Source organism: Candidatus Chryseobacterium colombiense, assembly GCA_029203185.1.
Classification (GTDB): Bacteria; Bacteroidota; Bacteroidia; order Flavobacteriales; family Weeksellaceae; genus Chryseobacterium; species Chryseobacterium colombiense.
Genome location: CP119310.1, coordinates 3,475,073 through 3,590,415 on the forward strand (window position 1 = coordinate 3,475,073; position 115,343 = coordinate 3,590,415).

The window sequence follows — 115,343 nt, forward strand, 5'->3', positions numbered from 1 at the left end:
ACTGTCTTTGTCCCATCTGAAGCCGGTAATATTGAAGAAACCGTTCCTGGAAATACACATCTTGCCACGGCTCCTTTTGATACAGATATTTTAATTCCATTATTTTCCTCCATAATGTTTTTAAATACAGGGTGCGGCTGTCTTCCGAACCTGTGCGTAATTGTTCCCGCAATTGGCATTGAGAGTTTTCCTTTATTCGCTGCAAAGCTATTTCCCGAAGCTACTGGAGAAACTCCGAAGCTGGTCATTGCCTTGGATTCTGCCGCCTTTTTATCTGCTTCTTTTTTTCGGGATAATTCTTCTTCAGCTTCTTTTGCTGCATTTAGCTTATTAGCTGCCTCTTTTGCTTTTGCTGCTGCTTCATCAGACGCTTTTTTAGCTGCAACTTTTCTTGCCTCATCTCTGCTGCTTGCTTCTGCTTTTGCTGCTTCTTCTGTACGTTTTCTTTCTTCTTCGGCACGTTTAGCAGCTAATTCAGCTGTCTTTTTCGCTTCCGCTTCCGCTAGTTTTCTTTCTCTCTCCAGAGCTTCCGCTTTTGCTTTTGCCTCTGCTTCAATTCTTGCTTTTTCTCTTTCAGCTGCTATTTTTGCCAAACGGATTTTTTCTGCCTCTGCTTTTTTTCTAGCTTCTTCCTCTGCCTTTGCAATTCTTATTTCCTCTGCAATAATTGCTCTTATTTGACCTTCTAAAGCTTTAGATTGAGTTTGTTTCTGTTTTAATTCTGCCGTAATTCTGGCTTCATTTTTTTTGAATTCCGCGACTAATTGTTCCTTCTGTACACGTTCTACATTAATGGTAGCCAGATCTTTTTTCTGATTGAGCAACAAGTTTTCCTTTTCGTCTGCAGATTTCTTTTTCTGTGCAATAGACTTTTGTATTTGTGTGGCAGCAGTAGTTATTTCAGCTGCTTTTTTGTCCTGATAGTCTGAATATTGCTTTAAATATTGTACTCTCCTTAGAGCTTCCCCCAGGTTTTTTGATGAGAGTATAAAAGTTACTTTGTTCTGTACTCCTTTGTTTTTATAGGCGTTTACTAAAACTTCCGCATAATTCTTTCTTAAGATGGCAAGTTCTCTATTTTGACGATTGATTTCTAATTGACGTAAATAGATCTCATCTTCAATAAATCTCTTTTCTTTTTGAGTATTGTTGTAAACTTTTTCTCTTAATACTAATTTTTTATTGACATTCGTAAGATAAGCAATAGATAGCTTTGATTCGCTTCTCGTTTTTGCTAAATCGGTGTTTATCTGTGCAATTTGTTTTTTAAGTTCGGCGTTCTGTTTTTGTAGCTGTTCTTTCTTTTGCCCATCTTGTCCGTAGTGCAAACCAAATAACAGAATACCTATTAAAAAGCTAAATTTTTTAATCATTTAATCTCAATTTTCTTATAATTAGATGGTACCGTATAGCGCGTATCCATCCTCGAAAAATCAAATTTCGTATTTTCCAGCAGAATTTGACTGTTTTTTGATCCTTTTATAATTATTTTAACATTTTTTGGAAGACGGATTTCATCCTGATAAGTTTCCCAGCCATCGTACAGAATTTCTAAGGAATCATCGGAATCCGCATCCTGAAGTTTAGCTTGTATAAGATCATATTCTGGAGAATATTGAAGAACTATTTTATACTCTCTGGTTGTTTCACCTGTTGCTATTTTTATATTGTCTATTGAGGAAAGTTGATATCCCTGCATATTTTGGGTAATGCGCGAATTTCTGCCTTTAATGGTGAAAAAAGTTCTTCCTATTAAAAGGTTTTCTAAATTTTTATAGTCTATGAAATTAACATTCAATAAATTATTAAGATAATCAAAATCGGAATCGATATAATTTTTATTGTATTTATCCATTGCTTTTATTCCTTCCGGAGTAATAAGCGCACGAGCGGCATTAATGAATAAAAAATTGATAGAAGCAAATATTTTTTTATCAGTTTCTATATAAATGGTTGCATCTAAGGGACTTACTTTGATGTTGTCAGCAGTGATTTTGCTGCTTATTTTAAGATAGTCAAATTTTGGATGGATATAAACTTTTTCATAAAAAGTTAAAGGGTCATGTATATTTGTACCTGTATCGATTGGCTGATTGTCCTTAGGTTTTTCTACTTGAATACTGTCTTTCTCTCCCGTATTTTGTTCAACGGTTTTTCTGGTTTTACAAGAAAATAAAACCAGGATAAAAAGTATTGAGGCGATCCATTTGTTCATATTCAAATTTAAATAAATGCTTTGCAATATTAACGCCAAACCACACAAAACATTTTTGTGTGGTCCGGTTATTCTGTTAAATCAGAGTGATTATTTAGACAAAAAATCCAATACGGAATAATCTCCTAAAGAAATTTCTCTTGCTACACCGAAATACTGAGCAGAATTTCCGATCATGGAATTGGATAAATTACCGTGATTGATTCTGGTGTTTTCCTGGATCAATGAGTTTTCAATGTTGGAATTAACCACTATCGTATTATTACCTAAAGAAACTCCGGGACCAACTTTTGAATTTGAAATCTTTACGTTTTCTCCTATAAAGCAAGGCTGAATAATCAAAGAGTTCTCTATTTGGGCAGAAGCCGGAAAGTGAGACATTTCTTCTTTTTCATATTCCAGAATTTTGCTGTTGGTTTCTACCGTTGCATTTTTATTTCCACAATCCATCCAGTCGTTCACTTTTCCAAGCGTGAACTTTGCCCCTTTAGATCTTAGATTTTCTAATGCTGTTGTTAATTGATATTCTCCACCATTTTTAATATCATTTTCCATGATATAATTGATTTCGTCCATCAGTTTTTCAGCACTGTTGAAGTAATAAATTCCAATGATTGCCAAGTCTGAAACGAAAGTTGTCGGTTTTTCTACGAAATCTGTGATGAAGCCGTAGTTATCCAATTTTACCACTCCAAAAGCGGAAGGATCTTCTACACTTTTTACCCAGATTACACCATCTGAGTTTTTATCTAATTGAAAATCTGCCCTGAATAAGGTATCTGCGTAAGCGATGACAACATTGCCTGTCATTGATGCTTCAGCGCATTTCAGAGAATGGGCGGTTCCTAAAGGATCTAATTGATGATAAATACTTCCTTTTGCCCCTAATTTTTCAGCGATTTGTAATAATGATTTTTCAATCTCCGGCCCAAAGTCTCCTATAATAAAAGCTACTTCTTCAATTTTTTCTCCTGCAACTTTAGCAATATCTTCTACCAATCTTTGTACAATCGGTTTCCCTGCAATAGGGATAAGAGGTTTTGGAACGGTCAATGTATGTGGACGTAATCTGGAGCCACGTCCCGCCATCGGAACAATAATTTTCATAAATTATATAAGTATGTTTTTTTGTTGAGTTAATTTTAATTTTTGCTAAAGATAGTAATAAAACAATTCGTATAGAATTATTCCCTTTTAGTTTTAGATTTTGTTATAAATAATAAAACGGATTTGCTGATTCACAAATAAAAGGCCAAAGTTTATCTTTTGATTCTTGAGAGCAGCATGTCTTTTTCTGAGTAGATTAAAATACCGGAATAAACAAGGAATAATAAATTTCCAATCCATAAATTGTAATCGAAAAATGCTACGATTATGTAGCTGAAAACTGCTAAAAGTACAATGAAAAAAGAAATCTTCTTCATTCTGTAAGGAATTGGATAATATTTCTGTCCAAGCCAGTATGAAAGAATCATCATGGAGAAATAAGCTGCTAAGGTCACCCAGGCAGACACCATGAAACCATATGTTTTTAGAAGAGTTAAATTTAAAATGATGGTGATAATTGCACCGGTCCAGGAAATATAGGTTCCGACTCTTGTTCTGTCGGTCACTTTATACCAGGTTGAAAGATTGTAATAAATTCCAAAAAATAAGTTGGCGATGACAATAATCGGAATGATATTAATTGCAATCCAATATGAGCTGTTTGGAACTAATAAAAGCTTTATCCAGGAAACGTTTGCAATAATTCCCAAAGCGACTATTGAAGCAAAGAATGAAAAATATTCCGTGACTTTCGCATAGGTTTTTTTGGCGTTTTCATTATTCATCTGTTTAAAGAAAAACGGTTCAATCCCCATTCTGTAAGCGGTTACGAAAAGGGTCATCAATACTGCCATTTTGTAACATCCGCCATAAGCTCCTGCATCAGAATCATCAATTAAGAATCTTTGAATGAACTTATCAAAATTTTCATTAACCATAAAGGCCAAACCAGCAATCATAATTGGCCATGAGTATTTGATCATCTGAAGGAAAAGATTTTTGGAAAACTGAAATTTTACTTTTAAAATAACCGGAATAACCAACAAAACACCAACAAAACTTGCCGCCAAATTACTGTAGAAAGGGTAAGAAACTTTTTCTTTTAAGCCTAGTTTCAAAGAAAATTCCTGCGGAATATAAATAAATAAAGCAATGGCAAAAGCACTTTGGAAAACTGCCTGTATGACTCTAACTGCCGTATATTTTATAGGTCTGTTGTGGAATCTGAACCAGGCCAAAGGAATCACGAGAATATTATCGAAGAAGGCAATCCATGCAAACCATCGGATAAATTCCGGAGTATTTGAATAGTCAAAAAGATCGGCAATAGGCTGATTGAATAATAAAACCAGGATTAAAAATACAGTTGATAAGCCCGTCAAAAACCAGAAAGAAGTGTTGAATACCTTTTGTTCATTGTCCTTATCTGAGGAAAATCTGAAATAGGCTGTTTCAAAACCGAAAGAAAGAACAATATTAACGAATGATATCAGTGCATACAGATTGGTAAAGATGGCAAAAGCACTATTATCGATATTTTTAATAAATAAATAATTAAGCAAAACGACAATTATCCTCGGCATTATTGCCCCAATTCCATATATAATAGTCTCGTTGAGAAGTTTTTTCAAGATGTGAAATTTTATGCAAATGTAAATATTTAGAAATTGATTTTTTTATCAGCGACCTTAAAATTCATTCATAAATCTTAATTTTGCTTGAAATGAAAATCCGCTGGAATCTCGGAATTAGAATCTGGCATCAAAATCTAAAAAAGTAAAATGAAGACCTTAATCAAAAATGTAAAAATCGTCAACGAAGGCAAAATTCTTGAAGGTGATATTTTAATTGAAAATGATTTAATTTCCAAAATAGATGCCCAAATTTCTGAAGATGCAGATCAGATTATAGATGCTTCAGGAAAATATCTTTTGCCGGGAGTTATTGATGATCAGGTCCATTTTCGTGAGCCGGGTTTGACGCATAAAGGCGATATTGAAAGTGAATCCAGAGCTGCTATTGCGGGAGGAACGACGAGCTTTATTGAGCAGCCGAATACTGTTCCGAATGCGGTAACTCAAGAATTATTGGCTGATAAATATGAAATTGCTGCCCAAAAGTCATTTGCGAATTATGGTTTTATGATGGGTGGTACTAATGATAACCTGGAAGAAGTCTTAAAAACAAATCCGAGAAATGTTCCGGGAATCAAATTATTTCTGGGTTCTTCTACAGGAAATATGTTGGTTGACAATCCTGAAACGTTGGAAAATATTTTCAGCAATACCAAAATGCTGATTGCTGTGCATTGTGAGGATGAAGCCACGATCAGAGCGAATACCCAAAAATACCTGGATGAATATGGGGAAGATATCCCTGTGAAATTTCATCACCTGATTAGAAGTGAGGAAGCTTGCTACAAATCTTCTTCAAAAGCCATTGAATTGGCAAAGAAAACTGGAGCCAGACTTCATGTTTTTCATTTGTCAACGGCCATTGAAACGGAACTTTTCAGAAATGATATCCCTTTAAAAGATAAAAAAATAACAGCAGAAGTCTGTGTTCATCATTTAACGTTTACAAATGAAGACTATGAAACGAGAGGAGGACTAATTAAATGGAATCCAGCTGTAAAAACTCAGAAAGATAAAGACGGACTTTGGGAAGCATTGTTGGATGACAGAATTGATGTGATCGCAACAGATCACGCACCTCACACCTGGGAAGAGAAACAGAATGTATATACAAAATGTCCTTCAGGAGCACCATTGGTACAACATTCTTTAGTAGTAATGCTGGAAAATTACAGAAACGGAAAAATTTCTTTGGAAAGAATCGTTGAAAAAATGGCTCATAATCCTGCAATTTTATTCAGAATTGAAAAGAGAGGATTCATCAGAGAAGGCTATAAAGCCGATTTGGTTTTAGTAGATTTAAATGAAGACTGGACGGTGGAAAAAGAAAATGTTCTCTATAAATGTGGCTGGAGTCCATTAGAAGGCATGAATTTCCATTCTAAGGTGACTCACACTTTTGTTAACGGAAATCTGGTTTTCGAAAACGGAAAAATTAACGGAGAAAAATTCGGGGAGCGCTTGCTTTTCGAGGTTCAGGATTAAATATAAAAGCCTTTTCAAATTTTGAAAAGGCTTTTTTCTAACATTTTTTCAAAAAAATTAATCGATTGTAATATTGTCAATTGCTTTTTCTAAAGAAGTTTCCATAATTCCCGGAATTGCTAAACCTTCAGCACGGAAAACACTAACATCGGTAACTCCATAGAATCCAAAGACGTTTTTGATATAAGGTACATTGGAATCGTATATCTGAAAAGGACCTTCCGAATAAATATTTCCGGATGTAAAAGCAATGTATAATTTCTTGTCATTCAACAATCCTTGTGGCCCGTTTTCATCATATTTAAAAGTATATCCTGCTCTTGAAGTGAAGTCAAAATAGGCTCTGAGTGATGCAGGAACAGAGAAATTATACATCGGAGAATCTACGATAATAATATCCGCTTCCTGTAATTCTGAAATCAATCCTGTTGAATATTCATTGATTTCTGCCTGTTCAGGAGAATGACTTTCTACAGGGGAGAAAAAAGTATTGATGTGTTTTTCTTCTAAAATCGGCACTGATTCTTTCGTCAGATCGCGCTCTTTCACAACAGCATCCGGATACTTTTCCTGAATTCTTTTTACAACCGCATTTCCTAATTTTCTGCTTGCAGATATTTCAGCTCTTGGACTTGAAATAATGTGAAGTATGTTTTTCATTATTTTTTAATTAAAATTTCTTAAGCAAAATTATGTACATTTGCTTATCAAAAGTTAGTAGTAAACAAAAGGTTAGTAGTAACCTTTGGGTTAGTTTAAAAATTTAAACTTATGGAAAATACAGCTATTCTAGAAGAACCGATAACGGTTCAAAAATGTTCTGAAAACCTTTCCTCAGTGGAAGATGCAATCTATGTGATCGGTGGAAAATGGAAACTGAAAATCATTATTGTTTTGCAGGAAATCGGTAATATCCGTTTCAATGAATTACAAAGAACAATTCCCGGAATTTCTGCCAGAGTTTTGTCTAATGAGTTGAAAGATCTGGAGTTGAACGGTTTTGTTAAAAGAGTCGTGCATGCAGAACAAACACCGGTAGTTGTAGAATATATTTCTACAGATTACAGCAGAACACTGAAATCGGTTATCATGGCGCTTTCTGAATGGGGAAGAAAGCATAAAGCGAATATTAGGGAAGATATTTTCGAAAAATAAAAAGTTTTTAATTAAAAGACTGCCTGAATTCTAAAGGCGACATATTCGTTTTCTTTTTAAAAAGTGTACTGAACGATTGGGAATGTTCAAATCCCAGTTCGTAAGCAATTTCGCTTACTGATAATTCTGTTGTCGAAAGTTTTTCTTTTGCTTTACTGATCAGCTTTTCATGAATATGCTGCTGTGTATTTTGTCCGGAGTGAATCCGCAAAAGATCACTTAAATAATTAGGTGAAAGATTCATGGCTTCTGCAATGTGATGTACTGTTAGAAGACCTTTTTCAGGAGATTCTTTATCAAAATAATTATTCAGATACGTTTCAAATTTGGTCAGGAGCTGATGATTTCCGCTTTTACGGGTGATGAATTGTCTTTCATAAAATCTCTTTGAGTAGTTTAACAGCAGTTCGATTTGTGACAAAATAATTTCCTGGGTATGATGATCGATATGTTGACATTCTTTGTCGATTTTATACAGGATCTCAAGTAAATCATTTTCTTCATCTTCAGATAGATGTAATGCTTCATTTACGGCGTAGGAGAAAAATCCGTAAGAAGAAATGGTCTTTGCCAGAGAGTGTTTCAACAGAAAATCTTCATGAAAAATCAACAGGTATCCAGTGTTTCCGCACTCTATCGTTTGTAAGTCCAGATATTGAACCTGGTTTGGAGCCGTAAAGCTCAGTACACCTTTGTCGTAATCGTAGTGTTGTTGCCCGTATTTTATTTTTCCGGTTGCATTTCGTTTTAGCGCTACACAGTAATACCGGCTTGTAAAGCCTTTCCACACATCGTCTTCAATAAAAACACTTTCAGAAAGATTGATGACGCTTATCATTGGATGCTTTGGCTCGGGAAGAGAAAGCAATCTGTGAAATGCTGAAATTGATTGTATGGTGTTCATAATTGAATTTCTAAATAGTAAAGGTAATAATTTGGGTGCCTTAATCCATTTTGTATTTATAAATAGTCTGTCATTCTGAACGAAATGAAATGGAGTGAATAATCTTTAATAATAAAAATAGAGATTCTTCCTTCGTCAGAATGACAAACCACAAATATTTATTTTAGAAGAAAATTAATAATCCAAAAGTCCCATGCTGAATTCATCATAAGGAGCACCAGTATCTGTTCCCAAAGGGACGATGCTTTCTAATTTCTGAAGTTCTGCTTCTGTTAATTCGATCTTTGAAGCTTCAATATTCTGTTCAAGATATTTTCTGCGTTTCGTTCCCGGAATAGGAAGAATTCCTTTGCTGATGATCCATGCCAGAGCCAATTGTGATGAGGTGATGTTTTTTTCTTTAGCAAGGTTTTCAATGGCTTCTACCAGCTCAATATTTTTATGAAAATACTGTTCCTGGAAACGAGGAATTTTTCTTCTGAAATCATTGGCAGGCAAATCATCAATCGTACGAATCTGACCGGATAAAAATCCTCTTCCCAAAGGAGAATAGGCAACAAAACCAATTCCTAATTCATTCAGTGTTTTAATCACTCCTTTTTCTTCGGCTGTTCTCTCAAATAAAGAATATTCACTTTGAACCGCAGAGATGGGATGAACGGCGTGCGCTCTCTTTACAGTTTCAGAAGATACTTCTGATAAACCAATATAACCCACTTTACCTTCCTTTACCAGATCGCTCATTGCTTCGACGGTTTCCTCAACAGGAGTGTTTTTATCGAGACGATGCATATAATACAGGTCAATATAATCCGTCTTTAGATTTTTCAAAGAACGTTCAACCGATTTTTTTACATAATCCTTATTTCCTTTAATTTTCCAGGTGATCTGGTCGTTGTCATCAATTTCCCAACCGAATTTTGTGGCAATGATATATTGGTCGCGATTTCCTTCAATCGCTTTTGCAATTAATTGCTCATTTTTAAAAGGGCCGTATAAATCTGCTGTATCCAGAAAATTTCCTCCCGATTCCAGAGAGCGGTGAATGGTTGCAATGGCTTCCTTTTCATCACTTTTACCATACATATCGGCATCGCCAAAACCAGTCATTCCCATACATCCCAAACCAATATTCGGAACTATTAATCCCTGACTTCCTAATTTTACCTGACTTAATTTCATATCGTTATATTTTATTGATACAAAATTCAGCAGAAATTCAGAACCGGATGTATGCAAAACGATGATTGTCGTATGCAAATTACAGATTGTGAATTTTCTCTTGAGTGTTGTAAAAATTTATAACATTATCATCTGCGTAATCAGCCAAATCTGCGAGAGATACAGTTATAAATAAAGCTTCTTCCTTCATCAGAATGACCAACTGTAACACAATCATCTGTGAAGATCTGTGAAATCTGTGGAAGATTAAAATAGATTCTTCATTACGGTTTCGCTGCATTCAGAATGACAACAGGTGATTTATTTTCTTGGTTTCGAACTCATAAAAAAGCTTAGTTTTCCACCATTCATGATTTCAGAATGTTTTAAGGTGAAATTCTTGATCTCTTTTCCGTTCAAAAGAATTTTCTGAACATATACATTTTTTGGACTTTGATCGATGGCTTCAATTTCAAATGTTTTTCCGTTTTCCAGATTTAAAACCGCATTGTCAATCGCAGGACTTCCAATAGCATAATCTTCGGATCCTGGAGCAACAGGATAAAAGCCCAACGAGCTCAAAATATACCAGGCGCTCATTTGTCCTGTATCGTCATTTCCTCCCAACCCATCATGAGTTGCTTTATACTGCATTTCCAGAATATGACGAATCTGAGCCTGAGTTTTCCAAGGCTGTCCTGCCCAGTTGTAGAGATAAGCAACATGATGTGCTGGTTCATTTCCGTGAACATATCCACCGATAATTCCTTCTCGGGTAATGTCTTCAGTATCTGCAAAAAACTCGTCAGGTAAATGCATGGTGAACAGTTCATTCAGTTTTGAAGCGAATTTTTTCTTTCCGCCCATCAAAGCAATAAGCTCATCAGGATTTTGAGGAACAAAAAAGCTGTAGTTCCACGAATTTCCTTCAATGAAACCTTGTCCGTGAGTGCTTAATGCATTAAAGTCTTTTTTAAAGCTTCCATCTGCTAAACGCGGACGCATAAATCCGATTGATTTATCAAAATTGTTTTTCCAGTTTTCAGAACGCTTGATGAACTGATTGTAAATTTCCGTTTCACCCAAATGTTTTGCCAATTGAGCAATCGTCCAATCATCATAAGCATATTCCAGAGTGTTGGAAACTGAAGTTCCGTTTTTCTCGGCGGGAATATATCCCAGATCGATATATTGTCCGATTCCTTCATAGTCTCTTTTGTTGGCAGTTGCGACACAGGCTTTCAAAGCTTCTTTGACATCACCGTTATAATTTCCTTTAATAATAGCATCTGCAACTACACTTACACTATGATAACCACTCATACACCAGTTGTCATTCGCGTAATGCGACCAGATCGGAAGCATTTTCATAGAAAACTGATCATAATGAGCCATCATCGATTTCACCATATCACCGTTTCTTTTCGGCTGAATGATATTGAAGAAAGGATGAAGTGCGCGATACGTATCCCAAAGAGAGAAGGTTGTATAATTTGTGAAATTTTCTGCTTTATGCATATTTTGATCTAAACCTTTATATTCTCCGTTGACATCATTATAAGTCGTCGGATTGATAAAAGTATGGTACATCGCGGTGTAAAAGTTTGTTTTCTCGATTTCAGAACCTTTAATGACAATTTTATTTAATTCCTTATTCCAGTTTTCCTGGGTTTGGGCTTTTATTTGGTTAAAAGATAGGTTTCCAACTTCTTTTTCCAGATTTTCCATTGCATTGGCCTGACTTACGGGAGAAATTGCCAGCTTTACTTCGATTGCTTCATTTTCATTCGTATCAAAATCAAAATACATTTTCAGATTTTTTCCTGCGATTTCCGGAAAGTTTTTGGTCTGATCGAATTTTCTCCAGAAACCATTGTACACTTGCTTTCCGTCATAATTTTTCTGACCGTATGACTTGAATGGCTTTGAGAATTTAAGGGCAAAATAAACCGTTCTTGTTCTTGCCCAACCATTGGTTTGCCGATATCCGGTAATGGTATTCCCGTTCTCCACACGAACATAAGTCCAGATGTTTTTGCCATCATAATTGTAAATTCCGGCCATTAAATCAAGAATAATGTGTGCCTGGTCAGATTTTGGGAAAGTATAGCGATGAACTCCGACTCTTGTTGTTGAGGTAAGTTCTGCTAAAATATTGTGATCATCAAGCTTTACTTTGTAATATCCTGCTTCTGCGGTTTCATTTTGATGTGAAAACCTGCTTCTATATCCATTCTCAGGATTTGTCGCTGTTCCCGGGCTTAATTGTAATTTTCCAACGGTCGGCATGATCAAAAAATCTCCCAGATCAGAATGTCCTGTTCCGCTAAAGTGTGTGGAACTAAAACCTACAATCGTTTTGTCTTCGTAACGGTAACCTGCACAATATTTATAGACTTCACCATTATACTTTCCGTTCAGTTCGTAAGAGATCGTATCTGTTTCCGGGCTTAATTGTACTGCTCCAAAAGGTGCCGTTGCTCCGGGATAAGTATGGCCCATTTTTTCTGTCCCTATCAATGGATTGACATATTGATAGAGTTTTTCAAATTTTTGAGCTTGAGTGGGTGAATTAAAAAATAAAAGAAATAAAAATAAACAGATTCCCGGTCTTTTCATACATAGAGATTTTTAAACAGTAAATGTATATAAAAACTTGTTGATTATTTTTCTGAAAAACGGAAACCAATCCCGTGAATGTTTTCAATCATAATATTGGCTTCATCAGCAAAAATCTTCCTCAATCTTGAAATAAAAACATCGAGGCTTCTCCCCATAAAATAATCGTCATCGCCCCAGATTGCCTTCAGAATATCCTGTCTCTTGAGAACTGTGTTTTTATGACGGATAAAATATAACAGGAGTTCAGCTTCTCTTTGGGTAAGGGTTATCGTATTTTCCTGATTTTGCAAAGTATAGTTTTTAGGATCAAAGTTAAATTTTCCGACCCTATATTTTTGTGAAGAAGGTTCTGTCTTTTTTGAACGTTTGAGGAATACTTCAATTTTCAGGATCAGTTCTTCAATACTGAACGGTTTTACCAAATAATCATCCGCACCTATTTTTAACCCTTTTATTCGGTCTTCCTTTAAAGCTTTGGCAGAAATAAAAATGATAGGAATCTCAGAGTTTTCTTCCCGAATATATTGTGCCAGTTCAAAGCCGTTCATTTCCGGCATCATGATATCTAAAAGACAAATGTCAAAACTTTCGTTATTAAATGCTTCTAATGCAGATTTTCCGTCAGGATACCAGCAGATATCATAATAACTTTCCAGGCTGTCCTGCACCAGAAAAGCTATCGTTGTGTCATCTTCAGCATATAAAATTTTAGATTTCTCCATGAATTGCACTTTATTATTTAAAAGGTAAAAACAGGGTCACGGTAATTCCTTGATCGTTATTATTCTCCACCGAAATTTTCCAGTTGTGCTGCTGCACAATCTTTTTTACATAAAATAACCCCAGTCCAAAACCATTTACCTCATCACTTTTACTGGTATTTACTCTATAAAACTTATCAAAAATGTGAGGAATATTTTTAGCGGGAATTCCTATTCCGTTGTCTTTAAACTTTAAATATAAGCCTTTTGAATCTTTAAAAGAAGAAATGGCAATCATTGGTGTTGTTTCGCAATATTTAATAGAATTGTCTAAAATATTGTAAATGATATTGCTAAAGTGAAATTCATCAGCAATCACTGAAGTGTCACTGTCAATATTAATTTCAATGGAGAGGTTTTCATTTTTTTGTTTTACAGTATCTGCAATTTCCTGGATAAAAGGCAGTAGAATTATTCTTTGAGGCTTTAATGACAGTCCTGAAGCATCATTTTTGGCAATATTCAGGATTTTTTCAATATGACTGTTGAGCTTATGACTTTGATCAGTGATGATGGAAGTATAAGTTTGCAGTTTTGGATTTTCTTTTATCTGATCCTGTTTTTTCAGGGCTTCTGAAGCTAAAAGGATAGACGAAAGAGGGGTTTTAAACTCATGCGTCATATTATTGATGAAATCTCTCTGTAATTCTGAAAACTTTTTCTGCTGAATAATGGTGTAAATTGAATATACATACACCAAAAGAATAATAATCAAAGCGAATGTAAGCAGATACCAAAAACGCAGCGAACTGATCAGGTAGGTTTTTCTATCCGGAAAACGGATAGAAAAATAATAGACCAGGTTTTTATGTTTCGGGAATTGGATGACCTTATAATTAGGAGGTTCCTGATTTTTAGAAATAAATTTCCCGTACATCATTTTATCACTATGACAATTGTAAAGAGCGTATACATAATTAGTATTGATCTGAAAACGGGTAAATTCTGTTTTTAAATAATGTTCTAAAACGGCAGGGTGAAATTCATTATTGATATTAACTACGTAATAATCATTAGAAATATTCTGAACGGGATTTTCTGCAAAAGAAGTTTTACCACCGGATAGTTTTTCTACCACTTCCAGTAATGCAATATTTACTTTTTGATTAAATTTCTGATCTTCTAGATTGTAGGCCTGTCGGGTCCATAAAAGCTGGGCTATCAAAATTCCGATAATAGCTACAAACCCAAGCGTTATAATAATATTAAGTCTTTTTATTTCCATTTACAGAAACAATATTATCCAAAAATATCTATTAATTTTTTATCGTTAACAACTTATTAACAAATGTTTGATAACGATTAACATGTTGTATTTAAATTCATCTTACATTTGCTTTATCGAAAAAATAATTGGCTATTTATAATTATTAAAATTTATACTCATGAAAAATTTAAAAATTACAGCACTATTGGCAGTTTTGGCATGCTCTCCTTTTTATGCAAACGTACTTCCTGCTGACCATTCTCCAGTAGTAAAAGTACTTGCAGATGCTATTAAATGGAAATCAGAATCTATTGATGTAGGTAATATTCCTCAGGGAAAACCAAAAGTAATCAGATTTGAATTTACAAATACATCTAATAAGCCAATCGTTATTGAAAATGTAGCACCATCTTGCGGATGTACAACTGCTGATTATACAAAAACTCCAATCCTTCCAGGGAAAAAAGGTTTTGTTGAGGCAAGCTACAATGCAGCTAACGCAGGAGCATTTATGAAAACGGTAAATGTTACCACAAGTGACAGCAAAACTCCAAAAACACTTTCTTTCAAAGGAACTGTAGTGGCTTCTTAATTAATTTAATCTTGTTCAATATAAAACAGCCTGATGAATTTTCGTCGGGCTGTTTTGTTTTTAATAGATTGTTGTTTAAAAAACAATTATTTGTTGCATTATTTCTTGATACATTTTAAAGGTTGGCGTTTCAATATTTATTATTTTTAAGAAAAAATAAAACGTATGAATCTTTATACACAACCAATGCTGCGTGAAGACGCACTGAAAGATAAAGTAGCCATCGTCACAGGAGGAGGAAGCGGTCTTGGAAAAGCGATGACCAGATATTTTCTTCAGCTGGGCGCAAAAGTAGTGATTACCTCAAGAAATTTGGAAAAACTACAAGGAACAGCAAAAGAACTGGAAGATGAAACCGGAGGAAAAGTTCTTTGCGTTGCATGTGATGTGAGAAACTGGGATGAGGTAGAAGCAATGAAGGAAGCGGCTCTGAAAGAATTTGGAAGAATTGATATCCTCTTGAATAATGCCGCAGGAAATTTTATCTCCCCAACCGAAAGGCTAACACATTCCGCATTTGATTCTATTTTAGATATTGTTTTAAAAGGAACAAAAAACTGTACACTTTCCATCGGGAAACATTGGATTGATTCAAAAACTCCGGGTACGGTTTTGAATATTGTGACAACGTATTCATGGACTGGTTCGGCATATGTTGTTCCTTCAGCCTGTGCAAAAGCGGGAGTTTTGGCAATGACGAGATCTCTTGCGGTAGAATGGGCTAAATATGGAATCCGTTTCAATGCAATTGCTCCAGGACCTTTCCCTACGAAAGGTGCATGGGACAGACTTCTTCCGGGAGATCTGCAGGAAAAATTCGATATGAAGAAAAAAGTTCCGTTAAGAAGAGTGGGAGAACATCAGGAGCTGGCTAATCTGGCCGCTTATCTGGTTTCAGATTATTCTGCTTATATGAACGGGGAAGTGGTAACTATTGATGGAGGAGAATGGTTGCAGGGAGCAGGAGAATTCAATATGCTTGAAGATATTCCTCAGGAAATGTGGGATGCTTTAGAAGCAATGATTAAAGCTAAAAAATCAAATTGATTTAAAAATATTATTAATTTCCCGGATCTGTAACGATTTCGGGATTTTTTTTACTTATTATGAAAAGAATCTCAATGAATTTTAAACTTCCAACCCTTATTTCGGCAGTTGCGGTTGCTCTTTTTGCACAGCCAGCGTATGCTCAGGAATCACCAAAATATGATTATGTAGAAGTATTTAAGCCATTTTTCTATTCGCAGACCGGAACTGAAACCAGATCTGCAAGTGGACAGCCGGGACACGCGTATTGGCAAAATTCTGCAGACTATCATCTGAATATAAGCCTTAATGAGGCTAAAAATGAAGTCTTTGGAACTGCAGAAATTACTTATACAAATAACAGTCCGGATAGGCTGGGTTTCCTATGGCTGCAGCTGGATCAGAATTTATTTGAAAAAAATTCAAGAGGAAATGCCGTAGTACCTATGTCGGGAAGCAGAAATGGTGCTCACGGTGAAGAATTTGAGGGAGGATATAAAATAAAATCTGTAAAATATAATGGAAAAGACGTAAAGTATACCATTACGGATACCAGAATGCAGATTGATCTTCCTGAAGAACTGAAATCTAATGGTGGAGTTGCAAAAATTAAAATTGAATATTCTTTCCTTTCGCCAAAATACGGATCAGACAGAATGGGAATACAGGATACCAAGAATGGGAAAATCTTCACGATGGCTCAATGGTATCCGAGAATGTGTGTGTATGATGATGTTTTAGGATGGAATACATTGCCTTATCTGGGAGCTTCCGAATTTTATCTGGAATATGGAAATATTACTGCAAATATTACTGTTCCGGCCAATCAATATGTTGTGGCTTCAGGAGAACTGCTTAATGCAAAAGAAGTTTACACTAAAGAAGAGAATAAACGATGGGAAGAAGCCAGAAACAGTGACAAAACAATAATGATCCGCCCGGAATCTGAATTGGGTAAAAATCAGGCGACCGGAACAAAAACATGGAAATTTAAGATTAATCAGGCAAGAGATTTTGCTTGGGCGTCTTCTTCAGCCTTTATTATAGACGCAGCAAAAATTAATCTTCCAAGCGGTAAAAAATCTTTAGCGGTCTCTGCCTATCCTGCAGAAAGTGCGGGAGAAAAAGCTTGGGGAAGATCAACAGAATATACAAAGTCGGCCATTGAGCATTATTCAGCAAAATGGTATGAATATACCTATCCTGCAGCCACAAACGTTGCCGGTAATGAAGGAGGAATGGAGTATCCCGGAATTGTTTTCTGTCATATGGACTCCAAAGGAGGAGGTCTTTGGGGAGTTACGGATCATGAGTTCGGGCACAACTGGTTTCCGATGATCGTAGGTTCCAATGAAAGATTATTTGCTTGGATGGACGAAGGTTTCAATACTTTTATCAATGAACTTTCAACAGAAGCTTTCAACAAAGGAGAATACTATTCAAAGAAAAATATTGCTCAAACAGGAGGCTTTCTGATGAATGATAATTTCGAACCTGTTATGGTGGGACCGGATAATATGAAAGAAAGAAGCATCGGGGTTTTGGCTTACTATAAACCAGGTATTGGATTGGAAGTTTTAAGAAATTCGATCCTGGGACCTGAAAAATTCGATAAAGCATTCAGAACTTATATCAAGCGTTGGGCTTTCAAGCATCCTACTCCTTGGGATTTTTTCCACACGATGGAAAATGTTTCCGGAGAAGAGCTTAACTGGTTCTGGAGAGGATGGTTTATCAATAAATGGAAAATCGATCAGTCAGTTAAAAATGTGAAATACGTAAACGGAGACTTTAAAAATGGTGCACAGATTACGGTAGAAAATTTAGGACAATTACCAATGCCGACAACCGTTCAGGTAAAATTTAAAGACGGTACAGAACAAATCGTAAAATTACCGGTAGAAGTCTGGAAACGAAATACGGAATGGACCTTTAAAATCGATTCTACAAAAGAAATTGCTCAGGTAAAACTGGATCCTAATTCTCAGATTCCAGATGTGAATCCTAAAAATAACAGCTGGAATTCTGACGATCAGTCTTCCAAATAAAAGGTTATTTAAAAAACGTTCAAAGAAATTTAATTTACTAAAAAGAAATAATTCAGATATTTAGGCTCCGGAATATTTTCCGGAGTTTTTTGTTTAAATAATAAAATCAGTATTCATTGCTTCTTTATGAGACATATGTTTTATTTTTGTTTAACTTTTTAATTAAGAATAATGAAATTTAAATTTTCAGGACTATTGGTATTACTTTTCATCCTCAATTTTTCTCAGGATCTGAAAGTAATGAGTTTCAACATCAGACTTCAGGTAGAATCGGATAAAGATAATGCCTGGACACAAAGAAAGCAGGATGCCATCGACTTATTGAGCTATTATCATCCGGATTATTTCGGAGTTCAGGAAGCGCTTCCGGAACAAATGAAAGACATTAAGAACGGATTGAAAAACTATGAGTATGTAGGAGTGGGAAGGGATGACGGAAAAGAAAAAGGAGAGTTTTCAGCTATTTTCTATGATGCCAATAGACTTCAGGTTTTAAATTCAGGAACATTCTGGTTGTCTGAAACCCCTGAGAAACCTTCAAAAGGTTGGGATGCCGCTTACAACAGAGTGTGTACATATGCTGTTTTCAAAGATAAGAAGTCTAAAAAAGAATTCATGGCGCTTAATCTTCACTTCGATCACGTAGGAAATGTGGCAAGAGTGAAATCTGCGGATTTAATTTTAAAGAAAATTAAAGAGATTAATCCTAAAAATTTACCGGTGACATTAAGTGGAGATTTCAACTTAACGGATGATACCGAACCGATTAAAATCCTTTCGCAGAATTTAAAAGACAGTTTTTACAATTCTGAAACCAAACATTATGGACCTGTGGGAACCTTCACAGATTTTAATGTAAATGAAGTTCCAAAAGAAAGAATAGATTATATTTTTGTAAAAGGATTTAAAATAAAATCTCACAGACATATCAATGACAGAAGAGAAAATTTACTGTATCCGTCGGATCACTTTCCGGTGTTGGTAGATCTTTCTTTTTAAATAAAGATTAGTTGGTCGGAAAATCTATTTCAAATCCAATTCCTCTCAGGGATTGGATTTTGATTTCAGGATCGTTGATAAAATATTTTCTTAATCTGCTGATAAAAACATCAAGGCTTCTTCCTGTAAAATAATCATTGGTTTCCCACAGATTATTCAAAATATCCTCTCTCTTTATCGTTTTCTGATTGTGTTTCAACAAATAAAGCAAAAGCTGCTGTTCACGGATCGTTAAACGGATATTTCCGTCTGGATGGGAAAGCAGAAGTTTTTCCGTATCTAAAAAATAGTTTCCAATATTTATATGCGTTTCTGTGGTTGTTGATAAAGTTCTTTTAAGAATATTCTTAATTCTCAAAATAAGCTCTTCAGGATCGCAAGGTTTGGAAATATAATCGTCGGCTCCGATTTTTAAACCAGTTAACCGGTCAATTTTTTGATTTTTTGCAGTTAAAAACAGGATAGGGAAATCAGGTTTCTCCTTTAAAATCATTTTAGCTAATGAAAAGCCGTCAATATGAGGCATCATGATATCCAAAATCCCAATATGAAAAGAAAAATCAGACTTTAAAATCTCTGTAATATCTTGAGGGTTCTGAAACCAGGCGACTTCAAAATCTTCCAGTTCCAGATACTGCTTTAGGATCATTCCGAAATCGGAATCGTCTTCTGCTAAAAGGATCTTAATTTTCATAGGGTAGATTTATTTTAAAGAGGGTTCCTTCTTTGGGTTGAGAAATAACTTCAATTTTTCCTTTATACTGATCAATGATTTTTTTTACAAAATACAGCCCCAATCCCAATCCTTTCGTATTATGAATGTTGTTGGCCTGGATTCTGTAGAACTTTTCGAAGATATTTTTCTGTTCTTTCTTTTCTATTCCTTCTCCGTTATCGGCAATCTCTATCGTAAGATTTTCATGAAGATCCGTAATATTGACCTTTACTAAAGACGCACCGTATTTTACGCTGTTTTCACAAAGATTTTTAATGATGGTTTCCAAAAGGCTCTTATCAAACGGAAGTTCTTTGGCAACGTTGATTTCAGAAGCAAAGGTAATCTCAGGATAAGTAAAGGCTAAATCCTGAATAAAAAAAGCCCAGTCTTCAGGTTGAATGAAAAGGATTTCTCCGTTTTCATCTTTGTGGAGCTGTTTCATAAGACTTTCGAGACGGCTGATCTGTCGGTCGATAAGGGGAAGAGTCTCAGGATTCCAGTCTTTTTTCAAAGCTTTTGCTGCAATTTTCAACGTGGCGATAGGTGTTTTAAATTCATGCGAAATATTGTCGACCACAGCATGAAGAACTGCAACCTGTTTTTGTTGTTTGATTAAATTCTTGACTGTAAAAATAAAGAGGACTAAAACACTTGCAAGCAGTAAAAAACAGCATACAAACAGAAGGATAAGCTCTTTAAATACGACGGTTTTAATATTTAAAATTTCAAATTCAGTGATGCTTTCCACAAGAAAAGAATCTCTTTTTTTGAATTTACCATCTGTAGTAGAGGTAGACGAACTCTCCCATTTTCCCGAGCTTGTAATTCCTGTTTTTTTTAATTTATTCTTTGTTTCATACAAAACAACAGGCTTGTCAAGGAGAGGAGTCTTTTCAGGCAGAGAAAGAATGGAAGTATATTGAATTTTGGCAGCAATTTTATAGCCTTCTTTTTTAAAATGATTATCTATATATCTACTGATTGATGCTTCTGTATTTTGTCTGTTTTGTTCAAAATATCTCAGAAATTCTTCCTTACTGATTTTTTTGTCGCGGTATTTAATAAAAATCCTTTGCAGATCATCTTCAATAGAATCATTTTTTGCTTTACTGATTTCTTCCAGTTTATCGGTATAATTCGTTAAACCTTGATGAATAGTTCTGTAGATATCCCTCTCTTTTACCAGATAGGTTTTGTACATGAAATAGACCTGAATCCCCAATAGAAGGAGAAAAAGGAGGGCAAAGAGCGAAATAAGATATTTACTTTTAGAGATCATCCAAACAAAGATAAAAATTTAGTCTTTCCCTAATGGACATTAACACGCCATTAACCTTCTGTTAACCGAAATTGTTGAAGACAATATGGAATTTTGCTGCATAATAATTCCGAAAAAAAAATTAGAATATGTATAAATTAATTGTATTGCTGTGTTTCCCGGTTGTACTGTTTTCACAGAAACAAAGAATTGAAGGAACCGTTTCAAATGGTGAACAGAAAAAGCTTTCCTCCGTAACGGTTGAAGTATATGATTCTCAAAATATATTGGTAAAAAAGCTGAATACCGATAATAATGGCATTTTTATATTGGAAGATATTGCTGTAAATCCAATAAAAATAACAGTTAAAAATCCTGAATACGAATATTTCGAAAAGAGTTTTGATACAGAAAAACAACAAATTATTGATATTGTTTTAAAAAGCAATCATAAAGATATTGAAGAAGTTACGGTAACGAAAAAGAAACCTGTCGTAAAGAGAAAGGTCGACAGATTGGAATTCAATGTGGAAAATAGTAATATTTCCTCTCTCAGTGCCTGGGAAATCCTGAAAAAAACGCCGAATGTAGTCGTAAATAATGATGTTTTGACTGTTAAAGGAAGCACCGGAATTTTAGTTACAATCAATGATAAAAAAATAATGCTGACCGGTGACGAATTGAAAAATCTGCTTGAAAATACTCAGGGAGATGAAGTGAAATCTGTTGAAGTCATCACCAATCCGCCTGCAAAATATGAAGCACAGGGAAGTGCAGTTCTGAATATTGTAATGAAGAAAAATAAAATAGAAGGCTATCGTGGCGTAATTTCTTCAAAATATGTTCAGACTCAATATGCAAAAGGAAATGTCGGGATTTCCCAGTTTTATAAGAAAGATAAACTTTCTGTGATGGGAAGTTATTACAGAGGAGCAGGAACGTATATCAGGGAAGGGACAGATTACGTGAATTATCAGGAAGACCAGACGAGATGGATCAGTACTATGAACAGAAAGGATAAAAATAACAATCAGAATACGGTCAATTTTAATATTGAATATGAAGCAGACAGTTTGACGAATGTGAGTCTCAATTATTCAGGATATTTCAGCCCGAAATCTTTCGGAACGTATTATGTTCCTACTCTGATTTATAATAATCAGGATATAGCGGAATCCAATTATCTCACCATTAATGATCATCATTCCCGAAGCATTAACAATTCATTAAGCTTTCAGGTCGACAGAAAATTAAACAAAAACAGCAGTCTTAGCTGGATTAATTATTTTACCGGAAATAATTCCCGGAAATATCAGAATGTACTTACTTATCTTGATTTTGTTAATCAGACACCGGAAGAAAGAAATTTTTTGACGAATAATAAAAGTAATATTCAGCTTTATTCCACGCAGTTTGATTATCAGTGGAAAAAGGATAAATTGGAGTTGGAATCTGGAGTAAAGTACAGTTTTGTAAAAACAAACAGCCAATTGGATTTTTCAGATAATGAAAATGGGCAGTTTGAATACAGGCCGGAAAAAAGCAATATTTTTGATTATAAAGAACAAAATTTCGCGCTTTATTCCTCTCTTGCTTATAATCTTGATAAATGGAGCTTCAAAGGCGGGCTTCGTGCGGAAATGACAGACCTGGAAGGTATTGTATCTGAACCTCATGAAATCAATAAAAATAATTACTGGAGTCTGTTTCCGACAGCTTATGTACAGTATACGACTGAAAATAAACAGGAATTCGGCTTTTCATATGGAAAAAGAATCAGCAGACCTTCCTATTCTTGGCTGAATCCTGCTAAATCTTATTATAACCTGTTTTCTTATTTTCAGGGAGATCCTAAACTGAAAGCGACTATTGTGCATAATCTGAACCTTACCTATTCATGGAAAGAATGGAATGTAGATCTCTATTACAGAAAAGAACTCTATCCATCGATGGAAATTTCTTTTCAGGAGCCAAGTTCCAATAATCTGATTTATTACTATACCAATATTGAAAAAGGTCAGGCTTATGGATTAAGTGTATATAAAAACTTCCAGATCAAACCTTGGTGGAGTCTGGTTCTTTCAGAGAATCTGGAGCATAATGAGAATTACTTCAAAGGAGTAGATGAGATTCTTTATAAGAACAAAGTATGGAACTGGGTTTCCAATATTTCCACCTCTTTTACGCTGGATAAAAACAGTGACTGGAAAATGGAAGTTGGGCATAATTACTATTCTCCGGGAATACAGGGAACATTCAGGATTTCTGGATCCTGGTCTGCCTATTTTGTGATGAACAGAAAATTCTTCAATAAAAAATTGGAGGCAAGCTTCATATTTAATGATATTTTCAGGACGATGAAACAGAAAGTAAGTACAAAATATGCCAATCAGGATAATTATTTTTTAGATTATCAGGATACGCAGGGCTTTACACTTTCTTTGAAATTCAATTTCGGAAATCAGTCTGTGAAAAATGTGAAGACCATTAAGAAAACTGATGAACAGGATCGGTTATAAAATTATTTTTCGTTAAATATTCTCCATGCCTGAATGAATATGTTTTCTCTGCCACATTTTCCTTAATTTTGGCATAAATAATAAATTGGAGATATGAAACAGTTTCTTTCGGGGCTATTAATGATCGTTACCTTGCAGCAGCTGTCTGCTCAGGAACTTTATATGCCGAGAAACATCAAAAAGGCGTATGAGAACGGAACCAGAAATATGTCGGGAGCACCAGGAAAAAACTATTGGCAGAATAAAGGGATTTATAATGTTGAGGTAAAAGTAGATGGCGCAACGAAAATTGTTTCCGGAAAAGAAACCATTGTTTACAGCAATAACAGTCCGAATGATCTTAATGAATTGGCAATAAGATTTGTAAATAACTTACACAAACCCCAGTCGCCGAGATCAGGATTCGTTTCCAAAGACTTTCTATCATCAGGTTTGAAAATCAAATCATTTATTATAAATGGCCAAAACTATGATATTAACAGCGATGATTGGGGAACAGTAGAAAAAGTGAAACTGAATTCTGTTTTAAAGTCGAAGTCAAAAGCAGAGATAAAAATAGAGTGGGAGTACCCTCTCTCTGTTCAGAGTGGAAGAGAAGGACAGATTGATCCTGAAACATTTTATGTAGCCTATTCTTTCCCTAGAGTTTCCGTATATGACGATTACAATGGATGGGATATGCTTCCGCATTCGGACAGACAGGAATTTTATAACGACTTTAATGACTATTCTTTTGCGATTACGGCTCCCAAGAATTATGTAGTATGGGCAACAGGAGATTTCCTGAATCCTGAAGCTGTTCTTCAGCCGGAATACCTTAAAAAATATAAAGCTTCTTTAAAAAGCGATAAGGTAGTAAATATTGCGGGTGAACAGGAAATGAAGGCTGGAAAAGTAACCAAACAGAATAAGTGGAATGTATGGAAATTTAAAGCCAATCATATCACAGACTTTTGTTTTGCCTTGAGTAAACACTATAACTGGGATGCAGCAAGTGTGCAGCTGAAAACAAAACGAGTGAGCGTTCAGGCAGGATATAAAAGCGGAGCTAAAGATTTTGAGCATTATGTAGACTGGATGAGATATAATCTGGATTGGTTCTCAAAAAACTGGCCGGGTGTGGAATATCCTTATAATGCAATGACCGCTATTCAGGGATATGCAGACATGGAATATCCTATGATGATTAATGATACAAGTATTCCCGATGATCTTCAGGATGCGAGATTAACAGCAGATCATGAAATTGCACATACCTATTTCCCTTTTTACATGGGAATCAATGAAACGCGTTATGCCTATATGGATGAAGGTTGGGCAACCACTTTGGAATATCTGATCGGGATTGACGAAAACGGCGAAGCTGCAGCACAGGAATTTTACAAAAATTTCCGTGTAAAAAGATGGATCAATGACCCTTCCTCGGAAGAAGATCAGCCTATTATTACGATGAGTACACAGGTAAGCGGAGCTGGTTACGGAAACAATTCTTATGTAAAAGCTTCCTTGTCTTATCTGGCTTTGAAAGATTATTTGGGAGATGATTTATTTAAAAAAGCACTTCATCATTATATGGACAACTGGAATGGAAAACATCCGATTCCATGGGATTATTTTAACTCGATGAATACAGGTTCCGGTAAAAATCTGAACTGGTTTTTTAATAACTGGTTCTATACCAACAATTATATAGATTTAAAAGTGGGAACTACAGCACAGCAAAATAATCTGCTTTCTGTGAGTGTAGATAATGTGGGCGGTTTTGCCATACCTTTTGATGCTAAAATTAATTATGAAGATGGAGCGTCAGAAAGCCTTCACTTTTCTCCTTCTGTTTGGGAAAAAGATCAGAAAAAGACGGTTCTTACGATTCCTATAAAGAAAAAAGTAAAATCGATACACTTAGACGGAGGTCTTTTTATGGATTATACACCAGAAAACAATTCAAAGAATTTATAAAAAAATCCTGAGGATTTTTAGTTTAAAGTCTTCATAAAAAAGTAAATAAAAAGCCTTTCTCTTATTTTGGAGAAAGGCTTTCTTGAGTTAAATATATAATTGAATGTGTTTGTGTATACATTAAGATTCTGCAAAACCATTTTTGATAGCATAGATAGCGAGTCCTACTCTGGTTTTCAGATCCAGCTTTTCGCAGAGCTGGTCGCGGTAACTTTCTACTGTTCTCGGACTGCAGCACATTTTTTCGGCGATTTCTTTGTAACTGAGTTCAGTTACGGTATATTTTAAAAATTCTTTTTCTCTATCGGAGATCTTTATATTCGCATCAGAATCATGATGACTATTGAGATTAGAAAGAATGATTTTTGAAGCCCATTCCGGATAAAAATAGCCGTCCTTATTAAGTCTTGTCAAAGCTTCTTCAAGATCTTTTGGATGAGTGTTTTTTAGTAAATAGCCTTTTGCACCATTTTTCACCATTTTTATCACACTCTTATCATCGCCCTGCATACTGAGAGCCATTACTTTGATGCCGGGATGATTTTCCTGAAGCCACAATACCGTTTCAAAACCATCCATAATCGGCATACTGATATCTAAAAGAATGATGTCGGGAATAGGATTTTTTTCTTCAAACTTTTGAATAAGATCTTTTCCGTTTTCTGCTACATAAATAACTTTAAAATCGTTGAAATTATCAATAATTCCTTCCAAAGCTTTTGCAATAAGCACGTGGTCATCTACAATTACTATTGTCTTTTTCATGAGTGTCTTTTTAAAGTTATTTTAACCTGTGTTCCCTTGTTTTTTTCACTTTCTATAATGAAATCAGCATTAATGATTTTAGCCCTATTTTTCATATTGGTGAGACCAATACCTTTGCTAAGAGTTTTTGAATGATCAAAGCCTATTCCGTCATCCTTAATTTCCAGCTCCCAAAGGAAATCTTCAGAGGTATTTAACTGAATATAAATATTCTTACATTGAGCATGTTTGATACTGTTCTGAATAAATTCCTGAGTAATTCTGAGCAGTACATTTTTATGGACGAAGCTTAGATCCAGCTGGTCAAAATTATGCTCAAAAGTGATGTGACATTTTTTAAATGAGTTGGTATTATCTACTTCTTCCTGTATCAAAGTTACAATTTCCTTCTGATTGATGTTGTCATCCGTCAGTGTTTTTGACAGACTCCGAAGATCCTGAAGAGACTGGTTGATGATTTGTGAAACCTGCTCAATCCTTTCATTAGCTTCCGGAACTTTATTCTCATACAACATTTGCTGTGTGTAAAGGCTTACCAAGGTAAGCTTTTGTCCAATATTGTCATGCAGCTCTCTTCCGATTTGCTGCATGGTTGCCTGTTGAATTTCCAGCTGGGTAGCAAGAAGTTCTTTCTGATGAATTTCGTTATTGATTTCAATCTCATTTAAATACTCTTTTTTCCGCTGCTTATATTTTCTGATATATATCATAACTGCTACTATAAAGAATACAAAAAAGAGATTAAATAAAATAATCGTTAAGAATAATTCTGTTTTCCCCATATGAATGAACTTGCAAATAAAATATATGTAATAATACCCGACACCAGAAAGTAATTAAAATAAATATTCCAAATTTCCTCATATTTTACCAAAAATGACATAAAGGCCATAAAAGGGAGTGTTCCTATATAACACAAAGTAATTCCAAGGTTAATATAAAACATTTTATTTTTATTAAAATTAAGAATATCCTGTGAGGTAATTTGCTTATGAAACTCCATAATCACTAAAAGCATTAACATAAAACAGCCAAGTGTATAGTTGAATGCAAATACTATTTTACCTCTAGAAAAGTATAATTCATTTGGAATGAATGAGAGTAAATATAAAATAGTTAATATCCAAAATAGTTTAGGCTTTCCTAAAGACTTTGCTGCGTATAACCAGTAAAAGAATATAAACTGTACCGGCATCATTAAATAATTAAAATACTGTGCTTTGGTAAAATGAGTAAAATCACCCCATTTGCCATACGCTTCCCCCAGAAAAATAAATACCAAGTAAAACACAAAAAAAATCCAATATTGTTCTTTTAAACGGTTGTAATGAAAAAGAGCGATGAGTGCTGCGAGTCCTTCAGACCAAACCATGCTATTTTGAGCAAATTCCTGAAATTCCGTCATATTGGAGTTTAATAGTTAAAAAAGAGATAAAGTTTTCACTTGCTTTCTTAGGAGTAATTTTTTTTTCCCCATATAAATGAACTAGCGAATAACAAATACATAATAATTCCTGAAATCAAAAAGTAAGCAAAATAAACGTGATAGATATCTCTATAATCTTTTATGTAGGCAAAAAATGTCCAAAATGGCATTGTTCCAATATAAAACAGAGTGACCCCTAGATTAATATAAAACATCGGGTTTTTATTGAAATTCAGAATATTTGATGAATTAATCTGTTTATAATATTCCATTACCACTAATCCCATAAGAATCAGACAACCAAAGGTGTAGCTGAATGACATAATTATTTTCTTGGTAGATACTACTTCACCAAATACCAAAGAAAGTAAATATAATGCCGAAATTATATAGAATAATTTAGGTTTTGCAAAAGATTTTGCTGCATAGATCCAAAAAAAGAAGATAAATTCAACAGGAATTACAAAATAATTGTAAAAATTCTGTTTGCTATAGTCAATGAAATATTCGCCCCATTTACCCATAACTTCACAAAGAAACATTAATATCAAATAATATGAGAAATATTTCCAATATTGATTTTTAATTTTAGGATAATATAATATTGAAACTAAGGCCGCAAGACCTTCTACCCATATTAGAGAGTTTTGCAAAATCATTTCCAGTTCAGTCATTGAGTCTTATATTGTTTTTTAGTGTATTTTTAAAAAGTTTCTACTTTACTATTATTTGGCGGATTTAATACTCCGTGATTCTGGCAAATAATATCGCCCTCTAATCTCGAATTTCTTACAGACGCCATAACCAGTAATTCGCCTTCTCCTGTTGTGCTTAGTGGGTTGAAATCATACGGTAGTTTATTTCCTTCTCCGTCATCAGCTATCATTGTCGGAACCATAACCAAAGTATGCCTTTCAGCATATTCTGGCCCAATTGAAGATTCTTTCATGATATCCCAATCTTCTTTTTTCGGATAAGCTGCGTAATAAAATCTGATGCCCAAATCCTGATCTGTTATATTGGGAGCATTTTTTCGGGTTTCATTTTCAATATCAGAGATAAATTTCTTTAAGGTATCTAAATCAAAATGAATGGAATGTGCATCATCAATTCCCAATCTGTCTCTTACAAATGCCAAATGATTGTTTCTGTAATTGTTGATCAAAGTCTGAATAAATTCGCAACTCATTGTGTTTGGTACAGAGTTCAACTCAGGTGTCTCAATGTTTAGGTTAGGTTTTGTTTTCATAAAGCGAAGTTTATAAGTGGAATGTTAGTTGGTACTGCAAATTTCAAAAAAAATTACGTTAATACGACACGTTTTTTTCCTGATTATTTATGGGATTTTTACGGATTGTAAATTATAAAGAAAATTTATAAGGTTAAATTAAAAAAATAAGTGCCGCAGACTTAAAATCTACGGCACTTACTACAAAAATAATATATGAAAAAAACTACTTACTGCTCAGTAGGTCTGAAAACCAAACCTGTTTCCTCGAAATAATCCAAAGTAATTCTGTCTCCGTCATTCACGGTTCCTGCAAGAATTTCTCTTGATAATTTGTTTAATACTTCCTGTTGGATCACTCTCTTCAACGGTCTTGCTCCAAAAGCAGGATCGTATCCTTTATTCATCAGATAATCCACGGCGTCTTGTGTTGCCGTCATAATGATATTTCGTTTTGCCAGCATATCATTGAATCCTCTCAACTGATAGGTTACAATTTTTCCGATTTCTTTTTTTCTCAAAGGCTGGAACAATACCACCTCATCAATTCTGTTTAAGAATTCGGGACGCAATGTCTGTTTCAATAAATCAAAGACTTCATCTTTTGTCTTATCGACGATTTCATCCTGATTTTCCTCAGTAATATTTTCAAAATTCTCCTGAATGATATGTGAACCTAAATTCGAAGTCATAATGATAATCGAATTTTTGAAATTAACCACTCTGCCTTTGTTATCCGTCAATCTTCCATCATCCAAAACCTGTAACAACGTGTTGAAAACATCAGGATGCGCTTTTTCAATTTCATCTAAAAGCACCACAGAATAAGGTCTTCTTCTCACGGCTTCTGTTAATTGTCCACCTTCATCATAACCCACATATCCTGGAGGCGCACCTACCAATCTCGAAACCGAATGACGTTCCTGATATTCACTCATATCAATTCTCGTCATATTGTTCTCATCGTCGAATAAGAACTCTGCCAAAGCTTTTGCTAGCTCTGTTTTTCCGACTCCGGTGGTTCCTAAGAATAAGAACGAACCGATTGGCTTTTTGTCATCGCTTAATCCCGCTCTGTTTCTTCTGATGGCATCTGCAACCGCCTGAATGGCTTCATCCTGTCCTACAACTCTGTGGTGAAGTTCCGCTTCAAGATGTAACAGTTTTTCTCTTTCGGATTGAAGGAGTTTGGTAACAGGAATTCCTGTCCATTTGGCAATCACTTCAGAAATATTTTCAGAAGTTACTTCTTCCTTAATCAGTTCATTCTGATGATTTTGCATCTCTATTTCTAATTTGGAAAGCTCTTCCTCTTTTTCACGAAGTTTTCCGTATTGGATTTCCGCTACTTTTGCATAATCTCCGGCTCTTGAAGCTCTTTCTGCCTCCAGTTTCAAAGATTCTATATCTTTTTTAATCTGAGTTAAATCCTCAGATTTCTGTTTCTCTTTTAGCCATTTTGCATTGATCTCATTTCTCTGCTCGGAAATTTTTGCGATATCTTCTTTCAAATGGTCAATTTTGGTCTGATTTCCTTCTCTTGAAATCGCTGCCAATTCAATTTCCAACTGCATTAATCTTCTGTCTAAAACATCCAGTTCTTCAGGTTTTGAATTGATCTCCATTCTTAATTTCGCAGAAGCTTCATCAATCAAATCGATCGCTTTATCCGGTAAAAATCGGTCTGAAATATATCGTTGAGACATTTCCACTGCGGCAATAATCGCTTCATCTTTGATTCTTACTTTGTGGTGCGCTTCATATTTATCTTTAATTCCACGAAGAATAGAAATGGCTGATTCCGTATCCGGTTCTTCCACCATTACTTTCTGGAAACGTCTTTCCAACGCTTTATCTTTTTCAAAATATTTTTGATATTCATTCAAAGTCGTTGCACCGATGGCTCTTAATTCTCCTCTTGCCAAAGCTGGTTTCAAGATATTTGCAGCATCCATTGCACCTTCACCGCCTCCGGCTCCCACCAAAGTGTGAATTTCGTCAATGAAAAGAATGATTTGTCCGTCAGATTTAATAACTTCATTCACTACCGATTTCAAACGCTCTTCAAACTCACCTTTATATTTTGCACCGGCAATCAAAGCACCCATATCCAATGAATACAATGTTTTATCCATCAGGTTTTCAGGAACGTCTCCGCTGATAATTCTGTGGGCAATTCCTTCAGCGATTGCGGTTTTACCAACACCGGGTTCACCAATCAGAATCGGATTGTTTTTCGTTCTTCTGGAAAGAATCTGTAACACTCTCCTGATCTCTTCATCACGTCCGATTACCGGATCTAATTTTCCTTCTGCTGCTAATTCGTTGAAGTTTTTAGCATATTTATTTAAAGACTGATAAGTTTCCTCTGAACTTGCAGAAGTTGCCTTGCTTCCTTTTCTTAATTCTTTAATTCCGCCCTCCAAAAGGTTTTTGGTAACGCCCATATCTTTCAGCATTTTCGAAACTTCTGAATTTGTTTCCAAAAGAGAAAGCCATAAATGCTCGATCGTTACATATTCATCGCCCATTTTTTTTGCAATGTTGGGCGCATCAAGCAAAACTTTGTTTGCCGATTGTGAAAGATAAATATTTCCTCCCTGTACTTTTGGAAGCTTTTCCAAATTTTCACGGTTGCGCTCTCTTACCAAAGCAGCATCTGCTTCAGATTTTTTCAGTAAGAAAGGCGATATATTTTCATCTACCTGGAAAATTCCTTCCAGTAAATGTTGAGGTTCAATCTGCTGATTGCCAAATTCCATAGCTACTTGTTGTGCGGCCTGGATGGCTTCTTGTGATTTTACTGTATATTGGTTTAAGTTCATATTTATATATTTTTGATTCTTTAATTTTTAGTTTTTATTTTTCAGATTTTAGACATCAGATTTCAGACCATAAGAGTCAAATCAATGTTAAATTTTTTATCAGATTTTCTAATTTCTGATGTCCTCAATCTTACTTAATCATTTAATTCGGTTACTGTATCTCAAAAACTGTTCAATTATTGAATTTTTAAAAATAATGGACAAATTTTCCGAATTTTATATTTTTATTTTGTATGAAAAAGACAAATTTTCCGATTCTATTGATTTGAATAAAAAGTTATGGAAAAACCGTCAGATTTAAACAAAATCATTTGTTTTTTTAATCTTACTCGTCATTCCGAATAGGACGAAGTGAATGATGAGTCTCCTGTTAATCTTACAGATTCTTCCTTAGTCAGAATGACAAACATAACTTTCGTCGCTGATTGAAACCTTATTGTGAACAAAAATATTATCCAATTTAAAATAAGACTTTGTGATTATGTGTTATAATCAACCTAAAAATCATCCTCTCAAAATCAAATATTAAAATCAAAATAATTACTTTTGCGTTTTACAGATGGAGTTAAAAGAAAAACAAAGGAAAATATTAGATGTTGCTGTAGAACTTTTCAAAGAGAAGGGCTATATGGGAAGTTCTGTAAGAGATTTAGCGACAAAGCTCAACATTAAAGCAGCTTCTTTATATGCACACATCCGTTCAAAAGAAGAAATTCTGGAATGGATCTGTTTTGGGATTGCTCAGGAATTTTTCGACGAACTTCAGCATGTGAAGAGCACTGATGTTTCTCCAAAAGATAAACTTAATTTATTCATAGATAAACACTTATCGGTTGTTCTGAAAAACCGTGATGTTACTCATATTTATTCTAATGAATGGAAGCATCTGGAAGAACGTCTTCCCGAATTTGTAGAATTAAGAAAAAATTATCAGCAGGAAGTTGAAAACTTGATTTCTGAAATTTATCAGGCTGAAAATTGGGAACTTAAATCTCCGGCCTTTACGACACGTTTTATTCTTCATACTTTAAATAATTCTTATTTCTGGTTCAAAAGAAATATCGAATCCGGCACTGAAATTACCGATGAAATTCGGGATAAAATTCTTTTTGGGTTGTTAGGAAACCAGAAAAAGTAAGTATTTCCCTGTCATTCTGACGAAGGAAGAATCTCAGCTTATTATTGGAGATTTCAAGTTCCAATTCGTTTCGCTGCGAATGAAAAAATTAGTATAGAATCTGCCTTAAGCTCAACCTCAACCTTAGTCTCAATTATTTAGAATCATTCAAAATATGATAAAAGTCATAAAATTCTTTGCCAACTTCCAAAATCTTTTTAATTTTACCTAACAAATGTTAGTTAGTTTAAGGTATGGATTTTTCAGTTGAATATTTAAAGCTCGACCAATTAAGAGAGCTTCAATCTGAGCGATTGACGAAATTGGTAGGCTATCTTGGGGAGAAGTCGGAATTTTATAAAAGAAAATTTAATGAAGCAGGAATGTCTCCACAAGATGTCAGGTCGATTGAAGATATTACGAAACTTCCGATTACTTACAAACAGGATTTGAGGGATAATTATCCGTTCGGATTATTTACCGTTCCGAAAAATGAACTGCAGAGAATTCACTGTTCGAGCGGGACAACGGGAAAGCCGACGGTGGTGGGATATACAAAAGAAGACATTGATTTATTCAGCGAAGTTGTGGCGAGATCTTTGAGCGCGGCGGGAGCAAAACCGGGAATGCAGTTGCACAATGCTTACGGTTACGGAATTTTCACGGGCGGATTGGGATTGCATTACGGAGCTGAAAAATTAGGAATGAGCGTTCTTCCGATTTCCGGGGGAATGACAGCGAGACAGGTAGATTTAATTATGGACTTTAAACCTGAAGTGATTTGCTGTTCGCCTTCTTATGCTTTAACAATCGCTGATGAATTTGCCAATCGTGGGATTTCTGCGGATGAAATCAGTTTGAAATATGCTGTTTTAGGCTCAGAACCATGGACAGAAATTATAAGACATCATATTGAGGAGAGATTAGGTGTTCATGCGACCAATATTTATGGGTTAAGTGAAATTATCGGTCCCGGAGTTTCAATGGAAGATTTTGAGGAAAAAGGTGGTTCTTATATTTGGGAAGATCATTTTTATCCTGAAATTTTGGATCCGATTACAAAAGAACCGGTTCCTTTTGGAGAAGAAGGTGTTTTGGTAATCACTACTTTAACGAAAAAAGCAATGCCGCTTTTACGGTATTGGACAAATGATATCACGAGTCTTTATTACGACGAAAACGGAAAAAGATCAATGGTGAAAATGAAACCTATTCTTGGAAGAGCCGATGATATGCTGATTGTAAGAGGAGTAAATGTATATCCAAGTCAGATTGAAGAAGCATTCTCTCATGTGGAAGGTGTTGTTCCGAATTACTATTTAACACCGATTGAAAAAGAACAAATGTGCGTTGCTTTGGATATTGATGTTGAAATTGATGATGATTTGGTCGCTTCTAAAAATTTAAATCAAAATACCGATGATTATGCTATTTTTGTCGGAAACTTTGGAAAAAGCATAGAAAACGAGATAAAAAAACGGGTAGGAATTACCACAAAAGTGAAAATCCATGCCCAGGATAGTCTTCCGAAATGCGAAGGTGGAAAAATTAACAGAATACTTAAAAAATAAATGAATTCATTTTATAAACTTAAAACGGTAAAAGTTCAGAAAGATACCAGCGATGCAGTAAATGTAGCCGTTGAAATTCCTGAGGAGCTGAAAGATAAATTCAGGTTCAAGCAGGGGCAGTATCTTAATTTCCGAATGATGATCGACGGAAATGAGGAACGACGTTCTTATTCTATCTGCAATGCTCCGAGCGAAAGAAGCAACACGCTGGAAGTATTGGTAAAATTGTTGGAAGGCGGAAAAGTTTCCGGTTATTTCAATGAGCATCTTCATATGGATGAAGTTCTTGAAGTAATGCCTCCGATGGGTGGTTTCAACACTTCTTATCATCCGACGAACGTAAAAACTTATGTAGGTTTGGCAGCAGGAAGCGGAATTTCTCCGGTATTGTCAAACATCAAGGAAAGTCTTTACCAGGAGCCGAATTCAAATGCGTACTTGTTCTACAGCAACAGAAGCATGAATCACGTGATGAAAAAGACTGAAATCGATAAGCTGGTTGAACAGTTTAACGGAAGGTTGAAAGTGGTTTATCTAGTAAGTCGTGAGCAGCATGAAGACCCGATTTTCGAAGGAAGAATTTCTCCTGAAAAACTGGAGCTTTTATTTGAAAGGTATGCCGATATCGATGTAAAAGAATCTACTTATTTTATTTGCGGGCCTTCAGAAATGATCAAAGGGATTGCAGATTATTTAAAGAAAGATAAAAAAGTACCGGCTATTCAGGTCTTATTTGAATATTTCACCGCTCCGGATGAAGAAAATACGGAGGAAATGAGTGATGAATTCAAAGCCATCGCCAATATTGAAAGTATGGTAACCGTAATCATCGATGATGATGAATATTCGTTTCACTTGAATTCAAAAAAAGAGAGTATCTTAGATAAAGCATTGAAAGACAATCTTCCTGTGCCTTTTGCATGTAAAGGAGGAGTGTGCTGTACGTGTAAGGCCGAAGTTTTAGAGGGAGAAGTTTTCATGGAGAAAAACTACGCGCTTACCGAAGAAGAAGTAGCCAGAGGTTACGTTCTTACCTGCCAATGTCACCCGACAACGAATGTGGTGATGCTTAATTATGATGTTTAAAATTAATGTAACAATCTAACAATTTACCAGTGTAACAATCACTGTCATGCTGAGCTTGTCGAAGCATCTCAAATTGGAACATTGCTAAACTGATACATTGCTAAATTAAAAGATTATGGATTTAGAAAAATTTGTACAATACGTACACGACGAAAATAAAGTAGAACCAAAAGATGTAATGCCGGATGATTACAGAAAACTATTGGTTCGTCAGATTTCACAGCACGCCCATTCTGAGATTGTCGGAATGTTGCCGGAAGCCAACTGGATTTCCAGAGCACCTTCATTAAGAAGAAAAATGGCTCTTTTGGCTAAAGTTCAGGATGAGGCAGGTCACGGTTTATATCTTTATTCTGCAACTGAAACTCTAGGAGACGGAAGTATCAGAGCAGATAGAGACGCGACGTATGAAGATATGTTGGAAGGAAAAGCGAAATATTCAAGTATTTTCAATTATCCGACGCTGAGCTGGGCAGATATTGGTGCCATTGGATGGTTAGTTGATGGTGCTGCAATCATGAACCAGGTGATGTTGATGGGGAATTCTTATGGTCCTTACTCAAGAGCGATGGTAAAAATCTGTAAAGAAGAATCTTTTCATCAAAGACAAGGATACGAGATTTTGATGGCACTTTGCCGTGGTACAAAACAGCAGAAAGAAATGGCTCAGGCTTCGTTAAACCGTTTCTGGTGGCCGGCTTTAATGATGTTTGGTCCAAATGACGACAGTTCGCCAAACTCTAAAATCTCTATGAATTATAGGGTAAAAAGAGAAAGTAACGACAGTCTTCGTCAGAGATTCATCGATGTTACGGTTGCTCAGGCTGAATTCTTAGGATTAACGATTCCGGATAAAGACCTTAAATGGAATGAAGAAAGACAGCATTATGATTTCGGAGAACTTCCTTGGGATGAATTCATGGAAATTTTAAAAGGAAACGGTCCTGCCAATAAAAAGCGTATCGAAACCAAAAGAAAAGCTCAGAGAGAGAACTCTTGGGTAAAAGAAGCCGCGGCAGCTTTCGCGGAAAAACAACAAAAAGAAGTAATATAATAATGTAACAATATACCAATGTAAAAATGTAACAATCACTGTCATGCTGAGCTTGTCGAAGCATCTCATTGTTAAACCGGTACATTGATACATTGTTAAATTAATTTTAATTATGGCAAATTTAGATATGTGGGAAGTGTTTATTCAGACTAAACCGGGATTATCTCACAAACACGTTGGAATTGTACAGGCACCAACAGCAGAAATGGCTTTGCAAAACGCAAGAGACGTTTATACAAGAAGAAAAGAAGGAACTTCTGTTTGGGTAGTTCCAAGTAAATATATTGTGACTTCGGAAGGTGTGGATAAAGAAGCATTTTTCGATCCGGCTGATGACAAGCTATACCGTCACCCGACGTTCTACGATATTCCAAACGATGTAAAAAATATGTAAAACAGCGATTGGCTGTTAGCTGCTTGCAATTTGCCAAAAGCTAGACGCCAAAAGCCCAAAGCTAAAATAATGAACCCATTATATAATTATTTATTAAAACTAGCAGACGACAGTTTCATTATGGGACAGCGTTTGTCTGCGTGGTGCGGTGAAGGTCCTTATTTAGAGGAAGATATTGCATTAACGAACATTGCGTTGGATGAACTTGGTCAGGCTAATAACTTTTATGTTTACGCTTCAAGAGTGATCGATAACGGGAAAAGTGAAGATGATTTAGCATTTTTAAGATACGAGCATGAATATGTGAACGCACACTGGACTGAACTTCCCAACGAAGATTATGCTCAGACGATTTTAAAGGTGTATGTTTTCGCGGTGTATCAGAAATTAATGTACGAAGCATTATCAAACTCTGCGAATGAAGAACTTTCTGCCATTGCTCAGAAATCTTTGAAAGAAGTAAGATATCATTATACGCATGCTGCTTCCTGGATGAAAATTTTCGCTCAGGGAACAGAAGAAAGTAAAGCGCGTTTAGTAAAGGCCATCGAAAATATTTGGGAATATACCAAAGGTTTATTCGCAAAAACAGAAGGGGAAGATGATTTGGTAGCTTTAAATATTGCTCCGAATACAGATGCTCTTTATGAAGAATTTGTTATGATTACACAGAAAGATTTTGCAGATTTTCAATTAGAATATCCTACAAATCCTTTCATGCAGCCAAAATCTAGAACGGGTTACCATACGGAATATTTTGGATATATTCTTTGTGAGTTGCAGTATATGCAGAGAGCGTATCCTGGTTGTACTTGGTAAGAAATGAAAATACTTCTGTGGATAATTGCTTTTTTTCTCCTGGCATATATAATGCTTTGTGTGATTGTATTTTTTTATCAGGAAAAGATAATTTTTCATCCTGAAAAGTTAAAGGAAAATTATTCATTTAATTTTAAAAATGATTTTGAAGAAATCACAATTCATACAAAAGATCATAAGAAATTAAATTCAGTCTTATTTAAAACTCAAAATCCGAAAGGTATTATTTTTTACCTTCACGGAAACGGAGGTTCAATAGGTGGATGGGGTGAAGTGGCTGATGTTTACAACAATATGAATTATGATGTTTTCATGTTGGATTACAGAGGTTATGGAAAAAGTGAGGATAAAATCAATAGTAAGGATCAATTATTTTCAGATGTTGAACTTGCCTATGATGAACTTACCAAAAGATACCCCGAAAACAAAATTATTATTTTAGGATATTCAGTTGGAACCGGACCGGCTTCAAAGTTGGCATCGCAGAAAAATGCAAAACTGCTGATTTTACAAGCGCCTTACTTCAGTATGGAAGATGAGATGGATCAAAAATTTTCATTTCTTCCGAAGTTTCTTTTAAAATATAATTTTGAAACCAATCAATATTTAAAAACCGTTAAGTCTCCGGTTATTATTTTTCACGGAGATAAAGATGAGATTATTAACTATAAAGCATCTTTAAAACTGAAAAATAATTTCAAAAAAGGAGATCGTTTGATTATTTTAAAAGATCAGAATCATAACGGAATAACAGATAATTTGGATTATCAGAACTCAATAAAAACAATACTTGATTTTGATAATAATTAAAATATGAATCAGCTTTTAGATTTATTAAAAACAATTCCCGACCCAGAAATTCCAGTGATTGACATTGTGGAATTGGGGATCGTAAGAGAAGCAAATGTCACAGGAGAAAAGACTTGTGAGGTGATCATTACACCTACCTATTCTGCCTGTCCTGCGATGTTTACCATCGAGGAAGATATCATCAAAATGATGAAAGAACACGGTTGGGAAGCGAAAGTAGTCACCAAAATGTTTCCAATTTGGACAACGGATTGGTTGACAGATGAAGCGAGAGAAAAACTTCGTGCCTACGGAATTACCCCTCCGGAAAAAGGAGCAGATGAACACCACATCGGGAAACCAAAGAAATGTCCTCGTTGCGGTTCAGAACACACCAAGCAGATCAGTAGATTCGGATCTACTTTATGTAAGGCATCGTACCAATGCTTAGATTGCTTAGAGCCTTTTGACTATTTTAAATGTCATTAAAAATGATTAATTTTATAAAAGAATCATTTATAATATTAACCTCTTAATAGCCAATATAATATGTATACACAAATTGACATTGAATCGCATTTTGACGGAAAGCTAAAAATCGCTTACCTCAATCAGCCGGAAACGATGAATGCACTTACAAAACCATCTTTATCAGATCTTAAAGATTTTGTTAAAGAATGTAGTGAAGATCCTACCGTAAGATGTGTTGCCATTTCGGGAAGAGGAAGAGCTTTTTGTTCCGGTCAGAATCTGGATGATGCTTTTGTACAGGGTAATGAACATCATGACAATGACATTATCAGAAAAATTGTAACAGACTATTACAATCCTTTGGTTACAGAAATTACACGTTGCAGAAAACCTGTAGTTGCTCTAGTTAATGGTCCTGCAGTAGGAGCCGGAGCTATGTTAGCTTTAATTTCTGACTTCGTTTTAGCCGCTGAAAAATCATATTTTTCTCAGGCATTTTCCAACATCGGATTAATTCCTGATACAGGAGGAACATACTTCCTACCGAAATTATTGGGAAGACAATTGGCCAATTATTTAACATTTACAGGGAAAAAATTGTCCGCACAAGAAGCCAAATCTTACGGTTTGGTTGCTGAGGTTTTCAATGAAGAAGAATTTGTTCCAAAATCAATGGAAATCCTTGAAAAAATAGCTAATATGCCGACTGCTGCTATTAAATTGACTAAAAAAGCATTCGCTGCTTCTTACAACAATACATTGAAAGAACAATTGGAGCTGGAAGGAGACTTACAGCAGGAAGCTGCAGAAACAGAAGACTTTAAAGAAGGAGTAAGTGCCTTTTTAGAAAAAAGAAAACCTAATTATAAAGGAAGATAATTAATTTGAAAATGAATTAATTTGAGAATTTGGAAATGAGAAATGACAAGGAAAATGTTATTGTAAATAAGACTTTTGATTTTGCATTGAATATTATTGAATTTTCTGAAGAATTATATAAAGCTAATAGATTTCCTTTAGCAAATCAGATTTTTAAATCAGGTACCTCGATTGGAGCAAATGTGAGAGAAGCCCAAAATGCAGAAAGTAAAGCAGACTTTATTCATAAACTGAAAATTGCAGCCAAAGAAGCTGATGAAACAGAATATTGGCTTTTGTTGTGCTTACAATCTCCTCATCTAAAATCTCCAAACGAAAAATTAACTTCAAAATTAAAAGAAATCATATTAATTCTGTCTAAAATTATTTCAAGTTCGAAACTTAAATAATTTTCAATTAGCTCATTTTCAAATTTTCAAATTTAAAATATGAATGTAGGAATTATCGGTGCCGGAACAATGGGAATCGGCATTGCACAAGTAGCCGCAACGAACGGATGTAAAGTTTGGGTATACGATGCCAACGCAAAACAAGTAGAAACGGCAACCGTAGGTTTGGAAAAAACATTAACCAAATTGGTGGATAAACAAAAAATTTCGGGAGAGAAAATGACTGAAATTTTAGCGAACATTTCCATTGCTACAGAATTGAAGGACTTCAAAGATTGTGAATTGATCATCGAAGCCATCATCGAAAACAAAGAAATTAAAACCAAAGTCTTTACAGAATTAGAGAAACATGTTTCTGAAAGCTGTGTCATTGGTTCCAATACATCCTCTATTTCTATCACCTCTCTTGGTGCGGAATTACAGAAACCGGAGCGTTTCATCGGAATTCACTTTTTTAATCCGGCTCCTTTGATGCCTTTAGTGGAGGTTATTCCTTCCTTATTAACAGAAAAATCTTTAGCGGAAAAAATCTACAATCTGATGAAAGATTGGGGTAAAACTCCGGTGATTGCAAAAGATATTCCCGGATTTATCGTAAACAGAATTGCCCGTCCTTATTATGGGGAAGGATTGAGAATTGTAGAAGAAAATATTGCAACAGTAGAACAGGTAGATGAAGCCATGAAAACAATTGGAAACTTTAAAATGGGACCCTTTGAATTAATGGATTTGATCGGAGTTGATGTAAATTTTTCAGTAACAAAAACTGTTTACAACGAATATTTCTACGATCCGAAATACAAACCATCTCTTCTTCAGCAGAGAATGTCGGAGGCTAAATTTCATGGCCGAAAAACTGGAAAAGGTTTTTATGATTATTCGGAAGGAGCAGAAAAACCTGTTGCAGTAAAAGATGATGCACTGTATCAGCAAATATTCTTGAGAATTATTTCTATGTTAATTAATGAAGCCGTAGAAGCAAAAAGATTAGGCGTAGCGAATGACGAGGATCTCGAACTGGCAATGCAGAAAGGTGTAAACTATCCAAAAGGATTATTGGCTTGGGGAAAAGAAATCGGATATACAAAAATCTCCGAAACCCTTCAAAATCTTTATGAAGAATATCAGGAAGAAAGATACAGACAGAGCCCGTTGCTACGTAAATTAAATTAGACAATTTGAAAATGTACTAATTTGAAAATTGATCACCACAGATTTTCATTTTCAAATTCTCAAATTGATTTAATTTTCAAATTAATATTATGGATATAGACGGATTCAGAGCTGAATTGGAAACAAGGCTCATCATTGAAAAAGAATACATCATTCAGGAGCTTTCTTCGATAAATGATGATCAGGAAAAGCTCGGATTATTAGGTAAATTCAATGAAAAATATAAAGAGTTAATTAAAAGAATCGCCAATGAAGACGGAATTGATTTAAATACTCCTTATCAAATGGAAAATCCGTTACATACTGAAAACCTCACGTATGAGCAGATCATTCTTGGTAAAACCATGAGTATCTACGATAAATTGGTTGATGAGTTATATGAAGAACTAACGCAGATGTAAACACTTTTTTAGACAATTAAAACTATGCTTAAAAGAATTTTTACAAAGAAAAACTTTCTGAGATCTCTTGTACGTGCGGGCATTTTTGTTGTTAGTTTTTGCCTCATTAAATTTCTGTTTTATTATTTCGGATGGGATGATGAAAAAAGCATAAATGTATATGGCTTTGTCTTTTATTTCGTCTTTATGTTTTTAGCTTTCTTCATTTTAGACGGCAGAGATTACACTTGGAGGGATGTAATAAAATTTAAAAATTTAAATAAAAATAAATGAACCCGAGACAGGTTGCAGAATATATGTTTGATCAGGATGCGTTTTCCCAATGGATGAATATCAAACTGATCGATGTAAAAGAAAATTATTGTTTAATAGAAATGCCCATTAAAAAGGAAATGATTAACGGCCTAAAGACGGTTCACGGAGGTGTTACATTTGCTTTTGCAGACTCTGCACTGGCATTTTCGTCCAACAATTCCGGAGATGCAGCCGTTGCATTGAATTGTATCATCAATTTTACCAAAGCCGGAAAAGAAGGTGATGTTTTCAGAGCAGAAAGTATTTTGGCAAACGATACCAGAAAAACTGCTGTTTACGACATTAAAATTACCAATCAAAATGAAGAACTGGTTGCGAAATTTGTTGGGACAGTCTACAAAATCGGAAAAAAAGTAACAGAATTATAAATAAGTGAGAAGCTTCAGGCAATAGGCAGTGAGCTTTTTTTGAAGCTGGTAAAGCCTACTGCATATAGCTTCTAGCCTAAAGCAAAAAAATATGAATAACGTATATATTATAGATTATATCAGAACTCCTATTTCAAAATTACAGGGAGGATTATCGGAAGTAAGAGCAGATGATTTGGCAGCGGTTGTTATTAAAGAAATCGTAGCTAGAAATCCTGAAGTTCCAGTTGAAGAAATTGAGGACGTTATTTTCGGATGTGCCAATCAAGCAGGTGAAGATAACAGAAATGTAGCAAGGATGGGACTTTTATTGGCCGGACTTCCTTACAAAATAGGTGGAGAGACGGTAAATAGACTTTGTGCTTCAGGAATGTCAGCGGTAGCAAATGCTTTCCGTTCGATTGCTTCCGGAGAAGGTGAAATCTATATTGCAGGTGGAGTAGAGCACATGACGCGTTCGCCTTATGTCATGTCAAAGCCAAGTGCGGCTTTCGGAAGAGATAGTCAGATGTTTGATACGACTTTCGGATGGAGATTCGTCAATCCAAAAATGAAAGAATTATACGGAGTTGACGGAATGGGTGACACTGCTGAAAATTTAGCGGATATGCACAATATCAGCCGTGAAGATCAGGATAAATTTGCTCTTTGGTCACAACGAAAAGCAACTAAAGCTCAGGAAAGCGGAAGATTGGCGGAAGAAATTGTAAAAGTTGAAATTCCACAAAGAAAAGGGGAACCGAAAATCTTCGATACAGACGAATTCATCAAACCGACTTCTTCAATGGAAGGATTAGGGAAACTTCGTCCGGCTTTCAGAAAAGAAGGAACAGTAACGGCAGGAAATGCTTCAGGAATGAATGACGGAGCAGCCGCATTAATTTTGGCAAGCGAAGAAGCTGTAAAAAAATATGGTTTAAAACCAAAAGCTAAGATTTTAGGATCATCTGTTGCGGGTGTTGAACCAAGAATTATGGGAATCGGACCTGTTGAAGCGACTCAGAAATTATTAAAAAGACTGAATCTTTCATTAGACGATATGGATATTATCGAGTTGAACGAGGCATTTGCAGCTCAGGCTTTAGCAGTAACAAGAACATTAGGATTAAAAGATGATGATTCAAGAGTAAATCCGAATGGAGGAGCAATTGCCATCGGTCATCCACTTGGAGTTTCGGGAGCAAGGATCGTTGGTTCTGCTGCAATGGAACTTCAGAAACAAAATAAAAAATATGCATTGTGTACGCTTTGTATCGGTGTCGGACAAGGCTACGCAATGATAATTGAAAGAGTTTAATTTGAAAATTTTCAAATTATTTCATTATCAAATTTTAAAATTAAAATTATGAACATCTACTCATATCACGGCATCCGTCCAATAATAAAACCTTCCGCTTACATTCACCCGCAAGCGGTGATCATCGGAAATGTGGAAATTGGCGAAGATGTTTATATCGGTCCGAATGCGGTAATTCGTGGCGACTGGGGTAAAATTATTATTAAAGACGGTGCAAATGTTCAGGAAAACTGTACCCTTCATGTTTTTCCGGGTATTGAAACGATTTTGGAAGAATCCGCACACATCGGTCATGGAGCGATTATTCACTCCGGACATATCGGGAAAAATTGTTTGATCGGAATGAACGCAGTAGTAATGGATAAAGCATATATCGGTGATGAGAGTATTGTCGGGGCATTAGCTTTTGTTCCTGCCAATTTTAAATGTGAGCCGAGAAAGCTGATCGTGGGAAGCCCCGCAAAAATTATCCGTGATGTTTCTGATGAAATGATCAAATGGAAAACAGAAGGGACAAAATTGTATCAGGAATTGGCAAGAGAAGGAAAAGATGCGATTTTACCTTGCGAACCGTTTACAGAATACATTGAGCAGATTCCTACGAAAGTTGTTGATTACAGTATTTGGGATGATGTGAAATAATTTTACAACACAAGAATTAATATGATTAAAAAACTTTTTATTTTCTGCAGTATCATGTTTGCGTTTCAATCTGTGGCTTTTGCACAGACTGCAAATGTAAAACCATTGACTATTGGAGAAATCAGGACGATAAAGTCTAAAATTTTAAATGAAGACAGAATTTTAAACATCTATCTTCCGCAAAATTTTAACAAAACAAAATCTTACCCGATCATCTATCTTTTGGATGGAAGTATGAATGAAGATTTCATTCACGTTACAGGTTTAGTACAATTCTTTAATCAGATGTATTCCATGCCTGAAACCATTGTGGTGGGAATTGCCAATATTGACAGAAAAAGAGACTTTACCTTTCATACGGATTTAAAAGATTTACAGAAAGATTACCCTACAACAGGACATTCGGAGAAGTTTATCAATTTTCTGGAGAAAGAATTAAAACCTTATATCCAAAGTCAATTTAAAACAACGGATAATTATTTATTCGGACAATCATTAGGCGGACTTCTGGCAACTGAGATTTTATTGAAAAACCCTGAAATGTTCAATAATTATTTTATTATCAGTCCGAGTTTGTGGTGGGACGATGAAAGCCTTTTAAAACAGGCTCCTCAATTATTGGCTAAAATTCCGGATACCAAGAAATTTATTTATGTTTCTGTAGGGAAAGGTGAGCATCCGGTGATGGTAAAAGATGCAGAAGATCTATATGATGTTCTGAAGAAATCAAACAAGAAAAACTGGACGGTAGAATATAAAATGATGGAAACAGACAACCATGCAACCATTCTTCACAGAAGTTTATATGAAGGTCTTGTAAAGTTGTTTCCTTATCAGGAACCCAAAAATTAAAATATAACAATATAAAATGTATCATTAAAATAGTTAGTATGTCGTGCTGAGCTTGTCGAAGCATCTCCTTGTAAATTGTTGATACATTGTTAAAGTAAAAACTATATGGAAAAGTTAAAAAACTATATCTACGGCGAATGGGTAGAAGGAAACGGAAACGGAGTTCCTTTGTACAATGCTGTAAACGGTGAGCAGGTTGCCATTTCCGATACGGAAGGTTTAAATTTTGAACAGGCTTTGGACTACGGAAGAACGATAGGGTACAAAAACCTTTCATCCATGACGTTCTACGACCGTGGAGAAATGTTGAAAAAAGTAGCGCTTTACCTATTAGAAAGAAAGAAAAAATATTACGAATTATCTTATAAAACAGGGGCAACTCATGTTGATTCATGGGTGGATATTGAAGGAGGCTTCGGTACTTTCTTCACGTATTCAGGATTGGCAAAAAGAATGCTGCCAAACACGCCGTTTTGGGTGGATGGTGATACTCAGAAAATCTCTGCGAACGGAACTTTCTTAGGAACTCACATTTTAACACCAAGCGAAGGGGTTTCGGTACAAATTAATGCTTACAACTTTCCGGTTTGGGGAATGTTGGAAAAATTATCCACTTCTTTATTGGCAGGGGTTCCTTCAATCGTGAAACCTTCTCCGTTTGGTTCTTATTTAACGAATGCGGTTTTCCAGGATATGATTGAAAGCGGAATTCTTCCGGAAGGTGCTGTTCAATTAGTGTGTGGAGAACCTGGAAATATTCTCGATTATGTTAAGGATGGAGATTCTGTTTTGTTCACGGGTTCTGCGACAACTGGTAGAAAATTAAAATCTTTACCATCAATTGCAGGAAATGCTGTCCGTTTCAATATGGAAGCAGATTCTTTGAACTGCTCGATTCTTGGGCTGGATGCAAAGCCTGGAACCCCGGAATTTGATTTGTTCATCAAAGAAGTTCGTAACGAAATGACTACGAAAGCCGGACAAAAATGTACCGCAATCCGAAGAATTATTGTGCCAGAAAACTTAATTGGCGATGTTCAGCAGGCTTTATCTAAAGCTTTGGACCAGACAAAAATCGGAAACCCATTGAGCAGAGAAACAAGAATGGGTTCTTTGGTTGGAAAACAGCAGTATGATGAGGTATTGAGAAAAGTAAACTTATTAAAAGCGGAAACAGAACTGGTTTATGATGGTAAACATGAGCTTGTAGATGCCAACTATGAAAATGGAGCCTTTATGAGCCCGAAACTGTTCTTAAATGATAAACCTTTCGAAAAAAATATCTCTCACGATGTAGAAGCTTTCGGTCCGGTTTCTACATTAATGCCTTACAAAGATGTGGAAGAAGCAGCGGCATTGGCAAAAAGAGGAAAAGGAAGTTTGGTAGGTTCTATTGTTTCTCACGATGATAATTTTGTAGCAGAAACTTCTTGGAAAATGGCTTCACAGCATGGAAGAATCTTTGTATTGAACAGGGACAGTGCGAAAGAAAGTACAGGTCACGGTTCTCCGCTTCCGACTTTGATGCACGGTGGTCCTGGAAGAGCAGGTGGTGGTGAAGAAATGGGTGGACTGAACGGTCTTCATTTTTTCCTTCAAAAAACAGCCATTCAGGGTTCTCCGGATATTTTAACGGCAATCACGAAAATTTATCAGCAGGGTGCTGAGAAAAAATACTCAGATAAACATCCTTTCCAGAAATATTTTGAAGAAGTTGAAGTTGGAGATTCTTTAGAAACTGCGGGAAGGACAGTAACTGATGCAGATATTGTGAATTTCTCCAATGTTTCATGGGATCATTTCTATGCTCACACCGACGCAACAAGTTTAACAGGAACTATTTTTGATAAAACTGTTGCTCACGGATATTTCATCCTTTCTGCTGCGGCAGGTTTGTTCGTTTCGGGTAAAAAAGGACCTGTTATCGCTAATTATGGATTAGAAAACTGTTCATTCTTTAAACCTGTTTATGCAGGAGATACCATTACGGTTTATTTGACGGCGAAAGAAAAAATCAACAGGGGAGTTAAGGGAAGAAATATTCCTTCTGGTGTTGTGAAATGGTTGGTGGAAGTGGTGAATCAAAGAGATGAGATCGTTTGTGTGGCTACAATTTTAACTTTGGTGGCAAAACAGTCTCCTTTTATTGATTTAAATCTGAAAAATATTCAGAAAATCTTGAATGGTTTGACAGAATCTACCCAGTCAAAATGGGGAAAAATGTCTCCTCAGCAGATGATTGAGCATTTAGAGCATGGTGTTTTGGTAAGTTTAGGCGAACCAGAAGCCGAAAAATGTTTCACTCCCGAAGAGCAATTGGAAAAGTGGCAGGATTCCCTTTACAATCACAGAAAAATGCCGAAAGATTTCCCGGCTCCGTTTTTAGCAGAAGATGAAAAGCTATTGGAATTAAGACATAAAAATCTTGAAGCAGCAAAAACATCTTTCATGGATACGCTGAAGAGATATTCAATTTATTATAAAGAAAATCCACAAGCAGAACACATGAATTTTGTTTTCGGAAAACTGAACAAAGAAATGTGGGAACTGATGCACAAGAAACATTTTACGCATCATTTTGAACAGTTTGGATTGATTTAATTCAGAATTAATCATTATAAAATTTCCCTTTCAGGTATACATTGGAAGGGATTTTTTATTTTGGTATGATAAGAAATGCATAAATTCAGAAATATTCTTTAGTCATGAAATTTTTAAAAACTTCTATTAAAATTGTTTTTTGTACTTTTTCACTTCTATTTGTTTTTTCCTGTTCAGGAAATTCTAAACCAGATAAAGAAGGTTATTTTTCTGAAGAGAAATTTGTTGATAGTCTTAATATTGGTTTAAAAGGAAAAACTAAAATCGAAATTGAGAAATATAGGCATACTGGTCATGGAGATGTGTTTGTATCAATTAATTTTTATAAATTAAAAAAGAAGTGGGTGAAAGGTCAAGAAACTGATGTCGATTTCTGGTACTGTACAAACAGTTTTAAATTTGACAAAGACGGAGTTACTAGTTTAGATGTTCAAATTAGCGATTTCAACAATGATGGCTTCAATGATGTAACTTATCAGAGCGGGGTAGCCGGAAGAGGAGGAAATATAGTGATGACATTATTTGTTTATGATCCAATTAATAAGAACTTTGTTCACATCAGAAACTCAGAGGATTACCCAAATCTGAGTTATAATTCCAAATTAAATTGTATCAATTCTTTAATTTTAACAGGCTCTACTAAAACTACATTTCTTAAAATCAAAAAAGATTCTTTATACGAATTTGCAAGAGTCGATGTTTCCGATAAAATAGTGGTGGAAGAGAAAGACTCTACAGGCAAGTTTAAAACTATTGAAGAAAAACCATTCAAAGGAAATGATTATGATTTCTATAAAACTTTTATAAACTACAAACCTTTAGAATATTAACTTTATTTATGGCTCCTAATCTTAAAATATCCATACATTAAAAGAGGTAATGCGATGATCTGGAATATAAAAACAAGAAGTGAAGGAATTCCTTCAAGATGATTTGCATTAGTTTTAATAAAGAGCTGTTTGCCTAAAGGACCGTTCGAGAATATTACAATATTAAACAAATTCCAGCCCAGATGGAGACCTACAGGAAGATACAGGGATTTTGTTTTAGCAAAGGATACAGCCAGCATCCACCCAAAAATGGCGGTCATTATAAAAATAATTCCCATTTGAAAAGGATTTCCAAATGCATTATATGAAAACCAGTGATAGATGCCAAAGCAAATGGCTGAAAAAAGACAGGCTTTAGTGTTTCCCCATTTTTCAATGATAAGATAAAGTAAAGCTCCTCTGAACAATAATTCTTCAAATAAAACAGACTTTACAACCCACCACAAGCTCATTAATACTGTAGAGGATGTTAATTGTTTATTCAGAACCCGGCTGTTATTGATAAATGCTGTTTCCATGATATGATAAAGACTACAAATAGCTGCTGCCAAAAGAAATCCGATGTACCACTGAGTCAATCTTGTTGGATTGGGCTTCAATCCTAAAACAGAAAGATTCTTTTTGGGTACAAATTTAAGGAGAAGCCATGAAATGATAAGTTCAATAATAATCCCAATCATTTGGTTATAAGTTTTAATTGAATATAAGTGTTATTTGCTGAAAACTAATATAATAAAAAAATAAATGGGTGTTAAATATTGAAAATATTTTCGTCCGGTTTCTATTGATAAATAACTTTAAGTCGATGATTTAACTTTTGTAATGATTCAATAAAATTTAAAATTATTTCATTTGGAAATTTTAAACCTTTAGAATGTTAAAAAATTCAATTTTAATTCAAAAATAATATAGATATTTGATGAAGCTACTTTTAATAAATAAAATACTATGGAATTAAGGTTTTTCAAAGATTTTGACTTTACAAATTTTTGGAGTGAGTGCAGTTATTCGTCAAAAGACTATATAGAGGATTTTCCTGGTGATGAAATAATCACTGAAGTTGAAGATAAATTAGGATATCAGCTTCCGGGATCTTATATCGAACTGATGAGACTGCAAAATGGTGGATTGGTGAACAAATCATGTTTTGCTACTACTGAAAGTGTTTCTTGGGCAGAAGATCATGTTGCCATTACCGGAATTATGGCAATCGGGAAAGGAAAGAAATATTCGTTGTGTGGAGAATTGGGAAGCCAGTTTATGATTGATGAATGGGGATATCCTTCCGATGGTATTTATATTTGTGACTGTCCTTCAGCTGGACATGATATGATTCTGCTTGACTATTCTGCATGTGGTAAAAACGGAGAGCCGGAAGTGGTGCATGTAGATCAGGAAAATAATTTTAAGAAAACTTTCTTAGCAAAAGACTTTGAAACTTTTATTAGAGGACTAAGACAGGAAGAAGAATTGGAAGTAGGATAATACTACCACTTATATGAAAAATAAAACTTTTGCAGAAAAGGTAATTGAGTTTAATAAAAATTTGAACTATTCAGGATCATTGCCTGAAGACTTTCAGGTTTTGAATCCATATCTGGATAATCCTGAAACGATAATCGTGATGCAAAAGTTTTATCATAAATATTATAACGATTTCAACATAAGAAAATTTATTATAGGAATTAATCCAAGCCGTCACGGAGCTAGAGTAACAGGAGTGCCTTTTACAGACACGAAACGTCTGGAAAACATTTGCGGAATTACAATGAAATCGGCATACACCCATGAAGTTTCTTCGGTTTTTATGTACGATATGATTGATCAGTATGGAGGAGCAGAAGAGTTTTATAAAAATATCTATATCAATTCTCCATTTCCTCTGGCTATTGTAAGAAAATCAAAAAATGGCTGGCTGAATGCCAATTATTATGATGATAAAGCACTCTTTAATGATGTAAAAGATTTTATGATTGAATCCTTAAAGAAACATCTCAGTTTAAATCTTATTACCTCGGAGGTTTTTGTTTTAGGAAAGAAAAATGCCGATTTTATTTCAAAATTAAATAGTGAAGCACATCTTTTCGAAAAAATGACTGTTTTGGAACATCCAAGATATATTCAGCAATATAAATCAAAAGAAAAACAATTTTATATTGATAAATATATTATAGCCCTTAATAATAATTATTCATCTATATAATTTTAATATGCCTTGGAATCCTGATGTTTATAACCAGTTTAAGGAAACACGTAATCTTCCTTTCTTTGATCTGATGCAGTTTGTTTCTTCTGAGGGTTTGAAAAAAGCTATTGACATCGGCTGCGGAACGGGAGAACAGACGCATATACTTTCAGAAAAATTTCCCAATACCGAATTTTTAGGCATTGACTCCTCTTCGGAAATGTTGGAAAAATCAAAAGCATTTGAAAATGAACTTTTAAGTTTTGAACAAAAAACAGTTGAAGAACTATATAATTCTACCGACAAATGGGATTTGATCTTTAGCAATGCTGCTTTGCAATGGTCGGATGATCATAAAAAGCTGTTTCCAAAATTACTTTCCTTATTAAGTGAAAACGGTCAGTTTGCTGTACAAATGCCACTTCAGACAGAAAATATGCTCAATCAGATTTTATTTCAGCTTGCATCGGAAGAACCTTATAAAACGCATCTTCAAAGCTGGAACAGAGTTTCTCCCGTTTTAAGCTTGGATGAATATTCAGGAATGATGTTTGAATATGGTTTGAAAAATCTTCATATCTCAGTCAGGGTGTATCCGATTATTGCCGAAGACGTGGTAAAATTTTTTCAGTTTATTTCCGGCTCGGCATTGATTCCTTATCTAGAAAGGCTGGAAGGAAATATCAAACAACACTTCATTGAAGAATATAAAAAGAGGATTGCTGAAAAATTTGAAAAATTTCCGGCGATCTATGCATTCAAAAGAATATTGCTGTACGGCAGGAAATAAAATTCTGAACAATGCAGGTTTTGCCGGCTAAAATTATCTCTTTAGTTTTCTTAAGAGACCTTTATTTAGTATTTTTGTATAAATCCAATAGATACTAAAAATGAGTGATTTTGTAACATCAGAAATTAACAATAATATTGCCGAAATTACATTCGGAACGGCAAAAAGTAATTCTCTTCCCGGAGCAATTCTTGAAAAATTAGCCCAAACTATTCTGGACGAAGGAGCTAAAGCAGAAGTAAAAGCTATCCTTGTAAAAAGTGAAGGCGCAAAAGCTTTTTGTGCAGGAGCTAGCTTTGATGAGTTATTGGCTATTGAAGAACTTGAAGCTTCTACCCAGTTCTTTGGTGGTTTTGCCAAAGTGCTGAATGCTATGAGAAATTGCGGGAAAATAGTTGTGGTAAGAGTTCAGGGTAAAACAACAGGAGGTGGAGTAGGTCTAGCGTGTGGTGCTGATTACTGCTTTGCAACAAAAGATTCCGCATTGGCTTTAACGGAAATCAACCTAGGAATTGGTCCTTTCGTTATCGGTCCTTATGTAGAAAGAAAAATAGGGAAATCACAATTCTCGGCTATGGCTATTGATGCAGATTTCAGATCGGCAGCATGGGCAGAACAGCATAATATTTACCATTCGGTTTCTGAAACAATAGAAGAAATGGATGTGCAGCTGGAGAAGTTTTTAAATACCCTTTCTACCAGAAGTGAAGAAGCTTTGGCTTTAATTAAGAAAGTTTCCTGGGAAGGGACAGATCATTTCAATGAATTGATGCCTGCAAGAATTCATATGAGTGCAAGTCTTATTTTGGAAGATTCTGCCAAGAGAAATATTGAAGCCATCAAGGAAAGATTGAGAGCAAAATAAATTATTCATAATATATTGAATGAAACCATTGAAATTTTTCAATGGTTTTTATTTTTATTGTTTTTTTTTTTTTTTTTTGTTCTGTATGTATTGAACCATTAATCAATCGTTTGTTTATTTGTAAATTTATTATGTAACCCATTGCATAAATATTAATATGTTAAAATTTTAACTAATATTTGGATATGTTAATGTTTATTAACATATTTGCAGCATTATTATTAAATTTTGTTAATATGAAGTTAAGATTGTCATTAATAACTACTGCTGTTCTGTTCTTTGCAGGCGGCCAGATGGTTGAAGCACAGAGGACTAAAAAGGATACAGCAACTACTGAAAAACAAATTGATGAAGTTGTAATTGTTGCTTATGGTACTCAGAAAAAAGAAACATTAGTGGGCTCTAATACAGAAATTAAAGCTAAGCAATTTGCAGATCGTCCTATTTCCAACATCGGGCAGGCAATAGATGGGGCAAGTCCGGGGGTGAAAGTTTCGACAGGAACTGGGCAGCCGGGAAGTGCTCCTAGTATTCAGGTAAGGGGGATCGGTTCGTATGGAATTTCTACATCTCCTTTGTATGTAGTAGATGGTGTTATTTATACAGGATCTTTATCTGCAATTAACCCAAATGATATTGCCTCTTTTAATATTCTTAAAGATGCTGCCTCTACATCACTGTATGGTTCTGCTGCTGCAAACGGGGTTGTTTTAATCACAACTAAATCTGGTAGAAAAGGGACCGATGTTCTTAACTTTAATATGAGTACAGGATATGTTGGGAGATCTATTCCAGAATATGACAGAGTAGATGTATATCAATATTACCCTTTAATCTGGGAAGCTATAAGAAACGGAAGGTTCACAACGAACCCTGCTGCAGGTCTTGCTGCAGCCAATACTTTTGCAACAAACAATTTGATATCAGGAATATTAAAGACAAATGTTTTTAATGTGGCAGATAATCTGTTGGTGGTTGATGGAGTATTGAATCCCAACGCTCAATTGAAGTATACAGATTTGGATTGGCAAGGTCCATTAATGAAAACAGGTTTTAGACAGAATTATGAGCTAAATTATAGTGGAGGAACTAACAAAACCACTTATTTTTCTTCAGCAAGTTATACTAATGAAACAGGGTATCTTATAAAATCTGATTTTGAACGATTCACTGCCAGGTTGAAAGTGGATTCTCAAATCAAAAGCTGGCTTAAATTAGGAACAAGTATCAGTGGGGTTTCATCAAATGGTAATAACTCTATTGATGGTGCTGATAACAATTCTGCATACATTAATCCATATAACTGGACAAGAACAATGGGCCCGATATATAGTCCATATGCTCATGATCCTAATACATTTGCAACATTGTATGATGCGGCTGGAAATATAGTATATGACGCGGGAGGAGCAAGAGGAGCTGATGCGGCGGCAGGAAGAAACATAATTCAGGAAACACTTTTAAATAAAGATATTTCTAAAAATTATTATATTATTTCCAGATCTTATGCAGAATTTAAAGTTGATCCGTATTTGACACTATCTACCAATGTAGGATATGATATAAGAAACAACAGAAGAAGCAGATATGTCAATAAAATTATAGGAGATGCAGCTCCTGCTGGTGCGGCTGAAAAAACCACATTTACAGAGCAAACTCTTACCTGGAACCAATTATTAAATTATAAACGTAAATTTGGATCTCATAACTTTGAATTCTTGTTAGGTCATGAAAATTATAAATATATTTATGAATATTTCAATGCTTACAAACAAGGGCAAACAGTAGACGATAATGATGAATTAATCAATTTTGTAACCCCAACGACGGTAACTTCACAAACCGATAATTATAAAAAAGAGAGTGTTTTCTCGAGATTGAATTACGATTATAAATCTAAATATTTATTATCAGGTTCCATAAGATGGGACGCATCTTCAAGGTTTGCTAAAGATGTAAGATGGAATTCATTCTGGTCAGTAGGAGCCGGATGGAGAGTTAAGGGTGAGGATTTCTTGCATGACTCAAGAATAGTGAGCGAACTTAAGTTAAGAGGTTCTTATGGGGAAGTTGGAAATGATGGAACAAATAGCTACTATATGTATAAGAGTACTTATACTTTAGGATATAACAACGCGCAGGAACCTGGAATTTTATTTGGTTTCCTAGCAGACCCGTCCATCACTTGGGAATCTAATAAGCAAACCGACTTTGGAGTGGATTTTGGTTTCTTAAATAATAGAATTACAGGTTCAGTAGATTATTATAATAGAATTACGGATGATCTTATTTTCCCTGTTCCTGTTCCTGTATCAAGTGGGGTTCCTGGAACCAGTATCAGCAAGAATGTTGGAACTATGTACAACAGAGGTTTCGAATTTGCGTTAAGTGCAGATGTGATTAAAAATGATAACTTTACATGGAGTATCAATGCTAATGCATCTACCCTTAAAAACCAAGTGACAGAATTGTCACAAGGAATCACTGAGATTATTAACGGAACTAAAAAAGTTTCAGTTGGACATTCAGTGTATGATTATTGGTTGAGACAATGGTATGGGGTTGATCCAGCTGATGGCTCACCATTATTCTTAGTTGCTGATGCTTATGCTGGTACTACAGCTTCTGATATCAGAACGGTAAACGGAACACAGGTAACAACTAACTTTAATAAAGCTAAATATGACTATTCAGGATCTGCTATTCCTGATCTGTTTGGTAGTTTTGGAACATCAATTTCTTATAAGCAATGGTCATTATCCACGATGTTTACTTATCAGTTAGGAGGTATGACTTATGATTCTAATTACCAGTCTTTGATGTCTAGTTACTCTCAAGGAGGTGCTTTAAGTACGGATATTTTGAATAGATGGACAACACCTGGACAAATCACGGATGTACCGGCATTAAATTCTTCAACATATACGAGCTCAAATGCAGCATCTAGCAGATGGTTGGTAAAATCAGACTTCATCACTTTCAGACAAGCTACTTTAGGATATAGCTTCAGCCCGCAAACTATTTCACAGTATGGTTTAACTTCATTAAGATTACTTTTATCAGGTGAAAACATCTGGAGTAAAACTGCTAGAAAAGGACTAGAACCTACACAATCATTTAATGGAACAACAACAAACAGATATACTCCGGCCAGAATTGTTACAATAGGATTTAGCTTATCATTCTAAAATTTAAGATTATGAAAAATATTATAAAAAGACAATATAAAAAAATTGCGATATTATCCTCAGCATTATTGGTACTTTCATTTAGTTCATCTTGTAGCAGTGATTATTTGGAAACAGATCCAACAACGGCAGTTTCTGAGGAATCAGCTTATTCAAGTGCTTCTAACCTGAGTGCTATTATTAATGGTATGCATAGGGATCTGTATTATAGACAAAATAACAGTCAGGGACAAAACGGGCAAGGAGGAATTATGATTATGATGGATGCCTTAGGAGAAGATTTGGTCTTCCCTTCTACCGGTAACGGTTGGTATGTTTCAACAGTAAGGTGGCAGGATCAGGTAAATGAAAACGGATCTAATGATTTTTATCCTTTCCAATTTTACTATGCCTTGATTAGAAATGCTAATCTTGTTATTGCAAACGGACCTGCGGTTCCAACTCCTACTGCAGCAGATGTAGCTATTGTAAAGCAAGCTATCGGTGAAGCATACGCATTCAGAGCATTCAGTTATTACATGTTGGTTCAACTCTATGGAAAAAGATATATTCCTAATACAACGAATAGTCAGCTGGGAGTTCCTATCAGATTGGTGGCGAATGAAGTTCCATTACCAAGAAATACAGTAGAAGAAGTATATACTCAGATTAATAGTGATATTGCTGAAGCCTTAACAAGATTAGGTAGTTCAAGACCAACAAAATCCCATTTTAATGATAAGGTAGTATTAGGCTTAAGAGCAAGAGTGGCTCTTACTCAGGGCAACTATACTTTGGCAATATCTTCTGCTCAGCAGGCTAGATCAGCTTCAACTTTGATGGATAATGCAACATATGTTGCTGGATTTAACAATTTGGAAGGAAATGGAGAATGGATATGGGGGGCTACTATTATTGCGGATCAGACTGATTATTTTGGAAATTTTGGGGCTTATATGTCAAGAAATTATAACTCTACTAATATCAGACAGAATCCTAAAGCAATGAACAGCAAGCTATATGCACTATTTCCAAATACAGATATTAGAAAGAAACTTGTAGATCCTACAGGGAATCATGCAGGAGCAGTAGCTTCTCCTCCAAGTCCAGCAATACCAGCTGTTTCTTTACCTTCAACGTATTCGAAATTCCCATATACAAGTCAAAAATTCTTGTCTGTAAGTGCTTCAGACAGTAGATTGGATGTGCCTTATATGAGAGCTGCTGAAATGTATCTTATCGAGGCTGAAGCTAAAGCAAGATTGGGTGATGAAGTAGGATCAAAAGTTGTATTCAACGCATTTTCTACCAATAGAAACCCTGCATATACTGGAGCAACTACTACCGGAACTGCTTATATTACGGAAATTTTGAACAGTAGAAGAATAGAGCTTTGGGGAGAAGGATTCAGGTTCTTCGATCTTAAGAGATTGAATTTGGGATTAGACAGAACTGGAGCTAATCATTCCGCGGTTGTTGTTAATAATGTATTGACTGTTGCTAATACAGATAATAGATGGGAATTCTTGATCCCTAGAGCGGAGATCAATGCTAACCCACTTATCGTGCAAAATCCATTGTAATTCTTATTCAAATTTTAATATTTTTTAAACCTTGCCTCAATAGGCAAGGTTTTTTTATTTTTTTCATCAAAAGAATGAAATTTTATAGTTTTTCTTTAGGGCTTTATATTTTGATAAAATCGCGAGAAAATTTTAAAAAATATTTTGCTATTTAAAATTTAATTATAACTTTGTATTTCAAAGTTCTTTATATGGAATCAAAAAACTATCAGGAAGACTTATCTCATATCCGTTCTATGATGGAACGTTCTTCAAGATTTATTTCTTTGAGCGGACTGTCGGGAGTATTTGCCGGATTGGCGGCTATTTTAGGGGCTATATATGTATATTTTGCTTTTCAACGTGAAGGAATCGATTATTTTGCCGGACAGCGAAATGTCTTTAAAGCTGGTTTGGTTAATGAGTTAATGATTACCGGAATTATCATTCTTATTGTAGCTCTTTTAAGTGGATATATTTTTACGGCTAATAAAAGCCGCAGAAAAGGATTGAAAATTTGGGATGCTACCACTAAGAGACTTTTGGTTACCTTTGCAATCCCTTTAGTTTCTGGTGGGATTTTCTGTTTGGGACTTTTGTATCATCATCTTTTTGTGTTTATTGCTCCTGCAACGCTAATTTTTTATGGATTAGGACTAGTGAGTGCAGAACGCTATACATTAACAGATGTTAAATATTTAGGATATTGTGAGATTGTATTGGGATTGTTTTCTCTTTTCTTTCTGGGATGGGGATTGGTGACCTGGACAATCGGTTTTGGCGTACTTCATGTGGTGTATGGATTGATTATGCATAAAAAATATAAATAAAACAGTGAGGAAGTGGGGTGTATCTTTAATGATTATTTTTGCAGTCATTATTTGTAGAACGTATTTATTCATGTTTTTTTTCAAGTATGAAATAATTCGAGAAAGTGCGATGCCTATTTCCATTATTACTAATCAGAAGCTTTTAAATGATTTAGAAACAAATGAAACAGAAGATTCTATTGATAATATTATTCAGAATGCATTAAAGAAAACAAGTTCTGACTTAAGTTTTACATTCAATAAATGTCATAGTGAGGTTAATCATTTGGTAGAATCTAAAGAAGCAAACTGTATTGGATATGCCTGGTTTTTATCAGCAGTAATTCGGTATAAATTAGATAGAAGTAAACTTGATAAACAGTGGAAAGTTCATCATAAAGTCGGAAAGATTTATTTTTTGAATGAAAATATCAATAAATATTTTGATTCGAATTTTTTTAAAGACCATGATTTTGTAACTGTTGAAAATACAGAAACAAAAGAGGTAATTGCAATTGATGGTACAGTTTACGATTACTTTAAAATAAAGAGAGTACAATTAAAATGATCAAAATAAATCAACTCAACAAAGAATTTGAAAGTCGTGTAAGATTGGGCATTATGTCTGTTCTTATGGTAAACGACTGGGTTGATTTCTCAGAAATGAAAAATCTTTTAGAAGTTACAGATGGTAACTTGGCCAGCCATAGTGCTGCCTTGGAAAAGTCGAGCTATATTGAAATTAAGAAAGAATTTGTAGGTAAAAAGCCGAAGACGTCTTATCGTGTTACACAAGCAGGAAGATTGGCGTTTACTGAACATTTAAATGCACTTGAAAAATTATTGGGCAAATAAAGCTCAAATTTTTTTGAATTTAAACTTTGTATCTCAAAGTGCTTTGTAAATTGAAATAAATAAAATATGAAAACATTGAAACAAACACACATTCTCATTTTCGCTCTCCCTGCATTGCTTTTGGCAGCAGCATTTTTCTGCAACCTTTTTGTACAGGGATTTGATTGGTCATTACCGGATTTTATGATCGCAGGAGTTTTACTTTTTGGAACAGCATTCGCCATCAATCTGGTGGTTAATTCTACAAAAACAGTTGCAACCAAACTTGTCATTAGTGGAATTGTTCTTCTGATTCTCATTGTAATTTGGGTGGAACTGGCTGTAGGAATTTTTGGAAGCCCGTTTTCAGGAAGCTAATTTAAAAGAGAGCGATGACTAGAAAAGATTTTCTGAAAAAGCTGGGTAAGATTACATTAATAGGAGCGTTTCCGACATTGTATTCTTGGCAGATAGAACCGTTTTGGGTGGAATTTGTCCAGAGGAAGCTTCCGATAAAAAATTTACCAAAAGAATTGAATGGAAAAATTCTGATGCAGATTTCAGATCTTCATGTAGGTGACCGGTTTGATTATCATTTCCTTATAGAATCGTTTCAAAAGGCCAGACAATTTGCTCCCGATTTTGTGGTGTATACCGGAGATTATGTCAATCATGGAAGTCACGAAGATCATGAAAAGCTGAAAAAAGTAATGGGGAATGCCATTATGGGAAAATTGGGGACTTTTGGAATTCTGGGAAACCATGATTACGGAAAAAAATGGAAAGATCTGGGCTCCTCAAAAACGATTTGCCAGATCCTTGAAGACATGGGTATTTCAATGCTGAATAATCAACAACAGGAATCTCACGGACTAAATATTATCGGTTTTGATGATCTGTGGTCACCCAATTTTGATCCGATGAGTGTGATGAAAGATTATGATGCATTAAAAGCGAATCTTGTCCTTTGTCATAATCCTGATGTTTGTGACAAAGAGGTCTGGAATGGATATCAAGGCTGGATTTTAAGCGGTCATACTCACGGAGGACAATGCAGGATTCCCGGAATAATAACACCGATTCTTCCCGTAGCCAACAGAAAATATGTTTCCGGTGAAATTGATCTTGAAGATGGCAGAATGCTGTACATCAACCGTGCATTGGGACATTCTTTTCAGGTAAGGTTTATGGTACGTCCGGAAATAACGGTATTTACATTGGCTAAAGGATAGATTATGAGTGATAAATATATTTTAAATGTTGGAAAAAAAATGTTTGCATTTTCTTTTTTAGTAGGAAGTATTTCATTTTTTAGCTTGTTTTCTGGATTAATGATTGAATTTGCCGTTTTCAGTGGTCTGATCTTATGCTTCTTCGTGCTAATTAATACAATTGTGTTTTTTTCTTTGATGATTTATGGATTTCTACATCAGTCTAAATTGATGATTTGTCTCAAATCTGCTTCAATACTTCTGATTAATATTCCTATAGCATTTATTTATGGACATCTAATTGATTATTAAAATATAAATTATGAAAAAATTACGCGTCAAATTTTTACTCTTTATTTATGACAACACACAAAAACTTTACAGAACCTATTTTAAAAAGAAAAAGCGGCAATGGCAGTTTAATGAAAAACAATTGCTGGAGTTTCACACAGATTCCTTAGGAAGAAAATTGGGGGAATTTTATAAGAAACATGGTTTTTCCATAATTCCAAAGATGGAAAATCATGATGTCCATCATTTAATTACCGGGTTGGGAACACAATTTGAAGAAGAGATAGCGATGCAGTATCTTCTGTTAGGGAACGGAAAACTCAATGCTCATCTCTTGGCTGCTATTGTTTTAGGAACAATTATTCTTCCCGAATATACAAGAATGTACGTGAATGCTTACCGAAAAGGTCAAAACATGAGAACATTTCATCATTTGGATTTTGAAGCGTTGCTCTGGCAGAATTTTGAACATCTTAATAATTTTTTCAGACAAAAAGAGACTTCAGTTTTTTATTAAACTCCCAATAAAACTTTACTTATGAAAACGCATCATCTTATTCTTTTGACAACCGTACTTTTTATAGTGCTTTTTTACGGTGAAACGCCGGGAATTAATCTTGGAATTCTGGGAATTGCCTACACTGTATTTACTTTGTTTGCAACTCCGGATAAAAATAAAACACAAACATTCTATATATTATTGATTACTTCCTTTGTTTCAAGCGTAGCATTTGCATGGTATCGTGATTTTCCTTCATTTTTAGCACTAGGTACTTCGCTTTTATTTCTTGGCCTGAAATCCAAAACGAGAAAACTGAAAACCCTTTTTATTGTTCCTGTTTTTGTGACGAACTTTTTTACTTTTTTCTGCAGGTTTTTCAGTTTTGAAAAATGGCTTCCTAAATTCAATACCTCAGGAATGCTGCAGAAAACGATTGCTATTATTTTTATTCCTGCCATTTTTATCACGGTATTCTTTTGTATCTATACTTATGGAAGTAATCATTTTGCCACTTTGTTTGACAATATTGAATTTGATTTCAACTTTCTTGAGTTTTTCGGACTGGCTGTTCTGGGATTCTTTATGGCATTCAATTTCTGGAATTTTTCAATAGAAAGATTTATTTACAAGCAGAATCATTATTTAAATAATACATTTTCAGTTCAGGAAAAATCTCAGAAGGCTTCTTTTGGTTTTATGACCTTCGAACTGGAACGGTCAAGTGGGATCATAACATTTTTAGTTTTAAATATGATGCTCCTGTTCTTTATTTTCACTTACGACTACGAACAGTTTTATGAAATTCCGAAAACACCGTCTCAGCTTTCGGATGAAACCCACGAAAGGGTAATTTCGGTTATTTTCAGTATTATCATGGCCATTGCAGTGATCATGTTCTACTTTAAAGGAGCTTTTAATTTTGATAAAAATGCAGGAATATTAAAAATCCTGGCCAAAATATGGGTTGTTCTTAATGCCGTTCTTATATTTTCTGCGATGGCTAAAAATACAGAATATGTTCAGCAGTTGGGCCTGACCTATAAAAGATTGGGAGTTTACGCATTTTTAATATTGAGTATTATTGGATTAGTAGTAACTTTTATAAAAATTCAGAAGCAGAAAACCAATGCGTTCTTGTTCAATCAGATGTTATGGTGTTTCTATGGAATGATTTTGGTTTGCAGTTATTTCAATTGGGGCGGAATGGCAACACAGTATAATATCCGGAATCATAAAGGAAACTTTGAATTTCTGCATTCCCTGAATTATAATGATGAAGTTTTAGAACAGGCTTTTCCAAAGGAGATGAAAACCCGCGTTAATGATGACCGGGTAGAAAGTGATAAAGCCACATTCTTTTCCAAGATTTTATATTATGAATGCATTAAAAAATAAAATATGAAAAAGCTCCTGTTAATCATTCCGATGTTTTTATTTTCCTGTAAAAAAGAAAATAGTAATACTGAAATAAGATCTTCTGATTCCGTAACGATAAAACAAACGTCTGAAGATTTGAAAGATTCTGTGATTAAAAAACAAGATGAAAAGAGCCCGAATAGCATCACAAAGGCTAATAATAACATTATAACTGAGGAAGAAAATGGCAGAGTAATTATGAAAACGGTTGAAGGAAAAGGCTTTCCAATAATAATACAAGAAGAATTTACAAAAGATCATGATAAACTCATTCTTAAAATTTCAAATTACTCAAAACCCCAGCTGAAAGCTAAGATTATCACCAGACAAAATGATTTTAACATACGTTTTAACCAGATCAAACTTCCGGATGGAAAGATGGACGGACCTTTTGGAAGAGAAATCACCTATGATATTCCTGAAAAAGGAGAGGTTTGGTTGATTGTAGGGAAAAACAATATGGCAGATGGTGAAATTACCGGTACTTTTTCTGTGAAAATAGAATAGATTTGGTATAATTTATGCAAGTGAAAATGTAAAATAAATATTATGAAAAATATATTTTCAACAGCTATAATTGCTTCTGTAGCTTTGGTAAGTTGCGGAACGGTACAATCCCTTGTTCAGAATACATTTCCTTATACTGCCAATGTATTGGTTTCTACCGGAGTACCTGCCAATAAAGAGGTGTCTTCTACCGCAACAGCATCGAATGTTCAGACCTGGTTTGGAGGAAATAATAATGCTAAGATAAAAGACGTAAGAATTTCTGATGCAAAAGTATCTGTAGTTAGCCCTTCTAATGGTAGTCTTAGTGATTTTAAATCGATAAAAGTTTATGTTTCATCGAGCGGAACAGGAGAAAAACTGGTTGCTTCAAGATCTAATATTTCTACCAGCTCATCAAGCTTAAATCTTGATTTAAATGATACAGGTTTTCTGGATGAGGTAGTTAAAAGCACAGGTCTTACTGTGAGAACGGTTTATGAACTGAAAAATCAGACAAGTTCTGATATGAATATAAAAGTAGCGCTTAATTTCAGCAGTGTACCTGCAAACTAATGTATAAAAAAGAAACAGCCTGTCAATTTATTCGACAGGCTGTTTTTATTTTTTAGTGATAGTTCTATTTAAAATCCACCAATTCAATATCGAAAATAAGGGTTGCTCCCGGAGGAATAACTCCACCTGCTCCGTTATCACCATACGCTAAATCTGAAGGAATATAAAATCTGTATTTTGCTCCTTTCGTCATCAACTGAATTCCTTCTGTCCAACCTTTGATTACACCGGAAAGACTTAAATCCATTGCATTTCCGCCGTGATTATCTGTGCTGTCAAAAACAGTTCCGTCCATGAGTTTACCGGTGTATTTTACACTGGCAGTACTTGAAGCCGTAGGTTTAGCTTTTCCGTCACCAGGCTGCAGAACTTCATACTGTAGTCCGCTTGCTGTGGTTGTTATTTTTTTGTTCAGCTTGTTTTTAGCTAAGAATTCGGCTCCTTTTTTCTTATTTTCTTCAGCTTTTACTTTTGCTTCTGCCTGCTTCTTTTCATTTTGCTTCTGCATAAAACCCTGTAAAAAATTTCCCATTTCCTCTTTTGGGAATAAGCTCGCTTTATTTGTGAACTCATCTTTTAAAGCCTGTGCCATAAGATCTGGATCTACAGTAAATCCTTGTCTTTTCATGTTTTGAGCAATATCAAGACCTATATAATAAGAGGCTTTCTGTTCATCTGTATAAGATTTTTGAGCGAAAGAAGTAGTAAATCCGGCAACAATTGCCAAAGTAGCTAATGTTTTTTTCATTGTTTGAGATAAATTATATTCTGTTGTAAAGTTAAGCTTTCGTGATGGAATCCATAACAATCGTTACAGGTCCGTCGTTGATTAATGAAACTTTCATGTCTGCTCCGAAAATTCCGCTTTCAGTTTTGAGCCCGGATTTTGAAATCTGTTCTTTAAAATATTCAAAAAGAGGAATCGCTTTGTCCGGTTTTGCCGCTTTAATGAAAGAAGGGCGGTTTCCCTTTTTGTAATCGGAAATTAAGGTAAACTGGCTTATACATAAAATTTCACCTTTGATATCCTGAACAGAAAGATTGAGTTTGTCATCTTCATCCCCGAAAATTCTGAGATTTAAAATTTTCTGAACGATCCAGTCTGCATCTGTTCTTTCATCATTTTCATCAATTCCTACCAACAGCATTAATCCCTTTCCAATTTCACCCACAACTTTTCCGTCTACTTTTACACTGGATTCGGAAACTCTCTGTATAACCACTTTCATATTAATAATAAATATTTAAAATATTCGATGAAGCATCATAGTTATAGGTATAGGTTTTTGGAGGAAGTCCTGTAACCTGATTGGCAGGTTGCCCGGTAAGAAGAATCCATTTGGCATTGTCTTTAGGGCAAATAATGCTGATATCATCCTTTACCTCAAGAGTGGTGTTAGTATCTGGACAAAGATGAGGTGCATTTCTGTCGTATATTTTGAAAGAAGAACCGGATGTTCTTACAGCAATTAATCCTCTGGTTCCGGATTGCTGTTCGTTGATGTAAATCCATCCTCCGGTGTTATTAAGATTGTAGTAGGCCGGAAGATTCAAATTTAATGTCACGTTAATAGGGCTGCTTGGAAAACAGTTGACTGTGTCCTGTGTTCTTCCGCAGGAGTTGATAGTTAAAATACTGAAAATCAGGGTTGTTAAAATAAATACGATTGAAAAACTTTTTTTCATTTCAATTTAAATTTTTATATATTTGTAAAAATTAAACGATTATTACACGAAAACATTGTCCGGCAAATGTCGGATTATTTTTTTATACTAAAACTAAATTTTGAAAATTATGGCAAGCTATGTTACAAAGGAGGGATTAGACAAAATGAAAGCTGAGCTAGAACAGTTGGAAACTATTGAAAGACCTAAAATTACCCAGCAGATTGCAGAAGCTAGAGACAAAGGAGATTTGTCTGAAAATGCTGAATACGATGCCGCTAAAGAAGCGCAGGGTATGCTTGAAATGAGGATTTCTAAATTAAAAGATGTTATTTCTACTTCTAAAATTATAGATGAAAGCCAATTAGATACTTCTAAAGTTTCAATTTTGACAACAGTGAGACTTAAAAATAATGGCACAAAACAGGAGCAGGTATTTACTTTAGTTCCGGATAACGAAAGTGATCTGAAGGCAGGGAAAATTTCTGTCAATACACCTATTGCTAAAGGACTATTAGGAAAAGTAGTGGGAGAAACGGCTGAAATTACTTTACCAAACGGAAACAAACTGTCTTTCGAAGTATTGGAAATCACTCTGTAAGAAAAATCCTTAGAAATTATGAGCACAATATTCACTAAAATAATTAACGGCGAAATACCGGCTTATAAAATTGCTGAAGATGAAAACTTTGTTGCATTTTTAGATGCAATGCCTTTGGTAAAAGGACATACTTTGGTAGTTCCTAAAAAAGAAGTCGATCTGATTTTTGATCTGGATAGCGAAGACTATAAAAACCTTTGGGGATTTGCTCAGGAAGTCGCTAAGAAAGTTAAAAATGCAATTCCTTGTATAAGAGTGGGAGTTGCAGTGGTAGGACTGGAAGTTCCACATGCTCATATTCATTTGATTCCTTTAAACAAAATGGAAGATATGAATTTCAGAAATGAAAGATTAAAATTATCTGTAGAAGAATATACAGAAATTCAACATTCAATTATTAATTCTTAATCCATAAATGAGATCGTAAAAAAGCAATTTTTTACGATTTTCTTTAATAATATATATTTATATAAAATGAACTCAAATCAATGTTCATTCTGCGGAAGAAAAAGAAATGAAGTACAGATGCTGATTTCCGGGCAGAATGGTTTTATTTGTGAAAACTGTATCGAACAAGCGCATTCAATTGTAAAAGACAGTGCTTCAAAAACAGGATATTCGCCTGCAGAAAGTATCGATGAATTGAAAAAGCCAAAAGAAATTAAAGGTTTTTTAGATCAGTATGTAATCGGTCAGGACCAGGCCAAAAAACAGCTTTCCATAGCAGTATACAATCATTATAAAAGATTGCTTCACGCCAAAGATGAAAACAGAGAAGTGGAGCTGGAGAAATCAAACATCATTATGATTGGCGAAACCGGAACCGGAAAAACATTGTTGGCCAAAACAATTGCCCGTGAGCTGAATGTTCCGTTTTGCATTGTGGATGCAACGATTCTTACTGAAGCTGGATACGTTGGAGAAGATGTAGAAAGTATTCTGTCAAGGCTTTTGATGGTGGCAGATTATGATGTTGAAAAAGCAGAAAAAGGAATTGTATTTATTGATGAAATAGATAAAATCGCCAGAAAATCTGATAATCCGAGCATCACAAGAGATGTTTCCGGGGAAGGTGTACAGCAGGGTTTACTTAAATTACTGGAAGGAAGTATCGTCAATGTTCCGCCACAGGGAGGAAGAAAACATCCTGATCAGAAATACATCCAGGTAAATACCCAGAATATTTTATTCATTGCTGGAGGAGCTTTCGACGGAATTAAAGAAATTATCGAGCGAAGAATGAACAAGCAGGCGATTGGCTTCAGCTCGGAAAAAATAAATAAAGTAGACGAAAATGAGTATGTATTAAGAAATATCAATGCAATAGATTTAAGATCTTTTGGATTGATTCCTGAGCTTTTGGGAAGGTTTCCTATTATTACTTATCTGGAAAAGCTTACCAAAGAAACAATGGTGAGAATCATGCAGGAACCTAAGAATTCTATTGTAAACCAGTTTGTTGAACTATTTAAAATGGATGGCATTCAACTTACCTTTACCGATGAGGCTGTAGAAAAAATTGTGGAAGAAACAATGGAAAAAGGATTGGGTGCAAGAGGTTTAAGAGGGACTACTGAAAAAGTGCTTGAGGACTATATGTTTGAAATAGGCGAGCAAAAGGAAATCATATTAACTGCGGATAATATTTTGGTAACTAAATGATTTTTATAGTTTTTTGTTAAAAAAAATTATATATTTGCATAGAGTATTTTATTATATTAACACATAAAAATAATATACAATGAAAAAAAATTTATTAACTATAGCACTTTTGGCTACGATGTGTTCTGTTCAGGCGCAGCTACTACATGTCGACAATACAGCCAATGTTTACGTAAGTCAAGGTACCTTGGTTTATAGTGGAGGTGGAGTACAAACGAAAGGAACTGGAACCGTTGAAAACCACGGAAACTTTATGATTCAAGGAGCATCAACTGATGTTTTCAGAAATCTAGACGCATCAGGTACTGAAATTATTACAGGAAATACGGGAGGTTCTTTCGTTAATAAACTTAATCAGCCGGCTAATTTTACATTGCGTAACACTGCTGTTCAAGGAGATCAGACTGTTCCTCTTACGACTCTGAACTACACTTATGGTCAGCTTTATATTTCCGGTATTCCACAAAATAAAATTACAGGTGTTGTAAATCAAGAGTTTAGATCTGTGAATCACGGCGCGTATCAACAAATTGGACTTCCTTTTTGGGGAAAAGATTTTTCTACGCTGTCTGAATTAGGAAAAACATTTAATACAACAAGATGGAGCCAAAATGAGGCTCTTGTTTGGAATAATGCTTTAACAGTATTTGATAATTTACCTTCAGCAACTTTAGGAACTACAGCCCGACCGGCTTATTCATATTATATCTTAGGTGGAGGAGGTACAGGTTCTGCATGGGCTAACAATGGTCTGGCAACTACTAGAACAGTAATCGGACAGCCTGTATCTGACCTGGATAACTTCCAAGTAACTTTATCAGGAGCTGGTTCTACAGTAAATTACGGGGCAGGAGGAAGTGCTATCAATGGTTATAACGAAAAGTATAATACTTATTTGGGCGATTATTTTGCCTATTCAAGAAATAATATTTGGGATGGTACAGATTTCGGGAAAAATCTTTATTTCTTCAGTAATCCTTACCTAACTAATCTGGATTTAAATAATCTTATAACTCCAGGGGATCCTGATTTTATAACTAATTTGTACGGAATAAGATTTGAGCCAACAGCTGGCGGAACAACTTATGTAGCCGGATCCGGCGGGAGTGCAATCAGCTTTAAATTTGTTACCAGATCAGGTAACGTTTGGGTAGGTGATACGGAGTATTTAAATGTAAGACCTTTTGGTTCTTTCGTAATTAAATTGAATAATAATACGGCTAGTCCGGCTCCAACTTTAAATTTTGCAAACCTTAGAAGATTTAATTATAATTCTAGAGCTACAACAACACCTTATTCACCTACGGCAAATAAGAACGGGACGAATAATACTACAGGAAGTGTTAAGCAATTAGCGGTGATTGGATTGGATTCTAATGGAAAAGAGTTAGCGAGAACTTATTATGTAGTATCTCCTTCTTCTATTAATGGACACTCTGTTAATGCAACTTCTCAAGTTGGTAATAGTAATACTTATGATTTAGGTACATACGAAGAAGATGCAGTAAATGGAGGATACGATCCAAATTATCAAAACAGCTATTGGTTATATATTAATGAAGCTAATGATAGTTTTGTAGGGAAAAATATTAAGATGGTAAGATATACTTCTAATATATCTTCATTTCAATTTTTTATAAAAGAAAATGGAAGTGCACCTGCTAACGGCGTACATGATTTATCTACTGGTATTGGTTTCTATTTTAAAGGACCGAATGGTGTTTTGCAGCCAATTAGTCAAGGTCAGACTATAGCTGCAACCGGTAATGCAGAACAAGAATATGACTTATATTACGGTCTGCCGTCTTCTGTATTGGGCTCTTCCGATATAGTAAAGACACCTTCAAGAACTGTTGTTGCCTATAATCCTGCAATTGATGATTACATTGTGAAATTCGATCCTAAATGGAAAAAAGCTGCAATTCAGGTATTTGATATGAGTGGGAAATTAGTAGTTTCTGACAAAAATGTTGATGCTACATCTGATTATACAATTAGATTACAGAAAAAGTTAAAAACTGTTTATGTGGTTAAAATTGTTTCAGATAAAGGAGAAACAGTACAAACTAAAATTGAAAGATAACTATAATTAACCTTCTTAAATTTGCAAAATGAAAAAAAGTATATTACGTTTACTAAGTTTTACATATTTGTTATTTAGTGGATTATTGTTCGCTGAAAATGAAGTGCCTGCTCCACCTACAGCTAGACCGGGAGGAAGCGGAGGTGATACTGGAACTCCTGGAGCCCAAGCATCTCCAATTGATATGTATATTTGTCTCCTGGCAATAGTTGCAATTCTGACAATTGTTTACTTTGCTAAGAAATACAAAAGCCAAAAAATATAAAAATTTTATTAAAATAATAATAAACTCTCTGATTAGTCGGGGAGTTTTTTTATTTTTACGTCATGAAAAAGATACTTTTATTGTCTGGGATGATGACTGCATTATCCATCCACGCTCAGTTTTCAGTGACTATTCAAGCACCGGAAGGATTCAAAGAACAAGATGCCATTTTATACACGCTTAACGGATCCAAAGACATTATTGTTACAAAAGGACAGAAGAAAAATAATGTGTGGACATTTAAGTATCCTAAAGCCTATTCTGGAATGATGAAGGCTTATTTTCCTAATACCAATAATTCAGTTAGTTTTATTTCTGAAAACAAGAATGTCAGCTTAAAACTTGATGCAGATGGTGCTAAAGTAAAAGATATCGTTTATCTTGATGATGCCAATATTTTAATGAGCAGTATTCAGGAGTTATCCCAGAAGAAGGAAGTCATACTTCCTGCATTATCCCAAATAAAAGAATATTATAAAGATAATACTGAGTTTGGAAAAGCTTTAAAAACAGAAATAGGAAGACTTGCCGGAAATGATATGGCAGATGTATCAAAGTTTCCTTTTGTAAGCTACTATAATACCAATTATAACAAATACTTATCAGCCCAAAATACTAAAAAAGCTTCTCAGGACGATATCATTAATTTTATTGATAAGTCAAGTGATATGCTTGAAACATCTTCTCTACTGAGACCTATATTAGTCGCTTATTTAAATAATGGAGGGAATACGAATGTTACAGGATCAGTAGACAAGTTATTGGATAGATTAAAAGTGGAAACTCCCCGAGGACAGACCGTTTTGTCTGAACTGATTGACATATTTGATGTATATGATATGTCTGAGTTTAAGAATAAGTATTTAACTCTTGCTAAAAATCTTAAATGTACCATTACAGACAGATTGGCTTCTACAATAAAATCAAATGCAAATGTAGAATTAGGAGCTGTTTTTCCTAATTATAAATTCCAGTCTCCGGTAAATACAGATGCAAAATCAATTCATGATGTGAAGGCTGATAGAAAGATTATTGTTTTCTGGTCATCTACATGTTCGCATTGTGAAAGTGAGCTTCCGCAACTGCTTGCAAAATATAAAGAATTACAGGCTAAAAAAGTTCAGGTTATAGGCTTGTCTTTAGATACAGATAAAGCTTCATATACGAGTAAAATAGCAGCATTTCCTTGGATCAATGATTCGGAATTGAAGGGCTGGAACAGTTCTTACTCGGATACCTATAATATTCATGCTACACCTACCTATTTTATTTTAGATGCTAACAATAAGATAATCAGTAAGCCAGAGCACGTAGGGAATGTTTTAGAATATTTTAATGCAAAATAATTTTGGAGGGAAAGAAATAATTTATATATTTGCACCACGAAAAAGGCGAGGTAGCTCAGTTGGTTAGAGCGCAGGATTCATAACCCTGAGGTCACGGGTTCAATTCCCGTCTTCGCTACAAAAAGTACTTTCGGTAGGTACTCAAAAATACACCGCGGGATGGAGCAGTAGGTAGCTCGTCGGGCTCATAACCCGAAGGTCATCGGTTCGAGTCCGGTTCCCGCTACTAAAATCGCAATTAGAAATAATTGCGATTTTTTTATGCATATATTCTTTTGATAAATTATTTAGTCATAGGTATTTTTTCTTTTCTGAAAATAGAGTGAAGTTTAAGTTAAACTAAATGATAAGTATTTTAGTTACTTTGAAAAGAAAATCTTATCATTTTGGTAAAATAAATAAGTATCTTCGTGGTGAATTATTCTCAATTCTAAAAAAACCTTAAAATAAATTCAATAAATCTTAAAGTTTTCATAAAACTTGATAAAAAAGGAAAATAAGTTTTTTATTTATAAATATTGTTGTATTTTTACAACGCCTTGAATGAGGGAACAAGTCAAGGTAATAAATTTTTTTTCATCATTTGTGTTTTTAGAATCGTATCGCCTGATACGATTCTTTTTTTATATCTATTCTTTTTCGTAATTCAATAGTAGATCGATAAAATAAGAATAAGTGACAGACCCTTCCTGCTGGTTGCTTTTTAGAAACAGGTTATTGGTAAAGCCGAAGAAATTGTCCAACCAGCTTTGATGTTCCAGCATGAATGCCTTTTCAAATGCTCTGTCTCTCTTCATACCTTCTGAATAGTTTTTTTGTATTGATTTTACAAAATCGGGGTCTTCTTCTACGATACATCTTAAAAGGCTTTTTAAGGTGAAGTATTCGGTGCTGTAGCGTAGTTCCGGATTGGTAGATTCAATACCTATTAAATAGCCTATAAAATTGGCTTCCTGTTCCCTGGCAAAGCCTAATTGATGAGAGCTTTCATGAGCAGAGGTGAAAGGGATTAAAGTGGCCGGAAGTTGTGAGTTGTATTGAGCTTCTGCCGTGAAAGGATTGTAATACCCTAATATCCCCGTAAAACTCATTACGTTTTTGAATAAGCTAGGTTTAAATGAATTGGCGAGAGAAACTCTTTTATCAGAAATGTACTGAGGAATGGCCTTTTGTCTTAACAGGATTTCTGTTTGGATACCATTTAGATTGGAAATGATAAAGACTCCGTTCTTATCTTCTTGTACCATTTTTCTGCTCATCTTACATTTTTCAAGGTATTTTAAAGCCAGTATTTTTGCTTTAATAATATCAGGCTCTTTTTGACTTGAAAGCTTGTGAAGAATTGGGGTTTGAAAATATAACATTCCCCAAAATATCTGGTAACAGAAATAAAGGATATTAATGATCAAAAGAAATCTAATGATCGTCTTATTTCTATCTTTTTTTTTAAAAAGTTTTATAAAAGAATAGAGAATAAAAATTCCCAAGACTATATACAAAACATCTCCCGTTGAAAAAGGTATCCACGAAAAAAAGAGCTGATGTATTTTTTTCTGGATTTCAAAAAGACTTTCAAAAAATGAAATCATCCAAACCGATTTAGAGAAAACAAAAAATAAAAGAAATTGGGCAAGTAATAAACCCGCCCAAAATCTTTTCTTCGTATATAAATTGTTAATATTAATGACCACTTCCTTTTGTGAGTTTATCAAGATCTATACCCTGAGATTTTAAAATACCACTTACACGGATTGCGTAGAAAGCTAAGTAAGCAAAACAAATAACTCCTACGATATAACTCGTATGTATTGTTGCGATATCTGCAATATATCCCTGAATAAGGCTTACAATTCCTCCTCCCATAATCATCATGATCAACAAACCTGACCCCTGGTTGGTATGCTTTCCAAGGCCATTGATGGCAAGTGCAAAAATACAAGGCCACAAAGTTGAACAGAATAAGCCAACACTTGTAAATGCATACACAGATACCATTCCTTTTGTAAGCATTCCTATAATAAGAGCTGCAATTCCTGCAGAAGAGAAAATAAGCAGCATTCTTGCCGGGTTTCCTTTACTCATTACATCACAGATAATCATTACAATAATAATTAAACCATACACATAAAAAGGAGTAAGGTCATGCTTTGCAATGGCATTCACTAGTAAGAATACTCCGAACGCCAAATAAGGAGCTAAGAATCTTAAAATCTTTTTAAATCCTGCACTAAAATCGAAAGCGTCAACAGCCCCTGTCCAACGTCCGATCATCATAGAAGCCCAGTAAAGGGAAATATAAGGGGCAACGTCCTTAGTTTGAAACCCTAAATCTTTTTCCATATAAGCCGGTAAATTACTGGCTGTAGATACTTCAACTCCTACATAAACAAAGATGGCAATCATTCCCATAATAAGCTGTGGATACTGAAGTGCAGATTTTCTGTGTTCTCCAGGGGTAGAATCATCCGTGTTCTCAGTGTTCGTAGGCGTTATGGTTGGGAGTGAAGAAAACTTCAACATGATAGCCACTAAAACAAATGCCACTCCTAAGATGAGATAAGGAATTTTTACACTTTCTACACTTACTTCAGTATTGGCAGCAGTTGCAGATCCAAAAATAGCAAAAGAAACGATTAGAGGACCGATGGTTGTTCCAAAATTGTTGATTCCACCTGCCATTGTTAGTCTTTGAGATCCTGTTTCTACAGGTCCCACTTCAATCGCAAGAGGGTTGGCTACAATCTGTTGTAAGGAAAATCCTAAACCTACAATAAATAATCCTGAGATCATTAAAGGGAAAGATCCCATATTGGCAGCCGGATAAAATAATAAAGTTCCCAAAGCTGAAATCAATAATCCGGTAATGAGTCCGTTTTTATAACCGATCTTGTTGATCAAGTCTTGTTTCAGTCCTTTCGAAATAAACATATAAATTAATGAACCTACTGTATATGCAACGTAGAAACAAATTTGAACGAGCATACTTTCGGTTTGGGATAAATTAAATGCCTTTTTGAAAACCGGGATTAGGATATCATTACTGGCTGCAACAAAACCCCAGAAAAAAAATACAGTAACTAACGGGATGAACTGTCCCCAGTTAGTTTGTTTAGAATAGTTTGACATATTTGTTAATAAAAAATTCGCAATAACAAATATAGATTATTTCTTTGATTAAGAGTATTTAACTAAAGTTTTTTTTATTGTCTCAAAAGCTGACAATTTTAAATCTTTTGGAGAATTTGAAGGAGCTAAAATCCCATTGTAAAAAACTTTTACTTTGCCTGGGTAGCCTTTAGAATTATCAAATGGAAAAATCTCTTTTAAACCAATGAAAGTATGGATTACAATAGGGGAATTGTGTTTGGACGACAAGGTAAATGCTCCGTCTTTAAATTCGTCCAATATAATAGAGGTGTCATCAGGAACTCCTCCTTCTGGAAAGATGACGATGCTGCAGCCTTCCTCCATTTTTTCAGCACATCTTCTGTAAACATCGGCGCGGCTTCTTGCACTGCTTCGGTCTACCATCACACAGATTCTTTTATAAATGGTTCCGAAAATAGGAATTTTTACCAGTTCTTTTTTTCCGACAAAGCAGATGGGATGATGGGGGAACAAAATGCAGGTGAGCATAATATCCATAATAGAAGTATGATTGGAAATAATAACATACTGTTTTCCTTTTTCGAGCTGCTGATGAGAAAGCCTGGTGATTTCGTGTCGCAGTCCCATTCCGTAGAACATTCCGTAGCTCCAGAACCGAATAAATTTATAAGCGTATTTATAATGCTTTTTACTGAAAGATAAAATATAAACGGGTATTCCGAAAATTATCGTTAGAAAAAATGCCAGAAGCAAAAGCCAAAATCTCCAGCTATAATTTAAAATCTTTCCCACAGGTTATCCGTTAAAAATTACTTTCTTCTTTATTGAATAATTAAGTACCGAAACTAATAAAATTGCAGCGATTTTACTAATTATTTCGGGACTTAGTGTATAAAAAACTAAACTGATATTGTCTTTAAAAATGAAACTGTAAAAAAACTGGAAAAAACTAAGACTTAATAAAGTTGAAATAAAAGACACGGCCATGAAATAGGCAAATTCTTTCTTTTTTGAATGCTTTCCTCTTTCAAAAACGAACCAGATACTCAGAAAATAATTGGTAATAATACCGCAGCTTGTAGATAGAATATTGCTTAAAGGATAATGGATGCTATAAAAATTAGTTTCCTGAGGAAACACTTTTGGAAGTTGAATACTGAAAATTTTAAAACTTCCAATCTCAACAATAGCACTAAGCCCTCCTGCTATGATGAAGAATAAAATTTGTTTTTGACGTAGTAGTAAGTCTCTCATTCAATTGATATGAACTGCAAATTTATAACTATATGTTAAACAGTGAAAAAAGTTGTTAAATATTTTTTTTGAATCAAAAATCTTTTTAAATTTATTATTCAAAGTGACATAAAAGTAACCTGATAATAAATTCATTTTCAACAGCTTGTGTTGGGCGGTTTTTCTATCTTGTAATACGGGTTTGAACGTATTTTACCAATTTTTTTATCAAAAACTATAATAATATTTGTATGAAAAGTCAAAACAAATACAGAAAATTCCAGCTTCAACAGAAAAATATCGAAGCTCTCGAAAGACAAAGCTCTAGATTTAAAAGAGTGTATACGGAGTACGAAAATATGTCTGATGAATTATGGAATCTTGAGAATTCTAACGGGGAACCCGTTCCTGATGATTTTATCAATGCAATGATTTTACAGACTTCCTATTTAGAAGATGAAATAGAAGATTGGCTTATACAATTCAACGAGAAAAAAACTGATATAAAACATTAGTAATTTTAAAAAGCTTCCTGTGTGTTTATAAGACGGTTTAAAGATAAATTCATAATTTAGCATCCTTAAACTAAAATGTAATATATGGTTGCTATTGTTGATAGTGGTTCAACTAAATCTGATTGGGTAATTCTGGATGACTTTAAAAATGTTTTCTTAAAAACCGAAACCATTGGTTTCAACCCCAATTTTATCAGCAAAGAGCTTATTGTACCTGAAATTGAGAAAAATACAAGTTTAATATCGGTTAAAAATTCAATCACCAGGATATTTTTCTATGGTTCGGGCTGTGGTGTGGAACAAAACTGCATAACAATAGAAGAGGAAGTAGGGAGAGTTTTTACCAATGCGGAGATTTTCGTTAAAGAAGATCTTACTGCTGCTGCTTATGCTGCGTATAACGGTAAGCCAACCATTGTTTGTATTTTGGGAACAGGTTCCAATTCTTGTTATTTCGACGGAGAAAATTTAAAAATAAAACTTCCTTCACTAGGTTATCTTGTTGGTGACGAAGGAAGTGGAAGTGCTATTGGAAAACAATTGGTACGCAGATTCTTCATGCAAAAACTTCCTGATGACCTGTCATATGAGTTTGAAAAAACGTATAATCTTACTGTAGATGAAACCTTGAAAAACATGTATCATACTCCAAGACCCAATGCTTATTTGGCAAATTTCAATAAATTTGTTGTAGAAAGAAAGGATCATCCTTACTTTCAGAAAATGATTTTCGAAGAAATGATGAGTTTTTTCGATTATCAGGTTCTTCCTTATGAAGAATCAAAAGAAGCTGAAATCAACTTTATTGGTTCTATAGCTTATTATTATGAAAATATTCTACGTTCTGCAGCTGCAGAACTTCATTTAAATGTGGGAAGAATCGTACAAAAGCCTATCGAGAGCTTGGTAGATTACCACATTAAATATATACTTTAAATAAAAAATAAAATTCTATGTCAAGTAAAAATAACCGCGACGAGAAGAACTTTAACCAGGCCGCGTTAGACTATCATAAAACAGAACCCAAAGGAAAAATAGAAGTTATTCCTTCAAAACCGCATTCCTCTCAGAGAGATTTGTCATTGGCCTATTCACCGGGAGTTGCAGTTCCTTGTATGGAAATTCATGAAAAGCCGGAAACAGTTTATGATTATACAGGAAAAGGAAATCTGGTAGCTGTTATTTCTAACGGTACTGCTGTTTTGGGATTAGGTGATATTGGAGCAGAAGCTTCGAAGCCTGTAATGGAAGGAAAAGGTCTTTTATTCAAGATTTTTGCGGATATTAATGTATTTGATATTGAAATCGATGAAAAAGATCCGGATAAATTTATTGATATTGTAAAAGGGATTGCACCTACCTTTGGAGGGATCAATCTTGAAGATATTAAAGCTCCTGAAGCTTTTTATATTGAACAAAGACTGAAAGAAGAGCTGGATATCCCTTTAATGCACGATGATCAGCACGGAACAGCAATTATTTCTGCGGCAGCATTGATCAATTCTTTGCAAATTGCCAACAAAAAGATCGAGGAAGTAAAAATGGTGGTGAATGGAGCAGGAGCGGCAGCAATTGCTTGTACCAACCTGTACATATCTTTAGGATTGAAGAGGGAAAATGTATTGATGTGCGACAGTAAAGGAGTTATTAATCATAAAAGAGAAAATCTTACTCCTGAGAAATTAGATTTCATTGCTAACACAGATATTGAAACCTTAGAGGATGCCGTAAAAGGTTCCGATGTTTTTGTAGGATTGTCAAAAGGAAATGTAATGACGCCTGAAATGCTTTTAAGCATGAACGAAAATCCTATTGTTTTTGCTTTGGCAAACCCGGATCCGGAAATTGCTTATGATTTAGCTCTGGAAACCCGAAAGGATGTGATTATGGCAACCGGTAGAAGCGATTATCCTAATCAGGTTAATAATGTTCTTGGTTTCCCTTACATTTTCCGTGGAGCATTGGATGTTCAGGCAAAAGGAATTAATGAAGAAATGAAATTGGCAGCTGTTCATGCGATTGCTAATTTGGCTAAAGAACCGGTTCCTGAAGCTGTAATTTTGGCTTATAATGTTCAGAATTTACAATTTGGAAGAGAATATTTTATTCCGAAGCCATTTGATAACAGATTGATCACAAAAGTATCGAGTGCAGTAGCCAAAGCCGCAATTGATAGCGGTGTGGCAAGAAAAACAATTACCGATTTCGAAGAATATGAACATCACCTTCTGGATAGAATGGGAAGAGATGAAAAGTTGGTAAGAATGATGCAGAGCCGTGCGAAAGCAGATCCGAAAAGAATCACTTTAGGAAATGCTGAAGAATATAATGTATTGAAAGCTGCTCAAATCCTCTATGAAGAGGGAATTGCGTTTCCAAGCCTTTTAGGAAACAAAAAGTACATTCAGGAGCAGATGGAGCGTTACGGAATTAATCTTAATGTTCCGATTATTGATCCAAGTGATGATGATCAGAAGGAAAACAGAAAGAAATATAGAGAAACACTTTGGAAACTTCGTCAAAGAAAAGGAATGAACGAGTACAAAGCCAAAAGATTCGTTCGCCAGAGAGATTATTTTGGACCATTGATGTTGAAGCATGGAGATACAGACGGATTGATTATCGGTTTCTCTAAGAATTATACTTCAGTATTAAGACCTGTTTTGGAAGTTATTGAAAAAGATAAAGGAGTAGACAAAGTAGCGGCAATGATGATGATTTTATCCGAGAAAAAACCTATTTTCTTTGCAGATACTTCGATCAATCAAAATCCGACATCAGATGATTTGGTAAATATTGCTAAAATGGCAGAGTTTACAGTGAGATCTTTTGCGATTGAACCGAGAATTGCAATGTTGGGATTTGAAAATTTCGCGGCGATTTCCGATACTTCTAAAAAAGTGGCAAAAGCAGTAAGCATTCTTCATGAGAAATACCCTAAAATGATTGTAGATGGTGAGATTCAACCGGATTTTGCGATGAATTCAGACCATTTGAGTGATTATCCTTTCTCAAAACTGGAAACGACTCCTGCGAATACTTTTATCTTCCCAAATCTGGAGTCAGCGAATTTGTCCTATAAAATCATCAGAGGAATGAAAGTGGCGCAGGTTATTGGGCCAATCTTAATGGGGCTAAAGCAGCCTGTTCACGTTTTACAGATGCGCTCAAGCGTTGATGAAATTGTAAATTTGGCTACCGTTGCCGTTTTAGATGCTCAAAGAAGAGAGAAAAAGGATAAAAAATAATATTGACATAGCTTTATAGCAAAAATGAATAAAAAAGACTCCAGATTTTTGGAGTCTTTTTTTATTTGAAGATTCTGTTGGGTTTTTGATAAAAGAATAAGTTAAAAATCATTCGTCCGTGAAATGAAAACATAACTTAGTTTAATTTGCTATATTTGGGAGTTTTAAAAATTAATCATGATATTTTCTTTACAAGGAACTGTTCAGGAGCTTACCCCAACTTATGCAGTCATTAATGTGCAGGGTGTGGGTTATTATGTGGGAATCAGTTTACTAACTTCCCAACAACTTCTCCTGAATCAGAATACTTTTTTATTTATACAACAGATTATCCGGGAAGATGCCCATTTGCTTTTCGGCTTTAACACTCGTTCTGAAAAAGAAATGTTTAATTTGTTAATAAGCGTTAACGGCGTTGGAGCAGTTTCTGCTTTGATCTTACTCTCTACTTTTAGCCTTAATGAAATAGCTTCTGCGGTACTTTCAGGCAATAGCGCGTTGATTCAAAAAGCTAAAGGAATAGGGGCTAAAACGGCTGAAAGAATTATTGTTGATTTGAAAGATAAAGTCCAAAAATTCAACACTTCAGAAGAAAATATTTCTACATTTGTAAATAATAAAATCAAGGAAGAATCGTTATCTGCATTAGAAGTTTTAGGGATTCCTAAACGAATGAGTGAGAAGATTGCAGATAAAATAATTAAACAAAATCCAAGTATTTCGGTAGAAGAATTGGTAAAACAAATTTTAAAAAACATTTAACATTTGGTGACGACTCATAAATATTTCAACATATTCTTGTTCCTGTCTTTTCTGTGTATTTCCATCAATACATTCGGACAAGAAAACCCTGCGACGGGAATTTCTATAAAAAAGGATTACGAATTACCTGATCCTACCCAATACGAAGCATTTTATGATATAAAAACCGGGATGTATCTCGTATATCCCAAGATTGGAAATATTGTAACCGGAGTTCCTACGGCAATGTCTCCTGAAGAGTATAGAGAGTTTATGCTCGCAACACAGTCAAAAGCTTATTATAAAGAGAAATCGGATCGCTATAGTCTGCTTTTCAGAAAAGATAAAAATGATGCATTAAGGAAAGGATTGATTCCTGCTTTAACCATCAGAAACAGACTTTTTGAAACTATTTTCGGAAGCAATAAAATAGAAATTATTCCATCTGGATTTGCCTCTTTCGATTTTGGAGGCTTGTATCAAAAAATAGATAATCCACTGATTCTGCCTCAAAACAGAACCAGTTTTACTTTTGATATTAACCAGAGAATTCAGCTTGGGCTTTTAGGAAAAGTAGGTGAAAACCTTCAGTTGAAAGCCAATTATGATACTCAAAGCGGTTTTGCATTTGAAAACAAAATGAATTTGGTATGGCAGGCAAAAGGAAGCTGGAAAGACCTGCAAAGTAAAGGATTGGGAGATGTGAATTCTCCCGGAGCAGGTGGTGAAGATAAAATAATAAAAAGAGTAGAATTCGGTAATGTGAATATGCCTTTGTCTACCAGTCTTATTCGTGGCTCTGAATCACTTTTCGGGGTAAAAACAGAATTTCAGTTGGGTAAAACTTACGGAACTGTAGTATTATCGCAACAGCAAGGTGAGGCCAGAAATATTGTCGTGCAAGGAGGAGGGGTAATGAATACTTTTAAAATCAATGCGATAGATTATGAAGAAAATCAGCATTACTTTTTAGGGCATTATTTCTTAAACGGATATGATAATGCATTGTTGAATTACCCTCAGATTAATTCCAGAATCAATATCACGAGATTAGAAGTTTGGGTATTGGATCAGGGGAACAGCAATCTTGCCTATCAGAAAAGTATAGTCGGAATCCGAGATTTGGGAGAAGGGGCGGCAGGAACACCGGATAACTCTCAGAATGGACTGTACAGTGCAATTTCCACGGCGATGGGAACCAGAGATCCCGGAACGAACTACGGAGATATCTTACAAGGCGGAACATTCCCCGGAAGTACGCAGCCATACAGCAACGGAGAGCAATTTATTTTTAATAAAAAAGCAAGAAGGCTGAATGCCAACGAGTATACTTTCCAACCGCAGCTTGGATACATTTCATTAAATCAAAAACTAAACGACCAGCAGTTGCTGGCTGTTTCATATTCATATACCCTAAACGGAACGAATCAGGTTTATAAAGTGGGAGAGTTTTCAGAAGAAAGCCCTGTATTGGTAGCTAAGCTTTTGAAATCAAATAGTACGGTAAATATAGCATCTCCCATGTGGGATCTGATGATGAAGAATATTTATTCTTTGGATGCAGGACAGGTAAGCCAGGATGGGTTTATCTTAAATGTTTATTATAGAGATGCACAAACCGGTGGTAAAGTTAATTATCTTCCAAATACGAGTGTTCAGGATACCAATTTGTTAAAATTAATGAACTGGGACCGTTTGAATACCAATGGTGACCTCCAGTCAAATAGTGGGGGAACAACGGGAGATGGTATTTTTGACTTTGTCAACGGAATTACCATAAGACCGGAAACCGGAAAGGTTATCTTTACCAAAGTACAGCCATTTGGAAGTAATATCCAGAACCTTTTAGGAAGCAACAATCCTCAGTATGTATTTAGTGATTTGTATGAGAAGCAGAAGCAAGCAGCTACATACAGTAACTTGTCGCAAAGATACACGATGGAAGGTCGTTACAAAGGAACTACTGGGCAAGGTATTTCATTGGGAGCAGTAAATGTTCCGCAAGGATCTGTAAAGGTTTCGGCAAATGGAGTACAGTTAACGGAGGGAGTAGATTATACCGTTGATTATATGCTGGGAACAGTGACCATCATCAACGAACAGGTAAAACAATCTGGTCAGGCTATCAATATTTCTTTAGAAAATCAATTAACATTCAATACACAGAGAAAAAGATTTTTAGGGGTAAATTTAGAAAGAAGATTCAGTGAAAATTTCATTGTAGGAGGTACTCTTGTTAATTATTCCGAATCACCGCTTACCCAAAAGGTAAATTATGGACAGGAAGCCGTAAACAATACAATGGCAGGAGTGAATTTGATGTATAATAATCAATTGCCATTCCTGACAAGATTAACCGATAAAATTCCTCTGGTAAATACTGAGGCTCCTTCCAATCTGAACTTCAAAATGGAAGCTGCCTATTTGTTACCAGGACTTAATAAAGGAACAGATAATCAATCTTACATTGATGATTTTGAACAGACCACTTCGAAAATTTCATTAAAAGAACCTGCAGCCTGGAGTTTGTCATCAAAACCGGAAAAAAACACACAGCTTCCGTTCAATATAGTTCCGCCAAATAATGATATTACAGGTGGATACGGAAGAGGATTGCTGTCTTGGTACAGTATCGATCCTAGATTCTGGGGAGTGGGAGGTAAGGCTCCTGCAGGAATAACCGCTCAGTCGGTTTCCAACCACGCTTCTAGAAGGGTACAGCTTTCTGAAATCTATAACAACAGAGATTTTGTAGCGGGTGAACAAACCTTTACAAATACCTTTGATATTTCATATTATCCTCAGGAAAAAGGTCCTTATAACGTAAATCCGGGTTCAGAAACGACACAACAGAGATGGGGAGGAATCATGAGACCTATCAGTGTATCCAACTTTGTCAATTCAAATATCGAATATGTTGAATTTTGGTTGATGGATCCTTATGCAGATGGAAAACCGTTGAGTAATCCTGGGAATACGCCTAAGCTATTATTACATTTAGGAAACGTGTCCGAAGATATTCTGAAAGATGGATTTATGCAGTATGAAAATGGGCTTCCAACACCAGCTTCAACTTCTACTACGACCAGTTCCAATTGGGGAATTCAGCCAAAACAGCCTCCTGTTTTATATGCATTTTCAAGTGAAGGTACAGACAGAACTGTTCAGGATGCGGGATATGATGGTTTGACTTCTGATCAGGAAGCAGCTAGATTTGGAAATACATTTATAAATCCTGTGACTAATTTAGCTGACCCTGCTGTAGATGATTTCTTATTCTACATGTCAGATAAATTTACAGGAACTCAGGCGGCTTCAATCGTTGAGCGTTACAAATATTTCAGAGGTCCGGAAGGAAACTCTAAAAGCAATTCTCTGGAAGTTTCCTCACAGACTCCGGATGCGGAAGATATTAACAAAGATTACAATTTAGATCAGAGTGAAAATTACAACCAGTATGAAGTCAACTTAGATCAGGCAAGTCTTACTTTAGGACAAAACAATATCGTAGATGTAAAAACTGTAAAAGCCAATTTCCAGAATGGACAGTCGTCTGATGTGAAATGGTATTTATTCAGAATTCCGGTTTCACAATATGTGGCGACGGAAGGAGATCATTCACCATCTGTTCTTAATAATGTGAGATTCGCGAGATTATTGTTAACAGGATTTGATAATACATCTACCCTAAGATTTGGTACGATGGATTTAGTTCGTTCCGACTGGAGAAGATATCCGAACAAAATTGCCAGTGAAACCGTAGATGCTACTACAGAAGGTACAGCTGGAATTACTACAATGAATGACAATTTTGAGGTAGGTAGCGTTAATATTGAAGAAAACGGATTAAATCAACCTCCATATGTACTTCCTCCGGGAATCAACAGACAGGTTTTAAGTGGAAATGCAGGTGCTCAGAGACAGAATGAAGCTTCATTATACATGAAGGTAAAGAATATGAGTCAGGAAGCAAGGGGTGTATTCAAGAATACAAGTCTTGATATGAGAAGATATAAAAAACTAAAACTTTTCCTTCACGCCGAAAACCTGGACAATCCTATTTCATCAAATGTTGATGAAAATTTGAAATTCTTTATCCGTTTCGGAAGCGATGCTACAGATAACTATTATGAATATGAGGCTTCAGTAAAATATACAGCAAGTACGGCAACAGCTCCTTTAGAAATCTGGCCGGTGGAAAACGATGTGGATTTTGCAATTCAGGATTTTGTAGATGCAAAAATCAGAAGGGATAAGCAGTTTCCGAATAATATAACCGCAAGAACTAGAGACGTACAATTTAGTCATGATAATAAAGATATCTACATCAAGGGTAGACCTTCTCTTGGAAATATTACCACGATAATGATTGGGGTAAGAAACATGCCGCGAGGTGATATTAATAGTAAAGGAAGGGTATTCTGGGTGAATGAAATCCGTCTTTCTGAAATTGAAAATGATGGCGGATATGCCGGAAATGCAAGTTTAAACTTCAACCTTGGAGATTTCGCAACGGTAAATACAAGTGCCTCTTACAGCTCTGTAGGTTTTGGAAATATAGATTCAAAACCGGCTGAAAGAAGCCAGTCTTCACAATCTGCTTTCAGTATCAATACTGCAATTAATGTTGATAAACTATTACCTGAGAAAAGCGGAATGAAAATTCCATTGAATTATTCATATTCCCAAACGATTGAAGATCCAAAATATAATCCTTTGGATACCGATGTTGAATTTAATAAAGCTGCAAATAAAGCTGAGCTTAAAAAAGTAGCCAGAACATATACACAACAAAGAAGCATTGGTGTTGTAAATATGCATAAAGAAAGAGTAAACCAGACTAAGAAACCGAAGTTCTATGATGTAGAAAACGTTTCCATGACTGCAGTTTATAATGATGATTATTACAGGGATATTTATACGAAGAAGAATTACAGACAATACTTCAGAGGATATATAGATTATAATTATGCATTCAAGCCTTGGGTGATCAGACCTTTTAATAAAATGATCAGCGATACTGCGAAATCAACAAAATACCTGAGATGGGCGAAAGAATTTAATTTTAATCCAATCCCGACAAAACTATCTTTCAGAACAGAGATTGACAGAAATTATAATGAGCTTGAATTTAGAGATATCGAATCTATTCTTTCAGGAAACTTCGGAAGTAACTTTGATGTTATTAAAAACAGAAACTTCTATTTTGGATGGCAGTATGGATTGGAGTTTGGACTTACAAAATCATTGAAACTTCAGGTGAACTCGCTTACCAGAACATTGAATGATAATATCGATGTAAATACAATGAATAACAACTCCATTTTTGGAAATGTATTCAGAGCCGGAAGACCTGTTTTATACAATCATAAAGTACAGTTAAGCTATCAATTGCCATTCAAATATTTCCCATATCTGGATTTTGTTGAAGCGGAATTGGGATATGGATTTACTTATAACTGGAATGCAAGATCTACAGCTTTACTTGCAAGTCCGGAAGGAAGTTTAGGTTCTATTGGTCAGAATACAAACGTGATAACAGCTAAGGCGAGTGCGGACATTCCGAAATTCTTTAGCCAGTTTAAATACTTCCAGAAAATCTCTGCCAAGCAACAAAAAAGAAGAAGAGAGATCGATTCATTGAATAATGTTTACACATTGGCATGGGAGAAAAACAGATATAAATACAAAGGCTATAAATTTAAAAATAAATTAACGCCTTTACAGGGGATAGCCAATTTTATGACTTCATTCAAGCAGCTGAACTTTAATTATACAGAAACTAATGGAACTGTAATTCCTGGACTTCTTTCTGCTCCGAACTGGTACGGGTACGGACAGACTTTGGGAGGACCTACTGCAGGATTCTTATTAGGATCGCAATCGGATATCAGAAGAGTGGCTGTAGAAAATGGTTGGGTGAGTAGTTCTTCGTTGATGACGGATCCTTATATTCAGATGACAACAAAAGAATTAAGGGGAGATCTTCAATTTGTTCCTGTAAGTGATTTTAGAGTAGACTTCAATGTTCTTCATACTTTCAACAGAAACTTTTCACAGTCGGGGTATAATGATCCTCAGAATTTAGCCTATGCCAATCATGATTTTGCTTTTGCAAACGATTTTGTGACCTATTCCAATACCGTTGTAGCTCTGAATACATCATTCAAGGACGGAGCGGCAATTTATCAGTCAATCAGGGCAAACGCGATTGCTATTTCCCAGCAAATGGGAGGACCGTTAAATGCTGATGGCTTTACAGATGGACACAGTATAGCAAATGCCTATGTATTAATTCCAGCATTTAGGGCTGCCGTTGAAGGGAAATCTCCGAAAGCAATAGGAAATGCTAAAAAAGCAGGATTGCCGATACCTAACTGGAGAATTACCTATTCAGGACTGAAAAATATTCCTATTATTAACGGGCAGTTTTCTAAGTTTGATATCTCACATGCTTATAGTGCTACCTATACAGCAACGGGTATTCAGTCTAGTATCGATTATTATAATATTGGAACTTCAGGTAATAATAAAGATGTAAACGGAGATTATATCAATCCTTATACTTTCTCTCAGGCAACATACCTAGAATCTTTCTCCCCACTTATCGGGATAGATGTTACCATGAGAAATAATATGCAGTTTGGACTGCAGTACAATAAGAACAGAATGCTGCTTTTAGGATTGGTAAACCATACCCTTACTGAAGAAGCCAATACAGAATATGTGGTAAGGTTAGGATATATTATTCGAAACTTTAGATTGGGAATGGACAATTCAAGAGGAAGCAGATCTAAAGGAAGCGATCTTAATATTAGAGGAGATATTTCATTGAGAGATGGACAGACAAGCATCATGAATATTTTGCTAAATGACTCTCAGGTTACAGGAGGTCAAAAAGTAATGAATATCAAACTTTCTGCAGATTATAATGTTTCCCAAAATCTGAATTTAAGACTGTTCTATGAACAATTGACATCAAAATATAAAATATCCACAGCGTTCCCATTATCAACGATCAGAGCAGGTATTTCTGCTACATTTACATTTGGTGATTCCGGTGGATTCTAAAAAATATTCAAAAAACTATAATTGCTCCCTTTCTACTCGTTAGTCAGGGAGTTTTTATTTAAATACCATTCACTTCCTTGGATCTTAAGTGAAGGTTTTGTTACCTTTGAAAATCAAATATTATCAATTAAAATCAATATAAAGGTATACTTTAAAGTATGCCTTTTATTCTTACTACAAACTATGGAAATCGTAAAAAAGAAAACGTACCGGGAAAATTATTTATTAAAGATTGGAATTCCTTCATTTATTTGCTTTAACCTTCTTGCAATTATTCTCGATCACTTTAAAATTACGGATCCATCCTCCAGAGAAACGAGATTTAATAATCTTAATGTAATGACTATGATTCTTGGCGGTGTTTTATTTGCACCTGTTTTTGAAGAACTCTTTTTTCGGGGTATTTTTACGGGGAAAAAATATTTAAAATATATAAGCTACTTTGGGATTGCATTTTTTGTGATGATGCAGCAAAGCTACTTTCTGATTCCTCTATTAATACTGTTTATTATTTTATCTGAATTAAAAACTAAAAATAATTTTCTGAAATACTCTTACTTTGTAAATGCTTTATTGTTTAGCTTAATGCATTACAAGTTTTACGACTTACTAAGTATTTTCTCATATCCTAGCATTATTGGAACTGCGGGATTGGCCTTGGTTTTAATATGGTTGGTTCTTAATGTTGGACTTTGGTCTTCCATACTGGTACATTTTCTTGTTAATGGGACTCTTATTTCTACTGCAATTATAGCCTATGAAAACTCAGACAGAACGTTGAAAAAAGTAGAAACCAATGATTTTGTAATGACCTATCAATACGTTTCACTGTTTGAAAAGGAAGGGCAGGTAGAATTTTACCAAAACAAAGAAGTTAAAGCAGTAAATACAAGCATTGATAATATTAATAAATTATTTTGCCCAAACACGGAATTAAAAGAGGTATATTTCGGTATGTTCAATATCACCATAAAAAGAAAACAAAACAGTACAAAAAAGTTAGACTGTCAGACATTTCATGAATTACTGGATAAAAGCAAGATTACAGAAGAATAATTGATATGAACTTAAAATTTTCCCTGTAAATCAACAGCTTTAATCTTCCCGATAAATATTTCTCTATTTCCTTTGAGCATTTATCTATTTTGAATAAATTTGTTGGCATAAAAAAATAAAAATGAACACACCATCAGAATTAAAGTACACTAAAGATCACGAATGGATTAAGATTGAAGGTAACGTTGCTACAATCGGTATTACAGATTTCGCACAGGGCGAGTTGGGAGATATCGTATATGTAGATGTAGATACTGTAGATGATGAGCTTAATGGAGGAGACGTTTTCGGAAGTGTAGAAGCTGTAAAAACAGTTTCAGACTTATTCTTACCTATTTCTGGAAAAGTGATTGAATTTAACTCAGAATTAGAAGATCAGCCGGAATTATTAAATTCAGACCCTTACGGAGACGGATGGATCATTAAATTAGAAATTGCTGGAGGTGCAGATCATTCAGAATTACTTTCTGCAGAAGAATATCAGGCTATCATTGGATAGGATATCAAAAATATTTAGTAAGATTTTGCCCATTTATTGGGCATTTCTTACTTATATGCTGCTTAAGCCCGGAGAAGAGAATCACGAATACTGGTTCATGTTCAACGGTATCGACAAAGTTTTACATCTAAGTATATTCGCAATGCTTGGTTTCTGCTTCATGGCAGTCTTCCCAAAAATTAAGTTCTCTTACTTTTTTCAAATTATTCTTATTTACGCCTTTCTCACAGAGATCCTTCAGGAAGAAATGGGGCTCGGAAGATCCATGGAAACTCTCGATGTTGTTGCAGATACCATTGGATGCTTGATCGGCTATTATACATATAAGGTACTTATCAAACGTTTTTTCTGATTAACAAATAGGATTTCCTCAAAAGAAAAGTACATTTCATCAATGTTCATGAATTATTAGGAGCTTTATCCTGCTCTCCGCACTCGCTATTTTCTTTTAAAAGAAAATGAGCTCAGACAAATGCTGCGATCAGGGCTATATAAATATACTATATAATAAGAGGTAATTACAATAGTAACTTTTTTCTACAATTAAAACCTGTCAGGTTTCAAATTTCACGATATATTCACCTAAACAAATACTGCATCCATTCTTAAAACCAGCTCTGAGTACGTTTTGAGAAATAATTACGATTCATTTTGTTATTGTGGATAAGTGTGTGTTCTGATTTATGTAAAAGTGTATCAATATATTATGTCTATAATTTTCCCACAATTGTAATTCTGTTTTAATTTTATGTTAAGTAAGTTTGGAAGTGTAGGGTTAAAGTCTTTATCTTTGCCCCACTGAAAACGAGAGTATATCAGTAAGCGCAGAAGAGCCTTTAGATGGGCAAAAAGATTAAGAAAATCACTTTAGGATACGAAGAGAAACAATCAAAAATTTTTAGAAATAAAAGTTGCGGGAGTTAAAAATTTTTGTATCTTTGCAGTCCGGTAAAACGGGAAGCGCAGGAGTGGGATTGAATGGTAAATAAAGAAATTAAGGTCATCAAAAAACTTTAAAAAATTCTCAAAAAACATTTGGTCATAAAGAAATAATTTTTTACTTTTGCACTCGCAAATACGGAGCGCCACTGACAGAGAGAGTGCTTCGGAAAAAGCGAAAGATTGGAAGATCATTGACATACAATATAACAACCAAGTAAGGAAAAACTAAAGCGTTAAAAACTTTGAGTGAGTCAGACAAACATACAATGGAGAGTTTGATCCTGGCTCAGGATGAACGCTAGCGGGAGGCCTAACACATGCAAGCCGAGCGGTATTTGTTCTTCGGAACAGAGAGAGCGGCGTACGGGTGCGGAACACGTGTGCAACCTGCCTTTATCAGGGGGATAGCCTTTCGAAAGGAAGATTAATACCCCATAATATATTAAGTGGCATCATTTGATATTGAAAACTCCGGTGGATAAAGATGGGCACGCGCAAGATTAGATAGTTGGTAGGGTAACGGCCTACCAAGTCAGTGATCTTTAGGGGGCCTGAGAGGGTGATCCCCCACACTGGTACTGAGACACGGACCAGACTCCTACGGGAGGCAGCAGTGAGGAATATTGGACAATGGGTGAGAGCCTGATCCAGCCATCCCGCGTGAAGGACGACGGCCCTATGGGTTGTAAACTTCTTTTGTATAGGGATAAACCTTTCCACGTGTGGAAAGCTGAAGGTACTATACGAATAAGCACCGGCTAACTCCGTGCCAGCAGCCGCGGTAATACGGAGGGTGCAAGCGTTATCCGGATTTATTGGGTTTAAAGGGTCCGTAGGCGGATCTGTAAGTCAGTGGTGAAATCTCACAGCTTAACTGTGAAACTGCCATTGATACTGCAGGTCTTGAGTAAGGTAGAAGTGGCTGGAATAAGTAGTGTAGCGGTGAAATGCATAGATATTACTTAGAACACCAATTGCGAAGGCAGGTCACTATGTCTTAACTGACGCTGATGGACGAAAGCGTGGGGAGCGAACAGGATTAGATACCCTGGTAGTCCACGCCGTAAACGATGCTAACTCGTTTTTGGGGCTTCGGCTTCAGAGACTAAGCGAAAGTGATAAGTTAGCCACCTGGGGAGTACGTTCGCAAGAATGAAACTCAAAGGAATTGACGGGGGCCCGCACAAGCGGTGGATTATGTGGTTTAATTCGATGATACGCGAGGAACCTTACCAAGGCTTAAATGGGAATTGATCGGTTTAGAAATAGACCTTCCTTCGGGCAATTTTCAAGGTGCTGCATGGTTGTCGTCAGCTCGTGCCGTGAGGTGTTAGGTTAAGTCCTGCAACGAGCGCAACCCCTGTCACTAGTTGCCATCATTCAGTTGGGGACTCTAGTGAGACTGCCTACGCAAGTAGAGAGGAAGGTGGGGATGACGTCAAATCATCACGGCCCTTACGCCTTGGGCCACACACGTAATACAATGGCCGGTACAGAGGGCAGCTACACAGCGATGTGATGCAAATCTCGAAAGCCGGTCTCAGTTCGGATTGGAGTCTGCAACTCGACTCTATGAAGCTGGAATCGCTAGTAATCGCGCATCAGCCATGGCGCGGTGAATACGTTCCCGGGCCTTGTACACACCGCCCGTCAAGCCATGGAAGTCTGGGGTACCTGAAGTCGGTGACCGTAAAAGGAGCTGCCTAGGGTAAAACAGGTAACTAGGGCTAAGTCGTAACAAGGTAGCCGTACCGGAAGGTGCGGCTGGAACATCTCATTTTAGAGCGTCTTTAGACGTAAAACAAAATTAGTGTCCTAGACACAAAGTACTTATTCAAAGTAAAGCTTTAGTTTTTTGTTTGGTTGGTTTATAAGTAAAAAGATAAAAGTAAAAAGAGCCAAGTAATTGGATCGTAAAAAATTACTCATTACTAATTACTTATAAATATATAAAAAATAAAACCCACTAGAAATTAGTAAAAGGGAAAGAGATTGAGAAATGGACAGGAGGAAAAGGATTACTTATTACTCATCACCCATTGCTCATACAAAGTCTCGTAGCTCAGCTGGTTAGAGCGCTACACTGATAATGTAGAGGTCGGCAGTTCGAGCCTGCCCGAGACTACTAATTAAGGCGGCTGGCAAATGGCTTATAGCTTATGGCAAAAAAGCCCGAAGCAATTAGCAATAAGCCAACAGCAACTAGAGGGGGAATTAGCTCAGCTGGCTAGAGCGCCTGCCTTGCACGCAGGAGGTCAAGGGTTCGACTCCCTTATTCTCCACAGTTTTGGAAGACTGATTTAAAAGTTACGGATGGAGCCAAAAACAACATCTGTTCATCAGTCGGAAAAGAAGAAATTAAGATCATTGACATTAACGGTAAAGACATCACAAAGAGAAAACCGAGCACTTATAAGTGCTTGAGTAACCTAAAAATAGGAAAGAAATCGTTAAGGGCGTATGGCGGATGCCTAGGCTTTCAGAGGCGAAGAAGGACGTGGTAAGCTGCGAAAAGCTCGGGGGATTGGCACACACGAATTGATCCCGAGATGTCCGAATGGGGCAACCCGGCTAGTTGAAGACTAGTCACCTCGTAAGAGGAGCAAACCCGGAGAACTGAAACATCTAAGTACCCGGAGGAAAAGAAATCGAAGAGATTCCGTAAGTAGTGGCGAGCGAAAGCGGATTAGCCCAAAAGCTTTTATATGTTTAATAGAATGTTCTGGAAAGAACAGCCATAGAGGGTGATAGCCCCGTATATGAAAGGCATATTTGAGTGATAAATGAGTAGGGCGGGACACGTGAAATCCTGTCTGAATATGGGGGGACCATCCTCCAAGGCTAAATACTCCTGAAAGACCGATAGTGAACAAGTACTGTGAAGGAAAGGTGAAAAGCACTTCGAATAGAAGGGTGAAATAGAACCTGAAACCGTACGCCTACAAGCGGTCGGAGCCCACAAGTTGGGTGACGGCGTGCCTTTTGCATAATGAGCCTACGAGTTAATTTTACTAGCGAGGTTAAGGACTTCAGGTCCGGAGCCGGAGCGAAAGCGAGTCTGAATAGGGCGCATAGTTAGTAGGATTAGACGCGAAACCTTGTGATCTACCCATGGGCAGGTTGAAGCTCTGGTAACACAGAGTGGAGGACCGAACCGGTTGACGTTGAAAAGTCTTCGGATGACCTGTGGGTAGGGGTGAAAGGCCAATCAAACTGGGAGATAGCTCGTACTCTCCGAAATGCATTTAGGTGCAGCGTCGCAAATGAGTTTATTAGAGGTAGAGCTACTGATTGGATGCGGGGGTTTCACCGCCTACCAATTCCTGACAAACTCCGAATGCTAATAAATGTTCTGCGGCAGTGAGGGCATGGGTGCTAAGGTCCATGTCCGAGAGGGAAAGAACCCAGACCAACAGCTAAGGTCCCCAAATATATGTTAAGTTGAAGCAACGCGGTTGGACTGCATTGACAGCTAGGATGTTGGCTTGGAAGCAGCCATTCATTTAAAGAGTGCGTAACAGCTCACTAGTCGAGCGGTCCGGCATGGATAATAATCGGGCATAAACATATTACCGAAGCTATGGATTTGTATTAATACATCTGGTAGGAGAGCATTCTGTTTGCGCCGAAGCAGTATCGTGAGGTATTGTGGAGCGGACAGAAAAGAAAATGTAGGCATAAGTAACGATAAAGGGGGCGAGAAACCCCCTCACCGAAAGACTAAGGTTTCCTCAGCCATGCTAATCAGCTGAGGGTTAGTCGGGACCTAACGCGAACCCGAAAGGGGTAGTGGATGGACAATGGGTTAATATTCCCATACTTGCTCACACTAAAAAGGGGACGGTTCGACGTAGCTATTGAAGACGGACGGAAGTGTCAAGGCCTAGCCTTCGGGCGAAGCTGTTATAGTGAAATCGGATCCAAGAAAAGCCGAAGTGAAGCAACCCGTACCAAAACCGACACAGGTGGTCGAGGAGAGAATCCTAAGGTGCTCGAGTGAGTCGTGGCTAAGGAACTAGGCAAAATAGTCTCGTAACTTCGGAAGAAGAGACGCCAGCAGCAATGCTGGCCGCAGTGAAGAGGCCCAGGCGACTGTTTATCAAAAACACAGGACTCTGCTAAATCGAAAGATGCTGTATAGGGTCTGACACCTGCCCGGTGCTGGAAGGTTAAGGAAGGGCGTTAGCGTAAGCGAAGCGTTTGACTGAAGCCCCAGTAAACGGCGGCCGTAACTATAACGGTCCTAAGGTAGCGAAATTCCTTGTCGGGTAAGTTCCGACCTGCACGAATGGTGTAACGATCTGGGCACTGTCTCAGCCACGAGCTCGGTGAAATTGTAGTATCGGTGAAGATGCCGATTACCCGCAATGGGACGAAAAGACCCTGTGAACCTTTACTATAACTTCGTATTGACTTTGAGTAAGTAATGTGTAGGATAGGTGGGAGACTTTGAAGCTGGCACGCTAGTGTTGGTGGAGTCGACGTTGAAATACCACCCTTTACTTACTTGGAGCCTAACTTCTTTAAGAAGGACATTGCGTGGTGGGTAGTTTGACTGGGGTGGTCGCCTCCAAAAGAGTAACGGAGGCTTTCAAAGGTACCCTCAGCACGCTTGGTAACCGTGCGTAGAGTGTAATGGCATAAGGGTGCTTGACTGTGAGACCTACAAGTCGATCAGGTGCGAAAGCAGGACATAGTGATCCGGTGGTTCCGTATGGAAGGGCCATCGCTCATAGGATAAAAGGTACTCCGGGGATAACAGGCTAGTCTCCCCCAAGAGCTCACATCGACGGGGAGGTTCGGCACCTCGATGTCGGCTCGTCACATCCTGGGGCTGGAGAAGGTCCCAAGGGTTGGGCTGTTCGCCCATTAAAGTGGCACGCGAGCTGGGTTCAGAACGTCGTGAGACAGTTCGGTCTCTATCTATTGCGGGCGTTAGATGTTTGAGAGGGCTTGATTCTAGTACGAGAGGACCGAATTGAACAAACCTCTGGTGTATCAGTTGTACCGCCAGGTGCACCGCTGAGTAGCTACGTTTGGAAGAGATAAGCACTGAAAGCATATAAGTGCGAAACTCGCCTCAAGATGAGACATCTTTTAAGGGTCGTTGGAGATGACAACGTTGATAGGCTACAGGTGTAAAGTTGGTAACAGCATAGCCGAGTAGTACTAATTACCCGTAGATTTATAGCCTATTGGTTATTACTAAAACAAGCCTTATAAGTGCAACACTGGTTTTGCCTTTGTGATGAAATTTACCGATAAAAAGCTCATGGCCAATGGCAATCAGCCAATAGCCAACAGCTATATACAACCTTTAGGGTGGTTTTAGCGGTGGGGCTCACCTGTTCCCATTCCGAACACAGAAGTTAAGCCCACCAGCGCCGATGGTACTGCGACAAGCGGGAGAGTAGGTCGCCGCCAGTTTTTATTTAAAAGTCTCATACAGTTATGTATGAGACTTTTTGCGTTTTATACTATTTACTATATACATTAAACCTCATTCATTTATTTGAATGAGGTTGTTTGGTTTATACTATATCCTTCTCCCTTTTTAAACTTTTTAAGGCATTAGATACTTAAATGCTAGACATTAGATATTAGACATATCAAAATAATCTAAGTATATTTATTTTACATCGTTTTATAACATTAGATACTGAAATTCTTTGCGTAAAATTTATGACCCAGTTATTGTCCCCACTTTTGAGCTTAGTACGAAACGATTTATCTAATAACAACTTTTGATACATTACCGCTTCTAAAAAATCTCCCAAAAATAAAAATCTTTTCGAGAGTAAATTATAAAGTCCAGGAACCCAATTAACCAAAGGATCTTCTCTATTATGAATAAACCAACTCAAAACCTGTAGCACTAAAACAAAATAGATAAGCTGAATTTTTCTATCATTAAATTATCCAAGCCTCCAATAAAAGTTCCAATACTTATGTTCTTCCATCTTCAGGCATAAAATATCAAACGTTAGTTTAAAAATATTTGGTCACGGAGTCAGCTAGTTAAGTTCAAATATGAATTTAAATTTAATTTTATGTTAAGTAAGTTTGGAAGTGTAGGGTTAAAGTCTTTATCTTTGCCCCACTGAAAACGAGAGTATATCAGTAAGCGCAGAAGAGCCTTTAGATGGGCAAAAAGATTAAGAAAATCACTTTAGGATACGAAGAGAAACAATCAAAAATTTTTAGAAATAAAAGTTGCGGGAGTTAAAAATTTTTGTATCTTTGCAGTCCGGTAAAACGGGAAGCGCAGGAGTGGGATTGAATGGTAAATAAAGAAATTAAGGTCATCAAAAAACTTTAAAAAATTCTCAAAAAACATTTGGTCATAAAGAAATAATTTTTTACTTTTGCACTCGCAAATACGGAGCGCCACTGACAGAGAGAGTGCTTCGGAAAAAGCGAAAGATTGGAAGATCATTGACATACAATATAACAACCAAGTAAGGAAAAACTAAAGCGTTAAAAACTTTGAGTGAGTCAGACAAACATACAATGGAGAGTTTGATCCTGGCTCAGGATGAACGCTAGCGGGAGGCCTAACACATGCAAGCCGAGCGGTATTTGTTCTTCGGAACAGAGAGAGCGGCGTACGGGTGCGGAACACGTGTGCAACCTGCCTTTATCAGGGGGATAGCCTTTCGAAAGGAAGATTAATACCCCATAATATATTAAGTGGCATCATTTGATATTGAAAACTCCGGTGGATAAAGATGGGCACGCGCAAGATTAGATAGTTGGTAGGGTAACGGCCTACCAAGTCAGTGATCTTTAGGGGGCCTGAGAGGGTGATCCCCCACACTGGTACTGAGACACGGACCAGACTCCTACGGGAGGCAGCAGTGAGGAATATTGGACAATGGGTGAGAGCCTGATCCAGCCATCCCGCGTGAAGGACGACGGCCCTATGGGTTGTAAACTTCTTTTGTATAGGGATAAACCTTTCCACGTGTGGAAAGCTGAAGGTACTATACGAATAAGCACCGGCTAACTCCGTGCCAGCAGCCGCGGTAATACGGAGGGTGCAAGCGTTATCCGGATTTATTGGGTTTAAAGGGTCCGTAGGCGGATCTGTAAGTCAGTGGTGAAATCTCACAGCTTAACTGTGAAACTGCCATTGATACTGCAGGTCTTGAGTAAGGTAGAAGTGGCTGGAATAAGTAGTGTAGCGGTGAAATGCATAGATATTACTTAGAACACCAATTGCGAAGGCAGGTCACTATGTCTTAACTGACGCTGATGGACGAAAGCGTGGGGAGCGAACAGGATTAGATACCCTGGTAGTCCACGCCGTAAACGATGCTAACTCGTTTTTGGGGCTTCGGCTTCAGAGACTAAGCGAAAGTGATAAGTTAGCCACCTGGGGAGTACGTTCGCAAGAATGAAACTCAAAGGAATTGACGGGGGCCCGCACAAGCGGTGGATTATGTGGTTTAATTCGATGATACGCGAGGAACCTTACCAAGGCTTAAATGGGAATTGATCGGTTTAGAAATAGACCTTCCTTCGGGCAATTTTCAAGGTGCTGCATGGTTGTCGTCAGCTCGTGCCGTGAGGTGTTAGGTTAAGTCCTGCAACGAGCGCAACCCCTGTCACTAGTTGCCATCATTCAGTTGGGGACTCTAGTGAGACTGCCTACGCAAGTAGAGAGGAAGGTGGGGATGACGTCAAATCATCACGGCCCTTACGCCTTGGGCCACACACGTAATACAATGGCCGGTACAGAGGGCAGCTACACAGCGATGTGATGCAAATCTCGAAAGCCGGTCTCAGTTCGGATTGGAGTCTGCAACTCGACTCTATGAAGCTGGAATCGCTAGTAATCGCGCATCAGCCATGGCGCGGTGAATACGTTCCCGGGCCTTGTACACACCGCCCGTCAAGCCATGGAAGTCTGGGGTACCTGAAGTCGGTGACCGTAAAAGGAGCTGCCTAGGGTAAAACAGGTAACTAGGGCTAAGTCGTAACAAGGTAGCCGTACCGGAAGGTGCGGCTGGAACATCTCATTTTAGAGCGTCTTTAGACGTAAAACAAAATTAGTGTCCTAGACACAAAGTACTTATTCAAAGTAAAGCTTTAGTTTTTTGTTTGGTTGGTTTATAAGTAAAAAGATAAAAGTAAAAAGAGCCAAGTAATTGGATCGTAAAAAATTACTCATTACTAATTACTTATAAATATATAAAAAATAAAACCCACTAGAAATTAGTAAAAGGGAAAGAGATTGAGAAATGGACAGGAGGAAAAGGATTACTTATTACTCATCACCCATTGCTCATACAAAGTCTCGTAGCTCAGCTGGTTAGAGCGCTACACTGATAATGTAGAGGTCGGCAGTTCGAGCCTGCCCGAGACTACTAATTAAGGCGGCTGGCAAATGGCTTATAGCTTATGGCAAAAAAGCCCGAAGCAATTAGCAATAAGCCAACAGCAACTAGAGGGGGAATTAGCTCAGCTGGCTAGAGCGCCTGCCTTGCACGCAGGAGGTCAAGGGTTCGACTCCCTTATTCTCCACAGTTTTGGAAGACTGATTTAAAAGTTACGGATGGAGCCAAAAACAACATCTGTTCATCAGTCGGAAAAGAAGAAATTAAGATCATTGACATTAACGGTAAAGACATCACAAAGAGAAAACCGAGCACTTATAAGTGCTTGAGTAACCTAAAAATAGGAAAGAAATCGTTAAGGGCGTATGGCGGATGCCTAGGCTTTCAGAGGCGAAGAAGGACGTGGTAAGCTGCGAAAAGCTCGGGGGATTGGCACACACGAATTGATCCCGAGATGTCCGAATGGGGCAACCCGGCTAGTTGAAGACTAGTCACCTCGTAAGAGGAGCAAACCCGGAGAACTGAAACATCTAAGTACCCGGAGGAAAAGAAATCGAAGAGATTCCGTAAGTAGTGGCGAGCGAAAGCGGATTAGCCCAAAAGCTTTTATATGTTTAATAGAATGTTCTGGAAAGAACAGCCATAGAGGGTGATAGCCCCGTATATGAAAGGCATATTTGAGTGATAAATGAGTAGGGCGGGACACGTGAAATCCTGTCTGAATATGGGGGGACCATCCTCCAAGGCTAAATACTCCTGAAAGACCGATAGTGAACAAGTACTGTGAAGGAAAGGTGAAAAGCACTTCGAATAGAAGGGTGAAATAGAACCTGAAACCGTACGCCTACAAGCGGTCGGAGCCCACAAGTTGGGTGACGGCGTGCCTTTTGCATAATGAGCCTACGAGTTAATTTTACTAGCGAGGTTAAGGACTTCAGGTCCGGAGCCGGAGCGAAAGCGAGTCTGAATAGGGCGCATAGTTAGTAGGATTAGACGCGAAACCTTGTGATCTACCCATGGGCAGGTTGAAGCTCTGGTAACACAGAGTGGAGGACCGAACCGGTTGACGTTGAAAAGTCTTCGGATGACCTGTGGGTAGGGGTGAAAGGCCAATCAAACTGGGAGATAGCTCGTACTCTCCGAAATGCATTTAGGTGCAGCGTCGCAAATGAGTTTATTAGAGGTAGAGCTACTGATTGGATGCGGGGGTTTCACCGCCTACCAATTCCTGACAAACTCCGAATGCTAATAAATGTTCTGCGGCAGTGAGGGCATGGGTGCTAAGGTCCATGTCCGAGAGGGAAAGAACCCAGACCAACAGCTAAGGTCCCCAAATATATGTTAAGTTGAAGCAACGCGGTTGGACTGCATTGACAGCTAGGATGTTGGCTTGGAAGCAGCCATTCATTTAAAGAGTGCGTAACAGCTCACTAGTCGAGCGGTCCGGCATGGATAATAATCGGGCATAAACATATTACCGAAGCTATGGATTTGTATTAATACATCTGGTAGGAGAGCATTCTGTTTGCGCCGAAGCAGTATCGTGAGGTATTGTGGAGCGGACAGAAAAGAAAATGTAGGCATAAGTAACGATAAAGGGGGCGAGAAACCCCCTCACCGAAAGACTAAGGTTTCCTCAGCCATGCTAATCAGCTGAGGGTTAGTCGGGACCTAACGCGAACCCGAAAGGGGTAGTGGATGGACAATGGGTTAATATTCCCATACTTGCTCACACTAAAAAGGGGACGGTTCGACGTAGCTATTGAAGACGGACGGAAGTGTCAAGGCCTAGCCTTCGGGCGAAGCTGTTATAGTGAAATCGGATCCAAGAAAAGCCGAAGTGAAGCAACCCGTACCAAAACCGACACAGGTGGTCGAGGAGAGAATCCTAAGGTGCTCGAGTGAGTCGTGGCTAAGGAACTAGGCAAAATAGTCTCGTAACTTCGGAAGAAGAGACGCCAGCAGCAATGCTGGCCGCAGTGAAGAGGCCCAGGCGACTGTTTATCAAAAACACAGGACTCTGCTAAATCGAAAGATGCTGTATAGGGTCTGACACCTGCCCGGTGCTGGAAGGTTAAGGAAGGGCGTTAGCGTAAGCGAAGCGTTTGACTGAAGCCCCAGTAAACGGCGGCCGTAACTATAACGGTCCTAAGGTAGCGAAATTCCTTGTCGGGTAAGTTCCGACCTGCACGAATGGTGTAACGATCTGGGCACTGTCTCAGCCACGAGCTCGGTGAAATTGTAGTATCGGTGAAGATGCCGATTACCCGCAATGGGACGAAAAGACCCTGTGAACCTTTACTATAACTTCGTATTGACTTTGAGTAAGTAATGTGTAGGATAGGTGGGAGACTTTGAAGCTGGCACGCTAGTGTTGGTGGAGTCGACGTTGAAATACCACCCTTTACTTACTTGGAGCCTAACTTCTTTAAGAAGGACATTGCGTGGTGGGTAGTTTGACTGGGGTGGTCGCCTCCAAAAGAGTAACGGAGGCTTTCAAAGGTACCCTCAGCACGCTTGGTAACCGTGCGTAGAGTGTAATGGCATAAGGGTGCTTGACTGTGAGACCTACAAGTCGATCAGGTGCGAAAGCAGGACATAGTGATCCGGTGGTTCCGTATGGAAGGGCCATCGCTCATAGGATAAAAGGTACTCCGGGGATAACAGGCTAGTCTCCCCCAAGAGCTCACATCGACGGGGAGGTTCGGCACCTCGATGTCGGCTCGTCACATCCTGGGGCTGGAGAAGGTCCCAAGGGTTGGGCTGTTCGCCCATTAAAGTGGCACGCGAGCTGGGTTCAGAACGTCGTGAGACAGTTCGGTCTCTATCTATTGCGGGCGTTAGATGTTTGAGAGGGCTTGATTCTAGTACGAGAGGACCGAATTGAACAAACCTCTGGTGTATCAGTTGTACCGCCAGGTGCACCGCTGAGTAGCTACGTTTGGAAGAGATAAGCACTGAAAGCATATAAGTGCGAAACTCGCCTCAAGATGAGACATCTTTTAAGGGTCGTTGGAGATGACAACGTTGATAGGCTACAGGTGTAAAGTTGGTAACAGCATAGCCGAGTAGTACTAATTACCCGTAGATTTATAGCCTATTGGTTATTACTAAAACAAGCCTTATAAGTGCAACACTGGTTTTGCCTTTGTGATGAAATTTACCGATAAAAAGCTCATGGCCAATGGCAATCAGCCAATAGCCAACAGCTATATACAACCTTTAGGGTGGTTTTAGCGGTGGGGCTCACCTGTTCCCATTCCGAACACAGAAGTTAAGCCCACCAGCGCCGATGGTACTGCGACAAGCGGGAGAGTAGGTCGCCGCCAGTTTTTATTTAAAAGTCTCATACAGTTATGTATGAGACTTTTTGCGTTTTATACTATTTACTATATACATTAAACCTCATTCATTTATTTGAATGAGGTTGTTTGGTTTATACTATATCCTTCTCCCTTTTTAAACTTTTTAAGGCATTAGATACTTAAATGCTAGACATTAGATATTAGACATATCAAAATAATCTAAGTATATTTATTTTACATCGTTTTATAACATTAGATACTGAAATTCTTTGCGTAAAATTTATGACCCAGTTATTGTCCCCACTTTTGAGCTTAGTACGAAACGATTTATCTAATAACAACTTTTGATACATTACCGCTTCTAAAAAATCTCCCAAAAATAAAAATCTTTTCGAGAGTAAATTATAAAGTCCAGGAACCCAATTAACCAAAGGATCTTCTCTATTATGAATAAACCAACTCAAAACCTGTAGCACTAAAACAAAATAGATAAGCTGAATTTTTCTATCATTAAATTATCCAAGCCTCCAATAAAAGTTCCAATACTTATGTTCTTCCATCTTCAGGCATAAAATATCAAACGTTAGTTTAAAAATATTTGGTCACGGAGTCAGCTAGTTAAGTTCAAATATGAATTTAAATTTAATTTTATGTTAAGTAAGTTTGGAAGTGTAGGGTTAAAGTCTTTATCTTTGCCCCACTGAAAACGAGAGTATATCAGTAAGCGCAGAAGAGCCTTTAGATGGGCAAAAAGATTAAGAAAATCACTTTAGGATACGAAGAGAAACAATCAAAAATTTTTAGAAATAAAAGTTGCGGGAGTTAAAAATTTTTGTATCTTTGCAGTCCGGTAAAACGGGAAGCGCAGGAGTGGGATTGAATGGTAAATAAAGAAATTAAGGTCATCAAAAAACTTTAAAAAATTCTCAAAAAACATTTGGTCATAAAGAAATAATTTTTTACTTTTGCACTCGCAAATACGGAGCGCCACTGACAGAGAGAGTGCTTCGGAAAAAGCGAAAGATTGGAAGATCATTGACATACAATATAACAACCAAGTAAGGAAAAACTAAAGCGTTAAAAACTTTGAGTGAGTCAGACAAACATACAATGGAGAGTTTGATCCTGGCTCAGGATGAACGCTAGCGGGAGGCCTAACACATGCAAGCCGAGCGGTATTTGTTCTTCGGAACAGAGAGAGCGGCGTACGGGTGCGGAACACGTGTGCAACCTGCCTTTATCAGGGGGATAGCCTTTCGAAAGGAAGATTAATACCCCATAATATATTAAGTGGCATCATTTGATATTGAAAACTCCGGTGGATAAAGATGGGCACGCGCAAGATTAGATAGTTGGTAGGGTAACGGCCTACCAAGTCAGTGATCTTTAGGGGGCCTGAGAGGGTGATCCCCCACACTGGTACTGAGACACGGACCAGACTCCTACGGGAGGCAGCAGTGAGGAATATTGGACAATGGGTGAGAGCCTGATCCAGCCATCCCGCGTGAAGGACGACGGCCCTATGGGTTGTAAACTTCTTTTGTATAGGGATAAACCTTTCCACGTGTGGAAAGCTGAAGGTACTATACGAATAAGCACCGGCTAACTCCGTGCCAGCAGCCGCGGTAATACGGAGGGTGCAAGCGTTATCCGGATTTATTGGGTTTAAAGGGTCCGTAGGCGGATCTGTAAGTCAGTGGTGAAATCTCACAGCTTAACTGTGAAACTGCCATTGATACTGCAGGTCTTGAGTAAGGTAGAAGTGGCTGGAATAAGTAGTGTAGCGGTGAAATGCATAGATATTACTTAGAACACCAATTGCGAAGGCAGGTCACTATGTCTTAACTGACGCTGATGGACGAAAGCGTGGGGAGCGAACAGGATTAGATACCCTGGTAGTCCACGCCGTAAACGATGCTAACTCGTTTTTGGGGCTTCGGCTTCAGAGACTAAGCGAAAGTGATAAGTTAGCCACCTGGGGAGTACGTTCGCAAGAATGAAACTCAAAGGAATTGACGGGGGCCCGCACAAGCGGTGGATTATGTGGTTTAATTCGATGATACGCGAGGAACCTTACCAAGGCTTAAATGGGAATTGATCGGTTTAGAAATAGACCTTCCTTCGGGCAATTTTCAAGGTGCTGCATGGTTGTCGTCAGCTCGTGCCGTGAGGTGTTAGGTTAAGTCCTGCAACGAGCGCAACCCCTGTCACTAGTTGCCATCATTCAGTTGGGGACTCTAGTGAGACTGCCTACGCAAGTAGAGAGGAAGGTGGGGATGACGTCAAATCATCACGGCCCTTACGCCTTGGGCCACACACGTAATACAATGGCCGGTACAGAGGGCAGCTACACAGCGATGTGATGCAAATCTCGAAAGCCGGTCTCAGTTCGGATTGGAGTCTGCAACTCGACTCTATGAAGCTGGAATCGCTAGTAATCGCGCATCAGCCATGGCGCGGTGAATACGTTCCCGGGCCTTGTACACACCGCCCGTCAAGCCATGGAAGTCTGGGGTACCTGAAGTCGGTGACCGTAAAAGGAGCTGCCTAGGGTAAAACAGGTAACTAGGGCTAAGTCGTAACAAGGTAGCCGTACCGGAAGGTGCGGCTGGAACATCTCATTTTAGAGCGTCTTTAGACGTAAAACAAAATTAGTGTCCTAGACACAAAGTACTTATTCAAAGTAAAGCTTTAGTTTTTTGTTTGGTTGGTTTATAAGTAAAAAGATAAAAGTAAAAAGAGCCAAGTAATTGGATCGTAAAAAATTACTCATTACTAATTACTTATAAATATATAAAAAATAAAACCCACTAGAAATTAGTAAAAGGGAAAGAGATTGAGAAATGGACAGGAGGAAAAGGATTACTTATTACTCATCACCCATTGCTCATACAAAGTCTCGTAGCTCAGCTGGTTAGAGCGCTACACTGATAATGTAGAGGTCGGCAGTTCGAGCCTGCCCGAGACTACTAATTAAGGCGGCTGGCAAATGGCTTATAGCTTATGGCAAAAAAGCCCGAAGCAATTAGCAATAAGCCAACAGCAACTAGAGGGGGAATTAGCTCAGCTGGCTAGAGCGCCTGCCTTGCACGCAGGAGGTCAAGGGTTCGACTCCCTTATTCTCCACAGTTTTGGAAGACTGATTTAAAAGTTACGGATGGAGCCAAAAACAACATCTGTTCATCAGTCGGAAAAGAAGAAATTAAGATCATTGACATTAACGGTAAAGACATCACAAAGAGAAAACCGAGCACTTATAAGTGCTTGAGTAACCTAAAAATAGGAAAGAAATCGTTAAGGGCGTATGGCGGATGCCTAGGCTTTCAGAGGCGAAGAAGGACGTGGTAAGCTGCGAAAAGCTCGGGGGATTGGCACACACGAATTGATCCCGAGATGTCCGAATGGGGCAACCCGGCTAGTTGAAGACTAGTCACCTCGTAAGAGGAGCAAACCCGGAGAACTGAAACATCTAAGTACCCGGAGGAAAAGAAATCGAAGAGATTCCGTAAGTAGTGGCGAGCGAAAGCGGATTAGCCCAAAAGCTTTTATATGTTTAATAGAATGTTCTGGAAAGAACAGCCATAGAGGGTGATAGCCCCGTATATGAAAGGCATATTTGAGTGATAAATGAGTAGGGCGGGACACGTGAAATCCTGTCTGAATATGGGGGGACCATCCTCCAAGGCTAAATACTCCTGAAAGACCGATAGTGAACAAGTACTGTGAAGGAAAGGTGAAAAGCACTTCGAATAGAAGGGTGAAATAGAACCTGAAACCGTACGCCTACAAGCGGTCGGAGCCCACAAGTTGGGTGACGGCGTGCCTTTTGCATAATGAGCCTACGAGTTAATTTTACTAGCGAGGTTAAGGACTTCAGGTCCGGAGCCGGAGCGAAAGCGAGTCTGAATAGGGCGCATAGTTAGTAGGATTAGACGCGAAACCTTGTGATCTACCCATGGGCAGGTTGAAGCTCTGGTAACACAGAGTGGAGGACCGAACCGGTTGACGTTGAAAAGTCTTCGGATGACCTGTGGGTAGGGGTGAAAGGCCAATCAAACTGGGAGATAGCTCGTACTCTCCGAAATGCATTTAGGTGCAGCGTCGCAAATGAGTTTATTAGAGGTAGAGCTACTGATTGGATGCGGGGGTTTCACCGCCTACCAATTCCTGACAAACTCCGAATGCTAATAAATGTTCTGCGGCAGTGAGGGCATGGGTGCTAAGGTCCATGTCCGAGAGGGAAAGAACCCAGACCAACAGCTAAGGTCCCCAAATATATGTTAAGTTGAAGCAACGCGGTTGGACTGCATTGACAGCTAGGATGTTGGCTTGGAAGCAGCCATTCATTTAAAGAGTGCGTAACAGCTCACTAGTCGAGCGGTCCGGCATGGATAATAATCGGGCATAAACATATTACCGAAGCTATGGATTTGTATTAATACATCTGGTAGGAGAGCATTCTGTTTGCGCCGAAGCAGTATCGTGAGGTATTGTGGAGCGGACAGAAAAGAAAATGTAGGCATAAGTAACGATAAAGGGGGCGAGAAACCCCCTCACCGAAAGACTAAGGTTTCCTCAGCCATGCTAATCAGCTGAGGGTTAGTCGGGACCTAACGCGAACCCGAAAGGGGTAGTGGATGGACAATGGGTTAATATTCCCATACTTGCTCACACTAAAAAGGGGACGGTTCGACGTAGCTATTGAAGACGGACGGAAGTGTCAAGGCCTAGCCTTCGGGCGAAGCTGTTATAGTGAAATCGGATCCAAGAAAAGCCGAAGTGAAGCAACCCGTACCAAAACCGACACAGGTGGTCGAGGAGAGAATCCTAAGGTGCTCGAGTGAGTCGTGGCTAAGGAACTAGGCAAAATAGTCTCGTAACTTCGGAAGAAGAGACGCCAGCAGCAATGCTGGCCGCAGTGAAGAGGCCCAGGCGACTGTTTATCAAAAACACAGGACTCTGCTAAATCGAAAGATGCTGTATAGGGTCTGACACCTGCCCGGTGCTGGAAGGTTAAGGAAGGGCGTTAGCGTAAGCGAAGCGTTTGACTGAAGCCCCAGTAAACGGCGGCCGTAACTATAACGGTCCTAAGGTAGCGAAATTCCTTGTCGGGTAAGTTCCGACCTGCACGAATGGTGTAACGATCTGGGCACTGTCTCAGCCACGAGCTCGGTGAAATTGTAGTATCGGTGAAGATGCCGATTACCCGCAATGGGACGAAAAGACCCTGTGAACCTTTACTATAACTTCGTATTGACTTTGAGTAAGTAATGTGTAGGATAGGTGGGAGACTTTGAAGCTGGCACGCTAGTGTTGGTGGAGTCGACGTTGAAATACCACCCTTTACTTACTTGGAGCCTAACTTCTTTAAGAAGGACATTGCGTGGTGGGTAGTTTGACTGGGGTGGTCGCCTCCAAAAGAGTAACGGAGGCTTTCAAAGGTACCCTCAGCACGCTTGGTAACCGTGCGTAGAGTGTAATGGCATAAGGGTGCTTGACTGTGAGACCTACAAGTCGATCAGGTGCGAAAGCAGGACATAGTGATCCGGTGGTTCCGTATGGAAGGGCCATCGCTCATAGGATAAAAGGTACTCCGGGGATAACAGGCTAGTCTCCCCCAAGAGCTCACATCGACGGGGAGGTTCGGCACCTCGATGTCGGCTCGTCACATCCTGGGGCTGGAGAAGGTCCCAAGGGTTGGGCTGTTCGCCCATTAAAGTGGCACGCGAGCTGGGTTCAGAACGTCGTGAGACAGTTCGGTCTCTATCTATTGCGGGCGTTAGATGTTTGAGAGGGCTTGATTCTAGTACGAGAGGACCGAATTGAACAAACCTCTGGTGTATCAGTTGTACCGCCAGGTGCACCGCTGAGTAGCTACGTTTGGAAGAGATAAGCACTGAAAGCATATAAGTGCGAAACTCGCCTCAAGATGAGACATCTTTTAAGGGTCGTTGGAGATGACAACGTTGATAGGCTACAGGTGTAAAGTTGGTAACAGCATAGCCGAGTAGTACTAATTACCCGTAGATTTATAGCCTATTGGTTATTACTAAAACAAGCCTTATAAGTGCAACACTGGTTTTGCCTTTGTGATGAAATTTACCGATAAAAAGCTCATGGCCAATGGCAATCAGCCAATAGCCAACAGCTATATACAACCTTTAGGGTGGTTTTAGCGGTGGGGCTCACCTGTTCCCATTCCGAACACAGAAGTTAAGCCCACCAGCGCCGATGGTACTGCGACAAGCGGGAGAGTAGGTCGCCGCCAGTTTTTATTTAAAAGTCTCATACAGTTATGTATGAGACTTTTTGCGTTTTATACACTTTGACACTTTTCCATAAGAAGTAGGAAGAATATAGTGGGTACAATATGATGACCTCTTTTAGCAATTAGAATATCTAATTTCAAATATATTATTCGGAAGTGGAATTGAAGTTATTTGACTATTAGACTCTAGCCCAGATTGAACGGCATGGTTTGTGAATTCTTTTTACTGAAAAGGAAAAATTATGGGTAAAAAGCGAGTAGCGAAAGCGGGAAATAGCTACTAATATAGAAGTGATTTATTACAGGAATTCTGGCTATTAGATGGTCAGGGATGAATACAAAATGCTTATTTATTATTGAAGATTTATGTCATTTATAAATAGCTATAAATAAAAAACCGAAGAAAATTTTCTTCGGTTTTTTTATTAAAGTAAAGTATAGGTTTAAAAATGTTCCCAGAAAATAGGTTCATAGGATCTGGAGAGATCTTTTATACAGTTTTTAGAGAAGATCTGAAGCTTTACAAGACTTATCCCTTTTTCTTTGGTAAATGGAAATTGAGAGGTCTTATCTGCAGATTTCATAATGCTTCCATCAGAATAATTTACCGTCCAAGCATATCTATATTCATTGTTGGAGACGTTCGGAAAGAAATTTACGATTCCGTCACCAAATTTCCCCTGCTTAAAATCTGTGACCTGAATATCACAATTTTTACTGGTATTGGTATTTTGTTTTACATCAGCTGATGTTCCATTTATGGCATTATCATAATTCTTACCATCTAATATTTCGACCGTTTTACTGCATTGAACCATCCCTTGTGAGGTAAGTACCGAAATAGATATTAACTGGCGTCCCTCTTCATTAGCTTTCAGCTTAATGCTGTTAAGTTTGTTATCACCTATTATAGCCGCATTTTTGCCATAGTTAGACCACAAATGGCAATCTTTACATTGAGCTATCTCAGGAGATATGCTGTAGGTTTCTTCATCCTGTACTTTCAAGACTGATTTACCAGCTATAGTGCATTGTGAAAATGATATACCTGAAATAAAGACACTTAATAAGATTAGTAATTGTTTTTTCATGATTATGCATTTATAGAAGTTATACCTGAATCACTCCCAAATTAAATTTTTCTGTAATAGGAGCATGATTTGCAGCTTCAATTCCCATAGAAATCCATTTCCTAGTATCCGTTGGATTAATGATAGCATCTGTCCAAAGCCTGGCTGCAGCATACGTTGCTTCAGTTTGTTTCTGGTATCTTTTTGAAATTGTTTCTAGAATTTCGTTGTGTTCTGCTTCAGTAATTTCTTTTCCTTGCTTTTTTAAAGTAGATTCCTGGATTTGAGCTAAAACTTTTGCGGCTTGTGCTCCTCCCATTACAGCTAGATCAGCCCAAGGCCAAGCTACAATTAATCTCGGATCATATGCTTTTCCACACATCGCATAATTTCCTGCGCCGTAAGAATTCCCGGTGATAATAGTAAACTTAGGAACTACAGAATTCGAAACTGCATTTACCATTTTAGCACCATCTTTAATAATACCTCCATGTTCAGACTTTGAGCCTACCATGAAACCAGTAACATCCTGTAAGAATACTAAAGGAATTTTTCTCTGATTACAATTAGCAATAAACCTTGTTGCTTTATCCGCAGAATCCGAATAGATCACTCCGCCAAATTGCATTTCACCTTTACCACTTTTAACCAATTTTCTCTGATTAGCAACAATTCCTACAGACCAGCCGTCAATTCTCGCGGTTGCGCAAACAATACTTTTACCATAATCAGCTTTGTATTCTTCGTATTCAGAATTGTCTACCAAACACTTGATGATTTCATAAGTATCATATTGCTCAGCTCTGGAAACTGGCATAATTCCAAAAATATTGTCAGGGGTTTCTTTTGGCGGGAAACTTTCAATTCTGTCGAAACCTGCTTTTTCAGTACTTCCGATAGATTTCATAATATTTTTGATCCTGTCCAAAGCATCTTTATCATCTTTAGCCTTATAATCAGTAACACCTGAAATAGAACAGTGTGTGGTTGCCCCACCTAAAGTTTCATTGTCGATACTTTCACCAATCGCAGCTTTTACAAGGTAGCTTCCCGCAAGGAAGATAGATCCCGTTTTATCAACAATCATTGCTTCGTCGCTCATGATGGGTAAATATGCTCCACCAGCAACACAGCTTCCCATTACTGCAGAAATTTGAATAATTCCCATAGAACTCATTTTTGCATTGTTCCTGAAAATTCTTCCAAAATGCTCTTTATCGGGGAAAATTTCATCCTGCATAGGCAAGTATACACCTGCTGAATCTACCAGATAGATGATAGGCAGTTTGTTTTCCATAGCAATTTCCTGAGCTCTAAGGTTTTTCTTTCCTGTGATCGGAAACCAGGCTCCAGCTTTTACGGAAGCATCGTTAGCAACAACGATACACTGTCTCCCGGAAACATATCCTATCACTACTACAACACCTCCACTAGGGCAGCCTCCATGTTCCTGATACATTTCAAATCCTGCAAATGCACCCACTTCTATTGAATCCGTATTTTTATCGAGAAGATATTCAATTCTTTCTCTTGCTGTCATTTTTCCTTCATCACGAAGTTTTTGAAGTCTTTTTTCACCACCCCCTTTTTTTATTTCGGAAAGCAGGCGATTGATCTCTGATAATTTTAATCTGTTTTGATCTTCTCTTTTGTTGAATTCAAGGTCCATAAAAATAAATTCATTTTATATAGTGCTAAAGATACTATTTTTAAAAAGAATTTAAACTGAATTAAAACAAGTGTTTAAAATATTGGTTTTCAGAAAATTGTGAAATTTTTAACATGAAAATATTTTTATATTATTGAGATTTTTTATAACTTTACAATAGAGTATTGGAGGTATATTCTCTGAAAAATACTCTAAGTTCCTAGTTTATTTTTTTAATAGTTTATTATTTGAAAGCCCTGAAAGTTGAACAAATTTTCAGGGTTTTTTTTTGTAAAAAATGAATAAATCTGCCCAATATGTTAAAGCGATTTGTAAATTTGCCTATTAAAATTAAAAAGAAGTAGGGTATGCATAAGTTGGCACTGTTTAGATTGCATTTGATTGTTTTTTTATGGGGATTTACGGCAATTTTGGGAAAACTTATTCATGCCAATGCACAGATTCTGGTTTTTTACAGAATGCTGTTCGCAGCTGTTTTTCTGTATGCCTTTATCAGGATTTATAAGAAAGAAAGTATCAAGGTTTCGAAGAAAATTTTTTTTCAGTTGGCTGCAATTGGTTTTGCAATGGCGCTTCACTGGTATTGTTTTTTTTATTCGATTAAAGTGTCGAATGTTTCAATAGCTTTGAGCTGCCTTTCATTATCCACATTATTTGCTTCCATCTTGGAGCCGATTATTTTTAAAAGAAAGATAGATGCTTCCGAAGTAATAATGGGATTGGTAATTGTTGCCTGCATATTGTTAATATTTAAAACCGAGTTTCAGTATAAAGAAGGAATTTTTTACGGAATTTTATGTGCAATATTTGGAACCATATTTTCGGTTTTTAATGGGAAAATGTTTGGGAAAACAAGTTCCGGAAATATCATTTTTTATGAAATTTTTTGCGGATGGTTTATGTTGATGATAATTTATTTGTTCTCCGGGCAAATTTTCCACATGAATGAAATAAGTTATAGAGATATTGCATTAATATGCTTGTTGGCGAGTGTCTTTACAGCTTTTCCTATGTTAGAATCTGTGAAGCTGATGAAATATATTTCACCTTTTACTTTAATTTTAACAGTTAATTTAGAGCCGGTTTACGGAATTATATTAGCTTTTTTTATCTTTGGAGAATCAGAGCATATGAGTCCCATTTTTTATATAGCATCATTTGTAATGATATTGGCAATTATTGTTAATGGATTAATAAAAGCAAAAAAACAAAAACAACTTAATTAAGCATCGCCTAGATTATGATGAAAAAATACCTTTTAGTACTATTTTCCTTCGCTTTTGGACTTTCTCAGTCTCAGATTATCAGAAAATATTCCAACGAATTTTTAAATATTGGAGCAGGCGCAAGAGGATTAGCGATGGGAGGAGCAGTAATCTCCAATCAGAACGATGTATATTCCCCTATGTGGAATCCGGCCGGTCTTTTGTCAATTGAAAGAGATTGGCAGGGAGCAGCAATGCACGCAGAATATTTTGAATCTATTGCTAAGTATGATTATCTAGCTTACGCAAAAGTATTGGAAGAAGGTGTTTTTGGAGTTTCTGTCGTAAGATTAGGAGTAGATAACATTTTGAATACTACTCAAATGATTGATGCAGAAGGAAATATTGATTATGATAAAATTACTAAATTTTCTCAGTCAGACTATGCAGCGTTGCTTTCGTATGCTTTTCATCCGGGAGGAAATCCAAGATTAGATGTTGGGGTTAATGCTAAAATTGTTTATCGAAATGTTGGAAAATTTGCTAATGGCTATGGTTTCGGATTTGATGTGGGAGCAATCTATAAAGGAGATAATGGATGGAAGTTTGGAGGAATGCTTCGTGATGCTACAACAACGGTCAACTTCTGGAGTATCAACCAAAAAGAATTATCAACCGTTGTAAATGGAGAAGAATTTAACCCTGCTCCTACTGATAAAATGGAACTTTCGATGCCTAAACTGAACGTAGGAGCGAGTAAACTATTTGAAATTAACAGCAGTGTGTATGTTTTACCAGAGGCAGGAATTAATGTTGACTTTGCGAAAACGGCCGCGCTTATTTCTTCGGATATTGCAAGTATTACGCCCTATGCAGGAGCGGAATTAGGGTACCAAAAAATGATCTTTGTTCGATTGGGAGTCAACAGGTTTCAATCCATTACGGATATTGAAGATTTAAAAAGAAAAGTTTCCTTTCAGCCAAGTGCGGGTATAGGAATCAGATACAGAGGTCTTACTCTGGATTATGCAATCAGCAATTCAGGAATTGGAGGTTCCAATTTCTACTCCAATTTCTTCTCATTAAAACTGGATATGGGAGAATTTAGAAACGATTAAAATTTAATGAAAATGAAAAAAACAGCAATATTTCTTCTTACACTTTCTTCTTTAATGACTTTTGCACAAAAAGTATCTGATTATAAATATGTGACACTTCCTGCTAAGTTTGAAACTTTTAAAGAAGATTTCGGTTTAGGAGAATTGTTAACGAAGACCTTACGCAGTAAAAATTATATTGTCATTCCTGCAGATAAATTACAATGGCCGTCAGAAGCAAAAGATAATCCTTGTAATGTTTTGTTGGCTGATATCGTTAATGACAGTGGCTTTTTGAGAAATAAAGTATTGGTAAAATTTAAGGATTGTAATGATAAAGAAATACAATCAATCAAAGGATCCTCTAGCATTAAAGAATATAAAGAAGGTTATCAGGATGCTCTGAAACAAATATATGTATCAATTTCTCCGGCTAAACCTGTTGAACAAGCTCAGACAGTAACAAAGGCGGTTGATATTCCGGAAGAAAAATCTGCAAATACAGGCAACTCGGCATCAGAAGATAATTCTGCACAGAAGTATAGTAATGGAAAAATGGACCTGCAGAAAATTCAAATTGATAAAGGACAGTTTATCCTGGCGAATTCAAACAGTTCATCCCCTTTTGCAACGTTTAAGACTACAACAAAAAATGATGTCTTCAGAGTAAAGCTGCAAAACGGAGAATCTACATTGGGATATTTTGAAAATGGAAACATTGTGATTGAAATTCCACAATCTAACGGAGAATATTCCAAAGAAGTATTTTCAAAGAAATAACTTATAAGTATTTAATTATAAAAAAGCTCTCAGTTTTGAGAGCTTTTTTTATGATACGATATCAAAATTATTTTTTGATAAATTTAATCTTTTGATGGCCTTTATGATCATTCACTTTCGCAAAATAAATTCCTGGGGTAAGATCAGAAAGTTTAACTGAAACGGTTTCACTTTTTGCAGAAACCGTTTGAAGTAATTTTCCATTCATATCATAAATTTCAACTGATTCAATGGGAGTTTTACCTTCTATGGTTAAAAAATCAGAGACAGGATTAGGGTAGATTTTTGCAGTAATTTTCGATACTTCTGAAGTAGCTAATGTTCCGATATTTGCGGTGTAATCTGTCCATGTTCCGTAGTTATATGCTCCACAAGGAGAATCTGCAGGTGTTCCATTTGCAGAATTCGCTAAGCGGTTCCATACTCTCATTCTGTAATTCCCTGCGGTTACAGAAGTTGGAATAGTGAAATTTCCGGAATACATTTGAGTGTCACTGGCAATGTAACCCGGTAAAAATAATGTTTCTCCTGCATCATCAAAATCTCCGTCTTTGTTGAAGTCTATAGCCATTCCGCAAGCAATCCACCCCACAGTAGTTATATTAATGGCATAAGAAGTTCCTGTACTCAGGTTTACCGTTACAGAGGTGCGGTCTCTTCCAGATGTACAGGTTCCAGAGGCAAACGTGTTATCAAAACTGGCGGAAGGAATGGTTACCTGAGTAATTCTCCAGCTTGTACATCCGCTGGAATAACTGGGATTACAATACGTTTGAGCGTTAAAAAAATTAGCTAGTGTAAACGTGATGATTCCGGCAAATAATTTTGCTAAAAAGTAGTTCTTTTTCATAGTAATAATATTTGATAATTAAATGTTTAAGCTAAATTATGAAAAAAACACTAATTATGAAATATTATTAAATAAAACAAATGATAATTGTTTTTAGTTAAACTATTTGTTAAAAAAATCGTGAATTACTCTTGCTTTGCTTTTTCCCAATATCTCTTCCAAAGTTTCCAAATTAGATTCTTTTATCCTCTTCACAGATTTCAGTTTTGAAAGCAGTAGTTCAATCGTTTTTTCTCCCACACCAGGAATTTCTTCCAATTCCGATTTTATGGTAGAGTTTTTTCTTCTTGTTCTGTGGTGTTTTACACCGAAACGGTGGGCTTCATCTCTTACTCTTTGCAGAATTTTTAATGTTTCCGATTTTTTATCAAGATATAAAGGAATAGGATCTTCAGGAAAGAAAATTTCTTCCAGTCTTTTTGCAATTCCAACGATGGTAATCTTACCATATAATCCTAGTAAACGCAAGCTTTTTACAGCTGAAGATAATTGTCCTTTACCTCCGTCAATCAAAATCAATTGGGGTAAGCCTTCACCCTCATCCAACATTCTTTTATATCGGCGATAAATCACTTCTTCCATAGTGGCAAAGTCATTCGGACCCTCCACTGTTTTAGGATGAAAAATTCTGTAATCAGCCTTGCTTGGTTTTCCGTCTTTGAACACAACACAGGCCGAAACGGGATTTGTCCCCTGAATATTTGAGTTATCAAAGCCTTCAATATGTCTTGGTTCAACAGGCATTCTCAGTAATTTCTGCATTTCTGCCATAATCCTGTTAGTGTGCCTCTCAGGATCAACAATCTGAACCTGTTTCAATTTTTCTAAACGGTATTCTTTTGCATTTTTTTCGGAGAGTTCAACGATACGTTTTTTATCTCCCACTTTCGGAACGATTAGTTTCACATTCGGAATTTCCACAGATAAATGGAAGGGAAGAAGAACTTCTTTTGAATCTGAACTGAATTTTTGTCTGATTTCAATTAAGGCCTCTTCCATGATATCTTCATCAGATTCTTCAAGGATTTTTTTGATCTCAGTGGTAAAACTCTGAATGATATTTCCGTTTCTGATCTTAAAGAAATTTACGTAAGCTGCAGTTTCATCACTTGTCATTCCGAATACGTCCACATCATCGATATTTGGGTTAACAACCGTATTTTTAGCCTGATAATCTTCAAGAATATCGAGTCTTTCTTTAATGAGCTGAGCTTGTTCAAATTGCAGATTTTCTGCATGCTTCATCATCTGGTTAATCAGATATTCTTTTGCTTTTCGGAAATCTCCTTTGATAATTCCCCGAATAGCATCGATTTTCTCGTCGTAATCTTCTTTGCTTTCAAGTCCTTCACAAGGTCCTTCACAATTTTTGATATGATATTCTAAACAGACTTTATATTTTCCGTCATCAATTTTATTAGGTGCAAGA

88 protein-coding genes, 8 tRNA genes and 9 rRNA genes (2 of these 105 running past the window's edge) are annotated in these 115,343 nt (G+C 36.6%); 75 read left to right on the forward strand and 30 right to left on the reverse strand.

From position 1 onward, the window contains the following. From P0Y62_15750 to P0Y62_15765, 4 genes are all read right to left on the reverse strand, one after another. Positions 1–1,373 carry the 5' portion of a peptidoglycan DD-metalloendopeptidase family protein gene (locus P0Y62_15750; GenBank protein ID WEK69290.1) on the reverse strand. The gene continues 193 nt to the left of window position 1, outside the view, so the window shows 1,373 of its 1,566 coding nt (coding positions 1–1,373); it begins with the start codon at positions 1,371–1,373; its stop codon lies off the left edge, out of view. Next, positions 1,370–2,215 (reverse strand): DUF4292 domain-containing protein, encoded by an 846-nt coding sequence (locus P0Y62_15755; GenBank protein WEK69291.1) that lies wholly within the window; start codon positions 2,213–2,215, stop codon positions 1,370–1,372. The genes P0Y62_15750 and P0Y62_15755 overlap by 4 nt, the downstream gene beginning before the upstream one ends. A 90-nt stretch (positions 2,216–2,305) precedes the next feature. Continuing rightward, positions 2,306–3,322, reverse strand: a complete 1,017-nt coding sequence (locus P0Y62_15760; protein WEK69292.1) for a sugar phosphate nucleotidyltransferase — start codon at positions 3,320–3,322, stop codon at positions 2,306–2,308. A gap of 152 nt (positions 3,323–3,474) precedes the next feature. Beyond that, positions 3,475–4,893, reverse strand: coding sequence for an oligosaccharide flippase family protein (locus P0Y62_15765; GenBank protein ID WEK69293.1), 1,419 nt, complete (start codon positions 4,891–4,893; stop codon positions 3,475–3,477). A gap of 150 nt (positions 4,894–5,043) precedes the next feature. On the opposite strand from P0Y62_15765, the gene P0Y62_15770 reads away from it, so the two are divergent. Further along, complete coding sequence (locus P0Y62_15770) at positions 5,044–6,381, forward strand: dihydroorotase (protein ID WEK69294.1); 1,338 nt, start codon at positions 5,044–5,046, stop codon at positions 6,379–6,381. 57 nt (positions 6,382–6,438) lie between these two features. Here the strand turns inward: P0Y62_15770 and P0Y62_15775 are convergent, their stop codons facing one another. Further along, positions 6,439–7,041, reverse strand: coding sequence for an NAD(P)H-dependent oxidoreductase (locus tag P0Y62_15775; protein WEK69295.1), 603 nt, complete (start codon positions 7,039–7,041; stop codon positions 6,439–6,441). Between the two features lie 111 nt (positions 7,042–7,152). Between P0Y62_15775 and P0Y62_15780 the strand changes: the two genes are divergently transcribed. Further along, entirely contained in the window at positions 7,153–7,536 is a 384-nt protein-coding gene (locus tag P0Y62_15780) for a helix-turn-helix domain-containing protein (GenBank protein WEK69296.1), read from the forward strand. A gap of 7 nt (positions 7,537–7,543) precedes the next feature. On the opposite strand, the gene P0Y62_15785 is transcribed toward P0Y62_15780, so the two are convergent. The 5 genes from P0Y62_15785 to P0Y62_15805 all read right to left on the reverse strand — a co-directional run bounded on the left by P0Y62_15785 (position 7,544) and on the right by P0Y62_15805 (position 14,209). Beyond that, positions 7,544–8,440: a helix-turn-helix transcriptional regulator gene (locus tag P0Y62_15785; protein ID WEK69297.1), complete on the reverse strand. Its 897-nt coding sequence runs from the start codon at positions 8,438–8,440 to the stop codon at positions 7,544–7,546. A gap of 174 nt (positions 8,441–8,614) precedes the next feature. Then, on the reverse strand, positions 8,615–9,622 hold the full coding sequence (locus tag P0Y62_15790) for an aldo/keto reductase (GenBank protein ID WEK69298.1): 1,008 nt from the start codon (positions 9,620–9,622) through the stop codon (positions 8,615–8,617). A gap of 300 nt (positions 9,623–9,922) precedes the next feature. Next, positions 9,923–12,220 (reverse strand): GH92 family glycosyl hydrolase, encoded by a 2,298-nt coding sequence (locus P0Y62_15795; GenBank protein WEK69299.1) that lies wholly within the window; start codon positions 12,218–12,220, stop codon positions 9,923–9,925. Positions 12,221–12,264: 44 nt separating this feature from the next. Further along, a complete protein-coding gene (locus P0Y62_15800) occupies positions 12,265–12,945 on the reverse strand; it encodes a response regulator transcription factor (protein WEK69300.1) in 681 nt (226 codons plus the stop codon). A 13-nt stretch (positions 12,946–12,958) separates the two neighbouring features. Beyond that, a complete protein-coding gene (locus tag P0Y62_15805; GenBank protein ID WEK69301.1) occupies positions 12,959–14,209 on the reverse strand; it encodes a HAMP domain-containing sensor histidine kinase in 1,251 nt (416 codons plus the stop codon). Between the two features lie 160 nt (positions 14,210–14,369). Between P0Y62_15805 and P0Y62_15810 the strand changes: the two genes are divergently transcribed. The 4 genes from P0Y62_15810 (at position 14,370) to P0Y62_15825 (ending at position 18,856) form a co-directional block, all read left to right on the forward strand. After that, entirely contained in the window at positions 14,370–14,783 is a 414-nt protein-coding gene (locus P0Y62_15810; protein ID WEK69302.1) for a DUF1573 domain-containing protein, read from the forward strand. A 165-nt stretch (positions 14,784–14,948) separates the two neighbouring features. Beyond that, positions 14,949–15,830 carry an SDR family oxidoreductase gene (locus tag P0Y62_15815; GenBank protein WEK69303.1) on the forward strand — a complete coding sequence of 294 codons (882 nt, stop codon included), beginning with the start codon at positions 14,949–14,951 and terminating at the stop codon, positions 15,828–15,830. A gap of 74 nt (positions 15,831–15,904) precedes the next feature. Then, positions 15,905–17,857 carry a M1 family metallopeptidase gene (locus P0Y62_15820; protein WEK69304.1) on the forward strand — a complete coding sequence of 651 codons (1,953 nt, stop codon included), beginning with the start codon at positions 15,905–15,907 and terminating at the stop codon, positions 17,855–17,857. Positions 17,858–18,028: 171 nt separating this feature from the next. Further along, positions 18,029–18,856 (forward strand): endonuclease/exonuclease/phosphatase family protein, encoded by an 828-nt coding sequence (locus P0Y62_15825; GenBank protein ID WEK69305.1) that lies wholly within the window; start codon positions 18,029–18,031, stop codon positions 18,854–18,856. Between the two features lie 7 nt (positions 18,857–18,863). Here the strand turns inward: P0Y62_15825 and P0Y62_15830 are convergent, their stop codons facing one another. Together P0Y62_15830 and P0Y62_15835 are read right to left on the reverse strand one after the other, a co-directional pair. Continuing rightward, entirely contained in the window at positions 18,864–19,550 is a 687-nt protein-coding gene (locus P0Y62_15830) for a response regulator transcription factor (GenBank protein WEK69306.1), read from the reverse strand. Further along, positions 19,540–20,775 carry a HAMP domain-containing sensor histidine kinase gene (locus P0Y62_15835; protein WEK69307.1) on the reverse strand — a complete coding sequence of 412 codons (1,236 nt, stop codon included), beginning with the start codon at positions 20,773–20,775 and terminating at the stop codon, positions 19,540–19,542. Before P0Y62_15835 ends, P0Y62_15830 begins: the two co-directional genes overlap by 11 nt. 206 nt (positions 20,776–20,981) lie before the next feature. Between P0Y62_15835 and P0Y62_15840 the strand changes: the two genes are divergently transcribed. Both P0Y62_15840 and P0Y62_15845 read left to right on the forward strand, forming a co-directional pair. Then, positions 20,982–23,351: an outer membrane beta-barrel family protein gene (locus P0Y62_15840; GenBank protein ID WEK69308.1), complete on the forward strand. Its 2,370-nt coding sequence runs from the start codon at positions 20,982–20,984 to the stop codon at positions 23,349–23,351. 93 nt (positions 23,352–23,444) lie between these two features. Further along, positions 23,445–25,310, forward strand: a complete 1,866-nt coding sequence (locus tag P0Y62_15845) for a M1 family metallopeptidase (GenBank protein WEK69309.1) — start codon at positions 23,445–23,447, stop codon at positions 25,308–25,310. Between the two features lie 120 nt (positions 25,311–25,430). Here the strand turns inward: P0Y62_15845 and P0Y62_15850 are convergent, their stop codons facing one another. From P0Y62_15850 to clpB, 6 genes are all read right to left on the reverse strand, one after another. After that, a complete protein-coding gene (locus P0Y62_15850; GenBank protein WEK69310.1) occupies positions 25,431–26,075 on the reverse strand; it encodes a response regulator transcription factor in 645 nt (214 codons plus the stop codon). After that, a complete protein-coding gene (locus P0Y62_15855) occupies positions 26,072–26,785 on the reverse strand; it encodes a histidine kinase (GenBank protein WEK69311.1) in 714 nt (237 codons plus the stop codon). Before P0Y62_15855 ends, P0Y62_15850 begins: the two co-directional genes overlap by 4 nt. A gap of 47 nt (positions 26,786–26,832) precedes the next feature. Continuing rightward, complete coding sequence (locus P0Y62_15860) at positions 26,833–27,480, reverse strand: hypothetical protein (protein WEK69312.1); 648 nt, start codon at positions 27,478–27,480, stop codon at positions 26,833–26,835. Between the two features lie 47 nt (positions 27,481–27,527). After that, a complete protein-coding gene (locus P0Y62_15865) occupies positions 27,528–28,175 on the reverse strand; it encodes a hypothetical protein (protein WEK69313.1) in 648 nt (215 codons plus the stop codon). Positions 28,176–28,204: 29 nt separating this feature from the next. Further along, the gene (locus P0Y62_15870; GenBank protein ID WEK69314.1) at positions 28,205–28,750 is read right to left on the reverse strand and encodes a hypothetical protein; all 546 of its coding nucleotides are present in this window, start codon (positions 28,748–28,750) and stop codon (positions 28,205–28,207) included. Positions 28,751–28,959: 209 nt separating this feature from the next. Further along, positions 28,960–31,554, reverse strand: a complete 2,595-nt coding sequence (clpB, locus tag P0Y62_15875; GenBank protein WEK69315.1) for an ATP-dependent chaperone ClpB — start codon at positions 31,552–31,554, stop codon at positions 28,960–28,962. A gap of 559 nt (positions 31,555–32,113) precedes the next feature. Here clpB and P0Y62_15880 point away from each other — a divergent pair. From P0Y62_15880 to P0Y62_15965, 18 genes are all read left to right on the forward strand, one after another. Further along, positions 32,114–32,692, forward strand: coding sequence for a TetR/AcrR family transcriptional regulator (locus tag P0Y62_15880; protein WEK69316.1), 579 nt, complete (start codon positions 32,114–32,116; stop codon positions 32,690–32,692). A gap of 233 nt (positions 32,693–32,925) precedes the next feature. After that, positions 32,926–34,242: an AMP-binding protein gene (locus P0Y62_15885; GenBank protein WEK69317.1), complete on the forward strand. Its 1,317-nt coding sequence runs from the start codon at positions 32,926–32,928 to the stop codon at positions 34,240–34,242. Continuing rightward, positions 34,243–35,328 carry an FAD-binding oxidoreductase gene (locus P0Y62_15890; protein WEK69318.1) on the forward strand — a complete coding sequence of 362 codons (1,086 nt, stop codon included), beginning with the start codon at positions 34,243–34,245 and terminating at the stop codon, positions 35,326–35,328. Positions 35,329–35,443: 115 nt separating this feature from the next. Then, positions 35,444–36,382, forward strand: a complete 939-nt coding sequence (gene paaA / locus P0Y62_15895) for a 1,2-phenylacetyl-CoA epoxidase subunit A (protein WEK69319.1) — start codon at positions 35,444–35,446, stop codon at positions 36,380–36,382. Between the two features lie 112 nt (positions 36,383–36,494). Continuing rightward, on the forward strand, positions 36,495–36,776 hold the full coding sequence (paaB, locus tag P0Y62_15900) for a 1,2-phenylacetyl-CoA epoxidase subunit B (protein WEK69320.1): 282 nt from the start codon (positions 36,495–36,497) through the stop codon (positions 36,774–36,776). A gap of 30 nt (positions 36,777–36,806) precedes the next feature. Beyond that, on the forward strand, positions 36,807–37,595 hold the full coding sequence (gene paaC, locus P0Y62_15905; GenBank protein ID WEK69321.1) for a phenylacetate-CoA oxygenase subunit PaaC: 789 nt from the start codon (positions 36,807–36,809) through the stop codon (positions 37,593–37,595). 3 nt (positions 37,596–37,598) lie between these two features. Continuing rightward, positions 37,599–38,405 carry an alpha/beta fold hydrolase gene (locus tag P0Y62_15910; GenBank protein WEK69322.1) on the forward strand — a complete coding sequence of 269 codons (807 nt, stop codon included), beginning with the start codon at positions 37,599–37,601 and terminating at the stop codon, positions 38,403–38,405. A 3-nt stretch (positions 38,406–38,408) separates the two neighbouring features. Beyond that, positions 38,409–38,873, forward strand: coding sequence for a phenylacetate-CoA oxygenase subunit PaaJ (paaJ, locus tag P0Y62_15915; GenBank protein WEK69323.1), 465 nt, complete (start codon positions 38,409–38,411; stop codon positions 38,871–38,873). A gap of 60 nt (positions 38,874–38,933) precedes the next feature. Continuing rightward, positions 38,934–39,734, forward strand: coding sequence for an enoyl-CoA hydratase-related protein (locus tag P0Y62_15920; protein WEK69324.1), 801 nt, complete (start codon positions 38,934–38,936; stop codon positions 39,732–39,734). Between the two features lie 35 nt (positions 39,735–39,769). Beyond that, entirely contained in the window at positions 39,770–40,123 is a 354-nt protein-coding gene (locus P0Y62_15925) for a four helix bundle protein (GenBank protein ID WEK69325.1), read from the forward strand. Positions 40,124–40,162: 39 nt separating this feature from the next. Next, entirely contained in the window at positions 40,163–41,296 is a 1,134-nt protein-coding gene (locus P0Y62_15930) for a 3-hydroxyacyl-CoA dehydrogenase NAD-binding domain-containing protein (GenBank protein ID WEK69326.1), read from the forward strand. Positions 41,297–41,385: 89 nt separating this feature from the next. Then, positions 41,386–41,697 carry a hypothetical protein gene (locus P0Y62_15935; protein WEK69327.1) on the forward strand — a complete coding sequence of 104 codons (312 nt, stop codon included), beginning with the start codon at positions 41,386–41,388 and terminating at the stop codon, positions 41,695–41,697. Positions 41,698–41,966: 269 nt separating this feature from the next. After that, positions 41,967–42,380: a PaaI family thioesterase gene (locus P0Y62_15940; GenBank protein ID WEK69328.1), complete on the forward strand. Its 414-nt coding sequence runs from the start codon at positions 41,967–41,969 to the stop codon at positions 42,378–42,380. A gap of 91 nt (positions 42,381–42,471) precedes the next feature. Further along, positions 42,472–43,677, forward strand: coding sequence for a 3-oxoadipyl-CoA thiolase (pcaF, locus tag P0Y62_15945; GenBank protein WEK69329.1), 1,206 nt, complete (start codon positions 42,472–42,474; stop codon positions 43,675–43,677). A gap of 48 nt (positions 43,678–43,725) precedes the next feature. Continuing rightward, positions 43,726–44,319 (forward strand): transferase hexapeptide repeat family protein, encoded by a 594-nt coding sequence (locus P0Y62_15950; GenBank protein WEK69330.1) that lies wholly within the window; start codon positions 43,726–43,728, stop codon positions 44,317–44,319. Between the two features lie 21 nt (positions 44,320–44,340). Continuing rightward, entirely contained in the window at positions 44,341–45,171 is an 831-nt protein-coding gene (locus P0Y62_15955) for an alpha/beta hydrolase-fold protein (protein ID WEK69331.1), read from the forward strand. A gap of 105 nt (positions 45,172–45,276) precedes the next feature. Further along, on the forward strand, positions 45,277–47,772 hold the full coding sequence (gene paaZ, locus P0Y62_15960; protein WEK69332.1) for a phenylacetic acid degradation bifunctional protein PaaZ: 2,496 nt from the start codon (positions 45,277–45,279) through the stop codon (positions 47,770–47,772). Positions 47,773–47,876: 104 nt separating this feature from the next. Beyond that, the gene (locus tag P0Y62_15965) at positions 47,877–48,602 is read left to right on the forward strand and encodes a hypothetical protein (GenBank protein WEK69333.1); all 726 of its coding nucleotides are present in this window, start codon (positions 47,877–47,879) and stop codon (positions 48,600–48,602) included. Positions 48,603–48,604: 2 nt separating this feature from the next. Here P0Y62_15965 and P0Y62_15970 read toward each other — a convergent pair whose 3' ends face one another. Beyond that, a complete protein-coding gene (locus P0Y62_15970) occupies positions 48,605–49,282 on the reverse strand; it encodes a CPBP family intramembrane metalloprotease (protein WEK69334.1) in 678 nt (225 codons plus the stop codon). Positions 49,283–49,550: 268 nt separating this feature from the next. Here P0Y62_15970 and P0Y62_15975 point away from each other — a divergent pair, with 268 nt between their 5' ends. The 15 genes from P0Y62_15975 (at position 49,551) to P0Y62_16045 (ending at position 63,296) form a co-directional block, all read left to right on the forward strand. Then, the gene (locus P0Y62_15975; GenBank protein WEK69335.1) at positions 49,551–50,087 is read left to right on the forward strand and encodes an SMI1/KNR4 family protein; all 537 of its coding nucleotides are present in this window, start codon (positions 49,551–49,553) and stop codon (positions 50,085–50,087) included. A gap of 13 nt (positions 50,088–50,100) precedes the next feature. Further along, positions 50,101–50,805, forward strand: a complete 705-nt coding sequence (locus tag P0Y62_15980; protein ID WEK69336.1) for an SMUG2 DNA glycosylase family protein — start codon at positions 50,101–50,103, stop codon at positions 50,803–50,805. A 7-nt stretch (positions 50,806–50,812) separates the two neighbouring features. Further along, on the forward strand, positions 50,813–51,577 hold the full coding sequence (locus P0Y62_15985; protein WEK69337.1) for a methyltransferase domain-containing protein: 765 nt from the start codon (positions 50,813–50,815) through the stop codon (positions 51,575–51,577). A 100-nt stretch (positions 51,578–51,677) separates the two neighbouring features. Then, on the forward strand, positions 51,678–52,442 hold the full coding sequence (locus P0Y62_15990) for an enoyl-CoA hydratase/isomerase family protein (protein WEK69338.1): 765 nt from the start codon (positions 51,678–51,680) through the stop codon (positions 52,440–52,442). A gap of 236 nt (positions 52,443–52,678) precedes the next feature. Further along, positions 52,679–55,630 carry a SusC/RagA family TonB-linked outer membrane protein gene (locus P0Y62_15995; protein ID WEK69339.1) on the forward strand — a complete coding sequence of 984 codons (2,952 nt, stop codon included), beginning with the start codon at positions 52,679–52,681 and terminating at the stop codon, positions 55,628–55,630. A gap of 11 nt (positions 55,631–55,641) precedes the next feature. Further along, positions 55,642–57,192, forward strand: a complete 1,551-nt coding sequence (locus tag P0Y62_16000; protein ID WEK69340.1) for a RagB/SusD family nutrient uptake outer membrane protein — start codon at positions 55,642–55,644, stop codon at positions 57,190–57,192. Between the two features lie 191 nt (positions 57,193–57,383). Further along, positions 57,384–58,001, forward strand: coding sequence for a hypothetical protein (locus P0Y62_16005; GenBank protein WEK69341.1), 618 nt, complete (start codon positions 57,384–57,386; stop codon positions 57,999–58,001). Positions 58,002–58,071: 70 nt separating this feature from the next. Then, positions 58,072–58,548, forward strand: a complete 477-nt coding sequence (locus P0Y62_16010; GenBank protein ID WEK69342.1) for a hypothetical protein — start codon at positions 58,072–58,074, stop codon at positions 58,546–58,548. Further along, on the forward strand, positions 58,545–58,835 hold the full coding sequence (locus tag P0Y62_16015; GenBank protein ID WEK69343.1) for a transcriptional regulator: 291 nt from the start codon (positions 58,545–58,547) through the stop codon (positions 58,833–58,835). Before P0Y62_16010 ends, P0Y62_16015 begins: the two co-directional genes overlap by 4 nt. A 66-nt stretch (positions 58,836–58,901) precedes the next feature. Next, complete coding sequence (locus P0Y62_16020; GenBank protein WEK69344.1) at positions 58,902–59,192, forward strand: hypothetical protein; 291 nt, start codon at positions 58,902–58,904, stop codon at positions 59,190–59,192. A gap of 14 nt (positions 59,193–59,206) precedes the next feature. Further along, positions 59,207–60,046: a metallophosphoesterase gene (locus tag P0Y62_16025; GenBank protein WEK69345.1), complete on the forward strand. Its 840-nt coding sequence runs from the start codon at positions 59,207–59,209 to the stop codon at positions 60,044–60,046. 301 nt (positions 60,047–60,347) lie between these two features. After that, the gene (locus tag P0Y62_16030; GenBank protein WEK69346.1) at positions 60,348–60,833 is read left to right on the forward strand and encodes a Coq4 family protein; all 486 of its coding nucleotides are present in this window, start codon (positions 60,348–60,350) and stop codon (positions 60,831–60,833) included. A 21-nt stretch (positions 60,834–60,854) separates the two neighbouring features. After that, positions 60,855–62,213: a DUF4173 domain-containing protein gene (locus tag P0Y62_16035; protein WEK69347.1), complete on the forward strand. Its 1,359-nt coding sequence runs from the start codon at positions 60,855–60,857 to the stop codon at positions 62,211–62,213. Positions 62,214–62,216: 3 nt separating this feature from the next. After that, positions 62,217–62,741: a hypothetical protein gene (locus P0Y62_16040; protein ID WEK69348.1), complete on the forward strand. Its 525-nt coding sequence runs from the start codon at positions 62,217–62,219 to the stop codon at positions 62,739–62,741. Positions 62,742–62,783: 42 nt separating this feature from the next. After that, on the forward strand, positions 62,784–63,296 hold the full coding sequence (locus P0Y62_16045) for a hypothetical protein (protein WEK69349.1): 513 nt from the start codon (positions 62,784–62,786) through the stop codon (positions 63,294–63,296). A 64-nt stretch (positions 63,297–63,360) separates the two neighbouring features. Here the strand turns inward: P0Y62_16045 and P0Y62_16050 are convergent, their stop codons facing one another. The 3 genes from P0Y62_16050 to P0Y62_16060 are packed head-to-tail and all read right to left on the reverse strand — an operon-like array spanning position 63,361 to position 64,982. Then, the gene (locus P0Y62_16050; GenBank protein WEK69350.1) at positions 63,361–64,044 is read right to left on the reverse strand and encodes an FKBP-type peptidyl-prolyl cis-trans isomerase; all 684 of its coding nucleotides are present in this window, start codon (positions 64,042–64,044) and stop codon (positions 63,361–63,363) included. A 31-nt stretch (positions 64,045–64,075) separates the two neighbouring features. Continuing rightward, entirely contained in the window at positions 64,076–64,525 is a 450-nt protein-coding gene (gene dtd / locus P0Y62_16055) for a D-aminoacyl-tRNA deacylase (protein WEK69351.1), read from the reverse strand. Position 64,526: 1 nt separating this feature from the next. Then, positions 64,527–64,982, reverse strand: coding sequence for a hypothetical protein (locus P0Y62_16060; GenBank protein WEK69352.1), 456 nt, complete (start codon positions 64,980–64,982; stop codon positions 64,527–64,529). Between the two features lie 109 nt (positions 64,983–65,091). On the opposite strand from P0Y62_16060, the gene greA reads away from it, so the two are divergent. The 8 genes from greA (at position 65,092) to P0Y62_16100 (ending at position 71,144) form a co-directional block, all read left to right on the forward strand. After that, positions 65,092–65,562, forward strand: coding sequence for a transcription elongation factor GreA (gene greA / locus P0Y62_16065; GenBank protein WEK69353.1), 471 nt, complete (start codon positions 65,092–65,094; stop codon positions 65,560–65,562). An 18-nt stretch (positions 65,563–65,580) separates the two neighbouring features. Next, entirely contained in the window at positions 65,581–65,970 is a 390-nt protein-coding gene (locus P0Y62_16070; protein ID WEK69354.1) for an HIT family protein, read from the forward strand. Positions 65,971–66,036: 66 nt separating this feature from the next. After that, positions 66,037–67,224 (forward strand): ATP-dependent Clp protease ATP-binding subunit ClpX, encoded by a 1,188-nt coding sequence (gene clpX, locus P0Y62_16075; protein ID WEK69355.1) that lies wholly within the window; start codon positions 66,037–66,039, stop codon positions 67,222–67,224. A gap of 79 nt (positions 67,225–67,303) precedes the next feature. Beyond that, positions 67,304–69,307 (forward strand): T9SS type A sorting domain-containing protein, encoded by a 2,004-nt coding sequence (locus P0Y62_16080; protein WEK69356.1) that lies wholly within the window; start codon positions 67,304–67,306, stop codon positions 69,305–69,307. A 28-nt stretch (positions 69,308–69,335) separates the two neighbouring features. Beyond that, entirely contained in the window at positions 69,336–69,572 is a 237-nt protein-coding gene (locus P0Y62_16085) for a signal peptidase (GenBank protein WEK69357.1), read from the forward strand. A 62-nt stretch (positions 69,573–69,634) separates the two neighbouring features. Then, positions 69,635–70,918: a TlpA disulfide reductase family protein gene (locus P0Y62_16090; GenBank protein WEK69358.1), complete on the forward strand. Its 1,284-nt coding sequence runs from the start codon at positions 69,635–69,637 to the stop codon at positions 70,916–70,918. A 44-nt stretch (positions 70,919–70,962) separates the two neighbouring features. After that, positions 70,963–71,036: transfer RNA gene (locus P0Y62_16095), tRNA-Met, on the forward strand. A gap of 35 nt (positions 71,037–71,071) precedes the next feature. After that, positions 71,072–71,144: transfer RNA gene (locus tag P0Y62_16100), tRNA-Met, on the forward strand. A 403-nt stretch (positions 71,145–71,547) separates the two neighbouring features. Here P0Y62_16100 and P0Y62_16105 read toward each other — a convergent pair. The 4 genes from P0Y62_16105 to P0Y62_16120 form a co-directional block, all read right to left on the reverse strand. Continuing rightward, on the reverse strand, positions 71,548–72,507 hold the full coding sequence (locus P0Y62_16105; protein ID WEK69359.1) for a DUF3810 domain-containing protein: 960 nt from the start codon (positions 72,505–72,507) through the stop codon (positions 71,548–71,550). Positions 72,508–72,598: 91 nt separating this feature from the next. Next, positions 72,599–74,044, reverse strand: coding sequence for a sugar MFS transporter (locus P0Y62_16110; protein ID WEK69360.1), 1,446 nt, complete (start codon positions 74,042–74,044; stop codon positions 72,599–72,601). 48 nt (positions 74,045–74,092) lie between these two features. Continuing rightward, complete coding sequence (locus P0Y62_16115; protein ID WEK69361.1) at positions 74,093–74,818, reverse strand: lysophospholipid acyltransferase family protein; 726 nt, start codon at positions 74,816–74,818, stop codon at positions 74,093–74,095. Positions 74,819–74,821: 3 nt separating this feature from the next. After that, on the reverse strand, positions 74,822–75,280 hold the full coding sequence (locus tag P0Y62_16120) for a GtrA family protein (GenBank protein ID WEK69362.1): 459 nt from the start codon (positions 75,278–75,280) through the stop codon (positions 74,822–74,824). 230 nt (positions 75,281–75,510) lie between these two features. Between P0Y62_16120 and P0Y62_16125 the strand changes: the two genes are divergently transcribed. The 23 genes from P0Y62_16125 to rrf (P0Y62_16235) all read left to right on the forward strand — a co-directional run bounded on the left by P0Y62_16125 (position 75,511) and on the right by rrf (P0Y62_16235) (position 107,246). After that, entirely contained in the window at positions 75,511–75,774 is a 264-nt protein-coding gene (locus P0Y62_16125; protein ID WEK69363.1) for a hypothetical protein, read from the forward strand. Positions 75,775–75,858: 84 nt separating this feature from the next. After that, on the forward strand, positions 75,859–76,710 hold the full coding sequence (locus tag P0Y62_16130) for an ATPase (protein WEK69364.1): 852 nt from the start codon (positions 75,859–75,861) through the stop codon (positions 76,708–76,710). Positions 76,711–76,727: 17 nt separating this feature from the next. Then, on the forward strand, positions 76,728–79,022 hold the full coding sequence (locus tag P0Y62_16135) for an NADP-dependent malic enzyme (protein WEK69365.1): 2,295 nt from the start codon (positions 76,728–76,730) through the stop codon (positions 79,020–79,022). Between the two features lie 177 nt (positions 79,023–79,199). Beyond that, positions 79,200–79,784 carry a Holliday junction branch migration protein RuvA gene (gene ruvA / locus P0Y62_16140; protein ID WEK69366.1) on the forward strand — a complete coding sequence of 195 codons (585 nt, stop codon included), beginning with the start codon at positions 79,200–79,202 and terminating at the stop codon, positions 79,782–79,784. 63 nt (positions 79,785–79,847) lie between these two features. Continuing rightward, positions 79,848–86,834, forward strand: coding sequence for a cell surface protein SprA (gene sprA, locus P0Y62_16145; GenBank protein ID WEK71822.1), 6,987 nt, complete (start codon positions 79,848–79,850; stop codon positions 86,832–86,834). A 183-nt stretch (positions 86,835–87,017) separates the two neighbouring features. Then, positions 87,018–87,890: a CPBP family intramembrane metalloprotease gene (locus P0Y62_16150; GenBank protein WEK69367.1), complete on the forward strand. Its 873-nt coding sequence runs from the start codon at positions 87,018–87,020 to the stop codon at positions 87,888–87,890. Between the two features lie 121 nt (positions 87,891–88,011). Beyond that, positions 88,012–88,389: a glycine cleavage system protein GcvH gene (gene gcvH / locus P0Y62_16155; protein ID WEK69368.1), complete on the forward strand. Its 378-nt coding sequence runs from the start codon at positions 88,012–88,014 to the stop codon at positions 88,387–88,389. Between the two features lie 25 nt (positions 88,390–88,414). Beyond that, positions 88,415–88,741: a VanZ family protein gene (locus P0Y62_16160; protein WEK69369.1), complete on the forward strand. Its 327-nt coding sequence runs from the start codon at positions 88,415–88,417 to the stop codon at positions 88,739–88,741. Positions 88,742–89,594: 853 nt separating this feature from the next. Next, a 16S ribosomal RNA gene (locus P0Y62_16165) occupies positions 89,595–91,111 on the forward strand. Positions 91,112–91,382: 271 nt separating this feature from the next. After that, positions 91,383–91,456: transfer RNA gene (locus P0Y62_16170), tRNA-Ile, on the forward strand. Positions 91,457–91,539: 83 nt separating this feature from the next. After that, positions 91,540–91,613, forward strand: a tRNA-Ala gene (locus P0Y62_16175). A 158-nt stretch (positions 91,614–91,771) separates the two neighbouring features. Continuing rightward, positions 91,772–94,524: ribosomal RNA gene (locus P0Y62_16180) — 23S ribosomal RNA — on the forward strand. Positions 94,525–94,649: 125 nt separating this feature from the next. Then, positions 94,650–94,758 (forward strand): 5S ribosomal RNA (gene rrf / locus P0Y62_16185). 1,080 nt (positions 94,759–95,838) lie between these two features. Further along, positions 95,839–97,355 (forward strand): 16S ribosomal RNA (locus P0Y62_16190). Positions 97,356–97,626: 271 nt separating this feature from the next. Beyond that, positions 97,627–97,700 (forward strand) — tRNA-Ile (locus tag P0Y62_16195). A gap of 83 nt (positions 97,701–97,783) precedes the next feature. Beyond that, positions 97,784–97,857 (forward strand) — tRNA-Ala (locus tag P0Y62_16200). 158 nt (positions 97,858–98,015) lie between these two features. Beyond that, positions 98,016–100,768, forward strand: a 23S ribosomal RNA gene (locus tag P0Y62_16205). Between the two features lie 125 nt (positions 100,769–100,893). Then, positions 100,894–101,002, forward strand: a 5S ribosomal RNA gene (rrf, locus tag P0Y62_16210). 1,080 nt (positions 101,003–102,082) lie between these two features. Continuing rightward, positions 102,083–103,599 (forward strand): 16S ribosomal RNA (locus tag P0Y62_16215). Positions 103,600–103,870: 271 nt separating this feature from the next. Next, positions 103,871–103,944, forward strand: a tRNA-Ile gene (locus tag P0Y62_16220). 83 nt (positions 103,945–104,027) lie between these two features. Further along, positions 104,028–104,101 (forward strand) — tRNA-Ala (locus P0Y62_16225). A 158-nt stretch (positions 104,102–104,259) separates the two neighbouring features. Next, a 23S ribosomal RNA gene (locus P0Y62_16230) occupies positions 104,260–107,012 on the forward strand. Between the two features lie 125 nt (positions 107,013–107,137). Continuing rightward, a 5S ribosomal RNA gene (rrf, locus tag P0Y62_16235) occupies positions 107,138–107,246 on the forward strand. Together the 16S, 23S and 5S rRNA genes with 6 tRNA genes alongside form the textbook arrangement of a ribosomal RNA operon. Before the next feature lie 440 nt (positions 107,247–107,686). Here rrf (P0Y62_16235) and P0Y62_16240 read toward each other — a convergent pair. Together P0Y62_16240 and P0Y62_16245 are read right to left on the reverse strand one after the other, a co-directional pair. Next, on the reverse strand, positions 107,687–108,334 hold the full coding sequence (locus P0Y62_16240; protein ID WEK69370.1) for a hypothetical protein: 648 nt from the start codon (positions 108,332–108,334) through the stop codon (positions 107,687–107,689). A gap of 19 nt (positions 108,335–108,353) precedes the next feature. Further along, positions 108,354–109,982, reverse strand: coding sequence for a carboxyl transferase domain-containing protein (locus P0Y62_16245; protein WEK69371.1), 1,629 nt, complete (start codon positions 109,980–109,982; stop codon positions 108,354–108,356). Between the two features lie 347 nt (positions 109,983–110,329). Here P0Y62_16245 and P0Y62_16250 point away from each other — a divergent pair, with 347 nt between their 5' ends. From P0Y62_16250 to P0Y62_16260, 3 genes are read left to right on the forward strand one after another with little or no spacing between them, the layout of a single operon-like run. Continuing rightward, on the forward strand, positions 110,330–111,208 hold the full coding sequence (locus P0Y62_16250) for an EamA family transporter (protein ID WEK69372.1): 879 nt from the start codon (positions 110,330–110,332) through the stop codon (positions 111,206–111,208). A gap of 14 nt (positions 111,209–111,222) precedes the next feature. Next, positions 111,223–112,305: a PorV/PorQ family protein gene (locus tag P0Y62_16255; protein ID WEK69373.1), complete on the forward strand. Its 1,083-nt coding sequence runs from the start codon at positions 111,223–111,225 to the stop codon at positions 112,303–112,305. 12 nt (positions 112,306–112,317) lie between these two features. Then, a complete protein-coding gene (locus tag P0Y62_16260; protein WEK69374.1) occupies positions 112,318–113,064 on the forward strand; it encodes a hypothetical protein in 747 nt (248 codons plus the stop codon). Positions 113,065–113,131: 67 nt separating this feature from the next. Here the strand turns inward: P0Y62_16260 and P0Y62_16265 are convergent, their stop codons facing one another. Beyond that, complete coding sequence (locus P0Y62_16265; GenBank protein WEK69375.1) at positions 113,132–113,914, reverse strand: T9SS type A sorting domain-containing protein; 783 nt, start codon at positions 113,912–113,914, stop codon at positions 113,132–113,134. Between the two features lie 102 nt (positions 113,915–114,016). Continuing rightward, positions 114,017–115,343, reverse strand: the 3' portion of a protein-coding gene (gene uvrC / locus P0Y62_16270; protein WEK69376.1) for an excinuclease ABC subunit UvrC. The gene runs 464 nt beyond the window's last position; only the last 1,327 of its 1,791 coding nucleotides appear in the window; its start codon lies off the right edge, out of view; it ends in the stop codon at positions 114,017–114,019.

Bases quoted from the DNA above. Each gene is read 5' to 3' on its own strand.
- P0Y62_15755 (WEK69291.1), bottom strand. From the start codon at position 2,215: ATGAACAAATGGATCGCCTCAATACTTTTTATCCTGGTTTTATTTTCT.
- P0Y62_15760 (WEK69292.1), bottom strand. From the start codon at position 3,322: ATGAAAATTATTGTTCCGATGGCGGGACGTGGCTCCAGATTACGTCCA.
- P0Y62_15770 (WEK69294.1), top strand. From the start codon at position 5,044: ATGAAGACCTTAATCAAAAATGTAAAAATCGTCAACGAAGGCAAAATT.
- P0Y62_15775 (WEK69295.1), bottom strand. From the start codon at position 7,041: ATGAAAAACATACTTCACATTATTTCAAGTCCAAGAGCTGAAATATCT.
- P0Y62_15780 (WEK69296.1), top strand. From the start codon at position 7,153: ATGGAAAATACAGCTATTCTAGAAGAACCGATAACGGTTCAAAAATGT.
- P0Y62_15785 (WEK69297.1), bottom strand. From the start codon at position 8,440: ATGAACACCATACAATCAATTTCAGCATTTCACAGATTGCTTTCTCTT.
- P0Y62_15790 (WEK69298.1), bottom strand. From the start codon at position 9,622: ATGAAATTAAGTCAGGTAAAATTAGGAAGTCAGGGATTAATAGTTCCG.
- P0Y62_15795 (WEK69299.1), bottom strand. From the start codon at position 12,220: ATGAAAAGACCGGGAATCTGTTTATTTTTATTTCTTTTATTTTTTAAT.
- P0Y62_15800 (WEK69300.1), bottom strand. From the start codon at position 12,945: ATGGAGAAATCTAAAATTTTATATGCTGAAGATGACACAACGATAGCT.
- P0Y62_15805 (WEK69301.1), bottom strand. From the start codon at position 14,209: ATGGAAATAAAAAGACTTAATATTATTATAACGCTTGGGTTTGTAGCT.
- P0Y62_15810 (WEK69302.1), top strand. From the start codon at position 14,370: ATGAAAAATTTAAAAATTACAGCACTATTGGCAGTTTTGGCATGCTCT.
- P0Y62_15815 (WEK69303.1), top strand. From the start codon at position 14,949: ATGAATCTTTATACACAACCAATGCTGCGTGAAGACGCACTGAAAGAT.
- P0Y62_15820 (WEK69304.1), top strand. From the start codon at position 15,905: ATGAATTTTAAACTTCCAACCCTTATTTCGGCAGTTGCGGTTGCTCTT.
- P0Y62_15825 (WEK69305.1), top strand. From the start codon at position 18,029: ATGAAATTTAAATTTTCAGGACTATTGGTATTACTTTTCATCCTCAAT.
- P0Y62_15830 (WEK69306.1), bottom strand. From the start codon at position 19,550: ATGAAAATTAAGATCCTTTTAGCAGAAGACGATTCCGATTTCGGAATG.
- P0Y62_15835 (WEK69307.1), bottom strand. From the start codon at position 20,775: ATGTACAAAACCTATCTGGTAAAAGAGAGGGATATCTACAGAACTATT.
- P0Y62_15840 (WEK69308.1), top strand. From the start codon at position 20,982: ATGTATAAATTAATTGTATTGCTGTGTTTCCCGGTTGTACTGTTTTCA.
- P0Y62_15845 (WEK69309.1), top strand. From the start codon at position 23,445: ATGAAACAGTTTCTTTCGGGGCTATTAATGATCGTTACCTTGCAGCAG.
- P0Y62_15850 (WEK69310.1), bottom strand. From the start codon at position 26,075: ATGAAAAAGACAATAGTAATTGTAGATGACCACGTGCTTATTGCAAAA.
- P0Y62_15855 (WEK69311.1), bottom strand. From the start codon at position 26,785: ATGATATATATCAGAAAATATAAGCAGCGGAAAAAAGAGTATTTAAAT.
- P0Y62_15860 (WEK69312.1), bottom strand. From the start codon at position 27,480: ATGACGGAATTTCAGGAATTTGCTCAAAATAGCATGGTTTGGTCTGAA.
- P0Y62_15865 (WEK69313.1), bottom strand. From the start codon at position 28,175: ATGACTGAACTGGAAATGATTTTGCAAAACTCTCTAATATGGGTAGAA.
- P0Y62_15870 (WEK69314.1), bottom strand. From the start codon at position 28,750: ATGAAAACAAAACCTAACCTAAACATTGAGACACCTGAGTTGAACTCT.
- clpB (WEK69315.1), bottom strand. From the start codon at position 31,554: ATGAACTTAAACCAATATACAGTAAAATCACAAGAAGCCATCCAGGCC.
- P0Y62_15880 (WEK69316.1), top strand. From the start codon at position 32,114: ATGGAGTTAAAAGAAAAACAAAGGAAAATATTAGATGTTGCTGTAGAA.
- P0Y62_15885 (WEK69317.1), top strand. From the start codon at position 32,926: ATGGATTTTTCAGTTGAATATTTAAAGCTCGACCAATTAAGAGAGCTT.
- P0Y62_15890 (WEK69318.1), top strand. From the start codon at position 34,243: ATGAATTCATTTTATAAACTTAAAACGGTAAAAGTTCAGAAAGATACC.
- paaA (WEK69319.1), top strand. From the start codon at position 35,444: ATGGATTTAGAAAAATTTGTACAATACGTACACGACGAAAATAAAGTA.
- paaB (WEK69320.1), top strand. From the start codon at position 36,495: ATGGCAAATTTAGATATGTGGGAAGTGTTTATTCAGACTAAACCGGGA.
- P0Y62_15910 (WEK69322.1), top strand. From the start codon at position 37,599: ATGAAAATACTTCTGTGGATAATTGCTTTTTTTCTCCTGGCATATATA.
- paaJ (WEK69323.1), top strand. From the start codon at position 38,409: ATGAATCAGCTTTTAGATTTATTAAAAACAATTCCCGACCCAGAAATT.
- P0Y62_15920 (WEK69324.1), top strand. From the start codon at position 38,934: ATGTATACACAAATTGACATTGAATCGCATTTTGACGGAAAGCTAAAA.
- P0Y62_15925 (WEK69325.1), top strand. From the start codon at position 39,770: ATGAGAAATGACAAGGAAAATGTTATTGTAAATAAGACTTTTGATTTT.
- P0Y62_15930 (WEK69326.1), top strand. From the start codon at position 40,163: ATGAATGTAGGAATTATCGGTGCCGGAACAATGGGAATCGGCATTGCA.
- P0Y62_15935 (WEK69327.1), top strand. From the start codon at position 41,386: ATGGATATAGACGGATTCAGAGCTGAATTGGAAACAAGGCTCATCATT.
- P0Y62_15940 (WEK69328.1), top strand. From the start codon at position 41,967: ATGAACCCGAGACAGGTTGCAGAATATATGTTTGATCAGGATGCGTTT.
- pcaF (WEK69329.1), top strand. From the start codon at position 42,472: ATGAATAACGTATATATTATAGATTATATCAGAACTCCTATTTCAAAA.
- P0Y62_15950 (WEK69330.1), top strand. From the start codon at position 43,726: ATGAACATCTACTCATATCACGGCATCCGTCCAATAATAAAACCTTCC.
- P0Y62_15955 (WEK69331.1), top strand. From the start codon at position 44,341: ATGATTAAAAAACTTTTTATTTTCTGCAGTATCATGTTTGCGTTTCAA.
- paaZ (WEK69332.1), top strand. From the start codon at position 45,277: ATGGAAAAGTTAAAAAACTATATCTACGGCGAATGGGTAGAAGGAAAC.
- P0Y62_15965 (WEK69333.1), top strand. From the start codon at position 47,877: ATGAAATTTTTAAAAACTTCTATTAAAATTGTTTTTTGTACTTTTTCA.
- P0Y62_15970 (WEK69334.1), bottom strand. From the start codon at position 49,282: ATGATTGGGATTATTATTGAACTTATCATTTCATGGCTTCTCCTTAAA.
- P0Y62_15975 (WEK69335.1), top strand. From the start codon at position 49,551: ATGGAATTAAGGTTTTTCAAAGATTTTGACTTTACAAATTTTTGGAGT.
- P0Y62_15980 (WEK69336.1), top strand. From the start codon at position 50,101: ATGAAAAATAAAACTTTTGCAGAAAAGGTAATTGAGTTTAATAAAAAT.
- P0Y62_15985 (WEK69337.1), top strand. From the start codon at position 50,813: ATGCCTTGGAATCCTGATGTTTATAACCAGTTTAAGGAAACACGTAAT.
- P0Y62_15990 (WEK69338.1), top strand. From the start codon at position 51,678: ATGAGTGATTTTGTAACATCAGAAATTAACAATAATATTGCCGAAATT.
- P0Y62_15995 (WEK69339.1), top strand. From the start codon at position 52,679: ATGAAGTTAAGATTGTCATTAATAACTACTGCTGTTCTGTTCTTTGCA.
- P0Y62_16000 (WEK69340.1), top strand. From the start codon at position 55,642: ATGAAAAATATTATAAAAAGACAATATAAAAAAATTGCGATATTATCC.
- P0Y62_16005 (WEK69341.1), top strand. From the start codon at position 57,384: ATGGAATCAAAAAACTATCAGGAAGACTTATCTCATATCCGTTCTATG.
- P0Y62_16010 (WEK69342.1), top strand. From the start codon at position 58,072: ATGTTTTTTTTCAAGTATGAAATAATTCGAGAAAGTGCGATGCCTATT.
- P0Y62_16015 (WEK69343.1), top strand. From the start codon at position 58,545: ATGATCAAAATAAATCAACTCAACAAAGAATTTGAAAGTCGTGTAAGA.
- P0Y62_16020 (WEK69344.1), top strand. From the start codon at position 58,902: ATGAAAACATTGAAACAAACACACATTCTCATTTTCGCTCTCCCTGCA.
- P0Y62_16025 (WEK69345.1), top strand. From the start codon at position 59,207: ATGACTAGAAAAGATTTTCTGAAAAAGCTGGGTAAGATTACATTAATA.
- P0Y62_16030 (WEK69346.1), top strand. From the start codon at position 60,348: ATGAAAAAATTACGCGTCAAATTTTTACTCTTTATTTATGACAACACA.
- P0Y62_16035 (WEK69347.1), top strand. From the start codon at position 60,855: ATGAAAACGCATCATCTTATTCTTTTGACAACCGTACTTTTTATAGTG.
- P0Y62_16040 (WEK69348.1), top strand. From the start codon at position 62,217: ATGAAAAAGCTCCTGTTAATCATTCCGATGTTTTTATTTTCCTGTAAA.
- P0Y62_16045 (WEK69349.1), top strand. From the start codon at position 62,784: ATGAAAAATATATTTTCAACAGCTATAATTGCTTCTGTAGCTTTGGTA.
- P0Y62_16050 (WEK69350.1), bottom strand. From the start codon at position 64,044: ATGAAAAAAACATTAGCTACTTTGGCAATTGTTGCCGGATTTACTACT.
- dtd (WEK69351.1), bottom strand. From the start codon at position 64,525: ATGAAAGTGGTTATACAGAGAGTTTCCGAATCCAGTGTAAAAGTAGAC.
- P0Y62_16060 (WEK69352.1), bottom strand. From the start codon at position 64,982: ATGAAAAAAAGTTTTTCAATCGTATTTATTTTAACAACCCTGATTTTC.
- greA (WEK69353.1), top strand. From the start codon at position 65,092: ATGGCAAGCTATGTTACAAAGGAGGGATTAGACAAAATGAAAGCTGAG.
- P0Y62_16070 (WEK69354.1), top strand. From the start codon at position 65,581: ATGAGCACAATATTCACTAAAATAATTAACGGCGAAATACCGGCTTAT.
- clpX (WEK69355.1), top strand. From the start codon at position 66,037: ATGAACTCAAATCAATGTTCATTCTGCGGAAGAAAAAGAAATGAAGTA.
- P0Y62_16080 (WEK69356.1), top strand. From the start codon at position 67,304: ATGAAAAAAAATTTATTAACTATAGCACTTTTGGCTACGATGTGTTCT.
- P0Y62_16085 (WEK69357.1), top strand. From the start codon at position 69,336: ATGAAAAAAAGTATATTACGTTTACTAAGTTTTACATATTTGTTATTT.
- P0Y62_16090 (WEK69358.1), top strand. From the start codon at position 69,635: ATGAAAAAGATACTTTTATTGTCTGGGATGATGACTGCATTATCCATC.
- P0Y62_16105 (WEK69359.1), bottom strand. From the start codon at position 72,507: ATGATTTCATTTTTTGAAAGTCTTTTTGAAATCCAGAAAAAAATACAT.
- P0Y62_16110 (WEK69360.1), bottom strand. From the start codon at position 74,044: ATGTCAAACTATTCTAAACAAACTAACTGGGGACAGTTCATCCCGTTA.
- P0Y62_16120 (WEK69362.1), bottom strand. From the start codon at position 75,280: ATGAGAGACTTACTACTACGTCAAAAACAAATTTTATTCTTCATCATA.
- P0Y62_16125 (WEK69363.1), top strand. From the start codon at position 75,511: ATGAAAAGTCAAAACAAATACAGAAAATTCCAGCTTCAACAGAAAAAT.
- P0Y62_16130 (WEK69364.1), top strand. From the start codon at position 75,859: ATGGTTGCTATTGTTGATAGTGGTTCAACTAAATCTGATTGGGTAATT.
- P0Y62_16135 (WEK69365.1), top strand. From the start codon at position 76,728: ATGTCAAGTAAAAATAACCGCGACGAGAAGAACTTTAACCAGGCCGCG.
- ruvA (WEK69366.1), top strand. From the start codon at position 79,200: ATGATATTTTCTTTACAAGGAACTGTTCAGGAGCTTACCCCAACTTAT.
- P0Y62_16150 (WEK69367.1), top strand. From the start codon at position 87,018: ATGGAAATCGTAAAAAAGAAAACGTACCGGGAAAATTATTTATTAAAG.
- gcvH (WEK69368.1), top strand. From the start codon at position 88,012: ATGAACACACCATCAGAATTAAAGTACACTAAAGATCACGAATGGATT.
- P0Y62_16240 (WEK69370.1), bottom strand. From the start codon at position 108,334: ATGAAAAAACAATTACTAATCTTATTAAGTGTCTTTATTTCAGGTATA.
- P0Y62_16245 (WEK69371.1), bottom strand. From the start codon at position 109,982: ATGGACCTTGAATTCAACAAAAGAGAAGATCAAAACAGATTAAAATTA.
- P0Y62_16250 (WEK69372.1), top strand. From the start codon at position 110,330: ATGCATAAGTTGGCACTGTTTAGATTGCATTTGATTGTTTTTTTATGG.
- P0Y62_16255 (WEK69373.1), top strand. From the start codon at position 111,223: ATGATGAAAAAATACCTTTTAGTACTATTTTCCTTCGCTTTTGGACTT.
- P0Y62_16260 (WEK69374.1), top strand. From the start codon at position 112,318: ATGAAAAAAACAGCAATATTTCTTCTTACACTTTCTTCTTTAATGACT.
- P0Y62_16265 (WEK69375.1), bottom strand. From the start codon at position 113,914: ATGAAAAAGAACTACTTTTTAGCAAAATTATTTGCCGGAATCATCACG.